At 62.2% G+C, this 113,364-nt stretch carries 109 protein-coding genes, 2 tRNA genes and 2 pseudogenes (2 of these 113 running past the window's edge); 71 read left to right on the top strand and 42 right to left on the bottom strand.

Annotated elements, in window-relative coordinates; translation table 11 throughout:
• Together glnA and FJ977_RS19945 are read right to left on the bottom strand one after the other, a co-directional pair.
• Positions 1-1,009, bottom strand: the 5' portion of a protein-coding gene (gene glnA, locus FJ977_RS19950) for a type I glutamate--ammonia ligase (protein WP_140773899.1). Its footprint begins 401 nt before the window's first position; only the first 1,009 of its 1,410 coding nucleotides appear in the window; the start codon lies at positions 1,007-1,009; the stop codon falls past the left edge of the window.
• Between the two features lie 63 nt (positions 1,010-1,072).
• A complete protein-coding gene (locus FJ977_RS19945) occupies positions 1,073-1,411 on the bottom strand; it encodes a P-II family nitrogen regulator (RefSeq protein ID WP_006205430.1) in 339 nt (112 codons plus the stop codon).
• 349 nt (positions 1,412-1,760) lie between these two features.
• Between FJ977_RS19945 and FJ977_RS19940 the strand changes: the two genes are divergently transcribed.
• Complete coding sequence (locus FJ977_RS19940; protein WP_140773898.1) at positions 1,761-3,299, top strand: NAD(P)H-hydrate dehydratase; 1,539 nt, start codon at positions 1,761-1,763, stop codon at positions 3,297-3,299.
• Positions 3,296-5,296: a hypothetical protein gene (locus FJ977_RS19935; RefSeq protein WP_140773897.1), complete on the top strand. Its 2,001-nt coding sequence runs from the start codon at positions 3,296-3,298 to the stop codon at positions 5,294-5,296. Before FJ977_RS19940 ends, FJ977_RS19935 begins: the two co-directional genes overlap by 4 nt.
• A gap of 28 nt (positions 5,297-5,324) precedes the next feature.
• Here FJ977_RS19935 and FJ977_RS19930 read toward each other — a convergent pair whose 3' ends face one another.
• Complete coding sequence (locus FJ977_RS19930; protein ID WP_056568004.1) at positions 5,325-6,857, bottom strand: acyl-CoA carboxylase subunit beta; 1,533 nt, start codon at positions 6,855-6,857, stop codon at positions 5,325-5,327.
• Positions 6,858-7,269: 412 nt separating this feature from the next.
• Here FJ977_RS19930 and FJ977_RS19925 point away from each other — a divergent pair, with 412 nt between their 5' ends.
• Entirely contained in the window at positions 7,270-8,691 is a 1,422-nt protein-coding gene (locus tag FJ977_RS19925; protein WP_140773896.1) for a DEAD/DEAH box helicase, read from the top strand.
• Positions 8,692-8,798: 107 nt separating this feature from the next.
• Here the strand turns inward: FJ977_RS19925 and FJ977_RS19920 are convergent, their stop codons facing one another.
• Together FJ977_RS19920 and FJ977_RS19915 are read right to left on the bottom strand one after the other, a co-directional pair.
• The gene (locus FJ977_RS19920; RefSeq protein WP_140773895.1) at positions 8,799-9,773 is read right to left on the bottom strand and encodes an alpha/beta fold hydrolase; all 975 of its coding nucleotides are present in this window, start codon (positions 9,771-9,773) and stop codon (positions 8,799-8,801) included.
• Between the two features lie 93 nt (positions 9,774-9,866).
• Entirely contained in the window at positions 9,867-10,688 is an 822-nt protein-coding gene (locus FJ977_RS19915) for an SDR family oxidoreductase (RefSeq protein ID WP_140773894.1), read from the bottom strand.
• Between the two features lie 227 nt (positions 10,689-10,915).
• Between FJ977_RS19915 and FJ977_RS19910 the strand changes: the two genes are divergently transcribed.
• From FJ977_RS19910 to FJ977_RS19885, 6 genes are all read left to right on the top strand, one after another.
• Positions 10,916-11,950 carry a cysteine synthase A gene (locus tag FJ977_RS19910; protein ID WP_140773893.1) on the top strand — a complete coding sequence of 345 codons (1,035 nt, stop codon included), beginning with the start codon at positions 10,916-10,918 and terminating at the stop codon, positions 11,948-11,950.
• Entirely contained in the window at positions 11,950-12,693 is a 744-nt protein-coding gene (locus FJ977_RS19905) for an alanyl-tRNA editing protein (protein ID WP_140773892.1), read from the top strand. The genes FJ977_RS19910 and FJ977_RS19905 overlap by 1 nt, the downstream gene beginning before the upstream one ends.
• Positions 12,694-12,733: 40 nt before the next feature.
• Positions 12,734-13,615: a 3-mercaptopyruvate sulfurtransferase gene (gene sseA, locus FJ977_RS19900; protein WP_140773891.1), complete on the top strand. Its 882-nt coding sequence runs from the start codon at positions 12,734-12,736 to the stop codon at positions 13,613-13,615.
• A 5-nt stretch (positions 13,616-13,620) separates the two neighbouring features.
• A complete protein-coding gene (locus FJ977_RS19895; RefSeq protein ID WP_140773977.1) occupies positions 13,621-14,184 on the top strand; it encodes a GNAT family N-acetyltransferase in 564 nt (187 codons plus the stop codon).
• Between the two features lie 99 nt (positions 14,185-14,283).
• Positions 14,284-14,841 (top strand): OmpA family protein, encoded by a 558-nt coding sequence (locus tag FJ977_RS19890; RefSeq protein WP_140773890.1) that lies wholly within the window; start codon positions 14,284-14,286, stop codon positions 14,839-14,841.
• A gap of 180 nt (positions 14,842-15,021) precedes the next feature.
• Positions 15,022-15,489, top strand: a complete 468-nt coding sequence (locus FJ977_RS19885; protein ID WP_140773976.1) for a DUF1203 domain-containing protein — start codon at positions 15,022-15,024, stop codon at positions 15,487-15,489.
• A 230-nt stretch (positions 15,490-15,719) separates the two neighbouring features.
• Here FJ977_RS19885 and FJ977_RS19880 read toward each other — a convergent pair whose 3' ends face one another.
• Both FJ977_RS19880 and ald read right to left on the bottom strand, forming a co-directional pair.
• Positions 15,720-16,994 carry an outer membrane beta-barrel protein gene (locus FJ977_RS19880; RefSeq protein ID WP_181179984.1) on the bottom strand — a complete coding sequence of 425 codons (1,275 nt, stop codon included), beginning with the start codon at positions 16,992-16,994 and terminating at the stop codon, positions 15,720-15,722.
• 209 nt (positions 16,995-17,203) lie between these two features.
• Positions 17,204-18,319, bottom strand: a complete 1,116-nt coding sequence (gene ald, locus FJ977_RS19875) for an alanine dehydrogenase (protein ID WP_140773889.1) — start codon at positions 18,317-18,319, stop codon at positions 17,204-17,206.
• 157 nt (positions 18,320-18,476) lie between these two features.
• On the opposite strand from ald, the gene FJ977_RS19870 reads away from it, so the two are divergent.
• A complete protein-coding gene (locus FJ977_RS19870) occupies positions 18,477-18,950 on the top strand; it encodes an Lrp/AsnC family transcriptional regulator (RefSeq protein ID WP_010909317.1) in 474 nt (157 codons plus the stop codon).
• Between the two features lie 240 nt (positions 18,951-19,190).
• Here the strand turns inward: FJ977_RS19870 and FJ977_RS19865 are convergent, their stop codons facing one another.
• Positions 19,191-19,847: a 5-formyltetrahydrofolate cyclo-ligase gene (locus FJ977_RS19865; RefSeq protein ID WP_140773888.1), complete on the bottom strand. Its 657-nt coding sequence runs from the start codon at positions 19,845-19,847 to the stop codon at positions 19,191-19,193.
• A gap of 164 nt (positions 19,848-20,011) precedes the next feature.
• Here FJ977_RS19865 and FJ977_RS19860 point away from each other — a divergent pair, with 164 nt between their 5' ends.
• Positions 20,012-21,277, top strand: coding sequence for an NAD(P)/FAD-dependent oxidoreductase (locus FJ977_RS19860; RefSeq protein WP_140773887.1), 1,266 nt, complete (start codon positions 20,012-20,014; stop codon positions 21,275-21,277).
• Positions 21,278-21,426: 149 nt separating this feature from the next.
• The gene (locus FJ977_RS19855; RefSeq protein ID WP_140773886.1) at positions 21,427-23,406 is read left to right on the top strand and encodes a bifunctional 2',3'-cyclic-nucleotide 2'-phosphodiesterase/3'-nucleotidase; all 1,980 of its coding nucleotides are present in this window, start codon (positions 21,427-21,429) and stop codon (positions 23,404-23,406) included.
• 147 nt (positions 23,407-23,553) lie between these two features.
• Here the strand turns inward: FJ977_RS19855 and FJ977_RS19850 are convergent, their stop codons facing one another.
• The 3 genes from FJ977_RS19850 to FJ977_RS19840 form a co-directional block, all read right to left on the bottom strand.
• Positions 23,554-23,859 (bottom strand): hypothetical protein, encoded by a 306-nt coding sequence (locus FJ977_RS19850; RefSeq protein WP_140773885.1) that lies wholly within the window; start codon positions 23,857-23,859, stop codon positions 23,554-23,556.
• A gap of 188 nt (positions 23,860-24,047) precedes the next feature.
• A complete protein-coding gene (locus FJ977_RS19845) occupies positions 24,048-25,304 on the bottom strand; it encodes a cyclopropane-fatty-acyl-phospholipid synthase family protein (RefSeq protein WP_140773884.1) in 1,257 nt (418 codons plus the stop codon).
• A gap of 1 nt (position 25,305) precedes the next feature.
• The gene (locus FJ977_RS19840) at positions 25,306-25,608 is read right to left on the bottom strand and encodes a DUF1365 family protein (RefSeq protein WP_140773974.1); all 303 of its coding nucleotides are present in this window, start codon (positions 25,606-25,608) and stop codon (positions 25,306-25,308) included.
• 33 nt (positions 25,609-25,641) lie between these two features.
• On the opposite strand from FJ977_RS19840, the gene FJ977_RS36690 reads away from it, so the two are divergent.
• The 6 genes from FJ977_RS36690 (at position 25,642) to FJ977_RS19815 (ending at position 28,945) form a co-directional block, all read left to right on the top strand.
• On the top strand, positions 25,642-25,776 hold the full coding sequence (locus tag FJ977_RS36690; protein WP_274534552.1) for a hypothetical protein: 135 nt from the start codon (positions 25,642-25,644) through the stop codon (positions 25,774-25,776).
• A gap of 170 nt (positions 25,777-25,946) precedes the next feature.
• Entirely contained in the window at positions 25,947-26,237 is a 291-nt protein-coding gene (locus tag FJ977_RS19835; RefSeq protein WP_140773883.1) for a Dabb family protein, read from the top strand.
• 230 nt (positions 26,238-26,467) lie between these two features.
• Positions 26,468-27,358, top strand: coding sequence for a VOC family protein (locus tag FJ977_RS19830; RefSeq protein ID WP_140773882.1), 891 nt, complete (start codon positions 26,468-26,470; stop codon positions 27,356-27,358).
• Positions 27,355-28,206 (top strand): 3-deoxy-8-phosphooctulonate synthase, encoded by an 852-nt coding sequence (gene kdsA, locus FJ977_RS19825; protein ID WP_140773881.1) that lies wholly within the window; start codon positions 27,355-27,357, stop codon positions 28,204-28,206. The genes FJ977_RS19830 and kdsA overlap by 4 nt, the downstream gene beginning before the upstream one ends.
• A gap of 86 nt (positions 28,207-28,292) precedes the next feature.
• On the top strand, positions 28,293-28,496 hold the full coding sequence (locus FJ977_RS19820) for a dodecin family protein (RefSeq protein ID WP_056567944.1): 204 nt from the start codon (positions 28,293-28,295) through the stop codon (positions 28,494-28,496).
• 83 nt (positions 28,497-28,579) lie between these two features.
• Positions 28,580-28,945, top strand: a complete 366-nt coding sequence (locus tag FJ977_RS19815; protein ID WP_140773880.1) for a PRC-barrel domain-containing protein — start codon at positions 28,580-28,582, stop codon at positions 28,943-28,945.
• Positions 28,946-29,002: 57 nt separating this feature from the next.
• Here FJ977_RS19815 and FJ977_RS36685 read toward each other — a convergent pair whose 3' ends face one another.
• Positions 29,003-29,128, bottom strand: coding sequence for a hypothetical protein (locus FJ977_RS36685; RefSeq protein WP_274609132.1), 126 nt, complete (start codon positions 29,126-29,128; stop codon positions 29,003-29,005).
• A gap of 199 nt (positions 29,129-29,327) precedes the next feature.
• On the opposite strand from FJ977_RS36685, the gene eno reads away from it, so the two are divergent.
• The 10 genes from eno (at position 29,328) to FJ977_RS19765 (ending at position 39,490) form a co-directional block, all read left to right on the top strand.
• Positions 29,328-30,602, top strand: a complete 1,275-nt coding sequence (gene eno, locus FJ977_RS19810) for a phosphopyruvate hydratase (protein WP_056567941.1) — start codon at positions 29,328-29,330, stop codon at positions 30,600-30,602.
• Between the two features lie 159 nt (positions 30,603-30,761).
• A complete protein-coding gene (locus FJ977_RS19805; protein ID WP_140773879.1) occupies positions 30,762-31,085 on the top strand; it encodes a septum formation initiator family protein in 324 nt (107 codons plus the stop codon).
• Between the two features lie 193 nt (positions 31,086-31,278).
• On the top strand, positions 31,279-32,316 hold the full coding sequence (gene pdhA, locus FJ977_RS19800; protein WP_056567938.1) for a pyruvate dehydrogenase (acetyl-transferring) E1 component subunit alpha: 1,038 nt from the start codon (positions 31,279-31,281) through the stop codon (positions 32,314-32,316).
• Between the two features lie 14 nt (positions 32,317-32,330).
• Positions 32,331-33,725: a pyruvate dehydrogenase complex E1 component subunit beta gene (locus FJ977_RS19795; RefSeq protein ID WP_140773878.1), complete on the top strand. Its 1,395-nt coding sequence runs from the start codon at positions 32,331-32,333 to the stop codon at positions 33,723-33,725.
• Positions 33,726-33,743: 18 nt separating this feature from the next.
• Positions 33,744-35,117 carry a pyruvate dehydrogenase complex dihydrolipoamide acetyltransferase gene (locus FJ977_RS19790; protein ID WP_140773877.1) on the top strand — a complete coding sequence of 458 codons (1,374 nt, stop codon included), beginning with the start codon at positions 33,744-33,746 and terminating at the stop codon, positions 35,115-35,117.
• A 246-nt stretch (positions 35,118-35,363) separates the two neighbouring features.
• Positions 35,364-35,999, top strand: coding sequence for an SGNH/GDSL hydrolase family protein (locus FJ977_RS19785; protein ID WP_140773876.1), 636 nt, complete (start codon positions 35,364-35,366; stop codon positions 35,997-35,999).
• Positions 36,000-36,015: 16 nt separating this feature from the next.
• Entirely contained in the window at positions 36,016-37,461 is a 1,446-nt protein-coding gene (gene lpdA, locus FJ977_RS19780) for a dihydrolipoyl dehydrogenase (RefSeq protein WP_140773875.1), read from the top strand.
• 99 nt (positions 37,462-37,560) lie between these two features.
• Entirely contained in the window at positions 37,561-37,818 is a 258-nt protein-coding gene (locus tag FJ977_RS19775; RefSeq protein ID WP_027142753.1) for a GlsB/YeaQ/YmgE family stress response membrane protein, read from the top strand.
• Positions 37,819-37,955: 137 nt separating this feature from the next.
• Positions 37,956-38,921 carry a lipoyl synthase gene (gene lipA, locus FJ977_RS19770; RefSeq protein WP_140773874.1) on the top strand — a complete coding sequence of 322 codons (966 nt, stop codon included), beginning with the start codon at positions 37,956-37,958 and terminating at the stop codon, positions 38,919-38,921.
• Positions 38,922-39,031: 110 nt separating this feature from the next.
• Complete coding sequence (locus FJ977_RS19765; RefSeq protein WP_140773873.1) at positions 39,032-39,490, top strand: type II toxin-antitoxin system RatA family toxin; 459 nt, start codon at positions 39,032-39,034, stop codon at positions 39,488-39,490.
• On the opposite strand, the gene FJ977_RS19760 is transcribed toward FJ977_RS19765, so the two are convergent.
• Both FJ977_RS19760 and FJ977_RS19755 read right to left on the bottom strand, forming a co-directional pair.
• Positions 39,466-39,975, bottom strand: a complete 510-nt coding sequence (locus tag FJ977_RS19760; RefSeq protein WP_140773872.1) for a CinA family protein — start codon at positions 39,973-39,975, stop codon at positions 39,466-39,468. The genes FJ977_RS19765 and FJ977_RS19760 overlap by 25 nt on opposite strands.
• Positions 39,972-41,195 (bottom strand): bifunctional 2-C-methyl-D-erythritol 4-phosphate cytidylyltransferase/2-C-methyl-D-erythritol 2,4-cyclodiphosphate synthase, encoded by a 1,224-nt coding sequence (locus FJ977_RS19755; RefSeq protein ID WP_140773871.1) that lies wholly within the window; start codon positions 41,193-41,195, stop codon positions 39,972-39,974. The genes FJ977_RS19760 and FJ977_RS19755 overlap by 4 nt, the downstream gene beginning before the upstream one ends.
• Positions 41,196-41,437: 242 nt before the next feature.
• Between FJ977_RS19755 and dusB the strand changes: the two genes are divergently transcribed.
• From dusB to hflX, 8 genes are all read left to right on the top strand, one after another.
• Complete coding sequence (dusB, locus tag FJ977_RS19750; protein ID WP_140773870.1) at positions 41,438-42,466, top strand: tRNA dihydrouridine synthase DusB; 1,029 nt, start codon at positions 41,438-41,440, stop codon at positions 42,464-42,466.
• The gene (locus tag FJ977_RS19745) at positions 42,463-43,605 is read left to right on the top strand and encodes a nitrogen regulation protein NR(II) (RefSeq protein ID WP_140773869.1); all 1,143 of its coding nucleotides are present in this window, start codon (positions 42,463-42,465) and stop codon (positions 43,603-43,605) included. Before dusB ends, FJ977_RS19745 begins: the two co-directional genes overlap by 4 nt.
• On the top strand, positions 43,602-45,062 hold the full coding sequence (gene ntrC, locus FJ977_RS19740) for a nitrogen regulation protein NR(I) (protein ID WP_010909344.1): 1,461 nt from the start codon (positions 43,602-43,604) through the stop codon (positions 45,060-45,062). Before FJ977_RS19745 ends, ntrC begins: the two co-directional genes overlap by 4 nt.
• Before the next feature lie 129 nt (positions 45,063-45,191).
• On the top strand, positions 45,192-47,477 hold the full coding sequence (locus tag FJ977_RS19735) for a PAS domain-containing sensor histidine kinase (RefSeq protein WP_140773868.1): 2,286 nt from the start codon (positions 45,192-45,194) through the stop codon (positions 47,475-47,477).
• Positions 47,467-48,828, top strand: coding sequence for a sigma-54 dependent transcriptional regulator (locus FJ977_RS19730; RefSeq protein ID WP_010909346.1), 1,362 nt, complete (start codon positions 47,467-47,469; stop codon positions 48,826-48,828). Before FJ977_RS19735 ends, FJ977_RS19730 begins: the two co-directional genes overlap by 11 nt.
• 101 nt (positions 48,829-48,929) lie before the next feature.
• Positions 48,930-49,793, top strand: coding sequence for a D-amino-acid transaminase (locus FJ977_RS19725; protein ID WP_140773867.1), 864 nt, complete (start codon positions 48,930-48,932; stop codon positions 49,791-49,793).
• Between the two features lie 145 nt (positions 49,794-49,938).
• Positions 49,939-50,184: an RNA chaperone Hfq gene (gene hfq / locus FJ977_RS19720; RefSeq protein ID WP_006202172.1), complete on the top strand. Its 246-nt coding sequence runs from the start codon at positions 49,939-49,941 to the stop codon at positions 50,182-50,184.
• The gene (gene hflX / locus FJ977_RS19715; RefSeq protein ID WP_140773866.1) at positions 50,185-51,576 is read left to right on the top strand and encodes a GTPase HflX; all 1,392 of its coding nucleotides are present in this window, start codon (positions 50,185-50,187) and stop codon (positions 51,574-51,576) included.
• Positions 51,577-51,636: 60 nt separating this feature from the next.
• Here the strand turns inward: hflX and mazG are convergent, their stop codons facing one another.
• Both mazG and FJ977_RS19705 read right to left on the bottom strand, forming a co-directional pair.
• The gene (mazG, locus tag FJ977_RS19710; protein WP_140773865.1) at positions 51,637-52,461 is read right to left on the bottom strand and encodes a nucleoside triphosphate pyrophosphohydrolase; all 825 of its coding nucleotides are present in this window, start codon (positions 52,459-52,461) and stop codon (positions 51,637-51,639) included.
• Positions 52,462-52,541: 80 nt separating this feature from the next.
• Positions 52,542-53,726 (bottom strand): amino acid aminotransferase, encoded by a 1,185-nt coding sequence (locus FJ977_RS19705; RefSeq protein ID WP_140773864.1) that lies wholly within the window; start codon positions 53,724-53,726, stop codon positions 52,542-52,544.
• 179 nt (positions 53,727-53,905) lie between these two features.
• On the opposite strand from FJ977_RS19705, the gene FJ977_RS19700 reads away from it, so the two are divergent.
• From FJ977_RS19700 to FJ977_RS19675, 6 genes are all read left to right on the top strand, one after another.
• On the top strand, positions 53,906-54,499 hold the full coding sequence (locus FJ977_RS19700) for a histidine phosphatase family protein (RefSeq protein WP_140773863.1): 594 nt from the start codon (positions 53,906-53,908) through the stop codon (positions 54,497-54,499).
• An 85-nt stretch (positions 54,500-54,584) separates the two neighbouring features.
• The gene (locus tag FJ977_RS19695) at positions 54,585-55,136 is read left to right on the top strand and encodes a sigma-70 family RNA polymerase sigma factor (protein ID WP_140773862.1); all 552 of its coding nucleotides are present in this window, start codon (positions 54,585-54,587) and stop codon (positions 55,134-55,136) included.
• Positions 55,133-55,906, top strand: a complete 774-nt coding sequence (locus tag FJ977_RS19690) for an anti-sigma factor (protein ID WP_140773861.1) — start codon at positions 55,133-55,135, stop codon at positions 55,904-55,906. Before FJ977_RS19695 ends, FJ977_RS19690 begins: the two co-directional genes overlap by 4 nt.
• 21 nt (positions 55,907-55,927) lie before the next feature.
• On the top strand, positions 55,928-56,644 hold the full coding sequence (locus tag FJ977_RS19685) for a Bax inhibitor-1/YccA family protein (protein WP_056577346.1): 717 nt from the start codon (positions 55,928-55,930) through the stop codon (positions 56,642-56,644).
• A 177-nt stretch (positions 56,645-56,821) separates the two neighbouring features.
• On the top strand, positions 56,822-57,706 hold the full coding sequence (locus FJ977_RS19680; protein ID WP_140773860.1) for an aldose 1-epimerase family protein: 885 nt from the start codon (positions 56,822-56,824) through the stop codon (positions 57,704-57,706).
• Between the two features lie 43 nt (positions 57,707-57,749).
• Positions 57,750-58,529, top strand: a complete 780-nt coding sequence (locus FJ977_RS19675; protein WP_140773859.1) for a pyrroline-5-carboxylate reductase — start codon at positions 57,750-57,752, stop codon at positions 58,527-58,529.
• A 77-nt stretch (positions 58,530-58,606) separates the two neighbouring features.
• Here FJ977_RS19675 and FJ977_RS19670 read toward each other — a convergent pair whose 3' ends face one another.
• Entirely contained in the window at positions 58,607-59,512 is a 906-nt protein-coding gene (locus tag FJ977_RS19670) for an agmatinase (protein ID WP_140773858.1), read from the bottom strand.
• Positions 59,513-59,913: 401 nt separating this feature from the next.
• Between FJ977_RS19670 and FJ977_RS19665 the strand changes: the two genes are divergently transcribed.
• Positions 59,914-60,186: a hypothetical protein gene (locus FJ977_RS19665; protein WP_140773857.1), complete on the top strand. Its 273-nt coding sequence runs from the start codon at positions 59,914-59,916 to the stop codon at positions 60,184-60,186.
• A gap of 116 nt (positions 60,187-60,302) precedes the next feature.
• Here the strand turns inward: FJ977_RS19665 and FJ977_RS19660 are convergent, their stop codons facing one another.
• The 3 genes from FJ977_RS19660 to FJ977_RS19650 form a co-directional block, all read right to left on the bottom strand.
• Positions 60,303-60,989: a Crp/Fnr family transcriptional regulator gene (locus FJ977_RS19660; RefSeq protein ID WP_140773856.1), complete on the bottom strand. Its 687-nt coding sequence runs from the start codon at positions 60,987-60,989 to the stop codon at positions 60,303-60,305.
• Positions 60,990-61,013: 24 nt separating this feature from the next.
• On the bottom strand, positions 61,014-61,490 hold the full coding sequence (locus tag FJ977_RS36320) for an iron-containing redox enzyme family protein (protein ID WP_281406828.1): 477 nt from the start codon (positions 61,488-61,490) through the stop codon (positions 61,014-61,016).
• 280 nt (positions 61,491-61,770) lie between these two features.
• Positions 61,771-61,956: a hypothetical protein gene (locus FJ977_RS19650; RefSeq protein ID WP_140773854.1), complete on the bottom strand. Its 186-nt coding sequence runs from the start codon at positions 61,954-61,956 to the stop codon at positions 61,771-61,773.
• A gap of 112 nt (positions 61,957-62,068) precedes the next feature.
• Between FJ977_RS19650 and FJ977_RS19645 the strand changes: the two genes are divergently transcribed.
• On the top strand, positions 62,069-65,281 hold the full coding sequence (locus tag FJ977_RS19645) for an adenylate/guanylate cyclase domain-containing protein (protein WP_181179971.1): 3,213 nt from the start codon (positions 62,069-62,071) through the stop codon (positions 65,279-65,281).
• A 550-nt stretch (positions 65,282-65,831) separates the two neighbouring features.
• On the opposite strand, the gene FJ977_RS19640 is transcribed toward FJ977_RS19645, so the two are convergent.
• From FJ977_RS19640 to FJ977_RS19605, 8 genes are all read right to left on the bottom strand, one after another.
• Entirely contained in the window at positions 65,832-66,650 is an 819-nt protein-coding gene (locus tag FJ977_RS19640; RefSeq protein ID WP_140773852.1) for an MBL fold metallo-hydrolase, read from the bottom strand.
• Positions 66,651-66,653: 3 nt separating this feature from the next.
• Entirely contained in the window at positions 66,654-67,448 is a 795-nt protein-coding gene (locus FJ977_RS19635; RefSeq protein ID WP_140773851.1) for a TatD family hydrolase, read from the bottom strand.
• Positions 67,448-69,001 (bottom strand): methionine--tRNA ligase, encoded by a 1,554-nt coding sequence (metG, locus tag FJ977_RS19630; RefSeq protein WP_140773850.1) that lies wholly within the window; start codon positions 68,999-69,001, stop codon positions 67,448-67,450. Before metG ends, FJ977_RS19635 begins: the two co-directional genes overlap by 1 nt.
• A 138-nt stretch (positions 69,002-69,139) precedes the next feature.
• The gene (locus tag FJ977_RS19625) at positions 69,140-70,195 is read right to left on the bottom strand and encodes a DNA polymerase III subunit delta' (protein ID WP_140773849.1); all 1,056 of its coding nucleotides are present in this window, start codon (positions 70,193-70,195) and stop codon (positions 69,140-69,142) included.
• A complete protein-coding gene (tmk, locus tag FJ977_RS19620; protein WP_140773848.1) occupies positions 70,192-70,866 on the bottom strand; it encodes a dTMP kinase in 675 nt (224 codons plus the stop codon). Before tmk ends, FJ977_RS19625 begins: the two co-directional genes overlap by 4 nt.
• Positions 70,867-71,005: 139 nt before the next feature.
• Entirely contained in the window at positions 71,006-72,169 is a 1,164-nt protein-coding gene (locus tag FJ977_RS19615) for a D-alanyl-D-alanine carboxypeptidase family protein (RefSeq protein ID WP_140773847.1), read from the bottom strand.
• A gap of 99 nt (positions 72,170-72,268) precedes the next feature.
• Positions 72,269-73,498, bottom strand: a complete 1,230-nt coding sequence (locus FJ977_RS19610; protein WP_140773846.1) for a septal ring lytic transglycosylase RlpA family protein — start codon at positions 73,496-73,498, stop codon at positions 72,269-72,271.
• Positions 73,499-74,081: 583 nt separating this feature from the next.
• Positions 74,082-74,324, bottom strand: a complete 243-nt coding sequence (locus FJ977_RS19605; protein WP_140773845.1) for a hypothetical protein — start codon at positions 74,322-74,324, stop codon at positions 74,082-74,084.
• A gap of 404 nt (positions 74,325-74,728) precedes the next feature.
• Between FJ977_RS19605 and FJ977_RS19595 the strand changes: the two genes are divergently transcribed.
• A tRNA-Ser gene (locus tag FJ977_RS19595) sits at positions 74,729-74,818 on the top strand.
• Positions 74,819-74,913: 95 nt separating this feature from the next.
• On the opposite strand, the gene FJ977_RS19590 is transcribed toward FJ977_RS19595, so the two are convergent.
• Positions 74,914-75,813, bottom strand: coding sequence for a LysR family transcriptional regulator (locus FJ977_RS19590; protein ID WP_140773844.1), 900 nt, complete (start codon positions 75,811-75,813; stop codon positions 74,914-74,916).
• Between the two features lie 137 nt (positions 75,814-75,950).
• Between FJ977_RS19590 and FJ977_RS19585 the strand changes: the two genes are divergently transcribed.
• Positions 75,951-76,724 carry an SDR family oxidoreductase gene (locus tag FJ977_RS19585; protein WP_140773843.1) on the top strand — a complete coding sequence of 258 codons (774 nt, stop codon included), beginning with the start codon at positions 75,951-75,953 and terminating at the stop codon, positions 76,722-76,724.
• 58 nt (positions 76,725-76,782) lie between these two features.
• The gene (locus tag FJ977_RS35885; RefSeq protein WP_181179969.1) at positions 76,783-76,983 is read left to right on the top strand and encodes a hypothetical protein; all 201 of its coding nucleotides are present in this window, start codon (positions 76,783-76,785) and stop codon (positions 76,981-76,983) included.
• Between the two features lies 1 nt (position 76,984).
• Here FJ977_RS35885 and FJ977_RS19575 read toward each other — a convergent pair whose 3' ends face one another.
• Entirely contained in the window at positions 76,985-79,105 is a 2,121-nt protein-coding gene (locus tag FJ977_RS19575; RefSeq protein WP_181179967.1) for a hypothetical protein, read from the bottom strand.
• A gap of 158 nt (positions 79,106-79,263) precedes the next feature.
• Between FJ977_RS19575 and FJ977_RS19570 the strand changes: the two genes are divergently transcribed.
• From FJ977_RS19570 to rimO, 13 genes and pseudogenes are all read left to right on the top strand, one after another.
• Positions 79,264-80,079 (top strand): transketolase, encoded by an 816-nt coding sequence (locus FJ977_RS19570; RefSeq protein ID WP_140773841.1) that lies wholly within the window; start codon positions 79,264-79,266, stop codon positions 80,077-80,079.
• Entirely contained in the window at positions 80,076-80,990 is a 915-nt protein-coding gene (locus tag FJ977_RS19565; RefSeq protein WP_140773840.1) for a transketolase C-terminal domain-containing protein, read from the top strand. Before FJ977_RS19570 ends, FJ977_RS19565 begins: the two co-directional genes overlap by 4 nt.
• A gap of 7 nt (positions 80,991-80,997) precedes the next feature.
• A complete protein-coding gene (locus tag FJ977_RS19560) occupies positions 80,998-81,678 on the top strand; it encodes a glycosyltransferase (RefSeq protein WP_140773839.1) in 681 nt (226 codons plus the stop codon).
• Positions 81,675-82,865 (top strand): DUF4915 domain-containing protein, encoded by a 1,191-nt coding sequence (locus FJ977_RS19555; protein ID WP_181179965.1) that lies wholly within the window; start codon positions 81,675-81,677, stop codon positions 82,863-82,865. The genes FJ977_RS19560 and FJ977_RS19555 overlap by 4 nt, the downstream gene beginning before the upstream one ends.
• A gap of 19 nt (positions 82,866-82,884) precedes the next feature.
• The gene (locus tag FJ977_RS19550) at positions 82,885-83,823 is read left to right on the top strand and encodes a sulfotransferase (protein ID WP_140773837.1); all 939 of its coding nucleotides are present in this window, start codon (positions 82,885-82,887) and stop codon (positions 83,821-83,823) included.
• Positions 83,744-83,980 (top strand): annotated as a pseudogene (locus FJ977_RS36765) (NAD-dependent epimerase/dehydratase family protein); the annotation flags it as partial. The gene FJ977_RS19550 and the pseudogene FJ977_RS36765, both read left to right, overlap by 80 nt.
• 44 nt (positions 83,981-84,024) lie before the next feature.
• Complete coding sequence (locus tag FJ977_RS19540) at positions 84,025-84,828, top strand: NAD-dependent epimerase/dehydratase family protein (protein ID WP_140773836.1); 804 nt, start codon at positions 84,025-84,027, stop codon at positions 84,826-84,828.
• Positions 84,829-85,197: 369 nt separating this feature from the next.
• A complete protein-coding gene (locus FJ977_RS19535) occupies positions 85,198-85,995 on the top strand; it encodes a sterol desaturase family protein (RefSeq protein WP_140773835.1) in 798 nt (265 codons plus the stop codon).
• Positions 85,996-86,128: 133 nt separating this feature from the next.
• Positions 86,129-86,422, top strand: a pseudogene (locus tag FJ977_RS19530) (alpha/beta hydrolase); the annotation flags it as partial.
• A 68-nt stretch (positions 86,423-86,490) separates the two neighbouring features.
• Positions 86,491-87,189: a DUF2161 domain-containing phosphodiesterase gene (locus tag FJ977_RS19525; protein ID WP_140773834.1), complete on the top strand. Its 699-nt coding sequence runs from the start codon at positions 86,491-86,493 to the stop codon at positions 87,187-87,189.
• Between the two features lie 56 nt (positions 87,190-87,245).
• Entirely contained in the window at positions 87,246-87,653 is a 408-nt protein-coding gene (locus FJ977_RS19520; RefSeq protein WP_181179963.1) for a DUF930 domain-containing protein, read from the top strand.
• A 187-nt stretch (positions 87,654-87,840) separates the two neighbouring features.
• Positions 87,841-88,527: a TerC family protein gene (locus tag FJ977_RS19515; protein ID WP_140773832.1), complete on the top strand. Its 687-nt coding sequence runs from the start codon at positions 87,841-87,843 to the stop codon at positions 88,525-88,527.
• A gap of 164 nt (positions 88,528-88,691) precedes the next feature.
• A complete protein-coding gene (gene rimO / locus FJ977_RS19510; protein WP_140773831.1) occupies positions 88,692-90,005 on the top strand; it encodes a 30S ribosomal protein S12 methylthiotransferase RimO in 1,314 nt (437 codons plus the stop codon).
• Positions 90,006-90,082: 77 nt separating this feature from the next.
• Here the strand turns inward: rimO and FJ977_RS19505 are convergent, their stop codons facing one another.
• The 8 genes from FJ977_RS19505 to FJ977_RS19470 all read right to left on the bottom strand — a co-directional run bounded on the left by FJ977_RS19505 (position 90,083) and on the right by FJ977_RS19470 (position 98,332).
• A complete protein-coding gene (locus FJ977_RS19505) occupies positions 90,083-91,150 on the bottom strand; it encodes a BMP family ABC transporter substrate-binding protein (protein ID WP_140773830.1) in 1,068 nt (355 codons plus the stop codon).
• Positions 91,151-91,200: 50 nt separating this feature from the next.
• Positions 91,201-92,121, bottom strand: coding sequence for an ABC transporter permease (locus FJ977_RS19500; protein WP_140773829.1), 921 nt, complete (start codon positions 92,119-92,121; stop codon positions 91,201-91,203).
• A complete protein-coding gene (locus FJ977_RS19495; protein ID WP_140773828.1) occupies positions 92,121-93,251 on the bottom strand; it encodes an ABC transporter permease in 1,131 nt (376 codons plus the stop codon). The genes FJ977_RS19500 and FJ977_RS19495 overlap by 1 nt, the downstream gene beginning before the upstream one ends.
• Positions 93,248-94,825, bottom strand: coding sequence for an ABC transporter ATP-binding protein (locus FJ977_RS19490; protein WP_181179961.1), 1,578 nt, complete (start codon positions 94,823-94,825; stop codon positions 93,248-93,250). The genes FJ977_RS19495 and FJ977_RS19490 overlap by 4 nt, the downstream gene beginning before the upstream one ends.
• 133 nt (positions 94,826-94,958) lie before the next feature.
• Complete coding sequence (locus FJ977_RS19485) at positions 94,959-95,936, bottom strand: quinone oxidoreductase (RefSeq protein WP_140773826.1); 978 nt, start codon at positions 95,934-95,936, stop codon at positions 94,959-94,961.
• A gap of 22 nt (positions 95,937-95,958) precedes the next feature.
• A complete protein-coding gene (pcsA, locus tag FJ977_RS19480) occupies positions 95,959-96,777 on the bottom strand; it encodes a phosphatidylcholine synthase (protein WP_140773825.1) in 819 nt (272 codons plus the stop codon).
• Positions 96,774-97,388 carry a DUF1326 domain-containing protein gene (locus FJ977_RS19475; RefSeq protein ID WP_095788751.1) on the bottom strand — a complete coding sequence of 205 codons (615 nt, stop codon included), beginning with the start codon at positions 97,386-97,388 and terminating at the stop codon, positions 96,774-96,776. Before FJ977_RS19475 ends, pcsA begins: the two co-directional genes overlap by 4 nt.
• Positions 97,385-98,332 carry a DUF2182 domain-containing protein gene (locus tag FJ977_RS19470; protein ID WP_140773824.1) on the bottom strand — a complete coding sequence of 316 codons (948 nt, stop codon included), beginning with the start codon at positions 98,330-98,332 and terminating at the stop codon, positions 97,385-97,387. The genes FJ977_RS19475 and FJ977_RS19470 overlap by 4 nt, the downstream gene beginning before the upstream one ends.
• A 70-nt stretch (positions 98,333-98,402) precedes the next feature.
• Here FJ977_RS19470 and FJ977_RS19465 point away from each other — a divergent pair, with 70 nt between their 5' ends.
• Entirely contained in the window at positions 98,403-99,617 is a 1,215-nt protein-coding gene (locus tag FJ977_RS19465) for a UbiH/UbiF family hydroxylase (RefSeq protein ID WP_140773823.1), read from the top strand.
• 147 nt (positions 99,618-99,764) lie between these two features.
• Positions 99,765-100,088, top strand: coding sequence for a heat shock protein HspQ (gene hspQ / locus FJ977_RS19460; RefSeq protein WP_056577259.1), 324 nt, complete (start codon positions 99,765-99,767; stop codon positions 100,086-100,088).
• Between the two features lie 107 nt (positions 100,089-100,195).
• Here the strand turns inward: hspQ and FJ977_RS19455 are convergent, their stop codons facing one another.
• Entirely contained in the window at positions 100,196-100,825 is a 630-nt protein-coding gene (locus FJ977_RS19455) for an invasion associated locus B family protein (protein ID WP_140773822.1), read from the bottom strand.
• Between the two features lie 233 nt (positions 100,826-101,058).
• On the opposite strand from FJ977_RS19455, the gene FJ977_RS19450 reads away from it, so the two are divergent.
• The 4 genes from FJ977_RS19450 to mgtE all read left to right on the top strand — a co-directional run bounded on the left by FJ977_RS19450 (position 101,059) and on the right by mgtE (position 107,593).
• Positions 101,059-102,876 carry an extracellular solute-binding protein gene (locus FJ977_RS19450; RefSeq protein ID WP_140773821.1) on the top strand — a complete coding sequence of 606 codons (1,818 nt, stop codon included), beginning with the start codon at positions 101,059-101,061 and terminating at the stop codon, positions 102,874-102,876.
• Between the two features lie 16 nt (positions 102,877-102,892).
• The gene (locus tag FJ977_RS19445) at positions 102,893-103,573 is read left to right on the top strand and encodes a DsbA family protein (RefSeq protein ID WP_140773820.1); all 681 of its coding nucleotides are present in this window, start codon (positions 102,893-102,895) and stop codon (positions 103,571-103,573) included.
• Between the two features lie 491 nt (positions 103,574-104,064).
• Positions 104,065-105,957, top strand: coding sequence for an ABC transporter ATP-binding protein/permease (locus tag FJ977_RS19440; RefSeq protein WP_181179983.1), 1,893 nt, complete (start codon positions 104,065-104,067; stop codon positions 105,955-105,957).
• 271 nt (positions 105,958-106,228) lie between these two features.
• Positions 106,229-107,593 (top strand): magnesium transporter, encoded by a 1,365-nt coding sequence (mgtE, locus tag FJ977_RS19435; RefSeq protein WP_140773818.1) that lies wholly within the window; start codon positions 106,229-106,231, stop codon positions 107,591-107,593.
• 157 nt (positions 107,594-107,750) lie between these two features.
• On the opposite strand, the gene gor is transcribed toward mgtE, so the two are convergent.
• The 3 genes from gor to rpiA all read right to left on the bottom strand — a co-directional run bounded on the left by gor (position 107,751) and on the right by rpiA (position 110,598).
• On the bottom strand, positions 107,751-109,139 hold the full coding sequence (gene gor, locus FJ977_RS19430) for a glutathione-disulfide reductase (RefSeq protein WP_140773817.1): 1,389 nt from the start codon (positions 109,137-109,139) through the stop codon (positions 107,751-107,753).
• Between the two features lie 120 nt (positions 109,140-109,259).
• Positions 109,260-109,880: a DUF2059 domain-containing protein gene (locus tag FJ977_RS19425; RefSeq protein WP_140773816.1), complete on the bottom strand. Its 621-nt coding sequence runs from the start codon at positions 109,878-109,880 to the stop codon at positions 109,260-109,262.
• A complete protein-coding gene (gene rpiA, locus FJ977_RS19420; RefSeq protein ID WP_140773815.1) occupies positions 109,867-110,598 on the bottom strand; it encodes a ribose-5-phosphate isomerase RpiA in 732 nt (243 codons plus the stop codon). Before rpiA ends, FJ977_RS19425 begins: the two co-directional genes overlap by 14 nt.
• A gap of 209 nt (positions 110,599-110,807) precedes the next feature.
• On the opposite strand from rpiA, the gene FJ977_RS19415 reads away from it, so the two are divergent.
• From FJ977_RS19415 to FJ977_RS19395, 5 genes are all read left to right on the top strand, one after another.
• Positions 110,808-111,491 carry a phosphoglycolate phosphatase gene (locus tag FJ977_RS19415; RefSeq protein WP_140773814.1) on the top strand — a complete coding sequence of 228 codons (684 nt, stop codon included), beginning with the start codon at positions 110,808-110,810 and terminating at the stop codon, positions 111,489-111,491.
• 138 nt (positions 111,492-111,629) lie between these two features.
• Positions 111,630-111,704: transfer RNA gene (locus FJ977_RS19410), tRNA-Val, on the top strand.
• Between the two features lie 149 nt (positions 111,705-111,853).
• The gene (locus FJ977_RS19405; protein ID WP_140773813.1) at positions 111,854-112,111 is read left to right on the top strand and encodes a PepSY domain-containing protein; all 258 of its coding nucleotides are present in this window, start codon (positions 111,854-111,856) and stop codon (positions 112,109-112,111) included.
• A 158-nt stretch (positions 112,112-112,269) separates the two neighbouring features.
• On the top strand, positions 112,270-113,010 hold the full coding sequence (locus FJ977_RS19400) for a lysozyme inhibitor LprI family protein (RefSeq protein WP_246683194.1): 741 nt from the start codon (positions 112,270-112,272) through the stop codon (positions 113,008-113,010).
• A gap of 112 nt (positions 113,011-113,122) precedes the next feature.
• Positions 113,123-113,364, top strand: partial view of a hypothetical protein gene (locus tag FJ977_RS19395; protein WP_181179959.1) — the 5' portion only. It continues 241 nt past the right edge of the window; the window shows 242 of its 483 coding nt (coding positions 1-242); its start codon is at positions 113,123-113,125; the stop codon falls past the right edge of the window.

Raw genomic sequence — 113,364 nt, 5'->3', positions numbered from 1 at the left:
CCGAATAGGCGAGCAGCACCGGCGCTTCATAGCCGGGCACCAGGCGCTTGTACGAGTTGGTCAGCGGGTTGGTGAAGGCGTTGATCGCTTTGGCATGCTTGATGACACCGCCGATGAAGAACAGGCAGTTCTCCGACAGGCCGGCATATTCATTGCCGGCGAAGGTCGGCTTGCCACCCTTCCAGATCGACATGTGGACATGCATGCCCGAACCATTGTCGCCGAAGATCGGCTTCGGCATGAAGGTTGCCGTCTTGCCGTAGGCATTGGCGACCTGGTGCACGACGTATTTGTAGATCAGCATCTTGTCGGCGTTGCGCACCAATGCGTCGAACTTGATGCCGAGTTCGTGCTGGGCGGCCGCCACCTCGTGGTGATGCTTTTCGACGCGCACGCCCATTTCGGCGAGCACGGTCAGCATTTCGGAGCGCATGTCCTGCGCGCTGTCGATCGGCGGCACCGGGAAATAGCCGCCCTTGACGCGCGGGCGGTGGCCAAGGTTGCCGGTTTCGTAGTCGGTGTCGTCATTTGACGGCAGTTCCGTGGAATCGAGCCTGAAGCCGGTGTTGTAGGGATCGGCCTTGTACTTGACGTCGTCGAAGACGAAGAATTCGGCTTCCGGGCCGACATAGATGGTGTCGCCGATGCCTTCGGCCTTCATGTAGGCTTCGGCCTTCTTGGCCGTGCCGCGCGGATCGCGGTTGTAGGATTCGCCCGAGACCGGGTCGAGGATGTCGCACAGGATGACCATGGTCGACTGCGCGAAGAACGGGTCCATGTGAACGGTGTCCGGATCGGGCATCAGCACCATGTCGGACTCGTTGATGGCCTTCCAGCCGGCAATCGACGAGCCGTCGAACATGACGCCGTCGGCGAACATGTCTTCCTCGACTTCGACGACATCCATCGTCACGTGCTGCAGCTTGCCCTTCGGGTCGGTGAAGCGCAGGTCGACGAATTTCACGTCGTTGTCCTTGATCTGCTTCATGATGTCTTTGGCTGTCGTCATGTCATGTATCCCTGTGTGATGACGTGTTTTTTGATGGATGACGTTTTTTCGAGGATGGGCGCGTCAGACCGCGTCCATTCCGGTTTCGCCGGTGCGGATGCGCACGACTTCCTCGATGTTGGAGACGAAGATCTTGCCGTCGCCGATACGGCCTGTCTGCGCCGCCTTGCGGATGGCCTCGATGGCGCCTTCGACCGCATCGTCGCCGAGCACGACCTCGATCTTCACCTTGGGCAGGAAATCGACGACATATTCGGCGCCACGATAGAGTTCGGTGTGGCCTTTCTGGCGTCCGAAGCCCTTGGCCTCGGTGACGGTGATGCCTTGCAGTCCGGCCTCCTGAAGCGCTTCCTTCACTTCGTCCAGCTTGAATGGCTTGATGATCGCTTCGATCTTTTTCATGTAAAAAGTGGCCTCCACTGCCAAAAAAACGGGTTGTGAGCCCCCGCTTGCGCCTCCATCAAGCACGAACTGTGCCAATTCAGCGGAACAGAAGCGGTCTCATACGATTTCAAAGCCGTACCGCGCCGGGATGCAAATTCGCGTCATTCACTGCATCGGATGCGGCACCGGCTTCTTGAGTCTCCACGGTTGTCGCGGCACAATAATTGAGCATATCGCCTAAATAGAAGGCATTTACCGTCTGCAATGCCTCCCATCCGAACACTATGGCCGCAGTCGCGCCAACTCCTCTTGGTTTGCTTCGGATCGAAAACTGGACAATGCTTGATCGAATGCGGATCGGCAATCCATGAGCGATGAACTTCTCACTTCCGTCGAAATGGGCGAGGCGGACCGGCTGGCGATTGCCGCCGGTCCAGTCGCCGGCATCGGCTTGATGCGGCGCGCCGGTGAAGCGGTCGCGGCCGAGGTTTTCACCCGCTATCCCGTGGCGACCCATGTCCATGTGCTTTGCGGGCCGGGCAACAATGGCGGCGACGGTTATGTCGTCGCCCGCATCCTGGCCGACAGCGGCGTCGCCACGACGATCTGGGTGTCCGAAGCGCCGAGGCCGGAAAGCGATGCGGCGCTCGCCGCCGCGGAATGCCCGATCGCGCCTCGGCAGCTGTCCGGCTTTGAAGCCGAGCCCGGCTCGATCGTGGTCGACGCGCTTTATGGGGCAGGGCTGTCCAAGCCGCTGTCGGGCGATGCCGCCAGGGCGGTCGATATCGCCACCGACCGACGTTTGCCGGTTATCGCGGTCGATCTGCCTTCGGGCGTTTCCGGCGACAGCGGCAGGGTTTTGAGCGTCGCATTCACCGCGGCCGTCACCGTGACCTTTGCGCGCAAGAAACCCGGCCATCTGCTGCTGCCGGGCCGCGAGCAATGCGGTGCGATCGTGCTTGCCGATATAGGCATCGGCGACGACATCATTGCACGGCTCCGGTCCCGGGCGTTCGAGAACAGCCCGGCGCGCTGGCTGCGCGATTTCCCGGTGCCGGCTGTCGACGCGCACAAATACAAACGCGGCCATGTCGGTGTCTTTTCCGGCGGGCCGAGCGCCACCGGCGCGGCGCGGTTGTCGGCGCTTGCCGCGGCCCGAAGCGGGGCAGGGGCGGTGACCGTGCTGTCGCCGGGCAACGCCATGCAGGTCAATGCCGCCCATCTGACGTCGATCATGCTGCGCAAGACCGACGATGTCGCGGACATCGAGGAATTTGCCGGCGAACGCCGGCCTTCGGCCTTCGTGCTTGGACCCGGCTTTGGTGTCGGCGAAAAAACGCGGACCTTTGGGCTCGCGCTGCTCGCTGCCGGCCAGCCACGGAATTCTTCCGCACAGGTCGACGGACTTGTGTTCGATGCCGACGCGATCACCTCGTTTCGTGAGGCGCAGGACGTCTTGTTCGAAGCGGCGCGCGGGCCGAATGCGCCGGCCATGGTGATGACACCGCACGAAGGGGAGTTTGCCAGGCTGTTTCCCGACATAGCCGGTGATGACGCCTCATCCAAGCTGGACAAGGCGCGTGCGGCGGCCGCACGTGCCAATGCCATTATCGTCTACAAGGGCGCCGACACGGTGATCGCCGCGCCCGATGGCCGGGCGGCGATCAATTCCAACGGCGCGGCATGGCTTGCCACCGCCGGGTCGGGCGACGTGCTGTCGGGCATATCAGCCGGCCTGATGGCGCAAGCCATGCCGGCGTTCGAAGCAGCCTGCGCGGCGGTGTGGATCCATGCCGAGGCCGGCAGCCGGTTTGGACCGGGGCTGATTGCCGAGGATCTGCCGCTGGCGCTGGTGCCGGTTTTGCGCGAACTGGTCGAGGCACGGCGCAAGGTGCCTAACGGATGAAGCGTTTCGCGCTCACCGTTGCGGCCTTCGTCGCGCTGCTCACTTCGCATGGCGCGCGCGCCGAGCAGCCGGTGACCATCGTCGATGATCCGGCGGTTCTCGCCACCCTCGATGCCAAGGGCTTTGGCTTCGCCGGCATTTTCGCCGTCGATGGAGCGGACGACCTGAAGGCGCTCTATGACGAAGCACCCGCCTATCATGCGATCGTCGATACGGTGGCATCAGACATTGCCACATTGCGGGCCGAGATGAAGGCCGGTGGGCGCACGCTTTACGAGGTAACCGATGGCAATGTCGGCCGCATCATGGACATGCGTTGGCTGAAGACGGAGGCGGCACGCTTCCGTCTGGTCGGCGTCGTCAACCGGCTCGACCGGCGTGATTTCGCTGCCCTGGAAGGCGACAAGAGCTGTGGCGAAGTGCGTTTCATCTATCGCCTCGCCTACAGCTTCAAGAAGGGCGGCAAGGTCCTGGCCTCGCGGCTGCCGTTCAATTTCAACGCGGTCTACAGTGCTGCACCGGATGCCGATGGCGGCTGTGTTGGCGTTGCCGGACGCTGGACGCCGCAACTGGATGAGAGCATCGACGCTGGCTGGCTTGTCGGCGGGCCGCTGGAGCGGGCCGGGCTCACTTTCAAGCAGCTCGAACTCAATGCGCAGATCGTGCGCTTTACCTCCGGCCAGGAGACCGAATTCGGCGGGCAGGCAGCCTATCTCATGCGGATCTTCGGCATCGATGGGGCTGCGATCAGCGAGAAGCCGCTGGAGAACACACCTGATACCGCGCGGCTATCGCAAGATGCGGCGCTGAAGAAAGAGCTTGCCGATTATGTCAGCGCCAATGTCGCGGCGGTCGATCTCGGCGTCTACGAAATCCCGGACGAATTCCTGGCCAAAAAGGTCATCTCGTGGTCGACCTTCGGCAGCGCGCGGCAGGCCAACCATCCGTTTACGCAAATATTCCAACCCAAGGAATTCGTATCGCTCGATTATTCCTCGATGAAGCTGGTGCGCACGCCGGAGGCGCTGGTCGAGCGACTGGACAATGGCGCCTGCCAGGGCTGCCACCAGGCAGGTTCCACGGCCGGCTTCCATTTCATCGGCCTCGACGACAAGTCGACGTCGCCGCTCAACCGCATCGAGGTCGGCATCTCGCCGCATCTCCATGCCGAGATTCCCAGGCGCCAAGCCTGGCTGCGCGTAACGCAGGAAGGCAAGGAGCCGAACCGTTATCGGCCGCTGTCCTTCGCGCCGCCAGCCACCTGGGCTGATACCGGCGACGTCGACTACGCACCGGCCGAAATGGCGATGCCGTGCCTGATGCCGGACGATGCCAAGCGTTTCGGCGCGACTTGGGCATGCGGTGGCGGCACGGTCTGCACGCCGCTGGCGACCGCATCTGGCGTGCGCACCACGCTGGCGCAGTGTCTGCTGCCCAGGGAGAGCGAAAAGATGTTCTCCGGCCATCCCTGCCTGACCGGGTCGATTGCCAGCAACCAATCGCAGCCTTTCAACGATCGCTACAAAATCACCGGTCAGTTCGCCGCCTTCGCGCCGGGGATTTCGCGCACCGCCTATACCTGCCGACCGCCGAAGATCGGCGTGCCGGCCGGCATCGCCTACCGCGCCTGCGACGACAAGGACCGCGGCTTTGCCGCCTTCAAGAAGGGCAAGCCAATGCCGAACGAGATCTGCGGGTTGGTCGGCGGCAAGAAATTCGACACCTGCGTGGCGACCAACAATTTCGACCAGTGCCTCGGCGGCGCGGTCAATCGCGGCAACCGGCCGGCCTGCTCGGCCGATCATTTCTGCCGCGAGGACTATATGTGCCAATCGCTGCCGCCGGACACGCCGGGCGCCGCCAAGGTCAAAGGCATAGGCTTCTGCTCGCCGACCTATTTCATCTTCCAGATGCGCATCGACAACCATGCGACGCCCTGGGCAAGCGCTACCAGCGCCACGATGGGGGCGGGATTCGGCGCGGCGGAGGAGGAGTGAGTGTTCGACAGCTACTCTGATAGACGCTTCAGAGCGGGATGTTGTCGTGCTTCTTCCAGGGGTTCTGCATGTCCTTGTTGCGCAGCATCCGCAGCGCCCGGGCGATACGGCGGCGGGTCGAGTGCGGCATGATCACCTCGTCGACATAACCGCGCTCTGCGGCGACGAAGGGCGACAGGAAGCGATCCTCGTAAGTCTTTGTATGGGCTGCGATCTTTTCAGCGTCGCCAATGTCCTTGCGGTAGATGATTTCCACCGCGCCCCTGGCGCCCATGACAGCGATCTGCGCCGTCGGCCAGGCATAATTCATGTCGCCACGCAGATGTTTTGAGGCCATCACGTCATAGGCGCCGCCATAGGCCTTTCGGGTGATGACGGTGATCTTCGGCACGGTCGCCTCGGCATAGGCGAAGAGCAGCTTGGCGCCGTGCTTGATCAGCCCGCCATACTCCTGCGCGGTACCCGGCAGGAAGCCTGGAACGTCGACGAAGGTGACAATCGGGATCGAAAAACAATCGCAGAAGCGCACGAAGCGCGCCGCCTTGCGGCTGGCGTCGGAATCGAGCACGCCGGCCAGCACCATTGGCTGGTTGGCGACGAAGCCGACCGTGCGGCCCTCAACGCGGCCGAAACCGGTGACGATGTTCTTGGCGAAATTCTGCTGGATCTCGAAGAAGTCGCCCTCGTCGGCGACCTTCAGGATCAGTTCCTTGATGTCGTAGGGCTTGTTGGCGTTGTCGGGGATCAGGCGGTCAAGCGACAGGTCGTGGTCGGTCACCGACTGGTAACATTCGATCTCGGGAATCTCCGACGTGTTCGAAGCAGGCAGGAGATCGACCAGCCGGCGCATCTGCAGCAGCGCCTCGACATCATTGTCATAGGCGCCGTCGGCGATCGAGGATTTCGTCGTGTGGACCGAGGCGCCGCCAAGGCTTTCCGCCGTCACCGTTTCGTTAGTGACGGTCTTCACCACATCCGGCCCGGTGACGAACATGTAGGAGGTGTCGCGCACCATGAAGATGAAGTCGGTCATCGCAGGCGAATAGACGTCGCCGCCGGCGCACGGGCCCATGATCACGGAAATCTGCGGAATGACGCCGGAGGCCAGCACATTGCGCTGAAAAATCTCGGCATAGCCGCCGAGCGCGGCCACACCTTCCTGGATGCGCGCGCCGCCGGCATCGTAGAGCCCGATGATCGGCGCGCGGTTGCGCAGCGCCATCTCCTGCACCTTGATGACCTTTTCGGCGTGCGCCTCCGACAGCGAGCCGCCGAACACGGTGAAATCCTTGGCGAAGAGGTAGACCGGGCGGCCGTTGACCGTGCCCCAGCCGGTGACGACGCCGTCGCCGGCGATCTTGGTCTTTTCCATGCCGAAATCGGTCGAGCGATGCTCGACATACATGTCGAACTCCTCGAACGAACCCTCGTCGAGAAACACCTCGATGCGTTCGCGTGCGGTCAGCTTGCCCTTCTTGTGCTGGGCGTCGATGCGGGCCTGGCCACCGCCCATGCGGGCGATCTCGCGCCGGCGCTCGAGTTCCTTCAGCACATCCTTCATCACCTGGTCCCCAGAAACGGAAAAGCTGCGTTTGTGGTAATGATGCCCGCCGGGGAGCGCAAGCGTCGGCTTTAGCCGGTTTTTGCTGCGCTGCAACATGGCGCCCCTTGCATTCCGGGGCGAACTCAGCCATATGCAGCCCATAGGCGCTTGGGCCGGGAGATTCCGGCCTTCTCGACAAATGAGACTGGTTGCGTCTGTTTTCCCTCTTTCCGGTATATCGGCCCTCTTTCCGGTACATCATAAAGTGGTGAAAAAGCCCCGTGGCATGATGCCTGCGGGCACGACAGCGCAGCCGAGTGGACGATACCGTCCGCCCGCCTTGTCGTTTCATATCCAATTTTTCGACGGCAGGTTGCGCCCTGCCGCCATCGACGTTTGCGGCCAAGAAGCCGCGTGAAAGAAGATTATTTTGACCAACGAAAACACATTGCCCGGCAACGTCACTGCGGAACTCACCGGTTTCGCTGCGCTGGGAATTACCGGTGCGCTGCTCAAGGCCACCCACAATGCCGGCTTCGCCGAACCGAAGCCGATCCAGGTGCAGGCCATCCCGCCGCAGCTGGAAGGCCGTGACATTTTCGGCATCGCGCAGACGGGCTCCGGCAAGACCGCGGCCTTTGCGCTGCCGATCCTGTCGAAGATCATCGCGCTCGGTACCAAGCGGCGCGCCAAGACGACCCGCGCGCTCATCCTGGCGCCGACTCGCGAACTCGCGGTGCAGATCGAGGATACCATCAAGATCCTCGCAAAGGGCCAGCATGTCTCGACCGCACTGGTGCTGGGCGGCGTCTCGCGCTTCAGCCAGGTGAAGAAGGTTGCTCCCGGCGTCGACATCCTCATCGCCACGCCCGGCCGCTTGACCGACCTTGTGCGCGAGGGCGACCTCATCCTCTCCGACACCAAATGGCTGGTGCTGGACGAGGGCGACCGCATGCTCGACATGGGCTTCATCAACGACGTCAAGCGCATCGCCAAGGCGACCGCGCCTGACCGCCAGACGGCGCTGTTTTCGGCCACCATGCCGGACGAGATCGCCGAACTGGCCAAGGGCCTGCTGAAGAACCCCGTGCGCATCGAAGTCTCGCCGCAGAGCACCGCGGCCGCCGAGATCGTGCAGGGCGTCGTCTTCGCCCGCACCAAGCAGAAGCGCCAGGTTCTGTCGACGATGCTCGCCGACGAGGCGATGAAGTCCGTCATCATCTTTTCGCGCACCAAGCATGGCGCCGACCGGGTGACCAAGGACCTCGAGCGCGACGGCTTCAAGGCCGCCGTCATCCACGGCAACAAGTCGCAGAACGCCCGTCAGAAGGCGCTTAACGATTTCCGTGACGGATCGGTGCGCATTCTGGTCGCGACAGACATCGCCGCGCGTGGCATCGACGTGCCCGGCATCAGCCATGTCGTGAATTTCGACCTGCCGGACGAGGCTGAAAGCTACGTCCACCGCATCGGCCGCACCGGCCGCAACGGCATGGATGGCATCGCGATCACGCTTTGCGATCCTTCGGAAAACAGCAAGCTGCGCCAGGTCGAGCGCATCATCCGCACCAAGCTGCCGATCGTTGCCGACCATCTCGGCAGCCCCGATCCGCAGCGCAATCCGGCGGAAAAGAACGAGCGCTTCGAGCCCGCCAATGACCGCAACGACCGCAATGGCCGTCGCGACGGCAGGCGTCCGGGCGGCGAGAACAAGGGCAGCGGCTTCGGCAAGAAGCGTTTCGGCGACAAGCCGGCTTTCGCCGGTGAGCGCAAGCCCGAAGGCGCCAAGCCCTTCAAGGGCAACAACAAGCGCCGCTTCGGTGGCAAGCGTCCGGCGGCGCGCGCTGCCTGACTAAGCCTCGCGGCGGTCGGCCAAGCCTTGGCGCTTGGCTGGTTGCCTGACTGATAGAGAAGAGGGCGGTTGAAGCGATGCTTCAGCCGCCCTTTTTCGTCTCTACCTTACTTCGCGACCGCCTCGGCCCAGACGGCAATCCGTTGCGCCAGAAAAGCCGTGGTCGATGGCGACAGCGCATCGCCGGCAATGACATGATTGTCGGGGTCACCAGTGCTTTCGACGGGGACGAGCTCATGCGCGCCACCCCAGCGCGCGGCGATTTCGCGGGTGCGGTCAGGCCGCACCACTTTGTCCGAATCCGAGAAGATGAACAAAGCAGGGATATCAGCCTTCTCCACCGGCGCTCCATAGGCGAGTTCGGTCAGCGCCTGCATCGGCAATGTCGCGGCAACCGGATATTTGGTGGTCCAGAATTTCTCATGCAGCGCGTTGCGCGGCACGAAACTGCGTTCCCTGCCGATGACGAGTTCGGCGATCTGCTTGCCCCATGGCATGGTCAGGACCTCGGCGCCTGACGCCTTCACGCCGAAATTGGGCGAGATGAATGCAATGGCCGCCACGCCATCCGACGCGCCGGGCTGTGTTGCCGCCCACACCGCCAGCGAGCCGCCGGTCGAGGTCGAGATGACGATAACCCTGTCGCCGATCGCCCGGCCGATGGCGAGCGCCTCCTCATAGTCGTTGATCCAGGCATTGACGCTGCCCTGCGCCATTGCCGCGCCATCCTGCCCGTGACCGGTGAGGCGGGTGTAGAAGAGGTTGGCGTCGAGCTGGTCCGCGACCTCGTCGGGCAGGGGGCGGACTTCACCTTTGGAAGCGGAAAAACCGTGGATATAGACGATCGACAGCGGCGTCTTGGCATGCACCATCGGGTTGGCCCAGACGATCTCCTTCTCCAGCCCGTCACGGATACCGGGCACGGCGGCTTCCACCTTCGCCACATAGGCCTGCGGATCGTCGCCGATGGCGGAAGGATCGAAGCGGATCGTGGTGTCGACGGGAACGCGTGGACCAAGGACAATGGCAAGTGCAAGGACGACGATCAGACCCAGCACAGCAAGCACGATCCGTCGCCCCATTGCAGACTCCACGCAACAACAACAAGCCTATGGCGGTGGCCATGAACAGGCAACGGCCGCCTAGGCGGCCAAACCACCAATCCTGTGGGCATCCTATTTGTTCGGCGGTTTGCGCTCGTAATGCAGCGGCCGCGCCTTCCAGCTGGTCGTCAAGCTGATCACCCATCGGCACACAGGTCGGGGCAACAGGGCAAGAAATTTCAGCGGCCAGCTGGTGCGGTACGGAAAGGTGACTTCGAAGCCACCGGATTTGATTGCCTTCACCATGCGGCGCGTCGCTCGGCTGACCGGCATCAGGCCTGGCATCGGCAGCATGTTCTTTTCAGTCAGCGGCGTGTCGACAAAACCGGGGTTTATAACCTGGACGCGGATGTTCATCTTGTCGAAGTCGTACTTCAGTGACTCTGCCAGGATGTTGATCGCCGCCTTGGTGCCGCCATAGGCGGCGGTGGTTGGCCAGCCGAAATAGGCGGTGACCGATCCCACCAGCACGACATGGCCGCGTGATCGCACGCGCATATGCTCCACGACCGGCACCAGCCCGTTGATGATGCCGAAATAATTGACCTCGAAGGACTTGCGAAAGTCCTTGACGACGAGAGCCTCTCCGGGCGTGGAGATGTAGTTTCCGGCATTGAAGACGGCGAGCACGATCGGGCCGAGCTCGTTCTCGATCGCGGAGACCGTTCTTGCCATGCGCGGTTCGTCGGTCACGTCGCAGGGAAAAGCGGTGACGCTGCCGGGCATCTGCGCGGTCTCGACAATGAGCGTATCGATCGGATCGTCGTCCAGTGCGGTTACCGCCACCGCGTAGCCCTGGGACGCCAGATCCCTGGCCAGCGAGCGGCCAATGCCGCTGCTGCCGCCCGTGACCCAGGCGACGCCGTGTTTCGGATCGGCCCGATAGAGTGTCATGCTGCGCCCTGCCGAGTTTGTTGGTGCTTTGCTCTAGCGGTCAGGAAATCGAATGAAAAGAGTGCTTCTCGACGTCGGGTGCAAATGAACTGTGCGATACCGAGCCCGGCCTCGGGAACGCCAATGCAACGCAATGCTGGAAATGCGACTGGACCAGGCGAATTCTTGCCTTGAAACCGCAGCGTCGGGTTTCTAGGGTTTCGGCGCACGCACACAAGGAATCCTGAATGCCCCGTTCTGTGATCGACGCGATCGGCAACACGCCTCTGATCCGCCTCAACAAGGCTTCTGAAGAAACCGGCTGCGAGATCCTGGGCAAGGCCGAGTTCATGAATCCGGGCCAATCGGTCAAGGATCGCGCCGGCCTGTTCATCATTCGTGACGCCGAACAGCGCGGCTTGTTGAAGCCGGGCGGTGTCATCGTCGAGGGGACGGCCGGCAATACCGGCATCGGCCTGACGCTGGTCGCCAAGGCGCTGGGGTATCGCACCGTCATCGTCATCCCGGACACGCAGAGCCAGGAAAAGAAGGATACGATCCGGTTACTCGGCGCCGAGCTGATCGAGGTGCCGGCCGTGCCCTACAGGAACCCCAACAATTATGTGAAACTGTCAGGGCGGCTGGCCGAGCAGATGGCCAGGAGCGAGCCGAACGGCGCCATATGGGCCAACCAGTTCGACAATGTCGCCAACCGTGACGGCCATATCCGGACCACGGCGGAGGAAATCTGGAGCCAGACCGGCGGCAAGGTCGATGGTTTCGTCTCGGCGGTGGGATCCGGTGGAACGCTTGCCGGCGTTGCCTTCGGGCTGAAGGCCAAGAGCAAGGATGTGAAGATCGCGCTCGCTGATCCACTGGGGGCCGCGCTCTACAGTTTCTACACCAGCGGCGAATTGAAGTCGGAGGGCAGCTCGATCACCGAAGGTATCGGGCAGGGGCGCATCACCGCCAATCTCGAAGGGTTCACGCCGGACTTCTCTTTCCAGATCAGGGACGAGGACGCATTGCCGATCGTCTTCGATCTCATTCAGGAAGAAGGTCTTTGCGTCGGCGGCTCGACCGGCATCAACATTGCCGGCGCGATCAGGCTGGCCCGGGAATTGGGCCCCGGCCATACCATCGTGACCATTCTTTGCGACTACGGCACACGCTATCAATCGAAGCTGTTCAACCCGGAATTCCTGCGCGAGAAGAACCTTCCCGTGCCAGGCTGGATGGAACTGCAGAGCAAGATTTCGGTGCCGTTCGAAAAGGTCTCGTGATGGCGCACAAAACGGTAGCGCTGTTTCGCGACGATGCCTACCTGCGCACGGCGGATGCGACGGTTGTTGCCGTCAATGATCGTGGCGGCATCATTCTCGACCGGACGATCTTCTACGCCACCTCGGGTGGACAGCCGGGCGACACCGGTTATCTCGAACGCGCCGACGGCAGCCGCATCGCCATTGCCGCCACCATCACGGGTGAGACCAAGGACGAGATCATCCATGTGCCGGCGCCCGAGCAGGCCATCCTGGCGGCTGGCGAGAAGGTCAAACTCGCCATCGACTGGGAACGCCGGCACCTGTTGATGCGCATGCACGCGGCCTGTCACCTGCTCACAGTCGTTTGCCCGTTCCCGATCACGGGTGCAGCGGTTTCCGAGGACGACAGCCGTGTCGATTTCGACATTCCGGACGCCAGTTTCAGCAAGGAAGAGGTGACCGCGAGCCTGATGGATCTGGTGCGAGCCGATCATCCGATTTTCACCAGGCTGATCAGCGACGAGGAACTCGCCGCGAACCCCGGCCTGGTGAAGTCCAAGAACGTCCGGCCGCCGGTCGGTACCGGCAGGATCCGCCTGGTCTGCATCGGTGAGAATGGCACGGTCGACAGCCAGCCCTGCGGCGGCACGCATGTGAAAAGCACCGGCGAAATCGGCGAAATCCACATAGGCAAGATCGAGAAGAAAGGCCGTGAGAACAGACGCTTCCGCATCCGCTTCGGCCCGATGCCGGCCGCCTGACACACAACCCTTTACCTTACCCGGGATAGAGAGAACCAAAATGGCCGAAGACAGTCCTTTTATCGTCGACGCGGACTGGCTGCAGGGGCGCCTGGGCGAGCCCGGCCTGACAATCGTGGACGCATCCTGGTATTTGCCGGCGCAGAAGCGCGACGCGCGTGCCGAGTATCAATCAGCCCACATCCCCGGCGCCCGCTTCCTGGACCAGGATGTGGTTTCGGATCCTGATGCTACCTTGCCGCATACGCTGCCGTCGCCTCGGCATTTCGCGCAATATGTCGGAGCGATGGGCGTCTCGGCCGACGACACCATCGTCATTTATGACGGTCCGGGGTTCTTCTCGGCACCCCGGGCATGGTGGATGTTCCGCATCATGGGTGTTTTCCAGGTCTACGTTCTCGACGGCGGCTTCGACGGTTGGAAAGCGGCCGGGCGGCCGGTCACGGCCGAGCCGACTAGGATCGCGCCGAGTGTGTTCCACGCCGATTTCGACGCAGGTCGCGTCGCCAGCCTCGCCGACATGCGCCGGATCGTCGAGACCGGCGCCAGCCAGATTGCCGATGCCCGTGGACCAGGCCGCTTCACCGGTGCCGAGCCCGAACCCCGTGCCGGTATCCGTTCAGGCCATATGCCGGGCGCGCGCAATGTGCCGTATTCCGCACTGTCGGAGAGTGGTTCGCTGCTGTCGAAGGACCGTTTGCGCAAGGTGATCGAGGACGCCGGCATTGACCTGTCGAAGCCCATCGTCACATCTTGCGGCTCCGGCGTCACCGCGGCGGTGATTACGCTTGCCCTGGAGACGCTTGGCCACACCGACAACAGGCTCTATGACGGCTCATGGACCGAGTGGGGCGGGCTCTCCGACACGCCTGTGGCAACTGGCCCCGCGACGACCGGCCCAGCGAAAACTGGCAAGGAATGAACGCGATGGAAAACGGCGTGCTGCAGGACATTGAAGTCACGGTGACTTTTCTCGAAATGCATGCCCCTCCTGCCGTCTCGCCGCCAGTGCCCTACAACCGCCAGGTCGCGCTTTTGAAGACCAGGGACATTCCCTTGCATTTCTATCGCTACCTGATGGACCGGGTGGGGCGCAAATGGCACTGGGTGAATGTTCTCAGGCTGAATGACGATGAACTTTCGGCCGGCATCCACCGTGAGGATCGCGATATCAGGGTGCTTTATCTCGACGGCGCGCCGGCAGGTTTCTTCGACATCAAGCCGCATCTGCCGGAGGAAGTCGAACTTGCCTATTTCGGCATGATGGAACATGCCACCGGGCAGGGCCTCGGCCGCTGGTTCCTGGGTTCGGCGATTGCGGCCGCGTGGTCATATGGGCCAAAACGGGTGACGGTGCAGACCTGTACGCTTGACCATCCGGCGGCACTCCCACTTTACCAGAAGCTCGGTTTCAGGCCGGTCGCGCAGAAGAAGGAGGTCGTGCACCCGTTGCCTTTCGCCGAGCGTTCGGCCAGCGTCATGCGGCCGTGACACCAGCGGGAATCTGAACCTTTCGTTCATCGGCGCTTCAGCCTGCCTTTGGCATGTTGCCCGCATCATCAATGCGGCAGAGGCCGAAGGAGAAAAGATATGCTGACACGCCGTACACTGGCCGCTGCGCTGATCGCTGCGATTGCCATGCCGAGCCTTGCCGCCGCGCAAGCGACGACGCCTTCCGCCGCGACGATCGAGCGCAAGCTCGAGGCGGCGCCCCGGGTGAAGCTGCGGCCGAACGAGCGCGTCACCATTCGCGAATTCAAGCGCCGGCCGGATCTGCGCCGCATGGCGCGCTCGATCGACATCCAGTCGATCAATTTCGCCTTCGGCTCGGCGGCCATTTCCAGTTCGCAATACGACAAGATCGAGACCATCGCCAATGCGCTTCGGCGCATCCTGCGCCGCGATCCCGGTGCGCGCGTGCTGATCGAGGGGCATACCGATGCGGTCGGATCCTTTCAGTCGAACCAGATCCTGTCCGAGCAGCGCGCCGCCTCGCTGAAGCGCACGCTGGTGCGTGAATTCGGCGTACCGGGCTATGCCCTGGAAACCGTCGGCTATGGCGAGGAGTTCCTGCTCGTGCCAACGCAGAACGAAAACTGGCAGAATCGCAGGGTGACTCTGCGGCGCTTCGACGATTTCATCCGCTGATTCGGGGTTTCGCTGCTTTATCTGGCCGGCTTATTTCATAGATCGGGTGCGATCACGCTGCTTGGTATGAGGGGATCGATCGCCGACATCGGATCGGTCCCCTCGATCCTTGGCAAGAATCGGGTGGGACGCATCGGCCAGAGCCGATAATTTCCGGTCGACGAGCCGGAGATCTCCATGATGACCATTCAGTTCAAGGCGCTACCCACCGAACATGTCAGAGCCCTGCAGCGCGGTGGACCCGATGCTTACGGCCACACGCCAGAGCGGAACATCTCCGACGGCGATGGCATGCCTTGCCGGCACTGTCTCAAGAATATCGCAGCCGGCGACGCCTATCTTGTCCTGGCTTTCCGTCCATTCCCGGATCTTCAACCCTATGCCGAGACCGGCCCGATCTTCCTGCATGCCGAAGAATGCGAGAGCGCGGCCGAGACAGATGCGCTACCTGAAATCCTCGAAAGTCCGGACTATATCGTGCGCGGCTATGGCAGGGACGACCGTATCGTCTACGGCAGCGGCGGCGTCATCCCAACCAACGCGATAGCCGCCCGGGCCAAAGCCTTGTTCGAGCGCGATGATATCGCCTATGTCCACGTTCGTTCGGCGCGCAACAATTGCTATCAGTGTCGCATCGAACGGGCCTGAGCCGCGAGAATTGTCGCCAGGAATTCTGTCGTACTCCCGTCGCATAGATACGATAAAAAGCGATTGTCGATCGATTGGCCGACCGCGGATGAACCGGCGGCAATCTCGATATCGAGGAAGCGGGGCTTTGGCTCCGCTTTTTTGTTGCCGTTCAGCACGAAAGTCTTCAACGCAAAGAAAAAAGCCCGCCGGCTGGGCCGACGGGCTGCAACTATTGCCTGGAGGGCCTTTTAGTTGAACTTGTACTTCAAGCCCAGACGCACGGTCTGGAACGAAGGGGTATCTTCCAAGATGCCGTCGGAGCCGAAATCTTCCTTCGCATACTGCGAATAGCGGTATTCGAGGCCAACGGTCATATTGTTGGAAACGGCCGTTTCAAGACCACCGCCAACCGAGAAGCCACTGGAACCCCAGTCGTAGATATCGCCGCTGGGGCCGCCAGGTGCGGATGCATGCAGATTGAAGTGCTGCCAGCTATAGCCGCCGATCACATAGGCAAGCGTCGACTCGTTGACCTTGGCGCCGACTCGGGCGAGCGCATCGAATCCATAGTCGGCGTCACCCTTGATCGATCCGCCGAAAATATCGAGCTTGGTCCGGATGCCTGAGTAGCGACCGTCAAGCTGGACACCGGCGACCCAGGTGCCGAAATCATGGTCGTAGCCAACGCTGCCTTCACCGAAGACACCTTCGCCCCCGATGCCGTTCAGCTCAAGTGCGCCGCCGAGCGTCAGATCATGCACCATTGTGCCGGCGCCAAGTGCGCCACCAACATAGAAGCCGGTCCAGTTGTAGGCCGGAGCTGCGAAAGAAGCGCCGCTGCCATTCTGAGCGCCAAAGCGATAGTTGGCAGCAACATGGAATGTGTGCGTTGATGGCTCAACATTCAGCGAAGCGCCGCCGAGATCAAGAACCGACTTGTCGCCGTAGTCGGCATAACGATATTCGGTCTTGAGCGTCCAGTTGCCGCGCAGCACGGTTTCCATACCGACGCCAAGAACATAGCCGCCGCGGTTCTCGGTGAATTCGAGCCCATCGGCGTCTCCAGACCCGTCCAGCTTGAAATGCTGCCAGCTATAGCCGCCGAGCACATAGCCGAGCGTGCTCGGATTGAGGAGATAGCCGGCGCGCAGGCCGACGTCGAAGCCGTAGGAATTCGTGAGGTCGATATCGGCACCCGGAACGCTCAGCGAAGGGCCGATATTGCCGTAGTTGGCATCGATGAAACCGCCGAGCAGGAAACGCTCGTTGACCATGTAATCATAGCCGGCGGTCAGTTCGCCGAACACGCCGTTCCCACCGATGCCGTTGAAGCTTGTATCCGGAGCGCTGACCTTGTGCACGGTCGCGCCAAAGCCGCCGCCGATGCCGATATAAGCACCGCTCCAGTTGAAACCGCTTGCCTCGACCGGCTGTACGACGTCTGCCGCATGGGCCGCGGACATCAAAGCCACGACAGAAACAGCACCGAGGAGAAAAGATTTCGCGGAAACGCGAGTAAGCATAGCCCGTACCCCTAATAATAAACCCGAGCTGTTCCTAACAGGGAGTCGGTCAATTTGGGTATGACAAAAATGCAACAGTTTCGAGCAACCTGCCTCTGCAGCTGACAGCGATCTGTCGGGTAACCAGGCTGTCGGCCAAGATAGGCAGCAAAAAGCCCGCCGGAGAGAACCGGCGGGCAACAATCGTAAGTTGACTTTTTCTGGGTGTATTACGCGGCCAGAACGGCTTTCGGCTCAGCCAGTTCGTAGCCGAGCGCCTCAGCGACCGCCCGGTTGGTGATCTTGCCCTTGTGGACGTTGAGGCCGTTGCGCAAATGATGGTCGTCGACCAGCGCCTTCAGGCCCTTGTCGGCGAGCTGCAGGCCGTAGTGCAGAGTCGCGTTGTTGAGGGCATGGGCCGAGGTGACCGGCACGGCACCTGGCATGTTGGCGACGCAATAGTGGATAACGCCATCGACCTCGTAGGTCGGCTCGGCGTGAGTCGTCGCATGCGAGGTTTCGAAGCAGCCACCCTGGTCGATGGCGACGTCGACCAGCACGGAGCCCTTCTTCATGCCGGACAGCATTTCGCGGGTGACCAGCTTGGGTGCCGCGGCACCCGGGATCAGCACGGCGCCGACGACGATGTCGGCTGAGAAGCATTCTTCCTCGAGCGCCTCGACGGTGGAGTAGCGGGTGTGCACACGGCCGGCGAAAAGGTCGTCGAGCTGGCGCAGGCGCGGGATCGAGCGGTCGATGATGGTGACGTCGGCGCCAAGACCCGCAGCCATGCGGGCGGCATGCAGGCCGACGACGCCGCCGCCGAGCACGGTGACCTTGCCGGGAAGCACGCCGGGCACGCCGCCGAGCAGCACGCCACGGCCGCCATTGGCCTTCTGCAGCGCCGTGGCGCCGGCCTGGATCGACAGGCGGCCGGCGACTTCCGACATCGGCGCCAGCAGCGGCAGGCCGCCACGATCATCGGTCACGGTTTCGTAGGCGATCGCGGTCACGCCCGAAGCGAGCAGGCCCTTGGTCTGCTCCGGATCCGGAGCCAGGTGCAGATAGGTGTACAGGATCTGGCCGTCGCGCAGCTGCGCCCACTCATTGGGCTGCGGCTCCTTGACCTTGACGATCATGTCCGACTTGGCGAACACGTCGGCGGCGGTCTTGGCGATGGTGGCGCCGGCGGCGCGATAGGCGTTGTCATCGGCGCCAATGCCGGCACCGGCACCGGCCTCGACCAGCACTTCGTGGCCGTGCGCCACATATTCGCGGACCGAGCCGGGCGTGAGGCCGACACGGTATTCGTGGTTCTTGATTTCCTTGGGGCAGCCGACGCGCATTGTCTTCTCCTGATCCGGGCCCTTTTGGGCTCACTCCCTGTATCGCCTGAGTGAACCACGAATCGGCGCGCAAGTGTTTGCGAATGCGCTTGCGCGGACAGGCAGGTTTCGATAATTGTTGCGAAAAATGGCCAGATGTTCGCAGGATTCACGAAAAATGCCGCTCGACAGGATCGATATCGCCATTCTCGAGACATTGCAGAAGGATGGCAGGATACCCAATGCGGCGCTCGCCGAGAAGGTTGGCCTGTCGCAGTCGGCCTGTTCGCGCCGGCTCGACAATCTGGAAAAATCCGGCACAATTCGCGGCTACCACGCCCGGCTTTCCAATGCGGCACTCGGTCATCAGATGACGGCGATCGTGCATATATCGCTATCGGGCCAGTTCGAGAAGACGCTGTCGGATTTCGAGGCGGCGATCAAGCGTTGCCCCAACGTGCTGTCCTGCCACCTGATGTCGGGCGAATACGATTACATCCTGCGCATCGCGGCAAAGGACCTTGTCGACTATGAGCGCATCCACAAGGAATGGCTGTCGGCCATGCCGCATGTCACCAAGATCAACTCGTCCTTTGCCTTGCGTGAAATCGTCGACCGCACCGCCATGGGCATGAAGCCGGAAATGGCTTGAACTCGAAACGGCTGGCCGCTTCGTCATCCGCGGGCGGAGCAAGGAGCGAAGCGACGCGGCGCAGACCCCTGGAACTGCTCCGCAGCCCAAGGGATCCATGCCGGGATTCCGGAGCGTTACTACGGTGCAGAATTCTGCTCTGCTGCACCCTCGATGGAGGTCACGGAATGGATCCCAGGGTCTCCGCGACGCCGCTACGCGGCTGCTTCGCCCGGGGATGACGAAATCGGGAGCCTCGGCCTAGCTCCTTGCTTCCGAGACAATCCGATCCATCGGAATGTCGTGCGGCTGCGGATAGATGGTCGCGATGCGCTGCAGTTCGTAGCCGACGCCGATGACCAGCGGCTTGAACGGCATGGCGGCCAGCGTGCGGTCGAAGAAGCCGCCGCCATAGCCCAGTCGATAGTTTGCCGGATCGATGCCGACGATCGGCGAGATGACGATGTCCGGCAGGACCGGATCGCCCTCGGCCGGGATCGGGATGTTCCAGACGCCTTTTTCCAGCCGGTCGCCCGGTTTGTAGGCGCGGAAGATCAGCGGTTGCGCTTTCTCCACGACGATGGGCAGTGCTGTGCGGCCGCCTCGTTCATTGATCGCCGCCATCCACGGCCGCAGGTCCGGTTCGCCGCGAAACGGCCAATAGAGGCTGACCATGCGGCCGGCGATATCGCCGATGATCGCGTCGAGCCCTTCGGCGATGCGCTGAGACATTGCCGTTCGCGCGTCGGCCGAAACTGCGAGCCGCGCTGCAATCAGCCGTTCGCGCTCGGCCTTGCGCCAACGTCTCACATCGGTCCAGTCGGACAGCGGCGCCTGGAATGCCGGATCGAGTTCATGCATGAAGCAGGGCGGCGAGGCATATTGCGCCGGACCCTGGTCGTCATGATCGTTAGCCATGCGTCACCTCATCGCGTGTTCGATGACACTATACCTCGCGACACGATACATCTTGTGTATTCACGACATTGGACGACGAGTCCCGGGCACCGCCCTTCTGTTGCTGCAATGCACAAAAATACCTACATCTAGCGCAGGCGATCTTGCCGTCAGGGGTGAACGAGATGACCGGACCCAGCCACCATGTCGTCGTTGTCGGCGCGGGTTTCGGCGGCCTCGAATTCACCCGTGCGCTTGCCGGCGCACCGGTGCGCATCACCATGATCGACAAACGCAACCATCATCTTTTTCAACCGCTGCTCTACCAGGTTGCCACGACCGCGCTGGCAACCTCCGAGGTTGCGTGGCCGATCCGCCATCTTCTGCGCAAGCGCAAGGACGTGACGACGCTGCTGGCCAATGTCACTGGCGTCGACCGTGCCGGCAGACGCGTGCTGCTTGATGACGGCAGCGCGGTCGCCTACGACACGCTGGTGCTGGCCACCGGCGCGCGACATGCCTATTTCGGCCATGACGAATGGGAGCCTTTTGCGCCGGGTTTGAAGACGCTGGAGGACGCCACCACCATTCGGCGGCGCATTCTCCTGGCCTTCGAGCAGGCCGAGCGCGAAACCGATCCCGCCAAGCTCCAGGCGCTGCTGACGATTGCCATCGTCGGTGGGGGACCGACCGGCGTGGAACTGGCCGGGACCATCGCCGAACTGGCGCACGAGACGCTGCGTGGCGAATTCCGCAATATCGATACGCGGCAAACGCGCGTGGTGCTGATCGAGGCCGGCGACCGCATCCTTGCCAATTTCGCGCCGAAACTCTCCGGTTACGCCAGCAAGGCGTTGGAACGTCTTGGCGTGACGGTTGAGCTCGGCCGTGCCGTCACGCGCTGCGACGCCGAGGGTGTTGTGTTTGGCGACAAGCAATTGGCAGCCCGGACGATCCTGTGGGCGGCCGGCGTTGCCGCCTCACCCGCCGCCGAATGGTTGGGCGCGAAGGCGGACCGCGCGGGCAGGGTGCTCGTCGAGCCTGACCTCAGCGTGCCCGGCAGCCCGGAAATTTTTGTCATTGGCGATGCCGCCCTTGTGCTGAAGCCAGATGGACGGCCGGTACCTGGCGTGGCGCCGTCCGCCAAGCAGGAGGGCCGACATGTCGCGGCTACCATCAAGGCCAGACTTGGCGGCGATACGACGGCACGTCCTTTCCACTACAAGCACGCCGGCGATCTGGCGACGATCGGCAAACGCGCGGCCGCGATCGATTTCGGCTGGATCAAGCTCACGGGCTGGCTCGCTTGGTGGCTGTGGGGCATTGCGCACATCTATTTCCTGATCGGTTTTCGCAACCGGCTTGCGGTTTCCCTGAGCTGGCTATGGATCTACGTCACAGGCCAGCGCAGCGCCCGGCTGATCACCCAGGGCGACGACGACAAGACCTGACTTTCCTTCACTGTTCCATTCATCCGCGCGTCATCTCCAGCTGATGGACTGATGTCCGCATGCGCGCGACTTCTTGAGTGGACTCGAGCCTATTTCGGCGCGAAGTTCCGCTCTAGGGCAGGGCGTCAGCTAGTCGAATAGGAGAAAACATGTCGCAACTGCTCCACCCCGTCTCCCGCCGCGGTTTTCTCGCCGGCGCCGCAGCCTCAGGGGCGCTGATCGTGCTTCATCCCTTCTCCGCCCGCGCTCAAGCTAACCAGGCACATCTTCGGATCATGGAAACCACCGACATCCATGTGAACGTGCTGCCCTATGATTATTACGCCGACAAAGCCAACGACACGATGGGCCTGTCGCGCACTGCGTCCCTGATCGACGCGGTGCGCAAGGAAGCCGTCAACTCGATGCTGATCGACAATGGCGACCTGCTGCAGGGCAACCCGATGGGCGACTATATCGCCTACGAGAAAGGCCTCAAGGACGGCGACCTGCATCCGATCATGAAAGGCATGAACCTGCTCGGCTACGAATGCTCGACGCTCGGCAACCACGAGTTCAATTACGGCCTGTCCTTCCTGGACAAGGTGCTGGCCGGCGCCAATTTTCCCTTCGTCTGCGCCAATCTGATCCGCGGCACCGAGCTTGCCGCAAACCCGCGTGACGACAAGCTCTACCTCAAGCCCTATGTGATCCTCGACAACAAGATCAAGGACGGTTCGGGCGCCGAACAGCCGATCAGGATCGGCATTATCGGTTTCGTGCCGCCGCAGATCATGGTCTGGGACCTCAAGAATCTCGAAGGCAACGTCAAGACGCGCGACATCGTCGAGGCGGCCAAGGCCTGGGTGCCGCAGATGAAGGAAGAGGGCGCCGACATCGTCATCGCGCTCTCGCATTCCGGCATCGATGTGAAGCAGGGCGACATGATGGAGAACGCCTCCTTCTTCGTCGCCGGCGTCGATGGCGTCGATGCCGTGTTCACCGGTCACCAGCATCTGGTGTTCCCCGGCAAGAAGGATTTCCAGTCGCTCGAAGGCGTCGACACGCAAAAAGGCACCTTGCAGGGCAAGCCGGCCGTGATGGGCGGTTTCTGGGGCTCGCATATGGGTCTGATCGACCTGATGCTGGAGCGTGACGGATCGAAATGGAAGGTCGTGTCCGCGACCTCCGAGGCGCGGCCGATCTTCGAGCGCGTCGACAACAAGAACAAGCCGACTGTCCCCGACGACAAGCGCATCATCGCCGCCCTCGAGCAGGATCATCAGGCGACCCTGGCCTATGTGCGCCGTCCGGTCGGCAAGACCTCCGCGCCGCTCTATTCCTATTTCGCGCTGGTCGCCGACGATCCCTCGGTGCAGGTCGTCAGCCAGGCGCAGACCTGGTACTTGAAGGACATTCTCAAGAGCACGCAGTGGAAAGATGTGCCGCTGCTGTCGGCCGCCGCTCCCTTCAAGGCAGGCGGGCGCAACGGCGCCGACTACTACACCGACGTGCCGGCCGGTGACATCGCCATCAAGAATGTCGCCGACCTCTACCTCTACCCCAACACCGTGCGCGCCGTCGAAATCACCGGCGCCCAGGTCAAGGAATGGCTGGAAATGTCGGCCGGCATCTTCAACAGGATCGAGGCAGGGAAGCCCGACCAGACGCTCATCAACACCGATTTCCCGTCCTACAATTTCGACGTCATCGATGGCGTCTCCTACAAGATCGATCTGTCGCAGCCGCCGAAATATGATGCCAAGGGCGGCGTGGCGAATGCCGGCGCCAATCGCATCGTCGACTTGATGTTCGACGGAAAACCAATTGATCCCAATCAGAAATTCGTCGTCGCGACCAACAACTACCGTGCCGGCGGCGGCGGCAATTTTCCTGACATCAATGCCTCCAAGATCATCTACGAGGCGCCAGACACCAACCGCGACGTCATCGTTCGCTACATTGTGAGCCAGGGCACGATCAACCCGTCGGCCGACGGCAACTGGTCGTTCGCGTCGCTGCCGGGAACCAGCGTCGTGTTCGAGACAGGCGTCAAGGCAAAGGACTTCATCGCCGATGTGAAGTCGCTGAACATCGAACCGGCGGGCGAGGGCGAATCCGGTTTTGCGAAATACCGCATCCTGCTTTGATCCGGTGCTCTGAAACGGTTCGGCGGTTCACGGAAAAGCCGAACCGCTCCATCTCCTCGATTGAAGGTAATTCCGGATCGTTTTCACCGGTTCCGGAATTGGCCTTGTTTCCAGGGGTTGCCCCGGCTGGTGCGCATAGCGCGGCCCTCAGTTTTCGGGCGTCAGCGGCAGTGCCGTCGCGGGGGCTTGCGGGCTGACTGGCTGCGTCGGCTCGAGCGACGTGCCAGTCGGGTCGCTGGGCACGGTCAAGGGCGTCATCCCGGCCGGAGCATGCACCTCGTGGATGGTCGAGGTCGGTGTGTTGTCGATGAGATCGCCGGCACCAGGCCTTATGGTTGGGCTGATGCTGACGCCCAGCGGATCGTTCATGACGGTCGGTGGGGTTATGCGCCGTGCATCGGCAGCGGATGCGGCGGCAAGCAGGATGGCAATGGCGGTAAGTGTTCGCTTCATGGAAGCCTCCTATGGTCAGAGGCGCTCGGCGTAATCTTGGCGCGGGGCGTCGGATGCTGACAACGGCCGACGCGCGATCGCGGTTTCATCACGTCGCATCAAGACGCCGCGATTGGCGCTTTGGCCTAACCTCGTAAGTTCGACAATGCGGGGATGCTCACCAAAGGCCGGCCCACTGGCATATCGACCTAGGCCTTGTAGACCACCTGGCGCACGTCGATGTAGCTGGCGCGGAAACCGGCTTCGCAATAGTGCAGGTAGAACTCCCACAGCTTCTTGAAGCGATCGTCGAAGCCGAGCGGCACGATCTTCTCCCATGACGCCCAGAAGCGATGCCGCCATTCGGCGAGCGTGCGCGCATAGTCGTCGGGGAAAACGCGCTCACGCAGATGCGCAAGGCCATGATCCTTGCCGAGCGCCTTCAGGATCGACGGTGTCGGCAGCATGCCGCCGGGAAATACGTAGCGCTGGATGAAATCCGGCCTGGCGCGATAGGTGTCGTAAGCGGCTTCGTTGATGGTGATGATCTGCAGACCCGCGGTGCCGCCGGGCTTCAGGCAGGCTTTCATCTTCGAGAAGAACACCGGCCAGTATTTCTCGCCGACCGCCTCGAACATCTCGATAGACGCGATGCGGTCGTAAGTTCCTGTCTCGTCGCGGTAATCCTGCAGCTTGATGTCGACCTTGTCGGCAAGCCCGGCCTTGGCCATGCGTGCCTTGGCGAAGTCGTGCTGTTCGCGGCTGATTGTCAGTCCCGTAACGCGGCAGCCGATTTCGCGTGCCGCGAATTCGGCAAAGCCGCCCCAGCCGCAGCCGATTTCCAGCACATGATCTCTTCCGCCGATACCCGTATCCCTGGCCAGTGCCCGATATTTGGCGGCCTGGGCGCTTTCAAGATCATTGGCGCCGTTGGCGTAGAGCGCCGAGGAATAGGTCATGCTCGGGTCGAGCCACTCCTTGTAGAAGGCGTTGCCGAGATCGTAATGCGCCGAGATATTGCGCTTTGAACCGGTGTGCGTGTTCTCGTTGAACCAGTGGCGGATGCGCTGGACGGTGTTGATGAGCCAGCTGGCGCCGCCGGCGACGCGTTCGCCGATCACCGAGTTGACCACGAACAGTTCCAGGAAACTGGTCACGTCAGGGCTTTCCCAATCGCCGTCCATATAGGATTCGGCAACGCCGATCGTGCCGCCGGAAAAGGCGCGGCCTGGCAGGCGCCAGTTCTTCAGCACCAGTTCGGCATCGGGGCCGGGCGCCTTGCCGCCAACCAGAACGGCGCGGCCGTCCGGCATCCTGACCTTGAGAGAACCGCGCGGCAGGTTCATCGCCGCCGACAGCACCATGCGCGCCTTGGCAGGCAGGCCCTTGACGATCTCGGCGAAGTTGAACTCGTCGAGCCTGACCGCTTCGCTCAGCGCCGCGCCGTGATGTTCCCCATGTGCCATTTCACGCCCCTGGATTTCCGTGGTTCCGGCGCAAATTGCCGAGCCACGATTCTCTTGGATCATTCGCCAGGTTCGAACACCCTTGCCTGGCCCGGTAGCTCATGGGTTCGGCGCGAGGCGGGCTCGAACGAAAGCGCGCGCCTGTTAGCCAAAGCTTCAGCGCTTCCCAGCGAATGCCTGTCACAATCTTCCACGTCATGAGGGGGAACTTCAAGAGGCAGGCCATTGGCTGGGCTGTGCCACGTGGCGATTGGTGTCTGCGCCCTGCGTCGAGTTGCGGCTTCCCGAACCCAAAAACGTCTATGACCGCCGCCGCGCCTGTGCGATAGCTTTAGCCATGCGTTACGTAATCGTCATTGCCGCCGTCGCCTTCTTCCTGATCTGGGATGGCCTGTACAATCAGGGCCGGTATCTCGACATGTCGGTCAGGGAACTCTCCCATATCGTTCGTTACGTCACCGGCAAGGCCTGAACAGCCCCTCCCGACCTGGACGTCCCTTCCGAAGATCGCAGGCGTTGGTCACCGCGAGATGAGGTCCGGCACCATGCGGGCGCGTCGCAAGGACGCGTGGCGCCATGAACGGTTGACGCGAGGGGACCGCCGTCACTAAAGACCCCTGCATTCAGATCGAGGAGGCGGAATTGATCCGGCATATCGTTTTCTTCAGCGCCAGGCGCAAGGAGGATGTGGAGGCAGTGCGCAGCGGGCTTTTGGCGCTCGGCAACATTCCTCATTCCAGCCTCTTCGAGGTCACTTTGAACACCAAGGTCGACCCGCTGTCGGATGAAGTCGATGTCGTCGTCTACGCTGAGTTCGCCGATGACGCGGCGCTGGCCGCTTACAAGGCGCATCCGCTCTATGCGCAGACCACCAGCAAGGTCAAACCCTTGCGCGAACTGCGCTATTCCGCCGATGTCGTGGCCGGCAGCTGATCAAGCGCCTGTGGCAGCTGATCCAGCGCCTGTTCCGGCAGGTGCCGTTGTCGACGCCCCATCAGATAGCCCAAGGCGCGCTCTTCGAAGGTGAATCGCGAAGGCGGGACAATCGTCGAAGGCGCGGATCGGAGCATCTCCCGCGCGGGGGATGCCGCGGCGTCAAATCCTGCTGCGGCGGATGAGAAGAACCTTGAACCGTTTTGCGGAATGATGCACATCGCGCCTGCATGACCCGAACAACAGCAGCCGGCATTCATCCGCTCGATCATCTGGTGCTGCCGACGCAGAACCTCGATGTGGCGCGAGCCCGGCTCACTTCGCTCGGCTTCGTCGTCGCCCCGACCGGCATCCATCCCTTTGGAACGGAAAACTGCTGCGTTTTCCTCGCCGACGGCACCTATCTGGAGCCGCTCGCGATTGGCAGCGAACAGGCCGCGATCAAGGCCGCCGCCGAGGGCAATGTCTTCGTCGCGCGCGACCGTCTCTACCGCGAAAGCCGCGGCGATGAGGGATTTTCCGCTGTGGTGCTGGGAACCGACAATGCCGAAGCCGACCATGTGCGCTATGTCGAGGCCGGCCTGTCGGCGGGAGGCACACTGAGCTTTTCACGCGCTTTCACCGATACATCAGGCAAGAGCGACGTGGCGTCATTCAAGCTGGCCTTCGCCTCGGCCAATGACACAACCGATGCGTTCCTTTTTGCCTGCCAGCGCATCAATGCGCCTGATGTGGACCGCGCGGCCTTGCAGGTTCACACCAATGGCGCGACAGGCATTGTGGAAGTGGTGGCGATCAGCGACCATCCAGCCGAACAGTCTCGGCTGATTTCCGTGGCGATGGGGAATGCCGCTGCCGGCGTGCAGGGCTCAGCGTTTCATTTGCCAAATGCAACGCTGAGCGTGCTCGATCCCGTGTCTTTCGCCGCGCGCTTCGGGGTTTCGGCCGGTTCACCCACCAAGCTCCGCTTCGCCGCGATCGTCTTCGCGGTGCGCAGCGCCGATGCCACATCGAGCCTGCTTGCAGCCAATGCCATCCAGCACGATATAGCGGGCACTGACATTGTCGTGCAGCCCGCATCCGGACAGGGCGCGGCTTTCATTTTCCGGGAGATCCAATGAGCAAGCCCAATTCGACGACGCCCAATTCGTCGGTAACGGTCGGCAATGTCGTCTTCGACAACAATGCGGCCTTGGCGCTGATCGCGGGCCCGTGTCAGTTCGAATCGCGCCAGCATGCCTTCGACATGGCCGGCGCGCTGAAGGAACTGACCGGCAGGCTCGGCATCGGCCTCGTCTACAAGACAAGTTACGACAAGGCCAACCGCACCTCGCTGTCGGCGACGCGCGGCGCCGGCATGGATGCCGCGCTTCCCGTCTTCGACGAGCTGCGCAAGGCGTTTTCGCTTCCCGTGCTGACCGATGTCCACACCGAGGAGCAGTGCGCGATCGTCGCTCCGCATGTCGATGTGCTGCAGATACCTGCCTTCCTGTCGCGTCAGACCGACATGCTGGTCGCCGCGGCAAGGACCGGCAAGGTCATCAACGTCAAGAAGGGGCAATTCCTCGCGCCTTGGGACATGAAGAACGTGGTCGCCAAGATCACAGGTTCCGGCAACGCCAATGTCCTGACTACCGAGCGCGGCGCGTCCTTCGGCTACAACACGCTGGTATCCGACATGCGTGCCCTGCCGATCATGGCTGAAATCGGCGCTCCGGTGATTTTCGATGCCACGCACTCGGTCCAGCAGCCGGGCGGGCAGGGCGGTTCGTCTGGCGGTGAGCGTCGCTTTGTCGAAACCCTGGCTCGCGCGGCCGTTGCCGTCGGCGTTGCCGGCGTCTTCATCGAGACCCATCAGGATCCCGACAATTCGACCTCTTCCGACGGGCCGAACATGGTGCCGCTGAAGGACATGCCGGCGCTTCTCGAAAGGCTGATGGCCTTCGACCGGATAGCCAAGGGCCGCTGAGCGGGCGCTTCCTGCCGGCGCTTGTGGTGGACAGGGGCCGGTTGTACGCTTGGCCGGCAAATGAGCGTCTTGGCAGGAGGAAAGCCATGTCTGTTGCCCGCGTCACCGAAATTACCTCGTCATCGAAGAAGAGTTTTCAGGACGCCATCGAGAAGGGAATTGCCCGCGCGTCGAAAACCCTGAAGAACGTGGAAGGCGCCTGGATCCAGGATCAGAAGATCGTCGTCGAGGACGGCAAGATTTCGGCCTACCGCGTCAACATGAAGGTGACTTTCATTCTCGCGGAGTGACTGTCCGACGCTTAAAAAGTCGGGAACTTTCGCCCGTCCGCCTCATTGTCAAAGCAGTGTTCAACGACAATGAGGAGCAGACCATGACAACCCAGACAGGCCACACCGAAGCCATCGCCGCTTCGCGAGTTATCGGTACATCCGTCTACAACACCGAAGGCAAGAGCATCGGCAGCATCGAGGACATCATGCTCGACAAGACGTCGAACGGCATCATGTTCGCGGTGATCGGCTTTGGCGGTTTTCTCGGCATCGGCGAGAAGTACCACGCCGTTCCCTGGGCGAGTCTCGACTATGATGAAGACAAGGGCGGCTACGTCGTGCCCTTCTCGAAGGAACAGCTGAAGGCGGCGCCCGCCTATTCGATCAATGAACTGGCCGGCGCGGACGGTGAAAGCGCGCGTGATGCGTCCTATGAGTATTACAAGGTCACGCCCTACTGGCATTGACCCCACAGGCAAAAAGGGCCCCGTTTCGACGGGGCCCTTTTTGATTCAGCACCAACCTCATTCACTGATGCTCAAGGCCGGCAAGGTAACATTGGCCTTTGGCGGCGACTGCTGATTGTCGCATGATGTCAGCAAGGCGACCGCGATCAGAAACAAACTGACAATACCGCTCAACTCGGACATGGCGAAACTCCTCCTGTTTCGCCCCGCGCGACAATAGCCATAACCCGAAATCGATGTCCGGGCGCATGACTTATGATGACAGAAATTTGCGCTTCGTGAATCGGGCCGGCGGCACTATTCGGCCATGGCCGGATTGCCTTTTGCGTCGCTTTGGCTAAGACGGGCGCGACCTTTCGTCAGATCAATCGGGGACATCGCAATGACCGCCATCATCGACATTGTCGGACGTGAAATCCTGGACAGCCGTGGAAACCCGACCGTCGAGGTCGATGTTGTACTCGAAGACGGTTCGATGGGCCGCGCAGCGGTGCCGTCAGGCGCCTCGACCGGCGCCCATGAGGCCGTCGAGCTTCGCGACGGCGGTGCCCGCTATCTCGGCAAGGGCGTGCTGAAGGCCGTGGAGGCGGTCAACGGCGAATTGTTCGAGGCGATCGGCGGCATGGAAGCCGAAAACCAGATCCACATCGACCAGACGATGATCGAACTCGACGGCACGCCCAACAAAAGCCGGCTCGGTGCCAACGCCATTCTGGGCGTTTCGCTGGCGGTGGCCAAGGCCGCGGCCGATGCCGCCGGCCTGCCGCTCTACCGCTATGTCGGCGGCACCAAGGCGCATATCCTGCCTGTGCCGATGATGAACATCATCAATGGCGGCGCGCATGCCGACAACCCGATCGATTTCCAGGAATTCATGATCCTGCCGGTCGGCGCGCCGACGCTGCGCGAAGGCGTGCGCTGGGGCTCTGAAATCTTCCACACGCTGCGCAAGAAGCTGAAGGATGCCGGCCACAATACCAATGTCGGTGACGAGGGCGGCTTTGCCCCGAACCTGAAGAGCGCGCCGGTGGCGCTCGATTTCATCATGGAATCGATCGAGAAGGCCGGCTTCAAGCCGGGCGAGGAGATCGCGCTCGGCCTCGATTGCGCCGCCACCGAATTCTTCAAGGACGGCAACTACGTCTATGAGGGCGAGAAGAAGACGCGTGACCCCAAGGCGCAGGCCAAGTACCTTGCCAAGCTTGCCGCCGACTATCCGATCATCTCGATCGAGGACGGCTTGGCCGAGGACGATTGGGAAGGCTGGAAGTACCTGACCGACCTGATCGGCAAGAAGACGCAGCTGGTCGGCGACGACCTTTTCGTCACCAACACGGCGCGCCTGCGCGACGGCATCCGCATGGGCGTTGCCAATTCGATCCTGGTCAAGGTCAACCAGATCGGCTCGCTGACCGAAACGCTCGACGCGGTCGAGACCGCCCACAAGGCTGGCTACACCGCAGTCATGTCGCATCGTTCCGGCGAAACCGAGGATTCGACCATCGCCGATCTCGCCGTCGCCACCAATTGCGGGCAGATCAAGACCGGTTCGCTGTCGCGCTCCGACCGCATGGCCAAGTACAACCAGTTGATCCGCATCGAGGAAGAGCTCGGCAAGCAGGCGCGCTACGCCGGCAAGTCGGTGATCAAGGGCTGATCCGAAACCATTGAACTCGGACGTTGAGCGAAGGGCGGGATCATTCCCGCCCTTTTTCATTTCGCTGTCGCCGGGCAGGGCTCCGTAACCGTCCGTTAAGCACAATCGGGTGAAAAAGATCGTGAGCCGCATGAGTTCGCGGCCGCGAGGGAACGGGCGATGTGGACGCGTCAGCATAAGCAGAGAAATACCGGCCGGCTGATCATACCTTCGCTTTGCGTCGTGTTCCTGGCCTATTTCGGCTTCCATGCCTATCACGGCGAATTCGGCATCAATTCGAAATATCAGCTGGAAGCCCAGACGGTTGCGTTGCAGGCGCAGCTCGATGCCGTCAAGGCGCGCCGGGTGGAGCTCGAGCGGCGCGTTCGGCTCATGCATGACGGTACGCTGGAAAAGGACATGCTCGACGAGCAGGCGCGCAGGGCGCTTAATCTGTCCCAGGCTGATGAGATCACCATCATGTTGCCGGCTTCGTCGAAATAACTGTATTTCAGTTAATCACCAATATTTTCAATGATTTTAATCGCTTAGGCGCATGCCAGCTATGCAAATTCGTCATGGCGCAACGCTGTAACGCGTGTTAGCCTTGCATAAATCGGTGGGGAGAGCTGATCTTCCCAGGGCAGATTTCATCCTGCCCTAATGTCCGCAAAGAGACGCCAACAGGGAGTGATGCATGGCCACCGCAGCCAGAAAAGCGCCTGCCAAATCGAAATCCGACGGCAAATCGGGTCTTTCCGCGCCCAAGCCCGCTGAATTCACCAAGGACGAAGAGCTTGCCGCCTATCGGCATATGCTGCTCATCCGCCGCTTCGAGGAAAAGGCCGGCCAGCTCTACGGCATGGGCTTCATCGGCGGCTTCTGCCATCTCTATATCGGCCAGGAAGCGGTCGTCACCGGCATGAAGATGGCGCTGATCGAAGGCGATCAGATGATCACCGCCTATCGCGACCACGGCCACATGCTGGCGATGGAGCTTTCTCCGCGCGGCGTCATGGCCGAACTGACCGGGCGCCGTGGCGGCCTGTCACGGGGCAAGGGCGGCTCCATGCATATGTTCTCCAAGGAGAAGCATTTCTACGGTGGCCACGGCATTGTCGGCGCGCAGGTTTCGCTCGGCACCGGGCTGGCTTTCGCCAACCGCTACCGCGACAACAACAATGTCTCGCTGACCTATTTCGGCGATGGCGCGGCCAACCAGGGCCAGGTCTATGAAAGCTTCAACATGGCCTCGCTGTGGAAGCTGCCGGTGATCTACATCATCGAGAACAACCGCTACGCCATGGGCACGTCGGTTTCGCGCTCTTCCGCGGAGACGGATTTCTCGCACCGGGGTGCGTCCTTCAAGATTCCAGGTATCCAGGTCGACGGCATGGATGTGCGCGCGGTCAAGGCCGCCGGCGAGCTCGCCACCGAATGGTGCCGTGCCGGCAATGGCCCGCTGATCCTCGAAATGCAGACCTATCGCTATCGCGGCCACTCGATGTCGGATCCGGCGAAATACCGCTCGAAGGAAGAAGTGCAGAAGATGCGCTCCGAGCATGACCCGATCGAGCAGGTCAAGGCGCGGCTGATCGAGAAGAAGTGGGCGACCGAGGACGAATTGAAGACCATCGACAAGGAGGTTCGCGACATCGTCGCCGACGCCGCCGAGTTTGCCCAGAACGATGCGGAGCCGGATCCGTCCGAGCTCTGGACAGATATCGTATTGTAAGGGAGGGCCAGGACATGCCGATCGAAATTCTCATGCCCGCTCTCTCGCCGACCATGGAAGAGGGCAATCTTTCCAAGTGGTTGAAGAACGAGGGCGACAAGGTCGTCGCCGGCGACGTCATCGCCGAGATCGAAACCGACAAGGCGACGATGGAAGTCGAAGCCGTCGATGAAGGCACTCTGGCCAAGATCGTGGTCCCAGCCGGCACCGAAGGCGTCAAGGTAAACGCGGTGATCGCCGTGCTTGCGGTTGAAGGCGAAGACACCGACAAGGCCGGCGAAGGCATCGGCGAAGAGCCTGCCAAGGCTGAAACGGCTGAAACGGCTGCACCGGCGCCAATTGCGGCCAAGAGTGAGGCCGCGGCACCAGTCGCGGCGGCGCCGAAGACCGAGATCGCCGCCGATCCGGATATCCCTGCCGGCACCGAAATGGTCTCGACCACGGTGCGCGAAGCGCTGCGCGATGCCATGGCCGAGGAGATGCGCCGCGACGGCGATGTCTTCGTCATGGGCGAGGAGGTCGCCGAATACCAGGGCGCCTACAAGATCACGCAAGGGTTGCTGCAGGAGTTCGGACCGCGCCGCGTCGTCGACACGCCGATCACCGAGCACGGTTTTGCCGGCGTCGGCGTCGGTGCGGCGATGGCCGGGCTGAAGCCGATCGTCGAGTTCATGACCTTCAACTTCGCCATGCAGGCGATCGACCAGATCATCAATTCGGCCGCCAAGACGCTCTATATGTCGGGCGGCCAGATGGGGGCGCCGATCGTGTTTCGCGGACCGAACGGCGCTGCCGCCCGTGTCGCCGCCCAGCACTCGCAGTGCTACGCCGCCTGGTACAGCCACATTCCGGGCCTGAAGGTGGTGATGCCGTATACGGCCGCCGACGCCAAGGGCTTGCTGAAAGCCGCGATCCGCGACCCCAACCCGATCATCTTCCTTGAGAACGAAATCCTCTACGGCCAGTCCTTCGACGTGCCGAAGCTCGATGATTTCGTGCTGCCGATCGGCAAGGCGCGCATCCACAAGCAAGGCAAGGACGTCACCATCGTCTCGTTCGGCATCGGCATGACCTATGCGGTCAAGGCCGAAGCGGAATTGCGCGGCATGGGAATCGACGCCGAGATCATCGATCTCAGGACCATCCGCCCGCTCGACCTCGACACGATCATCGCCTCGGTCAAGAAGACCAACCGCCTGGTCGTGGTGGAAGAGGGCTTCCCGCAGAACTCGGTCGGCGACCACATCGCCAACCAGGTCTCGCAGCGCGCCTTCGATTTCCTCGACGCGCCGGTCATCACCATTGCCGGCAAGGATGTGCCGATGCCTTATGCGGCCAACCTCGAAAAACTGGCACTGCCGAATGTCGGCGAGGTCATCGAGGCGGTCAAAGCCGTCACGTATCGCTGAACCGGGCGGGAGGTCAAAATGCCAATCAACATCACCATGCCGGCGCTCTCGCCCACGATGGAAGAGGGCAATCTTTCGAAGTGGCTGGTCAAGGAAGGCGACAAGGTTTCGCCAGGCGACGTCATCGCCGAGATCGAGACCGACAAGGCGACGATGGAAGTCGAAGCCGTCGATGAGGGCACGGTCGCCAAGCTCGTCGTCCCCGCAGGCACCGAAGGCGTCAAGGTCAATGCGCTGATCGCCGTCCTCGCGGCCGAAGGCGAGGACGCAGGCGCCGCCGCGAAAAGCGGTGGCGGTGCCGCACCGGCGAAAGCCGAGGCGCCGAAGGCGGATGCCAAGGCTGAAGTACCAAAGGCCGAGGCGCCGAAGGCCGAACCTGCCGCCCCCACGCCCAAGGCTGAGGCGACTCCGGTCGCCAATGGTCATGCGGCTGGCGAGCGCACCTTCGCCTCGCCGCTCGCGCGCCGCATCGCCAAGGAAGCCGGCGTCGATGTGTCTGGTGTGACCGGCACCGGCCCGCATGGGCGGGTGGTGAAGGCCGATGTCGACGCGGCGATTGCCGGTGGCGGTGCCAAGGCGGCGCCCGCGGCCAAGGCTCCGGCCGGCGCGCCGGCTGCTGCTTCCGCTCCTGCCGTGAAGGCGATGTCGGACGACCAGGTGCTGAAGCTGTTCGAGGAGGGTTCCTACGACCTCGTCCCGCACGACAATATGCGCAAGACCATCGCGCGGCGCCTCGTCGAGGCCAAGACCACCATTCCGCATTTCTACCTGACGCTCGACTGCGAGCTCGACGCGCTGCTGGCATTGCGCACGCAGATCAATGCTGCAGCCCCGATGAAGAAGACCGACAAGGGCGAGGCTCCCGCCTACAAGCTGTCGGTCAACGACATGGTCATCAAGGCGATGGCGATGGCGCTGAAGGCGGTGCCGGATGCCAATGCCTCATGGACCGAAACCGCCATGGTCAAGCACAAGCATGCCGATGTCGGCGTCGCCGTCTCGATCCCCGGCGGCCTGATCACGCCGATCATTCGGCATGCCGACGAAAAGTCGCTGTCCACTATCTCCAACGAGATGAAGGATCTGGCGAGCCGTGCGCGCAGCCGCAAGCTGAAGCCGGAAGAGTATCAGGGCGGCACCACGGCGGTGTCGAACCTCGGCATGTTCGGCATCAAGGACTTTGCCGCCGTCATCAACCCGCCGCACGCGACGATCCTGGCGGTGGGTGCCGGCGAGGAGCGGGCCGTGGTCAAGAACGGCGAGATCAGAATAGCCACCGTGATGTCGGTGACGCTGTCGACGGACCATCGTGCCGTCGACGGGGCACTTGGCGCCGAACTGCTGGTCGCCTTCAAACGGTTGATCGAAAACCCGATGGGCATGCTGGTCTAGGCAAGGGGAGAGGCGGTGCGGAAATTCTTCACCAGCCTTTTCGCCTTCATCCTTTCCGGATTCGCCGGCGGCGTTGGGGGCACAGCAACCGGCTGTCATCGCCAACGGACAGGAAGTGTACATCCTGGTGTTCTTGCTCTCAGCATTGGTAACGGTTGTCTTCACCCTCGTCTTTCGTTGAGCGATGGCTTTTCGTGCGCTGGCGAGCAGGGCGCGGTTTGATTGAAGCAAGGACGGGTTGAACGGATGAAGACGGTGCTTTGCTACGGCGATTCGCTGACCTGGGGTTACAATGCCGATGGTGGCCGCCATCCGCTGCAGGATCGCTGGCCAAGCGTGCTGCAGGCTGGGCTTGGCGGCGGCGTCCAGGTCATCGCCGACGGCCTCAATGGCCGCACCACGGCCTTTGACGATCATCTGGCTGGAGCCGATCGCAACGGCGCACGGCTGTTGCCGACGGTGCTGACGACGCACGCGCCGATCGACCTGATCGTCATCATGCTCGGCGCGAACGATATGAAGCCGTGGATCCACGGCAATCCGGTCGCGGCCAAGCAAGGCATCCAGCGGCTGATCGACATCGTGCGTGGCCATGACTATCCGTTCGACTGGCCGGCGCCACAAATACTCATTGTGTCGCCACCCGTTGTAAGCCGCACCGAAAATGCCGACTTCAAGGAAATGTTTGCCGGCGGTGACGATGCTTCAAGGCACCTGGCACCGCAATATGCGGCGTTGGCCGACGAAGTCGGTTGCGGCTTCTTCGATGCCGGCACCGTGGCGCAAACCACACCGCTCGATGGTGTCCATCTCGACGCCGAAAACACGCGAAACATCGGCAAGGCGCTGACACCGGTCGTGCGCGTCATGCTGGAATTGTGATTGAAGGAGAAAAATCGTGGCTGAGAACTACGACGTCATCATCATCGGCTCCGGCCCGGGCGGCTATGTCACGGCGGTGCGTTCCGCCCAGCTCGGCTTCAAGACGGCGATCGTCGAGCGCGAGCATCTCGGCGGCATCTGCCTCAACTGGGGCTGCATTCCGACCAAGGCGCTGCTGCGCTCGGCCGAGATCATGCACTATTCCGATCATCTGAAGGATTACGGCTTGAAGCTCGACGGCAAGGTCAGCGTCGACACATCGGCCGTTGTCGACCGCTCCCGCAAAGTCTCGCTGCGGCTCAATGGCGGCGTCGCCTTCTTGATGAAGAAGAACAAGGTCGACGTCATCTGGGGCGAAGCCAAGCTGTCTAAGCCGGGCGAGATTGTCGTGTCCAAGACCGCCAAGAAGCCGATGGAGCCGCAACCCCCGGTGCCGAAGGGCGTCAAGGGCGAGGGCACCTACACCGCCAAGCACATCATCCTGGCGACCGGTGCGCGGCCGCGCGCGCTGCCTGGTATCGAGCCGGACGGCAAGCTGATCTGGACCTATTTTGAAGCCATGGTGCCGAAGGAGATGCCAAAATCGCTGCTGGTGATGGGCTCAGGCGCCATCGGCATCGAATTCGCGTCCTTCTACCGCACCATGGGTGCCGACGTGACGGTCGTCGAATTGTTGCCGGCGGTGATGCCGGTCGAGGATGCCGAAGTCTCGAAATTCGCGCAAAGGCAGTTCGAGAGGCAAGGCATGAAGATCATCCTCGAGGCCAAGGTGACCAAGGTCGAAAAGGGGGCCAATTCGGTCACCGCGCATGTCGAGATGAAGGACGGCAAGGTCGAGAAGATCACCGCCGACCGCATGATTTCGGCCGTCGGCGTGCAGGGCAACATCGAGAATCTCGGCCTTGAAGCGCTTGGGGTGAAGACCGATCGCGGCTGTGTCTTGGTCGACGGCTATGGCAAGACCAACGTGCCCGGCATCTACGCCATCGGCGATGTCGCAGGCCCGCCGATGCTCGCCCACAAGGCCGAGCATGAGGGCGTCGTGTGCGTCGAAAAGATCGCCAATTTCCCTGGCGTGCATGCCATCGACAAGCTCAAGATCCCCGGCTGCACCTACTGCAACCCGCAGGTCGCCTCTGTCGGCCTGACGGAAGCCAAGGCCAAGGCCGAGGGCAAGGATATCCGCGTCGGCCGCTTCCAGTTCGCCGCCAACGGCAAGGCGATCGCGCTGGGCGAGGACCAGGGCTTCATCAAGACAATCTTCGACAAGAAGACCGGTCAACTGCTCGGCGCGCACATGGTCGGCGCCGAAGTGACCGAACTGATCCAGGGTTTTGTCGTGGCTATGAACCTCGAAACGACCGAGGAAGAACTGATGCACACCATCTTCCCGCATCCGACGCTGTCGGAGATGATGAAGGAAAGCGTGCTCGACGCCTATGGCCGCGCATTGAACGCATGATAGATTCGCCACAAGAGACTCAGCCGCGAAAGCCGCAGGATCTCTTCGGCAGCGTAGTTCGTTTCCGGATGCATTTTTACGTGCGCAAGGAGAAGGCAAATGCACTTGAACGGCGTGGGCTGGATCGCAGCCATCATCATCGGCGGCCTGGCAGGCTGGCTCGCCGAGATGGTCATGAAGAGCAACACCGGCATTTTCATGAACATTATCATGGGTATCGTCGGCGCAGTGGTGCTGAACGCAATCCTGCAGGCTCTCAATATCGGCGTGTTCGGCGTCGGCTGGACCGCCTATCTGATCACCGGCTTCATCGGTGCCTGCCTGCTGATCTGGGTCGGACGCCTGGTGCGCCGCTAAAGGCATATCGTTCCCGCTATGCGAAAACGGTTGTAGCGGCATGCGCCGCTGCAGCCTTTTTCTTTATACCGAAAAGTCCTAGATGACGTAAAAGTGACGATCGCCGACGGGCGATCGCGAGAAAAGCCAGGGTTCAGATGGTCACTGTCCTCGACACGATCACCAACGCGCCGCGACTGCGGCATCCCGAGAAGGCGCACAAGCCCGACCAGGAAGTTTTGCGCAAACCGGATTGGATCCGCGTCAAGGCGCCGGTCTCGAAGGGCTATGCCGAGACGCGTGAGATCGTCAAATCCCACAAGCTGGTGACGGTCTGCGAAGAGGCCGGGTGCCCCAACATTGGTGAATGCTGGGAAAAGAAGCACGCCACCTTCATGATCATGGGCGAGATCTGCACCCGCGCCTGTGCCTTCTGCAATGTCGCCACCGGCATTCCAACCGCGCTCGACCCTGATGAGCCTGCACGCGTCGCGCATGCCGTCAAGCAGATGGGGCTCAGCCACGTCGTCATCACCTCGGTCGACCGCGACGATCTCGCCGATGGCGGCGCGCAGCACTTCGCCGACGTGATCCGGGCCATCCGCGCGGCAACGCCGTCGACCACGATCGAAATCCTGACGCCCGATTTCCTGCGCAAGGACGGTGCGCTCGAGATCGTCGTGGCGGCCAGGCCCGACGTCTTCAACCACAATCTCGAAACCGTGCCGTCCAACTATCTTAAGGTCCGGCCGGGTGCGCGCTATTTCCACTCGATCCGGTTGTTGCAGCGGGTCAAGGAACTCGATCCGTCGATCTTCACCAAGTCCGGCATCATGGTCGGGCTGGGCGAGGAGCGGAATGAAATCCTGCAGCTGATGGACGATCTGCGTTCAGCCAATGTCGACTTCATGACCATCGGCCAATATCTGCAGCCGTCGAAGAAGCACCACCCGGTGATCCGCTTCGTCACCCCGGAGGAATTCAAATCCTTTGAGACGATCGGCCGGACCAAGGGTTTTCTGCTGGTGGCATCGAGCCCGCTGACGCGTTCATCGCACCACGCGGGCGACGATTTCGCCCGGCTACGCGCGGCGCGGGAAGCGCAGCTCCAGAAATCGCTCTGATGCATGTCGCCCAAAGTGACCTCGGTTTGGGAGAACGACATGCATAAAAACGAAGATTCTGAAGCGCGTCGCATGAATCCGTTTCGACGCGACCCGCTTTAGAGCCGTTCATGCCGAAATTCGAAGCCACCCGCCGCGTTACCCATACGCCGCAGCAGATGTTTGCGCTGGTTGCCGATGTCGAGGCCTATCCGCAATTCCTGCCGCTTTGCGAAGCGCTGACGGTGCGCTCGCGCAAGGAGCGTGATGGGCGTACCGTTCTCGTCGCCGACATGAGCATCGGCTACAAGGCCATCCGCGAAACCTTCACGACGCAGGTGCTGCTGAAGCCCGACGAGAACGCCATCGATGTGAAGTACATCGACGGCCCGTTCAAATATCTGAGCAATGTCTGGCGCTTCGAGCCCGATGGGGCCGGCTGTGCCGTCCGCTTCTTCATCGACTATGAGTTCAAGAGCCGCATCCTGGGCGCGGTGATGGGCACCATGTTCGACCGCGCCTTTCGCATGTTCGCCGAGGCTTTCGAAAAGCGCGCCGACGTCATCTATGGGGTTGCGCCGTCGGCCTGATGCTGGTCAAGCGCACGCAGACCCAACTCCAGCGCGTGCCTGACCGTCTCGCGGCGGATGAAAGCACGGCCCTTGTCGGCGAACAGCTGGCGTTCGGCGGTCACCGTTTGGCCAGCCAGGCCGACGCCAAACCAGACCAGGCCGACAGGTTTTTCCGCCGAACCGCCGCCAGGCCCGGCGATCCCGGTGACCGCCAGGGTCAACCCTGCGCGCGAGCGGGAAAGCGCACCGGCCGCCATCTCGATCGCTGTCTCCCGGGAAACCGCGCCATGCGCGTCGAGCGTGGCGGCGGAAACACCGAGCATGTCCATCTTGGCTTCGTTGGAATAGGTGATGAAGCCGCGATCGACCACGGCGGAGGAGCCTGCAATGTCGGTCAGCGCGGCAATGATCATGCCGCCGGTGCAGCTTTCCGCCGTCGCTATCATGATGCCGCGTTCGCGGCAGGCCTCGAACAGGGCAATTGCCAGCTCGCCGTTGCTCATTCCGGCACCTCGCCGGGGAAGACCACGCTGGCGGTGGCGATCGCCGCAATACCTTCCTCGCGGCCGACGAAGCCGAGTTTTTCGTTGGTTGTCGCCTTGATCGAGATGCGGTCGGCGGAAATCCCCAGCATTTGCGAAAGGGCCGATGTCATCGCCTCGCGGTGCGGGCCGACACGCGGCGCTTCACAGATCAACGTGATATCGGCATTGGCGATGCGTCCGCCGCGCTCGCGCACCACTCTCGCCGCATGTTCGACGAATATCCGCGACGCAGCACCCTTCCACTGCGGATCGGACGGGGGAAAATGCGTGCCGATGTCGCCGGCGCCGCAGGTCGCCAGCAGCGCATCGGTCAAGGCGTGCAGGCCGACATCAGCATCGGAATGGCCCGACAATTTCTTGTCGTGCGGGATGGCGACGCCGCACAGGGTCACGTGATCGCCGGCCTCGAAGGCATGGACATCGTAGCCGTTGCCGGTGCGGATGTCGGGGAAGTGTGTTCGTTCGCTGGAAAGTCGCTGGTGCGCCATGGCGATGTCCCGTGCCCAGGTGAGTTTGACATTGTCCGGCGAGCCCGGAACGAGCTTGACCGGAATATGCGCCCATTCGGCAATGGCCGCGTCGTCGGTGAAGTCGAGCTTGCCCAGCTGATGGGCCTTGTCGTGCGCGGCAAGGATCGGTTCGTAGGGAAAACCTTGCGGGGTTTGCGCCGCGTGCAGCCCGCTGCGGGAAACCGTTTCCGCCACGACGCCGGATGCCGACTCGCGCTTCAGCGTGTCGGCGACGGGCAGGGCAGGCAACGCCCCCTCGTGTTCGCTGATGGCGGCGATAGTGCGGTCGATCAAGTCCGCGTCGACGAAGGGGCGGACGGCATCGTGAATCAGAACCTGGCCCGGCGCGTGGCCCTTCAGCGCCAGCAGCCCGAGCCGGACGGACTCCTGCCTGGTCGGCCCGCCAATGACGGCGATGACACGCTGGGCCTGGGCACCCGCCGCCTGCCGGAACAGTTCGTGGTCGTCGGCGTGGATGGCGACGACAATCTGACCGGTTCGCGGATGGGCAAGAAACATCTCCAGCGTATGCGCAATGACGGCGCGGCCGCCGATGTTCTGGTATTGCTTGGGTCCGTTGGCCTGTCCGGCACGAGCGCCGCGGCCGGCGGCGACGATCACCACCGCAACCCCACCTGTCGCGCTCGAGTTTTCACTTCCGTCAGTCATGGCGATTGGCTTAGCGCACGATCCCCAAAAGTGTAATTGGTTTTCCGAAAAGATCGTGCGTCAAATATGAATTCCAAAGTGTCTCCAACGCGTCCTCAAGGGCGCAGGGCGGCCCGGGTCACGACAGCACCGAAGGCCGGCATTTTCCCAATTGCGCCTTAATGTGGCGTCATTCCGCGTTGCACATTGTGGCGGTTCTGGCTAGAGAATGTGCAACGAATGGACATGCTTGGTTTTTGTGCATGGTTAACCTGACCAAATTGGCCGCGCCTCTCGACGTCGGCGGCGTGGAAATCCGCAATCGCGTGTTCCTCGCGCCGATGTCGGGTATTACCGACGAGCCTTTCCGGCAGCGCGCGCATGCGCATGGCGCCGGCCTGGTCGTGTCCGAAATGGTGGCAAGCGGCGAACTCGCCAAGGGCAGGGCCGGCTTCGACCTGCGCATACGTCATTCCGGCCTGCCCGTCCATATGGTGCAGCTTGCGGGCCGCGAGGCGGCCCATATGGCCGAAGGCGCGCGGATCGCCGCCGGCGAGGGCGCCGACATCATCGACATCAACATGGGCTGCCCGGCCAAGAAGGTTACCGGCGGCTATGCCGGTTCGGCATTGATGCTCGACCTCGACCATGCGCTGTCGTTGATCGAGGCCGTGGTCGGCGCGGTCAAGGTGCCGGTGACGGTCAAGATGCGGCTGGGCTGGGACGAAGGTGCGCTCAATGCGCCCCTCCTGGCGCGCCGTGCCGAGCAAGCGGGCGTCAAGATGGTGACGGTGCATGGTCGCACGCGCTGCCAGTTCTATCAGGGCAAGGCCGACTGGTGTGCCATTGCTCGCGTCAAGGAAGCTGTGTCGATTCCCGTCGTTGCCAACGGCGATGTCTGCTCCCCGGCCGAAGCGGCGACCATTCTCGAGCAATCCGGCGCCGATGCCGTGATGGTCGGCCGCGCGCATTATGGCGCGCCCTGGATCGCCGGTGGCGTCGCGGCCGCGGCGGCAGGTGAAACGGCGGTCGACGTACCGCAAAATCCCGCGGCATTGGCCGACTATGTCGTCGCCCACTACGAGGACATGCTGGCGCTTTATGGCGTCGAGAGTGGCTTGCGGCAGGCGCGCAAGCATCTGGGCTGGTATCTCGATCGCCATGCCGTTGGCGTTGCCGACGACGACCGGAAAGCCATCCTGACCACGTTCGAGCCGGCCCGCGTCATTGCCTTGCTGCGAAATGTGTTCTCGCGAGATCCGCAACCCTTGAACCTGCGGAGCGCCGCATGAACGCCACCGCAGGCCAGGTCGCTGAAATGGCGGATGCCGCCCAGATCGTTCTCAACACCATCCGGCGTCCGGTGATCATGATCAGCGAGGAAGGTTTCATCACCTTCGCCAATGCCGATGCCGAGGACTTCTTTCGCTCCAGCGCGACCATGCTGGCGCGAAACACCCTGTCCAAGCTGATCCCCTTCGGCAGTCCGCTGCTGACCCTTGTCGATCAGGTGCGCGAGCGCCGGGCTCCGGTCAACGAATATCGCGTCGATGTGTCGTCGCCGCGCCTGGGCATCGAGAAGGTCGTCGATCTCTATGTCGCGCCGGTTCCGGAATTCCCGGGCTCTGTCGTGGTCATGTTCCAGGAACGCTCGATGGCCGACAAGATCGACCGGCAGATGACGCATCGTGGTGCGGCGCGCTCGGTGACCGGCCTGGCGGCGATGCTTGCCCATGAGATCAAGAACCCGCTCTCGGGCATTCGCGGTGCTGCCCAGTTGCTCGAACTGTCGGCCTCCGACGAGGACCGCGCTCTGACCCGGCTGATCACCGACGAGACGGACCGTATCGTGTCGCTGGTCGATCGCATGGAGGTGTTTTCCGACGAGCGGCCGATCGACCGTTACCCCGTCAACATCCATGTCGTGCTCGACCATGTCAAGGCGATCGCCAAGAACGGTTTTGCAAAGAAAATCAGGATATTGGAAGACTATGATCCATCATTGCCTCCGGTATTCGCCAACCGCGACCAGCTGATCCAGGTGTTCCTGAACCTGGTCAAGAACGCCGCTGAGGCGATTGGCAGCGACCCGCAGGGGGAGATCGTGCTGTCGACCGCCTTCCGGCCGGGCATCCGCGTTTCGGTTCCGGGCACGCAGGACCGCGTATCGCTGCCGCTGGAGTTTTGCGTACGCGACAATGGCTCCGGCGTCTCGGAGGACATCCTGCCGATCCTGTTCGATCCCTTCATCACCACCAAGCCGAACGGCTCGGGGCTGGGGCTGGCACTCGTCGCCAAGATCGTCGGCGAGCATGGCGGCATCATCGAATGCGACTCGACCCCGCGCGGAACCACCTTCCGCATCCTGATGCCGGCCTGGAAGGAAACGCCATTCGGTGCCGATGAAGACGGCGAAGGAGACCGCAAATGACCGCCCGCGGCAATATTCTCGTCGCCGATGACGATGCGGCGATCCGCACCGTGCTCAATCAGGCCCTCTCTCGCGTCGGCCATGAGGTGCGCGTAACCTCCAATGCCTCGACCTTGTGGCGTTGGGTGGCGGCGGGTGAGGGCGACCTCGTCATTACCGACGTGGTGATGCCGGACGAAAACGCCTTCGACATGCTGCCACGCATCAAGAAGGCGCGGCCGGAGCTGCCGGTTATCGTCATGAGCGCCCAGAACACGTTCATGACGGCGATTCGCGCATCCGAAACCGGCGCCTATGAATATCTGCCAAAGCCGTTCGACCTGACCGAACTCCTCAACATCGTCAACCGGGCGCTGTCGGAGCCGCGACGCCCGAAGATCGATGCCCGGCCGGATGAGCAGCCTGAAACGATGCCGCTGGTCGGCCGCTCGGCGGCCATGCAGGACATCTACCGCATGCTGGCGCGCATGATGCAGACCGACCTGACGGTGATGATCTCGGGTGAATCCGGCACCGGCAAGGAACTGGTGGCGCGTGCGCTGCATGAATATGGCCGCCGTCGCGGCGGCCCGTTCGTTGCCATCAACATGGCGGCGATCCCGCGCGACCTGATCGAATCAGAGCTGTTCGGGCACGAGAAGGGCGCCTTCACCGGCGCCCAGAACCGCTCCACCGGCCGTTTCGAACAAGCCGAGGGCGGCACCCTTTTCCTCGACGAGATCGGCGACATGCCGATGGAGGCGCAGACGCGCCTGCTGCGCGTCCTGCAGCAGGGCGAATATACGACGGTCGGCGGCCGTACGCCTATCAAGACCGACGTGCGCATTGTCGCCGCCACCAACAAGGATCTGCGCACCCTGATCAACCAGGGACTGTTCCGTGAGGATCTGTTCTACCGCCTCAACGTCGTGCCCCTCAGGCTGCCGGCATTGCGCGAGCGGTCCGAGGACGTGCCAGATCTCGTGCGCCACTTCTTCAAGCTTGGCGAGATGGAGGGGTTGCAGACCAAGCGCATCTCGTCCGGCGGCATTGAGCTGATGAAGCGCTACCCATGGCCGGGCAATGTACGCGAACTGGAAAACCTCGTTCGCCGGCTGGCCGCCCTCTATTCGCAAGACGAGATTTCCGCCGAGATCATCGAGGCGGAGCTCAAGACCGGGGAACGGCCCGTGGTCCCCGGCGGCGGTAACCTCATCCCCGACGACCTCTCCATCGGCCAGGCTGTCGAGCATTTCCTGCAGCGCTATTTCGCCTCGTTTGCCGGCGAATTGCCGCCGGCCGGGCTCTATCAGCGCATCCTGTCCGAAGTCGAATATCCGCTGGTCCTGGCCTCGATGACGGCGACTCGCGGCAACCAGATCAAGGCGGCGGAGCTGCTGGGCCTGAACCGCAACACGCTGCGCAAGAAGATTCGCGAACTCGGCGTCAATGTCTATAAATCGTCGCGGCCAGGCTGAGCGCTGATCCGATCCGGCTCTTTTCAGGGGACTGAGCGGCGAAAGATTTCCGCCATTGTCACACTTGTTGCATAATCGCCACAATGCGTTGCATAGATCGGACGCAATCATTGGCTCCAAGACGGCGACATGGCTCCGCAGGCACCCGTACTCAACCAACCGCTCTTCAGCGAACCCGGCGCGCGCGACGGTCGCCGCTTGCTGGCGCTGCCCGGCGTGGTGGCGGTCGTCGGCGCGCTGGTCATGGCGGCCATCTCCTTCACCATCCTGGTCGGCGCGACGCCGATCGCGCCTGACGCCAGGACGACCTGGGCGCTGATCGCGCTCAACGCCGCTTTCGTGCTGTTCCTCAGCGCCCTGGTCGGACGCGAGGTGCATCGCATCGTGATGGCGCGCCGGCACGGCAAGGCGGCCTCGCGGCTGCATGTGCGCATCGTTGCGATGTTCGCGCTGGTTGCCGCCATTCCCGCCATCATGGTGGCGATCATTGCCTCGATCACGCTCGATATCGGCCTCGACCGCTGGTTCGAGATTCGCACCAAGACGATCGTCAATTCCTCGCTGTCGATCGCCGATGCCTATGTCCAGGAAAACGCCCGCAATCTGCAAGGCACGACGTTGTCGATGGCCTATGACCTCGATGCGTCGCGCACGCTCTACGGCCTTGACCGGACGGGCTTTCTAGACCTCCTCAACAAGGAGGCGGTAGGCCGGTCGCTGGCCCACGCCGCGCTGATCAAGCCAGATGGCTCGTTCGTCATGAGCGCCCAGACCGATGCCGATTTCGCCATGCCGGAACCGCCGGAAGGCTCAGTCAGCAGCGCCACCGACGGCAGACCGGTGCTGATAGAGCCGCGCACCCGCAACATCATGGGCGCCATCGTCAAGCTGCGTGAGATCGAGGGCCTCTACCTCTACACCATCCGATTGGTTGATCCCGAGGTGATCAAGGCGCGGCAGATCGTCAGGTCCAATACGGACGAGTACCGCAATCTCGAAGACAACAGGCGCACCTCGCAAGTGGCCTTCGCGCTGCCGTATCTGTCGCTGACCCTGATCATCATCCTGTCGGCGATCTGGACCGGCATTGCCGTCGCCGACCGTCTTGTGCGGCCCATTCGCCAGCTCATCGGTGCCGCCGACGAGGTGGCCACAGGCAATCTCGACGTCGCTGTCCCCGTCAGGCCTTCCGATGGCGATGTCGCCTCGCTTGGCGACACTTTCAACAAGATGCTGCTCGAGCTCAAATCGCAACGCAACGAGATCCTGTCGGCAAAGGACCTGATCGACGAGCGGCGGCGCTTTTCCGAAGCCGTGCTTGCCGGTGTCACCGCCGGCGTCATCGGCGTCGATCCCTACGGCATCATCACCATCGTCAACCGTTCGGCCGAATCGATGCTGGCCATCTCAGCCAGTGCCGCGCTCGGGCAGAACCTTTCCGCCATCCTGCCGCATGTTGGCCGCGTCTTCGAGATCGGCCGCCAGTCAGGCAAGCCTGTCTACCGCGAGCAGGTGACGTTCTTCCGCGCCGGCACCGAGCGCACGTTCAACGTGCAGATCACCATCGAGGCCGGTGACGACGGCTCGGAGGAGAAATCCTACGTCGTGACCGTCGACGATATTACCGATCTGGTCCAGGCACAGCGTTCTTCCGCCTGGGCCGACGTGGCGCGCCGCATCGCCCACGAGATCAAGAACCCGCTGACGCCGATCCAGCTTTCGGCCGAGCGCATCAAGCGCCGTTACGGCAAGGTCATCACCGAGGACCGCGAGGTTTTCGACCAATGCACCGACACCATCATCCGGCAGGTCGAGGATATCGGCCGCATGGTCGACGAATTCTCCGCTTTCGCGCGCATGCCAAAGCCCGAGATGAAGGCCATCGATCTGCGCGAATCGCTGCGCGAGGCTTCGTTCCTGGTCGAGGTCAGCCGCGCCGACATCACCTTCGAGCGGATATTCGGCAACGAACCGCTCAAGGGCACGTTCGACAGCCGCCTTCTGGCGCAGGCTTTCGGCAATGTGATCAAGAATGCTGCCGAAGCGATCGATGGACTGGAACAGAAGGATGGTTCGCACGGCATAATCCGGATTCAAGCCGGCCGTCAGAATGGCGCGATTCGAATCGACGTCATCGACAATGGCAAAGGCCTGCCGCGGGAGAATCGCCAACGGCTGCTCGAGCCCTATATGACCACACGAGAGAAGGGCACCGGGCTTGGTCTGGCTATCGTCAAAAAGATCGTGGAGGACCATGGCGGCAGGCTGGAACTTCATGATGCACCTGCGGATTTCCATGGCGGGCGCGGCGCGATGATCAGCATCATTCTGCCGCCCGCGGCTGCCACGCCGCCGCGCGGTGAGGCCAAGACGGAACACGAAAGAGAAACTGAAAAGGTCGGTAATGGCGTCTGATATTCTCATCGTCGATGACGAGGAAGACATCCGCGAGCTCGTCGCAGGTATCCTGAGCGACGAAGGTCACGAAACCCGCACGGCATTCGACGCCGACAGCGCGCTGGCTGCCATAGCTGATCGTGCGCCGAGGTTGATTTTCCTCGATATCTGGCTGCAGGGTTCGCGTCTGGACGGCTTGGCACTGCTGGACGAGATCAAGACGATGCATCCCACCTTGCCGGTGGTGATGATCTCCGGCCACGGAAACATCGAAACGGCGGTCTCCGCCATCCGTCGTGGCGCCTATGATTTCATCGAGAAGCCGTTCAAGGCCGACAGGCTGATCCTCATTGCCGAGCGCGCGCTTGAAACCTCGAAACTGCGGCGCGAGGTGTCCGACCTCAAGCAGCGCAGCGGCGAGACCTTCGACTTGATCGGCATGTCGTCGGCGATGAGCCAGCTGCGTCAGACCATCGAGCGCGTCGCGCCGACCAACAGCCGTGTCATGATCATCGGTCCGTCCGGCTCGGGCAAGGAACTGGCGGCGCGCGCCATTCACACGCTGTCGGCGCGCAAGGGCGCGCCGTTCGTGACGCTGAGCGCCGCCAACATCACGCCGGAGCGCATGGAGATAGAACTGTTCGGCACCGAATCGAACGGTGTCGAGCGCAAGGTCGGCGCGCTGGAAGAGGCTCATCGCGGCATCCTCTATATCGATGAAGTGGCAGACATGCCGCGCGAGACGCAGAACAAGATCCTGCGCGTGCTGGTCGAGCAGCAGTTCGAGCGGGTAGGGGGCACAAAGCGGGTCAAGGTCGATGTCCGCATCATCTCCTCGACCTCGCAGAACCTGGAAGCCATGATCGCCGATGGCCGTTTCCGCGAGGATCTCTATCATCGCCTGGCGGTGGTTCCCGTGATGGTGCCGGGACTGGCCGAGCGGCGCGAGGACATTCCCTACCTGGTTGACAACTTCATGAAGCAGATCGCCCGCCAGGCCGGTATCAAGCCGCGTCGCATCGGCGACGACGCGCTGGCTGTGCTGCAGGCGCACAACTGGCCGGGGAACGTCCGCCAGCTGCGTAACAATGTCGAGCGCCTGATGATCCTGGCGCGGGGCGACGACGTCGATGCGCCGATCACGGCGGATCTGCTGCCGTCCGAGATCGGCGATGTCATGCCGCGCACGCCGAATCAGTCCGACCAGCACATCATGGCGCTGCCGCTGCGCGAGGCGCGTGAGCAGTTCGAGAAGGACTATCTGATCGCCCAGATCAACCGCTTTGGCGGCAATATCTCGAAGACGGCCGAGTTCATCGGCATGGAACGCTCGGCCCTGCACCGCAAGCTGAAGTCGCTGGGCGTCTGACAGGCGCGATGTCTGTTCAGCCACGCCTGGGCCAAGCATTTGCCGGTTACGGCCAAGGCGGAATCGCATAAGAAAGCCCGAGAGTTTTCCAGGGGTCGCCAATGCCGCGCATTGCCTATGTCAACGGGCGCTACGTCGCTCACGCGGATGCTTCCGTGCATATCGAGGATCGCGGCTACCAATTCGCCGACGGCGTCTATGAGGTCTGCGAGGTGGCGCGCGGCTTTATCGTCGACATGCCGCGCCACCTTGCGCGGCTGAACCGCTCGCTGACCGAACTGTCGATCGCCTGGCCGGTCGCGTGCAACGTGCTGCCGCTCATCCTGCGCGAAGTGGTCAACCGCAACCATGTCGTAAACGGTCTGGTCTATGTCCAGGTGACGCGCGGTGTCGCAAGCCGCGACTTTGTCTTCCCATCGGCGGACACCAAGCCGTCCCTGGTGGTGACAGCCAAGAAGGCCGATCCCGCCGCCGGCACAAAGCGAGCCGAAACAGGCATAGCGGTCATCACCGTGCCCGAGAACCGCTGGGACCGGGTGGACATCAAGAGCGTCGGACTGCTGCCCAATGTATTGGCCAAGCAGAAAGCCAAGGAAGCGGGCGCCCAGGAGGCATGGTTCGTCGACACCGACGGCAACGTCAAGGAAGGCGGGTCGTCGAACGCCTGGATCGTTACCAAGGACGGCGTCCTGGTCACCAGGCCGGCCGATCATGGCATCCTGCGCGGCATCACCCGCACGACCATGTTTGAGGTGGCGGCAAAGCTCGGCCTGAAGATCGAGGAGCGCGGTTTTTCCGTTGCCGAGGCCAAGGTGGCGCGCGAGGCTTTCATCAGTTCCGCGACCACGATTGCCATGCCGGTCGTATCGATCGACGGCGATCCGGTCGCCAATGGTCACCCCGGCTCAATAACACTTTCGTTGCGGCAAGCCTTTTTTGACGTTGCGGAAAAAAGTCCAGCCTGATAACCGCACAGGTGGAATGAACATCAATATATCTCGTTCTGCTTGTCGTTACTGACGACAAGACGGTGTTTGCGCGCTTGACATGTGCCCGACAATTTGGCGCATTGGCTAGCAAACCGAAGGGGATCGGCGAAAGACAAGAACAATGGCGGAACGATCGCAAAACCTTCAGGACCTGTTCCTGAATTCAGTTCGCAAGAGCAAGAACCCGCTCACCATCTTCCTCATCAACGGCGTGAAGCTGACCGGCGTGGTCACTTCTTTCGATAATTTCTGTGTGCTGCTGCGCCGCGACGGTCACTCCCAGCTCGTCTACAAGCACGCCATTTCCACGATCATGCCGAGCCAGCCGGTTCAGATGTTCGATGGCGAGGAAAGCCAGGGCGCCTGATTGGCACGTGAGAAAGACGCGGACGCTACGGTTCGCGGAAAACCAGCACATCATCCCGGGACGGAAGCCAAGGGGCCGACCCGGGCTGTCGTCATTGTACCTGTGCTTACCCGCCAGCCGCGCGGCGACGACGATACCAACCGTCCTCGCTTGACGCGGTCCGCTGAAGCCCGCCACGACGAGGCGGTCGGCCTTGCCCGGGCCATCAATCTCGACCCCGTCCATACGGCTGTCGTGACCGTCAACGACCCACGCCCGGCGACGTTGCTCGGCAGCGGCAAGGTCGAAGAGTTTGCCGAGATCGTCAAGGAGAAGGACGCGGAGCTGGTCATCGTCGACCATCCTCTGACCCCGGTGCAGCAGCGCAATCTCGAGAAGGAACTGCATGCCAAGGTGTTGGACCGCACCGGATTGATCCTCGAGATCTTTGGCGAGCGCGCCCGCACCAAGGAAGGCACGCTGCAGGTCGAACTTGCCCATCTCAACTACCAGAAGGGCCGCCTTGTCCGCAGCTGGACCCACCTTGAACGTCAGCGCGGCGGCGCCGGCTTCCTCGGCGGCCCCGGCGAAACCCAGATCGAATCCGATCGGCGGCAGTTGCAGGAAAAGATCATCAAGCTGAAGCACGAGCTGGAAACGGTTCGCCGTACCCGCGACTTGCACCGCGCCAAGCGCAAGAAGGTGCCGTTCCCGGTGGTGGCGATCGTCGGCTACACCAATGCCGGCAAGTCGACGCTGTTCAACAGGCTGACTGGAGCGGACGTGCTGGCGCAGGACATGCTGTTCGCCACGCTCGACCCGACGCTGCGCCGCGTGCGCCTGCCGCATGGCACGCCGATCATCCTGTCGGACACGGTCGGTTTCATTTCGGATCTGCCGACGCATCTGATCGCGGCTTTTCGCGCGACGCTGGAAGAGGTGGTCGAGGCCGATCTCGTCATCCATCTGCGCGACATCTCCGATCCCGACACGGCCGCACAGGCAGAGGATGTCGAGCGCATCCTGGCCGACCTCGGCGTAGACGCCAGTGATACCAAGCGTGTGATCGAGGTCTGGAACAAGATCGATCTTTTGGACGAAGGCAACAGGAGCCGGCTGCTCGCCGATGCCGCCGACGGCAGCAAGGGCCCGCCGATCGCCGTGTCGGCGGTGACCGGCGAGGGCATCGACGCGCTGAAAGCGCTCATCGAGACACGCATGGCGGGCGAGCTCGAAGACCTGACGGTGACGATCGAGCCGGCGCAGTTCGGTCTTGTCGACTGGCTTTACCGCAATGGCGATGTCGTTTCGCGCACCGACAATGACGACGGCAGCGCCACCATCTCGCTCAAGGCCACGCAAAGCGCCCGCGAAGAGATCGAGAGCCGATTGCGTCGTAAAAACAACGGGTAGCCCGGAGCAATTCCAGGAAAGCGTGCAGTGCTTTCCGTCCGGAATTGCTGGTTGACAGGCCTACTTCGCGCTCTTCGCTTCCTGCCAGAGCGCTTCCATCTCGGCCAGGGTGGCCTTTTCCAGCGTATTGCCTGACTTTTCCAGGGCCTGCTCGACATAGTGGAAGCGTGAGCGGAATTTTTCATTCGTACCGCTCAGCGCCGCTTCCGAATCGAGCTTGAGATGCCGACCGAGATTGACGACGGCGAACAGCATGTCGCCGAATTCGTCCGTGATCGCGGCCATTTCGCCCTTGGCCAGCGCCTCGCGCAACTCACCGATCTCTTCCTCGATCTTGTCGAGGATGGGTGCCGCCTCGCTCCAGTCGAAGCCGACACGGGCAGCCTTCTCCTGAAGTTTCAACGCCCGCGTCAAAGCGGGCAGGGCGACCGGAACGCTGTCCAGGAACCCCTTGCCATTGTCCTCCGGGTCGAGGCCGCGCGCGAGGCGGGCTTGTCGCTTCTCCGCCTTCTCCTCGGCCTTGATCTTTTCCCACATGCCCTTGGCCATGCCGGCGCTGCGCGCCTTCTCGTCGCCGAAGACATGCGGATGGCGACGGATCATCTTGGTGGTGATAGCCTGGACCACGTCCGGGAAGGCGAATTCACCCGCTTCCTCGGCCATTTGCGCATGATAGACGACCTGCAGCAGGAGGTCGCCGAGCTCGTCGCGCAGGTCATCGAGATCACCACGGGCGATGGCATCCGCCACCTCATAGGCTTCCTCGATCGTGTAGGGGGCGATGGTCGAGAAATCCTGCTCGATGTCCCATGGACAGCCTGTTTTCGGCGCGCGCAGCGCCGCCATGATCTCGATCAGGCGCGAAATGTCTTTCGATGGCGTCATGCGGCGGATGCTACCCTGCGGCCCGACGCGCGGCCAATGTTGTCAGCCGGCGAGGAGGCCTTGTCCACAGGTGAGCCGCTTCAGTCGATCACGGAGACGATGGCCTTGGCGAGGTCATCCATGCCGTCTTCAGGCAGCCCGGCGACGTTGATGCGGCTGTCGCCGACCATGTAGACGCCATGTTCGGTGCGCAGCCGCTCGACCTGCGCTTCCGTGAGGCCAAGTCGCGAGAACATGCCGCGATGGCTGGCGACGAAGTCGAAGCGGTCGGAGTTGGATTGCCGGCGCAGTGCCTCGGCGAACTGGACGCGAAGCCGAAGCATGCGCAGGCGCATCTCTTCCAGCTCGGCTTCCCAGTCGGCACGCAAGGTGGCGTCTTCCAGGACGATGCGCACGGCCGCCGCACCATGGTCCGGCGGCATCGAATACATGGCGCGCGCCGCCGACAGCATCTGGCTCATCGCCACATCCGCCTGTGCGCCGTCCCTGGCCAAGACCATCGCCGCACCGACACGGTCGCGGTAGACGGCGAAATTCTTCGAGCAACTGGAGGCAACGACCATTTCCGGCACTTTCGCCGCCAGCAGGCGCAAGCCGAGGGCATCGGCATCGAGGCCGTCGCCAAAGCCCTGATAGGCAATGTCGACGAATGGCAGCAGCCCACGCTCTACGACCAGATCGGTGACGGTCTCCCACTGCGCCGCATTCAGGTTGGCGCCGGTCGGGTTGTGGCAGCAGCCATGCAGCAGCACCACGTCGCCGCTCTGTGCCGTCCGCAACGCCGCCAGCATGTCGTCGAAACGAACCGCACCCGAGGCCGCATCGAAATAGGGGTATTCACGGATTTGCAGGCCGGCGGCACGCATCACCGGCATATGGTTCGGCCAGGTCGGGTCAGACAGCCAGACGGTGGCATCCGAGCGCGTCCGCTTCAGCAGCTCCGCCACAAGGCGCAACGCGCCGGAGCCGCCAGGCGCCTGTGCCGCCCGGATGCGCGTCATGTCCGCCCCCGGGCCGAAGGCGAGCTTGGCCATCACCGCGTTGAAACCGACATCGCCGGCAAGGCCAAGATAGGTCTTGGTGTCCTGGCTGTTCAGCAGCCGCTTTTCGGCCTCGCGCACGGCGCGCATCACCGGCGTCTTGCCGTCGCGATCCTTGTAGACGCCGACGCCGAGGTCGACCTTGTTGGGGCGCGGATCGGCGCGATAGAGGCCGATTAGTGCCAGGATCTTGTCGGCGGGAGCTGGCTGCAGGTCTTCAAACATCACTATGGTTCCGTTGGCGCGGCGGAGTGATACGCAAATCGAACGCGCTTCGCCAGCGGTTTTAGTTGTGCGAAACAGAAGGCGGCACCCAAGGGTGTGGCCTTTCGATCGAAACGATAGCCGCTATTCTAATCGCTGCGTATGCGCCGCTTCGAAAGCGGCTTGGGGATGACTGCTTTATGCTCGTACGGCTGACGATGATCTGCAACGGCGCCACGGCCGCGACACGCCTGGGAGCGTTCCCTGCGGACGAGCCGTTGGAGCCGCGATCGCTGATGCTGGCGAAGGCGATGCGCGGGACGCTGCGTCGCGCCGAACGCGTGTGGACCGCGCCCTCGCTTCGTGCCCGGCAGACCGCCGAGGCGCTGGGGCTGGAGGCATCGGTCGAACCGCTCCTGGCGGACCAGGATCATGGAAGCTGGGCCGGCAAGAGCTTTGAGGAGATTCAGGCCGAGCAGCCGGAGGATATCGCCGCCTGGCTTACAGATCCCAATGCAGCACCGCATGGCGGCGAGTCGCTGGCCGACGTTGCCCGTCGGGCCTCCAACTTGATGAACCGGCTAATCGCCGAGCGCGGTCACACGATCGCGCTGACCCATGCCAGCGTCATTCGCACAGCAATCTTGCATGTTCTCGGCGCGCCGCTTGCCGCCATCTGGAAGATCGACATCGAGCCGCTGAGCATCACCGATTTTCGCAGCGACGGCCGCAGATGGGTGTTGCGCGCCTGCGGCGTGACTACGCCCAAACCGGCAAAGCCGCTTCGCCCCTGAGAGCCGGGCGGGCGACGGGCGCAAATGCGATCCTCCGGCGGAGCCCGTCGAAGAAAAATGGCGAGGTCGGGATTAAAATCCCCACATGCTCCGTAAACAGGGCATGAAACGGTCGATGCCACGCTTTGACATCATAGGACAGCTCGGATCGCTAAGGCGCTACGCGCAGTCGCTGACGCGCGACAGTGCGGATGCCGAGGATCTCGTGCATGACGCGCTGGTGCGCGCCTATGAGCGGCGCGGCACTTTCCGCTCCGGCGGAAACCTTCGCGCGTGGCTGCTCTCGATCGTTCACAACGCCTTTGTCGACCGCATGCGCTCGCGCCGCTCGGAAGCGGCGCGCATCGAACAGGCCGGATACCTGGCCGACACCGCCACGCCAGCTCCGCAGGAGCATTCGGTGCGCCTGGCGCAGGTGCGGGAAGCCTTTTTCAACCTGCCGGAAGAGCAGCGTTCGGCGCTGCATCTGGTCGCCATCGAAGGGCTTTCCTATCAGCAGGCGGCCAATGCCACGGGTGTGCCGCTGGGCACGCTGATGTCGCGCATCGGCAGGGCGCGCGCCGCCTTGCGCCAGATGGAAGACGCCGCCCCGGGGCGCGGCAAGAATCATCTCAGGATCGTGGGAGGTGAGCAATGACCGCTCTTGTCGACCCCGTTACGGACACCGACCTCGACGCCTATGTCGATGAGCAACTGGATGTCACCCGCCGCATCGAGGTGGAAGCATTCCTGTCCACACGTCCGGAGGCTGCCGCCCGCGTGATGTCGGATCTGCGGACCCGCGACGAACTGCGCGTGGCGCTCGCCGGCTCCAAGGGCATGGCGCGGCCGGCGACCGCTGACGCGGCGCGGCGTCTGGAGAGGGGGCTTGCCCGCGGCCGCATCTTCGGCGTGTTGCAGCGTGCCGCCGCCGTTGCCGCCTTCGTTGCCGCCGGCTGGCTGGCGAACGGCATCATCGGCCCGATGTCCGTGACCAAGGTCGTCGCTTCGCCGCAGCCGCCCGCTTATGTCGACGAGGCGGTGCGGGCACACAGGACGACGCTGGTGCGCGAAGCCATGCCCTCGCAGCCGGAAGCGCCCAATTACAATGCCGGAGAGATCCGCGCCGCCACCGCGATCGTCATGCCGTCGCTGCCCAAGGACTGGAAGGTGCGCGACGTGCAGATCTATCCGTCGCGCTTCGGCCCGAGCGTCGAGATGGCTGTCGACACCAAGGATATGGGTCTGGTGTCGCTGTTTGCGATCCGGCCGGGAACCTTCGACGTGGTCAAGCCGACGGTCGCGCCCTCGGGCGATATTTCCTCGGCCTATTTCCAGATCGGCGAAGTTGCCTACGCGGTGGTCGCGAAGAGCGGCGTCCATGACCTGGACCGCGCCGCCGAGACGCTCGCCAGAACACTTTACTGACCGATCCAAAGGAGACTGCAGATGAATACGCCCAATCTGGGATATCGCGTTGGCACCGGCGCCCAAACCGGAGCCGTCTTTGACGAGGGCCTGCGCCAGCACATGCTGCGCGTCTACAACTATATGGGCCTTGGCCTCGTGGTCACCGGCCTTGTCGCCTTCCTGGTGTCGTCGACGCCGGCGCTCTACGTGCCGATCTTCTCCAGCCCGCTGAAGTGGGTGGTGATGCTGGCGCCGCTCGCCTTCGTCATGCTGTTTTCGTTCAAGATGCAGACCATGTCGGCGGCCAGCGCCCAGATGATGTTCTGGGCCTTCTGCGCGGTGATGGGCCTGTCGCTCGCCTCCGTGTTCCTGGTCTTCACCGGAACCAGCATCGCCCGCACCTTCTTCATCGCCGCAACCATGTTCGGCGCCACCAGCCTCTATGGCTACACGACCAGGCGCGACCTGACGCAGTTCTCGTCGTTCCTGATCATGGGCCTGATCGGCGTGGTGATCGCCAGCATCGTCAACATCTTCCTTGGCTCGACCGCGCTGCAGTTTGCCATTTCGGTGATCGGCATCGCCGTCTTCATCGGCCTGACTGCCTGGGACACGCAGACGATCAAGGAACAGTATGCTGAGAATTTCGACGCGGAATCGCGCCAGAAGCTCGCCGTCTTCGGCGCCTTCTCGCTCTACCTGAACTTCATCAACATCTTCCAGCTGCTGCTGAATTTCACCGGCGAACGGGAGTAACGACTGTCCGCTGTGGGCAAGGGTGGGGTTCTCGCCCTTGATGCGGAGAGGTGGCCGGAGGAGAGATCCTCCGGCCACAATTCGTTCCGGCCCAATCCGTTCCGACACGACCCGGCTTGAGTCCCCGGGGGCTTTTGCTAGTCTGCCGCCAGCTTCAACGCCGGCCCGCGAGGACATATGGCACAGGACAGCCAAACGCTTCGTGGCGACGGCATCTCGGCTGTCATAGTCGGGCAGGGTGCCGAACTGGTTTCGCTGCAGGATGCGCAAGGGTTTGAGTTCCTGTGGCAGGCCGGTCCAGAGTGGCGACGCCATTCGCCGGTCCTGTTCCCGATCGTCGGCCGGCTGAAGGGCGACCAACTGCGCCATCGTGGCCGCACCTATCCGATGACACAGCACGGCTTCGCCCGCGACAAGCCGTTCACCTGGGAGGAGAGGGGACCCCACTCCTGCACGCTGGTCCTCACCGACGACGCCGACACGCGCGCGCACTATCCCTTCGCCTTCCGACTCGCCGTGACCTACACGCTCGACCGTCAGCAGCTTGGCGTGACCTTCGCGATCACCAACACCAGTGACGAGCCATTGCCGGCTTCGATCGGCGCGCATCCGGCATTCAACTGGCCATTGCTGCCGGAATTGCCCAAGGAGGCCTATCGGCTGACCTTTGCGGAGACCGAGCCAGCGCCGATCCGCCGGCTGAAGGATGGCCTTTTGCTCCCGGCAGCGCGGCCGACACCCATTGAAGGCAAGACGCTTCCACTATCCGAACGCCTGTTCGATGACGACGCCGTCATTCTCGATCGGCCCGCCAGCACCAGCGTGCGCTACGCCGCCGACCACGGTCCGGCGATCGAAATGTCATGGCAGGGAACAGAGGAACTCGGCATCTGGTCCAAGCCGGGCGGCGCGCCGTTCCTGTGCATCGAACCGTGGCACGGCATTGCAAGCCCAGCCGATTTCGACGGCGAATTCAGCGAGAAACCTGGCGTGATGCTGATCGAGCCGGGAGCGAAGCGTTCTCTGGGCTACCGGATCAGCCTGGAGCTGGGGCGGCGGTGATCACCGGACGGCCAACCGCATAACCAACGCCGTGGGGCATCAAATGAAACTTGGCTTCATCGGCACAGGCACGCTCACGGCTGCCATCGTTACCGGGCTCAAATCCGTAGCCGACGATCCGGTTTCGGTCGTGTTGTCGCCGCGCAACGAAGAGATCGCCTCGAATCTCGCTTCCCGCTATCCGAATGTGCATGTCGCCGCCGATAATCAGGCGGTCCTCGACGTGTGCGACACCGTCATGCTGGCGGTCCGGCCGCAGATTGCCCATCAGGTGCTGCCAGAGTTGCGGTTCCGGCGCGGCCATCATGTCATCAGCCTGATCGCCACGTTGTCACGCGAGGAAATCATCGGCCTGACGGCCCCAGCGACCCGCGTGACGAAAGCGCTTCCCATGCCGATGGTCGCTCACCGGTTGGGGGCGACAATTATTTACCCGCCTGATCCGGATGTGACGGCGTTGCTCGGCGGGCTGGGGAAGGTGATCGAGGTCGAGAACTCGCAAGAGTTCGATGCGTTGAGCGTGGCGACCGCGACCTATGCCGCCTATTTCAAATACCTCGATACGATCCATCACTGGTTGAAAGCGCATGGCGTTCCAGACACGAAGGGGCGCGATTATATCGCGGCGCTGTTCAAGGGGCTTGGGCACGCGCCGGAGACGGCGCCTGATGCGGATTTCGCCCATCTGGCGCAGGACTATGCGACCCGTGGCGGCATCAATGAGCAGGTTCTGAACGAGCTCACGGCCCACAACGTCTTTGAGGCGTTGGCGGAAAGCCTGGACGGTGTCCATCGGCGCATTTCGGCGGCCGGCGCCACATAGCTGGCAAGCCTTGTGGTCACCGTCCTGCTTGACCGCCAATCGGGGCCTGCTTGTTCGAAACAGAGGAAAGTCGGTTTTCAAATCTGCCGGACGATTGTGCCGATCACATTCACGAGAACACGCGCTGCGGTCAGGGCCGACATTCCGTCGATATCGGCGGGCGGATAGAGTTCGACAAGGTCGAATCCCGCGATCCTGGCCCGCTTGCCGAGGCCCGCGATCAGGTCGATGGCCTGTGTATAGGTGAGGCCGCCTGGCGTGCGCGCCGCCACGCCCGGCATGATGCCGGGATCAAGGCTGTCGCAATCGAAAGTGACGACGACCCGCGCGCCTTCCGGAATATGCCTGAGCGCCGCTTCCACGCCTTGAGCATGAATTTCGCGGGCGGTCACGAAACGGCTGCCATAGTGCCGCGCCGCTTCGATTTCAGCGAGGCGTGCGCTGCCGACGCTGCGCAGGCCGACCTGCACCATGCCCGCGACATGCGCCATCTCGCTCGCCCGCCGCATCGGGCTCGAATAGCCGTAGCGTTCGCCATGCACCTCGTCGCGCCAATCGATATGGGCATCGATCTGCAGGATCCAGATCGGTCCGTGATCGGCAAAGCCGGCAAGGAACGGCGTGACGACGGAATCGTCACCGCCAAGCAGGATTGGCACGGCCGGCAAGGCCAGGACCTCACGCGTCCTGGCTTCGATCCGGACCCTGTTTTCGGTATTGTCGTGCAGGATGGTCGAGATGTCGCCGGCGTCGACGCAGCAGACTGGCTTGCCGTCGAACAACGGACCGCCGAGATCGAAATCCCAGTGCTCAACGAGCGGAGCATCACCCTGGCTGGCCGCGCGTATGGCGTCGGCGGCCAAGGCATGGCCGCTGCTGTCCTGGCCGGGATAGGTGCTGCCATGGCCGGCTCCGAAGATCACCGCACGGGGCGTGCGGCCGTCGGCGAGGCGGTCGGGAAGGCCGAGGAATGATGGCGACATTTTCTTGATGGTCCTGATGACACGGACTGGGAGGTTATCGCGTAACAGCGGTTGCCGCAAAGTAGGCCGTCTTTGTGGATCGGGAAGCTCGACGCCTTCGATCGCCCCCTGAGCTGTTGCGATTGTAGTCGATTGTCGTGTCGTCGATCTCGCGACGGATCTGTTCCAGACGCCTCTCGAAAAGGCGACCTACCTCATATTAGTGACCTCTTGTGAAGTCCTTCACATACAAATTCGTGCGTGGCGTACAAGATGTGCCAGAACAGAAATTTATCTGCCCTTTGCAAATAGATCTTAGAGAAAAAACATCAGATCAAACGAGAGACATGGTCTTTTGCAAATAGGATGAATTTTCGTTCTAGTCACAATAATTGTGGTGGAGCCAAACAAAGGAGATAAAAATGTACAAGATCATTACAGCTGCATCAGCGTTGCTTATGCTTACGGCACCTTCGTTCGCGATCGACTCGACCTTCGTCCACAGCCTTCGTGCCGACAATGGCGACTTCGAGGCCCCGGGAGAGGTCAAGGGCCAACATCCATTGGCTTCGGAAGAAGCGGTGTATGGGTTCCAGACAGGATCGATCGGGTTGGCTGGTGGCGTTTCGAACTCCAGTTGCATGGGGGTCAGCCCGCACCAGTATGACCCTGTCAGCCCCAATTGCCGCAACTGAGATACAAGTGGGGAGCGGTGGTCAGCGCCACCGCTCTCCCGCCTCAGGCGAACATTTCCACGGATTGTCAGGATCCGATGTGGTGGCCCTCGTTCCACCCATGTGAATTGGCGACGTCAGTTGTCGTTCTGTGTCTCGGCCAGATGACGAAGGGCGCCGAAATTGGTTATTCGCAGGCCACCACGCTTGATTGCGATGATCGAGCGGTTGCGCCAATTGTTGAGCGTCTTGTTGACGGACTCGCGCGTGGCGCCGAGGAATTCGGCCAGTTCAGACTGGGAAATCGGTATCCAGCCTGACCCATCCGCCATTACGCCAGCCAGGAAGACCAGCCGCTTCGCCAGCCTCGCCTCAATGCCGAAGAAAGCATGATCCCCAAGTTCGCTGCTGATCCAACGCAGCCGTGCGCACAACAGCTCAATCATGGCACGTGCCAGTGATGGGTTTCTTTCAATGCGATCGAAGAGTTGCACCCGGCCGAGCGAGGCCAGATCGCAAGCGGTGAGGCAGATGGCGGTTGCGGTGCGCGGGCGCCCGTCGAGCGCGCCAACCTCTCCGACCAGGCTGTGCGCAAGCTCGATATTGGCCACCAGCCTCTGGCCTCCCTGCGAATAGATCGAGATCTCCACCGTCCCGCTCATCACCCCGTAAATGCGATCGGATGGATCTTCCTGAACGAAGAGATGCTGACCAGCCGCGTAGCGTTCGACCTTGCAGCCGCTGAAGAGAAGATCGAACAGGCGTGGGTCGATCCGTGCAAGGCGCGGCAGATCATTTCCATCGTTCGCGCTGCCGGAGGCCATGTTGATTTCCCAATTGCCGCCTCGCTACCCCTGTTCGAGGATCTCCTCGATCGTGGATGGAAGAAGCGTGGCGCCATGCATGGCGGAGATGCCCATGACGGTTTCGTGCTCGGCTGTCAGGGGCAGGGCGTCGATCGTGCGGTAGAGCCGGTCGCGGTGTCCGGGATCGAGCTCACCGTGGTCGATGAGCGTCTGGAAAGCCGCATGCGGAAACCCCGTCGCGGAGATCAGCGTCTGGATCAGCGTCGGTGTCGGCGGGTGTCCCTCCATCAACGCGACGAAACCAAGGAACGCGACGGGGTGATGGTGATGGATCCAGTAGTACTGCGCTCCCACCAGGCTCGCGACCGAGGGAGATGGTATGCGGCTCAGCGCCGTCGCCCGCTTCACACCCAGCAGTTCGAGGTCGTCGAGCAGCAAGTCATCATGCCCCAACTCCTCCTTGACGTGCTCCTCCAGGTATCGGACCAGACCGGACGCGATAGGGTCAGTAGCCGCCATTTTCTCGGCTCGCTCCGCTGCTACTTCCGTCAAGGGCACTGTCGCACGAATGATTTGGTGCTGAGTGAGCAGGAACTGCGGCCAAAAGTCAGCAAGCCTCGGATGCGTCACAAGGGTGCGACATGACTTTGCGTATGGTTGGACCACAAGGTCGATCTTCCGCCGGAGACGAACGCTCGGCGTAGTAGCGGCCCCAACCTCGATCCCGCCCATGCCGGCATCCCGGTGGTTAAGAAGCATTCCGCTGGTTAAGAAGCATCCCGTTGGTTAAGAAGCTCGGCTAGTGAACCTTGATGACGATGCCGTCATCCGCTTCCTCCAGGTCCTTCCCCAGCTTCCTTAGAAGGGCTATCTCGCCCCCCGAGAGACTGGCAAATGTCTCCCACGCGTCCTCTGGGAGGGCATCCGCCGAGACCTCCATGTCGTCGAGATACTTTTTGACGTGTGCTGGCAATTCTACTGCCATCGCCCATCCTCCAGTTATCTTAGACCATCCTAAACTATCCTAGACTAAGATGGGCCTGTCAAGAGGGCGGCCTTGCCCTCCGCGAGGCCTGGCCGTACAGTCCATGAGCATAATGAGATATGCTCTGGGGAGCTCGATCTGTTCGACATGCGGATCTGCCAATGCAGCCGAATTGCAGTTCTGTGCGTCCTGTGAATCGCCGCTGACCCAACGAGCTTCCGGTGCCGCCGATACGCGCAAGGTGGTGACGGTCCTGTTTGCTGATATTGTCGGCTCGACGGCGTTGGGAGATGAGCTCGATCCCGAGTCGCTTCGCAATCTCATGACCCAGTACTTTCGGGAGATGGCCGCGGTAATTCGTGGCCACGGGGGGACAACCGAGAAGTTCATCGGGGATGCGATCATGGCGGTGTTCGGCATTCCGCTGCTCCATGAGGATGACGCGGTGCGTGCGGTTCGAGCCGCGGTTGCAATGCTTCATGCGCTTCATCGGCTGAACGATGAGTTCGAGGCGCGTTGGGGCACCAGGATCGTGATCCGGATAGGTATGACCACGGGTGAGGTGATCGCCGGGGATCCGGGCCAGGGCGAAACTTTCGCGGTCGGAGACGCGGTCAACATTGCTGCCCGGCTCGAACAAGCTGCCGAGCCAGGGCAGATCCTGATCGGAGACGCGACGTATCGGCTTGTCCGCGATGTCGCGATGACGTCGCCGATCGAGCGGCTTCGCGTGAAGGGGAAGTCAGAGCCCGTCGCCGCGTGGAACCTCATGGATGTCGCCCCCGCGGCGCCCGCTGCCCGTGGTCTCGAATCCCCTCTGATCGGTCGCGACAAAGAAGTCGCCGCAATTGGAGAGATGTTCGAAAGGACGGTCAAGTCTCGAGTATGCGAGATCGTGACGGTGATGGGCCCGGCGGGAATCGGAAAGTCGCGGCTGACGCGTGAATTTCTTCCCCGACTCGAAAGGACAACGACGGTCGTCGGGGGGCGGTGCCTGCCATACGGCGAGGGGATTACCTTTTGGCCCATCATCGAGGTGCTCAAGGCCGCGGCGGGCATCACAGACAGTCACTCGCCCGACGATGCTCGCGCAAAGATTGGCAAGTTGCTGGAAGGTCCCGATGCCGCGCTGGTCGTCGAACGCCTGTCCGCACTCATGGGCCTCACCCGTGCGACGCCTGGTGTTCAAGAGACGTTCTGGGCCGTGCGCAAGCTGTTCGGCAAGCTGGCAACGCATCGGCCATTGGTCGTCGTGTTCGACGACATTCACTGGGCCGAGCCGACGTTCCTCGATCTCCTCGAATATCTCGCCGATTCGCTTGACGGCGTGCCGGCGTTCTTCCTCTGCCTCGCTCGCCCTGAGCTGCTCGAGGTTCGCGCCGGCTGGATGACGTCGAAGGCGAATGCGTCCCTCATCACCCTGCGCTCGCTGAGCGACGCTCATACGGATGGCTTGATCCGGAACTTGCTCGGAGGCGCGGAGCTCGCGAACGAGGCCCGCGCGCGGATCGCCGATGCCGCCGAGGGAAACCCTCTCTTCGTGGAGGAGACGCTGCGGATGCTGATCGACGACGGTTTGCTTATTGCCGTCGACGGCACGTGGACGGCGGCTGACCACCTGTCGAGGCTGACGATTCCACCCACGATCAACGCCCTTATCAACGCGCGCCTCGACCGGCTCGGCGGCGAGGAGCGCTCTGTCATCGAGCGGGCATCCGTGATCGGGCGCATCTTCTGGTGGGGGGCCGTCGAGGAGATGTCGCCCGAAGAGCAGCGACCCCGCGTTGGCGGCCAGCTTCAGTCTCTGGCGAGAAAGCAGCTGATCCGCCCGGATCGCTCGGATCTGGAGGAGGAGGATGCCTTTCGCTTCACTCACAGTCTCGTCGGGGACGCGGCCTACAATGGCATTCCAAAGGGCGTGCGAGCCCACATGCATGAGCGCTTCGCCTCATGGCTGGAGGCAAGGATGCGCGAGCGGGCCCGAGAGTACGAAGAGATCGTCGGCTACCACCTTGAGCGGGCCTACAGGTCTCTCGCGGAGCTCGGTCTATCGAACGAGCGCGTCGAGTCGCTGGCACGACGTGCGAGCGTTCCGCTGGCTTCTGCCGGGCAGCGCGCCTTCGCGCGCGGCGACATGCCCGCCGCGGTCAACATGCTGTCGCGCGCCATCTCGCTCGGCCCTCGCGACGATCCTGGGCGACTGGCACTCTTGCCGGAGCTCGCATTTGCACTGTTGGAGACCGGCGACCTCGAGCGCACGCGTGGCGCGATCGCCCAGATGCGTGAGGCAGCGACCGCCTCCGCCGACCGTCGACTGCAAGGGCATGCGCTCATTCTCGATCTGTGGGTGCGCTTCCTGTCAGAGCCGGAGGGATGGGCGGACGAGGCGTACCGAGAGGCACGGCAGGCCATATCGATGTTCGAGCAGGAGAACGACGAGCACGGCTTGGCCAAGGGTTGGTCCTTGCTTGGCCTGTTTCACCTGACAAAGTGCAATTTCGGCGCCTCTGAAGAGGCGTGGGAGAGCGCGGCGGCGCATGCGTTTGCAGCGGGCAACGACAGAGAATGGCTCGAGTCGCTCTCATGGGTGCCGCTTGTCGTGTGGGCGGGCCGCATGCCGGTCAAGGCGGCGATCGGCCGGTGCAAGAACGTGCTCGCCAGGGCACAAGGTGATCGCAAGGCGATGGCGGCAGCGCTCTTCAGCTGGGGGAATCTCGAGGCGATGCGCGGCCGATTTGGCGAGGCGCGGCAGTTGATAGCGCAGGCCAGGTCAACGGTCGAGGAAGTCGCACTGACCGTGTGGAGCGCGGGACCTCTTACGGAGATGAGCGCCTTGGCCGAGCTCTGGGCGGGCGACGCGGCAGCCGCCGAGCGGGAGCTTCGCTGGGGTGTAAAGACACTTCAACGCACCGGCGAGTTCGCATGGTTACCCACGATTGCCGGCATCCTCGCCCAAGCCATCTATGTCCAAGGCCGGTACGAGGAGGCCGAAGCGTTTGTTCGATTGGGCGAGGGGATCGCCGGCAGTGACGATACGTACTCGCAAGGCCTGCTGCGATGCGTTCGGTCAAAGATCTTGGTCCGTGCGGGCGATGTGGAGGGAGCTCTCCGTATGGCCCGGGAGGCTGTCGCGATCGCCGAGCCGACGGACTTTCTGTTCCTCCAGTCGTTCGTCCTCGACGGTCTTGGAGAGGTTCTCCACATCGCCGGCCTCCCGGAAGAAGCGGATGCGGCGCTTGCGAGCGCTGTTCGCCTGTGCGCGCAAAAGGGCTTCGTCGTCGGTGCACGACAGGCTCGAGGGCGACTAAGGAAGCCCGCGCCGTAGGGCGGCCGCTATATCCTCGTTTCGTCTCCACCGCGGCGGACGCCATTCGGCTGAAACTTACCCGCTTTCCGGGCCGCTCTACAAAAGTCGCATAAGATAGATTATGGAACTTATGGACGCAGGTGGCGCAGCAATCAGGACAGCGCTTTCCGCATCGAGCCCGCCAATCCGGCCCGGATTCTCCCAGGACATGGAATGCCCGGGCCTGCGGTACGATGCTGATGGCGATGCCTTGCTGATGCAGGCGTTGCGTATCTTCGTCCGGCAATGATTTTTCGCCGAAGATCACAGGTCCCTTGGCATTGTCATCCTAAGCAGCAACTCACGCCAAGTCGGTTTGCCGCCGGCAATCGGCGACTCCACTGTGCACGGGCATACGGTGCGCTTACCGACAATGAAGGCAGCCCAGATGCCCACCGCCATCCGACCTGGGATTTGCTCACCAGATCCTCGTGACCGTGGGCCAGACAGTCACGATAGAGCAGGTTTCCGAGGTTTCTACCCAGCTTGAACGATTTCATGGCTTGCAGCTTGCGAGAAAATCGATCTATCACTCTGATTTATAAGGTATTTCGATCACCATGCCGTCATAGGCAGGCGCCACGTTGGCCGGAGTCTCGGCCATCACTGTGGCATAGTCGAGCGGCACGTGCATGTGGGTCAGCACGGCATTCCTCGGCGCCAGCTTCTCGATCCAGCCGAGCGCCTGGCCGAGTGACAGATGGCTGGGGTGGGTCTTGTACTGCAGCGCGTCGATGACCAGCATCTCCAGGCCGCATAGCCGCTCGGCGGTGGCGTCGGGAAAGTCGCTGATGTCAGGGCAATAGGCCAGCGCTCCAATGCGAAACCCGAGCGAGATGATGTCGCCATGGACCTGCGGCAATGGCTCAAGGGTGAGGGCACCCCCCTCTCCTTCGATCACCACCCGCTTGGCGTGGTCGATGATATGGGCACTGACGATCGGCGGATAGGAACTGCCGGGTGGCGTCTCGAAGCAGTAGCCGAACGCCTGGCGCAGCCGCAGCATTGTCGGCTCGTCGGCGTGAATATCGATCCGCTGGCGCTGATCGAGGACGAAGCCGCGCAGGTCATCGATGCCGTGGATGTGATCGGCGTGCGGATGCGTGTAAACGGCCGCGTCAATGCGCCTGACAGAGGCCATCAGCATCTGCTGGCGGAAATCGGGACCAGTGTCGATGACGACGGTCGTGCGGTTGCCATTCACCGCGATCCGTTCAACCAGGATGGCCGTACGCATGCGCCGGTTCTTCGGGTTGTCCGGGTCGCAATTGCCCCAGTCGCCGGTGATGCGCGGCGTACCTGGCGACGAGCCGCAGCCGAGAATGGTCAGGCGCAGCCGGTCAGTCATCGGTCAGGCGCTCAGCTCGGCAGGTCGCGGCATCTTGCCGAACAGCCGGAAGAAATTGTTCGTCGTCAGATCAGCGATTTCAGCCTCGCTGACACCAATCGTCTCCGCCAGCACCTTGGCGGTGTGCGCGACATAGGCCGGCTCATTACGCTTGCCGCGGAATGGGATCGGCGCCAAGTATGGCGCGTCGGTTTCGACGAGCAGCCGGTCATGCGGCACGTCAGCGGCGACGGCACGCAATTCGGCCGAGTTCTTGAAGGTCAGGATGCCCGAGAACGACACATAGCCGCCGAGCGAGACGCCCACCTCGGCCAGCCGGCGTCCGGAGGAAAAACAGTGCAGGATGAAGGGGAAGGCGCCCTTCCCTGTTTCGTCCTCGAGAATGGCCGCCATGTCGTCATCGGCGTCGCGTGAATGGATGACCAGCGGCAGCCCGGTCACGCGAGCCGCCGCGATGTGATTGCGAAAGCCCCGCGCCTGCGCATCGCGCGGCGCCTTGTCGTAGAAGTAATCCAGCCCAGCCTCGCCGATCGCCACCACCTTCGGGTGATCGGACAGGCGAACGAGGTCCGCAGCGGTGACGTCGAGCTCTTCGGCTGCATTGTGCGGATGGGTGCCGATTGAGCAGTAAACTTCATCAAAAGTTTCAGCGATTTCAAGGATTTGCTGAAACCGCTTTACGCGAGTGGAAATCGTCACCATGCGGCCGATGCCGGCCGCTTTGGCGCGGGCGACAATGGCCGCCCGCTCCTCGGCGAAATCTGGAAAGTCCAGGTGGCAGTGGCTGTCGACGAGCATCAGGCGTTCGCGCCCGGCTGTTCGACGTAGCGCGGAAACACGCCTTCCGGCACAGGCAATGTCGTGCCGGGCACAAGCGCATAGTCGGCGTGGACATGCTCGAAGTTACGCTGGTCCGCCGGCACCGCCAGCAGATCGAGCAGCTTGGCGGCCGACCCCGGGATGTAGGGCTGGCTCAAAAGTGCGACGCGACGGACGATTTCGGCGGTCGTCCATAGCACCGTTTCCATCCGCGCCGGATCGGTCTTCTTCAGCGCCCAGGGCTCCTGAGACGTGAAATAACGGTCGGCTTCGGCGGCCACGCCAAAGATCGCCGCCAACGCCAGATGAATGCCCTGATCCGCCATCGCCTTGCGCGCCGTGCCAAGCGCTTCCACCGCCTGGTCGAGGATCGCACTGTCGGCTTCCGTCAGTTCGCCACGCTGCGGCACCACGCCACCGCAATTCGCGGCGATCATCTTCAGCGAGCGTTGCGTCAGATTGCCGAGACCATTGGCGAGGTCGGCATTGGTGCGGTTGACGATCGCTTCATGGCTGTAGCTGCCGTCCTGGCCAAACGGCACTTCGCGCAGGAAGAAATAGCGCACCTGATCGAGGCCGTAATGCTCGACCATGGTGAACGGGTCGATGACGTTGCCGACAGACTTCGACATCTTCTCGCCGCGGTTGAACAGGAAGCCGTGGCCGAAAACGCGCTTCGGCAGCGGGATGCCGGCCGACATCAGGAAGGCCGGCCAGTAGACCGCATGGAAGCGCACAATGTCCTTGCCGATGATATGCGCGTCGGCCGGCCAGAAACGCCATTTCTCATCATTTTCATCGGGATAGCCGACGCCGGTGATGTAGTTTGTCAAGGCGTCGACCCAGACATACATGACATGCTTCTCGTCGCCCGGCACCGGCACGCCCCAGTCGAAAGTGGTGCGCGAAATCGACAAATCCCTCAGCCCCGACTTGACGAAGCTCATCACCTCATTGCGGCGCTCGGCCGGGCCGATAAAGTCGGGCTGGCTTTTGTAAAGCGCGATGAGCTTGTCCTGATAGGCAGAGAGGCGGAAGAAATAACTCTCTTCCTCGACCCATTCGACCGGCGTTCCCTGCGGCCCGTAGCGGATATTGTCGGGACGGACTTCTGTCTCTTCCTCACCGTAATAGGCTTCGTCGCGCACCGAGTACCAGCCGGCATAGCCGCCCTTGTAGATATCGCCATTGGCGTCCATCGCCTTCCAGATCGCCTGCGAGGACGCGTAGTGCCGCTCTTCCGTGGTGCGGATGAAATCGTCATTGGAGGCGTTGAGCGCGGTCGCCATGCGCTTGAAATCGGCCGCGTTGCGGTCGGCCAGTTCGCGCGCCGAAATGCCTTCGCGCTTCGCCGTCTGCAGCATCTTGATGCCGTGCTCGTCGGTCCCGGTGAGGAAGAAGACCTGCTTGCCGTCGAGCCGCTGGAAGCGGGCGAGCGCGTCGGTGGCGATCAGTTCGTAGGCATGGCCGATATGCGGCTTGCCGTTCGGATAGGAAATCGCGGTCGTGATGTAGAATGTGTCGCGTGACATGAATGAACCGTCATGAATGTCTGAATGGAAGCCGTGGCGGTGGATATCGCATCGGAATGGCATTTGCCATCCCGGTGCCGATGCATGCCGCCCAAAAGTGGCCCCGGTTTTGGGGCAACGGCATGCACCAAAAGGCCGTCACATTCGCATCGCAGAATTCAGGCGGTCGATCATGGTCAGGGCGTGCTGCTTCTTGTCCAGATTGTAGGTGTCGGTCTCAGATATCGCGTCCAGCGCCTCATGCCAAGTGTCCGACAGCGTTTTCGCCCGTGCGAGGTCGCCTGACAGTGCTGCCTGGCTTGCCGCATCCGACAATAGGTCGAGCGCGCGGCGGTTGAAGATATCGAACTGGATCGCCTGGTCGCGGCCGGCGACGACTTCCGCGAGCCGATAGGCTCCGCCGATATCGGTCTTTCCCGCCGCCACCAGCGCATCGAGTGTCTGGGCGATTTCCAGCCCGCCATATTGCGTCAGCAGGATCGCGTTGCGCACACTGCCCCCTGCCCGCTCGACCAATGCCGCCCGTGCGGCCGGATCGTTCGGTGGCGGCGGCTCCGCGGTTTCCAGCACCGCCAGCAGCTCGTCGGCCCCGAGCGGAGTCAGGCGCACCACCTGGCAGCGCGAGCGGATCGTCGGCAGCAGGCTACCCGGCGCATGGACGATGAGAATGAACAGCGTTCGTGCCGGCGGCTCCTCAAGATTTTTGAGCAAGGCATTGGCGGCATTGGCATTCATGTCGTCGGCGGGATCGACGATGACGACCCGGTAGCTGCCATCATGCGAGGTCATCGACAGGAAGCGACTGACCCTGCGGATCTCGTCGACGGTGACGACGGTCTTGAAGCTCTTGGTCTTGTCGTTCAGCGGCCGGGTCAGGTGCAGCACGCCCGGATGCGCTCCGGTCGCGATCTGGCGAGACAGCGACGAGGCCGGATCGGGAACGGCAAGGCTTTCCGGCGCCTGCGCGAAGTCTGGGTGCTTCAGCAGGTGATGCGCGAGATGGAAGGCCAGTGTCGCCTTGCCGATGCCGACCGGCCCGGCGAAGATCAGAGCATGCGGCAGTTTTCCGGATCGATAGGCGGCGGCAAGCATCTCGGCCGCCTGCCCGTGTCCGACCAGACGAGGCGTTTCGGCCGGCTCGGGCACGCCATCCAGCGTATCATGCTGTTCCGGCGCGATGCGTTCGAAGATCATACTGGTGCGGCCTGCCTGTTGCGCGCGGGCGCCCTCGCCTCCAGCGCCGCGAACACGGCGGCGGTGACGACATGCTCCACCGTATCGGGATCGGCGGACGCGTCGACGACGATGCAGCGCTCCGGCTCGGCCGCGGCGATCGCCAGAAAGGCCTCGCGCCGAGCCTGATGGATGGCCAGCGTCTCCTTTTCGAAGCGGTCGGCGCCGGCGTCGCTGCCGCGCCGCAGGGTCGCGCGCCGGAGGCCCTCGGCGGGATCGATATCGAAGACCAGCGTGATGTCGGGCACCATGCCGTTGATGGCGACCTGTTCGAGCGCAGCCATGAATGCCGGGTCGATCCCGCCGGTGACGCCCTGGTAGACGCGCGAAGAATCCAGGAAGCGGTCGCAAAGAACGATGGAGCCACGCTCGACCGCCGGCCGGATGACCTGCTCGACATGGTCGGAACGGGCGGCGGCGAAGAGCAGTGCTTCCATCTTCGGCCCGAATGGCTCCGCGGCACCCGAAAGCAGCACATGCCTGACCGCTTCCGCGCCTGGCGAGCCGCCCGGTTCGCGGGTGACGAGGACATCATACTTCTTGGCGCGCATCTTCCTTGCCAGCCGCTCGATCTGCGTCGACTTGCCTGCGCCCTCGCCGCCTTCGAAGGTGATGAAAAATCCGCGCGCCAATCGAAACGGCCTTTGTCCATGTTGGAGTGGATTGTTGCGCTCTAGATAGTCCGCGTTCGGGGAAACGTCCATGCCGTCAGATTTTTGCTTTTATGCATGTCGTTGTCTCAAGACCGTGGCCACTTTTGAGCGACATGCATTAGCGCAGCCAGCCGATCGCCAGTTCCTTGACGGCATCGAGCGCGCGCTGTGGCAGCGTGCCGACACCGATCGACTCGGCGGCGAAAAGCGGTGTCTCCTGGCTCAGCGTGTCGCCGATCCAGACGCGCAGTGCACCCACTGGCTGGCCCTCCTCCACCGGTGCGGCGACCGGGCCGGTATAGACGATCCTTGCCGTCAGCTTGTCGCGGTTGGTGATCGGCAGGAAGATGGCGATTGGCCCTTTTGCCTTCAACGTCACGCCGGATTTCGCACCGCCAAAAACCTGGGCCTCGCCAACCACCTCGTCCTTGGCGAAGATCTCGGTCTTCTCGAAGGACCGCGCGCCCCAGTCGAGCAGCTTTCGCGCCTCCTCGGCGCGTTCCTTGTCATTGGCGAACCCGCTCATCGCCGCGACCACCCGCGTGCCGTTGTGGCTGGCCGAAGCGACGATGCCGAAGCCGGACGCCTCGCTTGCACCGACCGCCAGGCCATCGGCACCGATGTCCATGGCCAGCAGCGGGTTGCGGTTCCTCTGCGAGATCTTGTTCCAGGTGAAATCCTTCAGGCCATAGTAGCGATAGAAATCCGGGTAATCGCGCCACAAATGCAGGGCCAGCTGCGCCAGTTCGCGCACGGTCGTCTGCTGGCCATCGGCCGGCAGGCCGGTCGAATTGACGAAGGTCGATGTCTTGAGGCCGATCTGGCGGGCACGCTCGGTCATCTGCGCGGCAAAATTATCTTCTGACCCGGCCATGCCTTCGGCGATGACGATGCAGCCGTCATTGGCGGCCTGCACAGTCACGCCCTGGATCAGGTCCTCGAGCCGGATCGCCGATTTGAGCTTGGCGAACATCGTCGATGTTCCCGACGGCGCGCCGCCCTTGCGCCAGGCGTTTTCGCTCACCACGAACGTGTCGTCGAGCTTGAGCCGCCCGGATTTGATGGCGTTGAAAACCACTTCCATGGTCATCAGCTTGGCCATCGAGGCCGGCGGGATCGGCTTGTCGGCATCTTTCGAGAACAGCACCGTGCCGGTATCGGCATCGATCATGAAGGCCTGTGTGGCCTTGGTCTCGAAAAGCTGCGCGTGAGCTGGAGCAAGGGAAATCAGGAGACCGAGAAGAAAAAACCCGGCAAAAGGCTGAAGCAAGCGAAACTGCATGAAATTCGACCCGTTGGCCGGTCCCTCCGGCAAGCCCGCGAAACTATCGGGCTTTTTCCGGGACGGATCAACTGTTCAGCGGAAAAACCGGCTCGTGAATCAGTTGCGCACGGCCAGTGCATCGGGCGCGCCGTGCGACCATGCCGCCTGCAGCAACTCGTCCAGCCCGCCATGGCCATTCGGATAGAGATTGACCGCGTACCAATCATTGCCGTCGAGATCGGAACGCTGGATCTCCGTTCTGCCGAAGGGTTGAAGTGCTGCTGCCACGCGTTTGGCTTCCGCGGCACTGTCGAACGTGCCGGCGGCGACATAGTCGGCGCTGGACGGCGCTGCTTGCGGATTGGACTTTTTCCACGACCGCAGGATGTCGGCTGGCGACATGCCGTTGTCGTCCAGTGCGGCAAAGACATCCGCGCGCCGCATGCGGTCATCCGCGTAGGACAGCGAGGCAATCGCGAATGGCGACTGCGGCGGCAGGCCGATTTCCGGGCGCGAGGGAACGATCGGTCCGAAATCAGGCAGCGCCAGGTCGCCTAAAGCCGGTGCCTGCGCGGACAGAGCCGGCTGCGTGGCGAACGCCTCGCCGGAATTCGTCAACTGACCCGGAAACGGTACGGCTGCCGCACCCAAGGGCAGGCTTGGCGACGGTCCGTTCATGGCCACCATGACACCGGTCGGCAGGCCATCCGACGGATCCGGAATCCGGTTGCCCGGATGGTAGGACGCCATCAGATACTGATCGTCATTGCCGTCGAGCGGTGCGCGACCGACATATTCGACCTTGACCTTCGCGGTGCCGACCTTGTCATAGTCGAGCATCTGAGCCGCGCGCTCCGAGACGTCGATAATGCGGCCCTCATGATACGGCCCGCGGTCGTTGACGCGCACGATGACCGAACTGCCGGTGTCGAGGTTGGTGACACGGGCGTAACTCGGCAGTGGCATGGTCGGATGCGCGGCGGTCAGTTGCGCTGTGTCATACACTTCGCCATTGGCGGTCAGCCGGCCATGGAAGGCGTCGCCATACCAGGAGGCCAGGCCGACCTTCGCGTAATGCCGATCTTCCTTGGGATAGTACCACTTGCCGCGAACCTGGTAGGGCTTGCCGAGCTGGTCGCGACCGCCGCCGCGCCGCATGAAGTTGGCGCGGGGGCTCGCCTTCACACGATATTCGGTCTCGGCGAAATATTCCTTGGAACGAGGTTTGGGATTCACCATCGCTTTCGGCTCGGGCTGCGACGCGCAGGCTGCCAGCAAGGCAGCCGACGCAGCAAGCAGCGTAAGCGTGGAAGCGCGACGAAGACGCGGGCGCGTCGTAGCCAGCATTTTCCTGAAATCCCCTACAGTCTCAATCAAGACGCCGTCGTTTCAACAACAGAGGAGCCAAAGCACTCACTCGACGATATCAACGACGCCCTGAACCCCGATCCTTTGTGCGCAGGAATTGTTTATCACGATATTAACCGATTGTGGCCGGAACCGGGCAAGATTGTGACGGCGCTTGCTGCGTGAACCAGCGCTTTTGCGCGCTCAAACGTCGTCAATCAAACTGCGAAAGGGCAGTGACGAGCGGGGCTTGCGTAGAGCCCGGCGCGAGCCTGATGGCCGACGATAAGGATCGTGAGCCTCTGATGGTGATGGGATCAGCCCGTTGCCAAGCTTGGGGGGCAGGCAAAGGCAACGGGCTGTAGGGTGGTCTGTGCACACCCCGTGGAGCATCGACGGGCATCGCCGCTCCGACCTGCAGCCTACGAGACAATGCCCATATGCGCGACTTACGGATTCGTAAGGGTGCGTAAAGGACGTACGGCCTGAACAGTTTCGTCCAGCCGACCGCATCGGTCCTGAAGTGCTCCACTGGATGAGCGCTACTTCGCTAGGCCACTCCGCTGTCCGCCTAAGCCCGGCTTTAAAGGCCAGTCATGATCCACGGATTGGCGTCGTATCCCAGGCGCGGCTTTTCCGGCGTTGTTCCACCCGGCAATTTAGTTGTTCCGGTCAAGTTGCAGTCCAGCTCCGGCCTCGGCTTCTTGCTCGAATGTTTCGTGGAGCACAGGGCCGCAGCATCGCTGACCGCGACCTTCTTCTCCTTGGCAACGACGACACCAGTCGCAGCGATCACGAGTGCCGCGCAAAACAAGATCACTCTCATCGTACTTCCCCACGGTTGCGCATCCCCAAGATGCTGGGAAGTGACGTTACGTCACTTTTATATTAGTGCAAGCGAGTATTAAGGCCCTCAGTCCGCCGCTGCCACGCTTCCACGACCTTCGGCATACCCACGCGACACAGATGCTTTCAGCCGGCACTCACCCGAAGATAGCGAGCGCCTGGGCCATCCCCAGCCTCCATTCGCTGGCGATAAAACCGGACAACTCATGTGCTGCCTAATCCGGACAACTCATGTGCTTACGACAGATGCAGCAGAGCAAGTTGACGTTGCGCTTCAGGCCGCTATAAGCAGCGAGCGAAAAGGCAAACAGTTGCAAACTGCGTAGCAACGGGCATTCCATGGCCCCACGCAAATTGTCAAAAGCGCAATGATTGCAATTGCTTGGAGGGATGGCCGAGCGGTTTAAGGCACCGGTCTTGAAAACCGGCGTGGGCGCAAGTTCACCGTGGGTTCGAATCCCACTCCCTCCGCCACCTCGGCCAAAATGGCTGGTTTTGAGAACGGCTTGCCCCGATCACCGCCGTGTTCCTCTATGACCGCACGGAGGCGGCAGAACCTGCGTCTCGCATCAAAGAAGCTGCCGCTTAAGCAGCGCTTCAAGCCAATCGGCAAAGACCTGCAATCGCCGTGAGAGATGCTGGCGATGGGGATAGAGCAAAGTCATGGACATGGATTCCGCCCGGTGGTTGGGCATGACCTCAATTAAACCTCCCGCATCCAGGTTTTGTTTCACATCATAGGCGGGGATCTGGATCAGGCCGAGACCCGCGAGGCAACAGGCGATATAGGCTTCGGCGCTGTTGACGGTGACCCGGCCACGCATTGGGACTGTGTACGCATTCCCATCTTCCACCCACTCCCAATCCTCAATCCGGCCGCTGGATGGAGATGCATAGTTCACTGCCCAGTGATCGCCGAGGTCGTCCGGCGCCCGCGGGGTGCCGTGCCGCGCTAGATAGCCGGGGCTGGCGACGTTGATCAATGGCAGCTTGCCGATGGGGCGTGCAATGAGGCCGGAATCACCAAGCGGTCCGACCCGCAGCACGCAATCAACACCATCTTCCACCAGATCGACCGCTCGGTCTGTGACACCGAGGCTGATGTCGATCTCGGGATATCGGTCCAGAAAATCGGGCAGCGCCGGTGCAATGATCAGTCGTCCGATCCGGCCAGGGACGTCGATGCATAACCTGCCCGATGGCTGTGCTGCCGACTGCCGAAACAGATTCTCCGTGTCCTCGACATCGGCGATGACCCGCTGGCAGCGTTCATAGAAGGCGATGCCGTCCTGGGTAGGAGACACCTTGCGGGTCGTACGATGAAGCAGCCGCGCGCCAACACGCCCCTCCAACTCCTGAACGGCCGCTGAAACGGAAGACCGCGGGACGCCCAACGTATCAGCGGCGCGGGTGAAGCTCGCGCATTCGACGACGCGGGTGAATATCCGAAAGAGGTCGATACGGTCCAAGGGTTTGTTTCTCTATTGTGCTGGTTTTCTGACAGGTGATGTCAGAACAGCCGCCTTTATCTCTCAAATCTAGACGATAGGTCTCTCGAACGAAAGCGGCCGTGGATATGGTCGCCAACCGGCAAAGGAGGCCACCCATGACCGACCACAGCATCAAAGGCAAAACCGTCATCATCGCCGGCGGGGCAAAGAACCTCGGCGGACTGATTGCGCGCGATCTCGCCGGCCATGGCGCGAAAGCGATTGCCATCCATTACAATAGCGCGGCGACCAAGGCCGATGCGGACGCTACCGTGGCGGCCGTCAAGGCCGCCGGTGCCAAGGCGGTTGCCCTCCAGGCGGACCTGACGACGGCCGGTGCGGTCGAGAAACTGTTCACCGATGCGGTCGCTGCCATTGGCCGTCCCGATATCGCCATCAACACCGTCGGCAAGGTGCTGAAGAAACCCATCGTCGAGATCAGCGAAGCCGAATATGACGAGATGAGCGCAGTCAATGCCAAGACGGCTTTCTTCTTCATCAAGGAAGCCGGCAAGCATCTCAACGACAACGGCAAGCTGGTGACGCTCGTCACCTCGCTACTCGGCGCTTACACACCCTTTTATTCGAGCTATGCCGGGACCAAGGCTCCAGTGGAGCATTTCACCCGCGCGGCGTCCAAAGAATTCGGCGAGCGCGGCATCTCGGTGACGGCGATCGGATCGGGTCCGATGGACACGCCCTTCTTCTACCCTGCCGAAGGCGCCGATGCGGTCGCCTACCACAAGACGGCGGCGGCGCTGTCGGGTTTCTCAAAGACAGGCCTTACCGACATAGAGGATATCGTCCCCTACATCCGCTTCATGGTCTCGGACGGCTGGTGGATGACCGGCCAGACCATCCTCGTCAACGGTGGCTACACCACCAAGTAAGGCGCCAGCCGGCCGTCTCCCAGGAAACGGCCGGCGCCATTGTCGGAGGAGGCCGGCGATGACCAATCCGTTCCAGTCGCTTCTCGACATTCAACGCGAGCATTTCCTGTCCGATGCGACGAGGAGCTACGAATGGCGTCTCGACCAGCTTGATCGCATGGAACGGATGGCCGAGCGGTTTAAGGCACCGGTCTTCAAAACCGGCGTGGGCGCAAGTTCACGGTGGGTTCGGGTCCCACTCCCTCCGCCACAATATTGAGCTATTCGGCGGCCTCATGCAGGCGCATTGCAATCAACCCGACCCCAAGCAATCTTTTGTCCTCAGGCACCACCCTCGATGCGGGTATGGGGCCGCCCTCGGGCCTCAGGTCGATCGTCGTGAAGCCCGTCTGGGGCAGAAGCCGACGGGAAATGACGATGCGTTGCTCTTCCGGATGCATCGGTTGTGCAACACCCAATGTGGTGACCAGGGTTTGGTTGACGCGCACTTCGACGCGCGGAATTCGGTCGGCATTGTCGGCAAGCTGGAGGATTTTGAGATCCAGGATAAGGTCGTGGCTACCCAGGCCGCGATTGGGCAAAAGTATGCGGTGTATCGCGTCCTTGCCCCAACGTCCCCATGGCTCCGGCGAATGCCATCCCCGATCGAGGAGTGGCTCGAGTTCCCCGCCCTTGGCGGCGCTGAGCCATCGATCGAATGGCAACAGCGGTTGCGAACATTCCGAAGTCGGCAAGCGATAGAGGCGGCGAACCGGATCATCGCTGACCAAGCGCGCTCCGGATGCGGTCAGCCGGCTGTCCCACGCCGCGAGTTCGGCGGCACCGTAGCCACGGCGATCGATCAGCACGGCATCGTAGCTGGATGCCAGCTCGGCAAGCGCGCAGGGCCAGTTCGCGACTTTCAGCAGGGCTTGCAGGCGCGACAGGCCATCGCTTCCCGCGAATGCGCCGTAACTCCAGTGTCGGGAACTGCCCGGAGCGCTGAAGATAAAAGGCAAGAAGTGATTGTAGGGTGCGAAGCCGCGTATGGCGGGCGATTCAGGCCATGCCGCTATCGGCAGCTCGAGGATCCGCTGCAGCCCTGCTGAATCCGCCGCAGCCAAAGTCACGCGAATGCTCGTCATCTCCGCGGCGAAAGCCGGCTCGCGCAGCAAGGCGCGCTGCTGCCGCGCAAAAAGCGCTTCGCTACCGACGCTGTTTACAAATAGCAGCGCAATCAGGCCCGCCGTGGCTGCTACCCCGCCGATCGAGCGGCCGAATCTGAACTGCAGCCAGAGCGTTACACGCCGCCATAGGCCGAGGAACACAAGCAGTGCCGCGAATGCAAAAAAAGGTGAGATCCGATTCTGTGCGCGGATTTCTGGCGCGATCAGCAGATTGAAGATCAATCCCAGACCGAAGGGCACGCAATAGATCATGCAGAAGACGAGATACGCGTTGAATATTGGCGCCAGGCCTTCGTAGTCCGGCTGGGCGCCAGGACTGCGCCTTCGCAACAGCGATGAACCAAACAGGACAGCCAGCAATGCAAAAGCCGACAGGATGGGACCGGGCCAGGCATCTGTTCCCTCGGCCGTGCCGCGGATGGCCATGTAATCGGAAAGTGCGTTCGGCGCGATGCCGAATTGCTTCAGCCCGAGGACTACGTCGGAGATACGAAAGCCATACAGTGGCTGCTCGGATGCTGTTCTTGCGGCGAAGCCGCCGGCGTTGTCTGGCGCGACCGCGACAAAGAACGCCAGAATCGGCAGCAACGTGACCAACATCACCCCGGCTGGAAGGGCCAAGGCTGGCAAATAGCGCCAGTTTCGTTCCTGTGCAGCCAGGGCCAGACCGGCAAATGCCCAGGTGAGCAGGGCAAAAAAGCTGTAATAGATTCCTGAAGTCGCGATCACCACGCAGCACACGAACGTGACCGGGTCCCTCACGATGTCGATGAGGGACTGCTTGCGAACAGCCGTGACGATCCGAGGCAGAATCAGGAACGCAAGCGGGGCCGAATAATAGGCGGCCAGATAATCGTGCCCGGTTGAACGTTTGGCGAAATAAGGAATGAATGCAAAAGCGAAAGCCCCCGCGAGGCACCACCAGGGACGAATCTGAAAGGCACGCAGAGCGTGGAATGCGGCTGCGAAGTTCGCCGCGACGATGACGACAAGATACAAATTGGCACCGACGACGACATCACCCGACAGGCGCGTAGCCAGAAATTGCACCACGCGTTCAGTGAGGTCGGTGAACGGAAAGCCGAGCAGATCCAGCCGATCGGGAAAGCCGACGGCATCTGTTCGAAAAATATGTGGCCAATCGAGAAAAAGCCTGCCGTGAAGCAACAGGAAGATACGATCGCCCCACAATTCGGTCGGGACGTCGAACCTCATGAACGGGACGCCCGCCATGAACCAGGCAAGCAAGATTCCTAAACAGAGAAGAAGTACAGGCCGCCTTTCAAGATCGGCGAAGAATGCGCTAGTGTGTCGTATCATACGAGAGGGCAGCCGCATGATGTCGATCACTACCACGGACATGGCAGGCTGTCATGGAGCCTGATCAGCCACTCGCTGATCAGCAAATTCTGAGTTCGCGGGCTCTCCGCAAGCTGATTCTTGAAGAATCATATCGCGCCCATGTCGGACACATCGGATCGGCGCTGTCCGTGGTGGATCTGCTCGCAGTTCTCTACGGCGGCGCGATACGATTGAAATCGCCGGACGATCCGGATCGTGATCGCTTCATCCTGGGAAAAGGGCATGCCGCCCTGGCGCTATATGCCGCTCTGTTCTTGCGCGGATGGCTTAGCCGCTCCGAGTTGGCAAGCTATTGCGCTGATGATTCTCGATTGGGCGTGCACCCGACCCGTCACCTCCCCGGCGTCGACTTCTCGACGGGCTCGCTCGGTCTTGGTCTGTCGATCGGCGCGGGATCGGCGCTCGCCGCACGCCTGCTCGGCAAGGACCGCCGCACCTATGTTCTGCTATCCGATGCCGAGTGCAATGAAGGGTCGACATGGGAGGCGGCGATGTTCGCCGGGCATCATCGGCTCGCGAACTTGATCGTCGTCGTCGACGTCAATGGACAGCAGGCGCTAGGCAGGACCGCCGAGATCATGGATCAAAGCCGGATGCCGGAGCGCTGGATGAGTTGCGGGTGGATGGTGCGGGAGGTGGATGGGCATGCGCCCGCGGCCGTTCTCGAAGCGCTTCGCCCGCACCACCAGGAGCCGCTGGTGGTGTTGGCGCAGACCGTATCGGGGCGTAGCGTGAGTTTCATGGAGGGCCAGGTGCGCTGGCACTACCTGCCGATGTCGGATGAAGATTATGCCATTGCCCTGGCACAGAGCGAGGCGCTGCCGTGAGGCGCGAGTTCATTGCCAAGCTCTGCGAACTGGCCGCGCGTGATCCGCGCATAGTGCTGCTGACCGCCGACCTCGGCTTCTCGGTCGTGGAGCCGTTTGCCCAGGCGTATCCGGACAGGTTCGTCAATGTCGGTGTCGCCGAACAGAATATGATTGGTGTCGCAACCGGTTTGGCGGAAGCCGGATTTCTTCCGTTCTGTTATTCGATCGCGACCTTTGCAACGTTGCGGCCTTACGAATTCATTCGCAACGGCCCGGTGGCGCACGAACTTCCCGTCCGCATCATAGGCGTCGGTGGCGGCTTCGACTACGGTACGGGCGGCTCGACACATCATAGTCTCGAGGATATCGCGGTCATGCGCGCACTGCCCGGAATGACGGTTATTGCGCCTATCGATGGACCTCAGGCCGCCGCGGCGCTGGAGTGCCTGTGGTCGGTGCCCTCGCCAATCTATTTCAGGCTGGGCAAGGACAGTCCGCAGGTCGCGATTTCGGGTGGCCTGTTCGAACTCGAGCGGGCTCAGACCATGCGTCGAGGCGCCGATGTGCTGCTCATTTCGACCGGTGCCCAGGTTGCGGAGACCATGACGGCTGCAGAGAGACTGGCAAATGCCGGCGTGCAGGCGACGGTGTTGTCAGTGCCTTGTCTTGCGCCTGTGCCATTGGCGGATCTGCGAACAGCACTGGCGGATGCCAGCGCCGTCCTGACGATCGAGGCGCATCAGCAGACAGGAGGACTTGGCTCATTGGTCGCGGAGGTTCTCGCGGAAGCCGGATTGGCAAGACCTTTCCGCCGCCTCGCGGCAACCCTACCCGGCGGGGGCCATGGCGGCAGTGCGGCCTGGCTGATGGAACACAGCGGTTTGACCGCCGACCGCATTTCAGCCGCTGCTCAGGCACTGCTTTTGTAGATTTGCGATGAACCCTACAGTCTCGATCATCCTTCCCGTTCATAATCAGGCCGACCATGTCGTCACCGTGGTTGACGAATACCGTGCCGCTCTGCGTGGTCTTTCGGTGCCCTGGGAAATTATCCTTGTCGAGAATGGGTCGCGTGACGAAAGCGCGGTACGATGTACGGAGTTGGCAACCCATCACGCCAATGTGCGTGCGTTGCGCGCCGATTGCGCAGGTTGGGGGCGCGCCGTGAGGGCTGGCCTGGCAGCGGCCCAGGGAGAGTTCCTATGCTACACGAATTCGGCCCGCACCAGGGGCGATGACCTGCGGCGGGCGCTGGATGCCGGAATAAGCAGGCCGGAAAGTGTCCTCAAGGCTGAGCGAAAGCAAGGCCGGGCATGGCTGCGTGGACTCGGTTCGTGGCTGTACAATCTCGAGGCGAGGCTGTTGTTCGGACTGCGATCGCGCGACATCAATGGCACGCCGAAGCTGTTTCATCGTCGCTTCAAGGCGCTGTTGGACCTGCAGCGCGATGACGATCTGATCGATCTGGAATTCTGCGTGGCCTGTCACCGCCATGGATACTCGATAGTGCCATTGGGCGTGGCATCAGGCCACCGACACGGTGGTCGCTCGACAACCGGATGGCGGACAGCCATGAGGCTTTATCGCGGTGCCTTGCGAATGAGATTGCAGAATTGAGCGACCAGGAGGATCACGCACGCTTCCAGGCCGACCATGAGGCCTGGCGCGACCCGGCCAGTGTCGTGGCGCAGTGGCAAGATGGGGAGGCGGTCCGAAGCAGCCTGCTTGAATCCGAGATAAGCGGACCATGGTGGGACGTTCTTGCCGAGGCCGGCCTCACCTTGCTGGTCAGCCGCGAATACGAGCATCTCCTGATGGCGCTCTCGACGGCCTCGGGATCACCTCAGGTAAGTTATTTGCGGCTGCCGCATCCGTCCGGCATCGCCTTCGACGCGGCACGCGCGGAAGTCCACGTCGCAAGCACGCGCAATCCGAACATGTTGTACACGTTGCGACCGGCTGAGCGGCTTCTGCCACGCAGAGACCTCGAGTCAAAGGACATCGCCGGCCGCGTGCTGATGCCTGCGAGTACCCGGTTCCTGCCTGGCAGCACCTATCTGCACGATCTGGCGATGATCGGCCCTCAACTTCACGGAAGCGCGGTCGGCGACAACGCCATTGTGTCATTTCCGGCAGGCGGCGATCACCAGCGGGTATGGTGGCCGTCATGCATCGAGGGGATCGCGGGCGCTGATTTTGGCCTGAATCATTTGCAGCTTAACGGCATCGCGGCCGGAGAGAGCCTCGCCGAAAGCTATTTCACGGCGTCCAAGGACGATCTTGCCGGCGCGCGGCCAGGCCAGATCGAATTTGCCCCTGAAGGGCGCGGTGTCGTTTTCAGCGGCGCGACCCGATTGCCGATATCGCGAGGATTGACCCGCCCGCACTCGCCCCGCTTCGTCGGCGGCGACTTGTGGGTGGCCAATAGCGGGTATGGCACCGTTGTGAACTGTGGTCGGGATGGCCGCGTCGAGGTCGTCGCGCGCCTGCCGGGCTGGACCAGGGGCCTGTGCGCGCTCGGTGATCTTGCCATCGTCGGCACCTCAAGGATCATTCCGCGCTTTCGCGCCTATGCGCCGGGGCTCGAAGCGGACAAATGCGTCTGCGGACTCCACGCGGTCGACATCAAAAGCGGACGTATCGTGGCCAGCCTGATCTGGCCGGCCGGCAACCAGATTTTCGCGATCGAGGCCGTCCCTTCGTCGATGGTCGATCGCCTTCCGTTTGATGCCTTTGATCGGATGCCTGACGCGGAGCACGCGCTGTTTTATGCGTGGCAAGCCGTGCCCAAGCCGTCCCAATGAATAACGTCGAGAGGAATTGATGACCGACGACTTCCGCTTGCTGATGCTCGGCGCCATGTATGAGAATGGCGGAAACACCACACATCGGTTTCTTGACGGCCACCCGGAGCTGTTCGTCTATCCGTTCGAGTCGCAGATCGGCACGCGGTTCGTCAGTGATGCCTTGACCTCGCTGTTCCCGGTCAAATACCGCTGGCCAGTCTTCCCGCTCGATGCGAGTCCAATGGACGATTACAGGCTGATCATCGACGAAGAATGCAAAGTGCGTGCGCGGACGCCACACGTCAGCAAGTTTCGTGACATGGCCTTCGACTTCAACGACGATGCCCGGAGCGATCGATACATCGAGTGCGTGAAGGCTAGCGGCCGCAGCGCCGCGAACAACGTCGCGGCCTTCTTCAGGTCTACATTCGATAGCTGGAAAGACTATAACCGCAGCGGCCGCGAGAAGGTTTATGTCGGCTACAGTCCGATCATCACGGTCGACTCCGAGGCGATTCTCGCCGCAATGCCCACCGCTCACATGATGCATGTGGTGCGTAATCCGTTCTCTGCCTACGCCGATACAAAAAAGCGGCCGGTTCCCATGCGCCTGTCGGACTATATGCGGGCGTGGTGCCTGAACCAATACCATGCCCTGCTTGCGCGGCATCGTCATCCAGACCGGGTTCACATCGTGAGGCTGGAGGATACTTTGTCCGACCCGCGCAAGGCTCTGGCGCCGGTTCTGTCCGCGCTGGGCATCGAGGATCACGTCGCGCTTTCGGTGCCGTCATGGAACGGTCTGGCGTTGCGTGAAGTCTACCCTTGGGGAACGATCCGCCGCGCCACACCGGAAGCCAATCGGGCGACAGCCGCGGAACTCTCTGTCCAGGAGCATGCGGCGGTGGCGCAGGCCGCCTGGCAATATCTCGATGTCTTCGACTATGGAGACTTCGCCGGAATGCGAGCCGTCTGAGATGCAACGCGCCGTTGTGACGGGCGGCAGCGGTTTTGTTGGCGCGAGTTTGGTCAGACGGCTGCTGTCGATGGGGTGGCATGTCGATCTGCTGCTGCGCCCGGGCTACGCGACGTGGCGTATCCCCACACAACAGTCGCAGCTTTCGACGCATGTGGTCGATCTGACGGACGCTTCGTCGGTGGAGGTGCTGTTGCATCGATGCGCCCCCGCTACGTGTTCCATCTGGCTGCGCACGGCGCATATTCATGGCAGACAGACGCAGCCAGGATTGCGCGTACAAACCTGGAGGCCACCCGCGCATTGGCTCTTGCCGCGCTCAAGGCGGACGTCGAGGCATTCGTGCATACAGGCAGTTCGCTGGAGTACGGCCGCAAGAGACACGCCCCCTCCGAGGACGAGCCAACCGAGCCCGAAGGGGCCTATGCCGTCTCCAAGGCCGCGGCGACCGCGCTCTGTCGCGATCTCGCGCGAAAATCCGGCATTCGCATGCCGACGCTTCGTCTCTATTCGATCTATGGGCCATGGGAAGAGCCGCGACGCCTTGTGCCGTCACTGCTTGTTCATGCAACAGCCGGGAAATGGCCGCCGCTTGCCAATCCCAACACGGCTCGTGATTTCGTCTGGGTCGAAGATGCGATCGACGCCTTGCTCATCGCAGCCAGCCGTCCGCTGGCGGATCCTGGGGCAATATTCAACATCGGCACCGGTAGACAAACCACACTGGGAGAAATCGTCGATATCGTGCGCGCCATGACAGGTTGCGAGGCTGAACCGCATTGGCAGAGCATGCCTGATCGAGGCTGGGACACGGACATCTGGCAGGCTGACACCCGACACGCCGCGACAGAGCTGGGCTGGACCGCGCAAACGCCATTGCGCACCGGTTTGCGGGAAACGGTTCAATGGTTGGGGAAAGATCGCGATCGTCTCGATTTCTATAGAGCAAACCTTGATCTGGCAGACACACGGCATCGACAACCGCCGGCGTCGGACCGCGGATAGAACGGCCAATCGCGCTGGACGGCTTCACTTTCGACCCATCGTCGGTTGCGCGACAACGATCATGTCGGTTTGTCGGGCGGCGTATCCCTGGCGATGGACGCGTGGTTCCTGAAATAGAAAACCCCGCCGGCAGGGAACCGGAGGGGTTAGTCCTGGGAGGACGCGCGACGCGCTGCGTTCGCCACCGCGCGCCACAAAGATATCGCCCGGTTGCGACGCTGGTGTGACATGCCGGCGGGCGCATCCCTCACCTGCCCGGCTGCAAAGACGAAAGTCCGGCATCAAGCCTTTGGAAAGGAGAAATATGGTTCTGTCAGAAGCTGAAGTGCGAGCGGGTGCCGGCCAAGGCTGGGCTATAGAGGCGGGCGAATGGATATTTTTGGCATCAAGGCGCTGTTGATCTCCGCGTTGATATTCATTCCGTTCGAACATCTGTTCCACGAGCGGCCCCAGAAGACCTTCCGCAAGGGCTTGGGTGTCGATCTGATCTATGTGCTGTTCAACGGCTTCATCATAAAAGTAGCCATCGTCCTGATAGCGGCCTACACGCTTGACGCCGCCGCAATCGTGGTCCCGCAATCAATGATGCGCGCCGTCGGCGGTCAGCCCGTCTGGTTGCAGGTCGCGGAAATCATCTTGATCACCGACATCGGTGTCTATTGGGCACACCGGGCCTTCCACAAAATCCCTGCGCTCTGGAGGTTCCACGCGGTACATCACGGCATTGAGGAACTGGACTGGCTCGGCGCTTTCCACTCCCATCCGGTCGACGCGATTGCGACAAAGGCAATATCGCTGACGCCGATCTTTTTCCTCGGGTTCTCCGAAGCCTCGATCGCCGCCTTCTCGGTGATATATTTTTGGCACACGCTGCTTGTGCATTCGAACCTGCGGATTCCGTTTGGTCCCTTGAAATGGCTGATCGCCAGTCCGCAATTCCATCGCTGGCACCATGCCAATCAGCGCGAGGCTTATGACAAGAACTTCGCCGGCCAACTCCCCCTCCTCGACATGGTGTTCGGCACCTACAATGCCACCGGCAACAAGGTGCCGGAAAAATACGGTGTCGATGATCCGATCCCGTCCAGCTATTTCGGTCAGGTCGGCTACCCGCTCGTGCCTCGCGGCAAGCGATCGAAACGGGCGGTGGCGAGCACGGAAGCCTGACGGCTAATATCAATGGCGACTGCCATCTGCTGCTCGAAATGGCGCTGTCGCCTGGTAGCGGAGATCGCGTCGTGGGTTGGTTTTGGCGGGCACCAGCAATAGTCATAGGTGTTTCGCGTTGGCCTCGATGCGTGAACTATCGGCAACGCCGGGCCAGTTCGACGCATTCGTCAAAGCCGTCGGCCTGATGATGAAGACCGAACCCAATTATTCCGCCGCCGACATGGCGCGGACGCGCGTGCCCGTGGCGATCGTTCAAAGTGAACATGACGAGTTCATCAAGCGGGAGCACGCGAACTATCTGTCCCAAAACGTCCCGGCGTCGGAACTGATCGTCCTGCCTGACGTCAGCCATTTCGCACCGCTGCAACGCCCCGGGCTGTTCAACAGCGTGCTCTTGGCCTTCCTCGGAAATATTCATTCCTGAGCATCCGACCACGCTGCGCTCCCTGAAGCGGGAAGGCTTTTTGCCTCGAATCGGCTAAGCCTTGGGGCATGAACGAGACCTCCCTTTATGCGCCGGTGAAGCGGTTCCTCGAAACTCTCGACTTCGTGGTGAAGGGGGAGATTGGCGGCTGCGACATCGTCGCGTTGCGCGAGGGCGAGCCGCCGATTGTCGTCATCTGCGAGCTGAAATTGCAGTTCAACCTCGAACTGGTGCTGCAGGGCGTCGACCGCGCGGCCGCTTGCGACGAAGTGTGGCTGGCGGCGCGTATGTCGGCACGAGGCAAGGGACGCGAAAGCGACGCCCGGTTTCGCAACCTCTGCCGCCGGCTCGGTTTCGGCTTGCTCGGTGTGACCGCGAATGACAAGGTCGAAGTGCTTGTCAGCCCGGCCGCGCCTGAGCCACGCAGGAATGCGCGGCGGCGCTCTCGCCTTGTCGACGAACACCAGCGCCGCCGCGGTGATCCTGTCGCGGGCGGAGGATCGCGCAATCCGATCATGACCGCCTACCGCCAGAGCGCCCTCACCTGTGCCGCCGCGCTTGTCCACGGACCCAAACGGCCGCGCGACCTGAAGGCGCTGACGCCGATCGCGCCGAAAATCCTGCAGCACAACGTCTATGGCTGGTTCGCGCGCGTGGACCGCGGCCTTTATGATCTCACGGATGCCGGCCGCGCCTCGCTGGTGCGTTGGCCGCAGGCCTCGCACGAGGATGTCCGACACGAGATTTTGATTGCGTCGGCCCCCTGAATGCGGCTGCTTGCCCGGCATGAAACGCCCCTCTTGGTTGATTTTTCAGACAAAATATGCTGCTTGTCCCGCCCATGAAGACACTCTGCATGATGGCCATGGCGTCCCTGACGCTAGCTTTCCCGGCCAGCGCAATGGACAACGCCTTGCGTGCCGGGCTGATGAAACTTGATCCGCAAACACGCCTCGAGCAGCGGTGCGATGCCGAAATCCTGGACCGGATCACCCACGACGATCGCAAGTTCAAGGCCGACCGTGTTGTCGCCTACGCCTTCGCCACGCCTGAGATGAGCGCCGATGCAATCAGGAGCCCCGGTGCGGCGTTCCGCAGCAAGGGGCAATGGTACCGGCTGAAGTTCAAATGCCAGACGGGGCCGGACCATATGGAAGTTCTCCAGCTTCGTTACCGGATCGGCGATGAGATTCCAGAAGCCGACTGGGCAAAATACAATCTCTACGACTAGTTTTTTTCGCGGGCTTGTGTCGGCTTCGGTTCACGAGCCGGCGGCGGCTGAAAATCTCCTGTAATGCCACTGCCACGAAAGTGGTTTTCCAGCGTTGTCCAATGCGGCGCCTTGACGGCAGCGGACCATGCCTTTAGGCCCGTCGCAATAGTCGACGACGAACACTCGGCGAAGGGCTTCCAGGTCGATGGAAATATTTACCGCCGCAGGCCTATCGGCCCTTCTTCAGGTCATTGCCATCGACCTTGCGCTTGCGGGCGACAATGCCATCGTCATCGGCCTCGCCGCGGCCGGACTGCCGGCCAGCCAACGCAAACGGGCCATTCTCGTCGGCATCGCCGCGGCCACCGTCCTTCGCATTTTCTTCGCCTTGATCACGCAATGGCTGCTCACCATCGGGCCCATGTTGCTTATCGGCGGCGGCCTGCTCTTGCTGTGGGTCTGCTGGAAGATGTGGCGTGAATTGCGCGTCAGCCACGAGCAGGAGCGTGACGCCACGGAAGCGCTATCGAACGGCGACTTCGACAAGGATGGGGTCATCGGCGGCAAGGGGCCAAGCAAGACCTTCTCGCAGGCAGCCTGGCAGATTGTCATTGCCGACGTTTCCATGTCGCTCGACAATGTTCTGGCCGTAGCCGGCGCGGCCATGAACCATCCGACGGTGCTGATTGTCGGGCTGGCCCTGTCGATCGCCCTGATGGGCTTTGCCGCGTCGTTCGTCGCGCGCCTGCTGCACAAATACCGCTGGATTGCCTATCTCGGCCTGGTGATCATCCTCTATGTTGCGGTCAAAATGCTGCTTGACGGGGCCGTGCAGCAATTCCCCGAAAACTTCGCTTTCCTGGCACCCTGGTTCGGATCCGGAGGCCACTGAGCCATCCTTATGGCGCGGATCGGCCTGTCGGCCGGTTTGCTTGATTGCGGAAGCCATGCTATTGCGCCGCGCGTATTGGCTCCAGCCACGCGCCACAGACCGACATTTACAGCGACTTGAGGTCGGATCAGCGTTCGGCCCGTACTCCCATTGGAAACTAGCCTATGTCCGCCCCTCGCGTCAGTTTTGTCAGCCTTGGATGCCCGAAGGCGCTCGTCGATTCCGAGCGTATCATCACGCGCCTGCGCGCCGAAGGCTATGAGATCGCCCGCAAGCATGATGGCGCTGATCTCGTTGTGGTCAACACTTGCGGTTTCCTGGATTCCGCCCGTGACGAGTCGCTCAATGCCATCGGTTCCGCGCTTTCGGAAAACGGCAGGGTCATCGTCACCGGCTGCCTTGGTGCCGAGCCGGACGTGATCCGCGAGAAGCACCCCAACGTGCTTGCGATCACCGGACCGCAGGCCTACGAGAGCGTGATGGCCGCCGTGCATGAGGCAGCCCCGCCTTCGCACGATCCCTATATCGATCTGCTGCCGCCGCAAGGTGTCAAGCTGACGCCGCGCCACTATGCCTATCTGAAGATTTCGGAAGGCTGCAACAACCGCTGCACCTTCTGCATCATCCCCGCCCTGCGTGGCGATCTCGTTTCGCGCCCGGCCGCCGACGTGCTGCGCGAGGCCGAAAAACTGGCCAAGGCCGGCGTCAAGGAACTCCTCGTCATCTCGCAGGACACCAGTGCCTACGGCATCGACATCAAGTACCAGACGTCGATGTTCGGCGATCGCGAAGTGCGCGCGAAATTCCTCGATCTCTCGGAAGAACTGGGCAAGCTCGGGATCTGGGTGCGCATGCATTATGTCTACCCCTACCCGCATGTCGCCGACGTCATCCCGCTGATGGCCGACGGCAAGATCCTTCCCTATCTCGACATCCCGTTCCAGCATGCTTCGCCGCAGGTGCTGAAGAACATGCGGCGTCCGGCGCATGGCGAAAAGACGCTCGAACGCATCCGCGGCTGGCGCGACGTGTGCCCCGACCTCGCCATCCGCTCGACCTTCATCGTCGGCTTCCCCGGCGAGACGGACGAGGATTTCGAGATGCTGCTCGACTGGCTGGACGAGGCCAAGATCGACCGTGCCGGCTGCTTCAAATACGAGCCGGTCAAGGGCGCCCGTTCCAACGACCTCGGCCTCGAACAGGTTCCGCAGGATGTCAAGGAAGCACGCTGGCACCGCTTCATGCAGCGCCAGCAGAAGATTTCGGCGACGCAGTTGGCCAGGAAGGTCGGCAAGCGCCTGCCGGTGCTGATCGACGAGGCGCACGGCACCTCGGCGAAGGGCCGCACCAAATACGACGCGCCCGAGATCGATGGTTCGGTCCACATCCAGTCGCGCCGCCCGATGCGTGCCGGCGACATCGTCACGGTGAAGATCGAGCGTGCCGACGCTTATGACCTCTACGGTTCGGCTGTCTGAGCCTTCCGTCCGTTTCTCCGGGCATATAAAAAGGGCGCCTCGCGGCGCCCTTTCCCATTCGAAACGTGGTGCGCAGCTTACTGCGGCAGCTTGTCGTCGACGCCTTTCACGTAGAAATTCATGCCGAGTAGCGTGCCGTCGTCGGCGACCTCACCGTCCTTCAGCCACGCCGAACCGTCCTGCTTGGCGATCGGTCCGGTGAAGGGGTTCCAGCCGCCGGCGATCTTCTTCTCGGTCGCCTCGGCCATCGCCTTCACATCGTCGGGCATGTTGGTGTAGGGCGCGAGCTTCACCGCGCCGTCCTTGATGCCGAGCCAGACATTGTCCGGCTTCCAGGTGCCGTCGATGGCTGCCTGCACGCGGCTGATGTAATAGGGGCCCCATTCGTCGGTCAGCGAGGTCATCTGCGCATTCGGCGCGAACTTGATCATGTCGGACGACTGGCCGAAGCCGTGCAGCTTGCGCTCCTCGGCCACCTGCAGGGCAGCGGTCGAATCGGTATGCTGGACGATGATGTCGGCACCCTGGTCGAACAGCGCCTTGGCGGCGTCGGCTTCCTTGCCCGGGTCAAACCACGAGTTCACCCAGACGATCTTGGCCTTGAAGTTCGGGTTGATCGACTGCGCGCCGAGCATGAAGGAGTTGATACCCATCACCACTTCCGGGATCGGGAAGGAAACGATGTAGCCGGCGACGCCGGACTTCGATTCCTTGGCGGCGATCTGGCCGAGTACGTAGCGGCCTTCATAAAAGCGGGCATTGTAGATCCCGAGATTGTCACCGGTCTTGTAGCCGGTGGCGTGCTCGAACATCACCTTGGGAAACTTCTTGGCGACCTTCACTTCGGCGTCCATGAAGCCAAACGACGTGCCGAAGATGATCTTGCAGCCTTCGCGTGCCAGGCGCTCGAAGGCGCGGTCGGCATCGGGGCCTTCGGAGACGTTCTCCAGATAGGCGGTCTCGACCTTGTCGCCGAGCGCTTTCTCGACCTCAAGGCGGCCCTGGTCGTGCTGGTAGGAGTAGCCGAAATCGCCGATCGGGCCGGTATAGACCCAGCAGGCCTTCAACTTGTCGGCAGCCTCTGCGGACGCGGCCAGCGACAATGCCGCTGTCGTCGTCATCAGGGCAATAAGCAGTTTTTTCATTGTGTTACCTCTCTGTGTTAAGCCTTGGAGCTTCCCGTTTGTTATTATTGTCAACGATCCGGAACGAATGGCTGCCCCAGGGATGCCGGCGTGTTCATCATCGTCAGACGCTTGTTGCGCGAGATTAGAACGAGAACCACGACGGTTGCCAGATAGGGCAGAGAAGAAAGCATCTGCGAGGGCACGGGAATGCCAAAAGCCTGTGCATGAAGCTGGCCGATCCACACCGCGCCGAAGATGTAGGCGCCGGCCAGCACGCGCCACGGCCGCCACGAGGCGAACACAACGAGAGCCAGAGCGATCCAGCCGCGGCCCGCGGTCATGTTCTCGACCCATTGCGGCGTGTAGACCAGCGACAGATGGCCGCCGGCCAGACCGGCGCAGGCGCCGCCGAAGATGACCGAGAGATAGCGGTAGCGGATGACCTTGATGCCGAGCGCGTGCGCCGAAGCATGGCTATCGCCGATAGAGCGGAGTGTCAGGCCAGTACGCGTCTTGAACAGGAACCACATGACGGCGGCGGTCAGCGCGATCGAGATGTAGAAGATCGGATCCTGGCCGAACAGCAGCCTGCCCACGACCGGGATCGAGCTGAGGCCGGGAATGTCGAGATTGGGCAGCCTGACGCCAGGCTGGCCGACAAAGCTCGTTCCGATCATGCCGGAGAGGCCGAGGCCAAGCAGCGTCAGCGACAGGCCGGTCGCCACCTGATTGGTGGCCAGCGACAGCGTCATGACCGCGAACAGCAGCGAGAACAGCGCGCCCATCGCGATTGCCGCCAGAAGGCCGATCCAGGGCGATCCGGTCAGGTAGCCGGCCCCGAACCCGCCGACCGCGCCCATGATCATCATGCCTTCGACGCCGAGATTGAGCACGCCGGAGCGTTCGACCACCAGTTCGCCGATCGCCGCGATCAAAAGCGGCGTCGCCGCCGTGGCGATGGTCAGGAGGATATTGACGGTGATGTCCATCAGCGGGCTTCCTTCAGCTTCGGCGCGGCTTCGAGCGGTGCCGCGCCCTGCGGCTTGGTCAACGCCAGGCCGATCAGCCGGATGCGGTAGTGGATGAGCGTGTCGCAGCCGAGCACGAAGAACAGCAGCATGCCCTGGAACACCCTCGCCACCTTGTCTGAAATGCCGAGCGCGCTTTGCACCGCTTCGCCGCCGAGATAGGTCAGCGCCAGAACCAGGCCCGCAGCGACGATGCCGAGCGGGTTCAGGCGTCCGAGGAACGCCACGATGATGGCGGTGAAGCCGTAGCCGGGAGAAATCACCGGCTGCAACTGCCCGATGGCGCCGGAGACTTCCGAAATGCCGGCAAGGCCGGCCAGTGCGCCCGACAGCAGGAAGGCGAAGAACACCATGCGGCTGAGACCGAAGCCGGCGAAGCGCCCTGCCCTCGGGCTGGAGCCCAGCACGCGGACCTCGAAGCCCTTGAGCATGCGGCCCATCAGGATCCAGATCAGCACCGCGGCAACCAGCGCGAACACAAAACCCCAGTTGGCGCGTCCGGCGTCCGGCATCAGTTCCGGCAGGACCGCCGAATCGCCGAACTGGATCGTCTGCGGGAAACCATGGCCCTGCGGATCGCGCCATGGGCCGCGCACCAGCCAGTCGAGGAAGAGTTGGGCGACATAGACCAGCATCAGGCTGGTCAGGATCTCATTGGTGTTGAACCGGGTCTTGAGCAAGGCCGGGATCGCCGCGTAGGCGGCACCGCCGACCATGCCGAGCAGAAGCATCAGCGGCAGCACCAGCGGGCCTTCGAACTGAGGAAACAGAACCGGAATGGCCGAGCCGAAGATGGCGCCGAAAATGAACTGGCCTTCGGCGCCGATGTTCCAGATGTTGGCCTTGTAGCAGACCGACAGGCCGACCGCGATCAGGATCAGCGGCGCCGCCTTGATCGCCAGCTCATGCAATTGCCAGACCTGACTGATCGGCTCGATGAAGTAGATCCGGAACGCGGTCAGCGGATTGACGCCGAGCAGGGCGAACATGATGGCGCCGGCGACAATGGTGAGCGCGAAGGCGATGAACGGTGACAGCATCGAAAACAGCGCCGAGCGCTGCGGGCGTTTAACGAGTTCAAGGCGCATCATGCCGTCTCCAGCGTGTGTTCGGCGTGGCCGGGCTCGGCGCCGCCCATCAGCAGGCCGACCTTCTCGAAGGTCGCCTCGGCGATCGGCATCGGCTTGGACAATTCGCCATTGTGCATGACCGCGATTGCGTCCGATATCTCGAACAGCTCGTCGAGATCCTGGCTGATCACCAGAACCGCCGAGCCGCTGCGCGACAGCTCGATCAAGGCCTGTCGGATATGGGCGGCAGCACCGGCATCGACGCCCCAGGTCGGCTGGTTGACCACCATGACGCTTGGGCGGCGGTCGAGTTCGCGGCCGACGATGAATTTTTGCAGATTGCCGCCCGAAAGTGCGGCCGCTTCCGGATCCGGCGCGCTCTTGCGCACATCCATCGCCACGATGATGCGTTGTGCGGCAGCGTAGACGGCGCCGCTTTTGACCATCCCGCCAGTGCCGACAAACGCCTTGCCGTCGGTCGCGTGGCGCGACAGCAAAAGGTTTTCCGAGAGTTTCATGCGCGGCGCGGCACCATGGCCGAGGCGCTCCTCCGGCACGAAGGCGGCACCAAGCAGGCGCCGTCCGGTGATGGTGAGACCGCCCGCATCCTTGCCCCGGATACGCACCGAGGCGGCATCCTGCTGCAAGACCTCGCCGGAAACGGATTCAAAGAATTCGCCCTGGCCGTTGCCGGCAACACCGGCAATGCCGATCACCTCGCCGGCGCGGACATTCAGGCTGATGTTCTTGAGCGGAATCGAAAACGGCGTCGCCGGCTTGCGGCTGAGGCTGCGGATTTCGAGCAGCGGCTGCGCGGTTTCGATCCCCTCGACCGGCGCGCGCACCACGGCCTGCACTTCGTTGCCGACCATCATGCGGGCGAGCGAGGCGGCTGTCTCCTCGCGCGGATTGCAGTGACCGACCACCTTGCCATGCCGCAACACGGTGGCGCGGTCGCAGATCCGTTTGACCTCTTCCAGCCGGTGCGAAATGTAGAGGATCGATTTGCCTTCCGCGCGCAGCCGCTCCAGCGTCTCGAACAGCTTGTCGGCTTCCTGCGGCGTCAACACCGAGGTCGGCTCGTCAAGGATGATGAGCTGCGGCGTCTGCAGCAGGCAGCGGATGATTTCGATACGCTGGCGTTCGCCGACCGACAGGTCGCCGACCAGCGAGTCCGGATCGAGCGGCAGGCCGTAGCTGTAGGAAAGCGCCCTCGCCTTCGCGGCGATGCTGCTGATCGGCGAGCCGTCATCGAGCGACAGCGCGATGTTCTCGGCCGCGGTCAGCGCCTCGAACAGGGAAAAATGCTGGAACACCATGCCGATGCCGAGCTTCTTGGCTGCACCCGGGCTGGTGATGCGCACCGCCTGGCCGTTCCAGAAAATCTCGCCGGAATTGGGTTCCAGCGAGCCGAACAGCATCTTGACCAGCGTCGACTTGCCGGCGCCGTTCTCGCCAAGCAGCGCGTGGATTTCACCCTTGGCGATGTTGAGATCGACATGATCGCACGCGGTCAGCGTGCCGAATATCTTGGTCAGGCCACGAACCTCAAGCAGGTTCGCCCCATCATGATCTGCACTCACAGTGCCTCCCATCTGGTTCGCCAGATATGTTCTGTGTTCCCGCAAGCATGGTAGGCGCCGCCGGCTCTGGACGGAAAGCGGCACGCGTCTTGAAAGAGCTTCAAGAATTTCAGCGGAAATTCAAGGGATAACAAGGCAGGCGGGACTAAGGAATGAGAATAGTCGTCCCCGTTGTCCTGCGGCCTTCGAGATCCGAGTGTGCCTTGCCGGCGTCCTTCAGCGCATAGCGCTGGTTGATCTTGATCTCGACGGCGCCGCTGAGCACCACGTCGAACAGCGCGGCCGCGGAGGCATCGAGGTCCTCACGTTTTGCGTTGTAGACGAACAGTGTCGGCCTTGTGGCGAACAACGAACCCTTCTGCGCCAGGAGCGACATGGAAAATGGCGGGATCGGTCCCGACGACTGGCCAAAGCTGACGAACATGCCGAGCGGCCTCAGGCAGTCGAGCGAAGCCGGGAACGTGTCGTTGCCCACCGAATCGTAGACGACGTCGCATTTCCTGCCGCCGGTGATGGCGGCGACGCCGGCGACGAAATCCTGCTCCTTGTAGTTGATGACATGGTCGAAGCCGTGCGCCTTGGCGAGCTCGATCTTGTCGGTCGAGCTTGCCGTGCCGATGACGGTCGCACCGAGATGTTTCGCCCATTGACCAAGAATAAGCCCGACGCCGCCGGCCGCGGCATGGAACAGGATCGTGTCGCCCGCTTTCACCTTGAAGGTCCGGCGCAGCAGATATTCGGCCGTCATGCCCTTCAGCATCATCGCGGCCGCCTGTTCATCGCTGATGCCGTCCGGAACCTTGACGACCCGGCTGGCATCGATGACGCGTTCTTCGGCATAAGCTCCCGTCGTCACGGCATAGGCGATCCGGTCGCCCGGCTTCAGCCAATCGACGTCCTGCCCTACCTCCAGCACCACGCCGGCGGCCTCGCTGCCCGGAATGAGCGGAAAACCTCCGGGCGGCGGATAGAGACCGGAGCGATGATAGACGTCGATGAAGTTGAGGCCGATGGCCGTATGCCTGACCAGAATCTGCCCGGAACCTAGCTGGCCGGGATCGACGTCATCATAGGTCAGAACTTCCGGACCGCCATGGGCGTGGATACGGATCGCTTTGGACATGGATTGGGATTCCTCTGGCTGATCAGGCCTTCTTGGCACCGAGATTTGGAAAGAACTGCATGATGCCACCGATGCAGGCCAGATAGAGCCCGGTAATGGTAATGCCGATCTTGGTGAAAGTGCCGACCTGTTCGCCCAGCACGCCGATCTGATCGTAGAAGGCTGCCAGAGCCGCCTGCGCAAGCGCAAGCGCGCCGAAGGCGCACCACAAAAGGGTCATTGTGAGATTGATGCGTCGCAGCCGCACCACCCGCACCGGATGAATGAAATTGATCGGGATGAAAGTCAGGATGCCAGCCACCACCACGACAGCGAACGACACCCATTGTCCCGGTTCGATGACGAACAGCGTGAACACCACCATGTTCCAGACCACGGGGAAGCCCTTGAAGAAATTCTCCTTCGTCTTCATGCCGGTGTCGGCATAATAGATCGCGCTGGAAACGACGATGATCGCAGCCGAAAGGAACGACAGTCCCTCGCCCATGAAGCCGCGCTGGTAGAGCGCGAAGGCCGGGATCAGCACATAGGTCACATAGTCGATGATGTTGTCGAGGAGTTCGCCCGACCAGGTCGGCAGGATTTCCTTGACCTCGAGCTTCCTGGCGATCGGCCCGTCGATGCCGTCGACGAACAGCGCCAGTCCGAGCCACCAGAACATTGCCGTCCAGCGCTCCTCGCTCGCCGCCACCAGCGACAGGAATGCAAGGAACGAGCCTGACGCGGTCAGCAGGTGGACGGAGAACGCCCTTGCCTGCGGCCAGGTGACCTTCTTCTTCGGCCGCGGAATCCGGTCCGCGATCTTCTTGGCGGCCTTTCTGGCCGTAGTGTTCTTGCTCACGGGCCCCGCCAATCCAGCTTGCAGATTTCGGCCGAGCGGCCAGCAAAGTTCCAATTGCGGCCGAAGGCGCGCATCTTGCTCTTGTCGGACCTCGCCACGATGATCTCCGGCGCGATCCAGTATTCCGAGTTCGTGATCACCGTATCCTTCTCGCGATCCTTGCCGGCGATTGGCGTCACCGCGCCATCGATGATCTTCGGTATCTGGAAGATACGCGTCTTGTCCCGCGTCTCATAGGTGATCGGCACCTGTTCCACACCCAGGAATTTTCCGACGAGGATCGACAGCAGCGACGTGGTCCCGCCCGCCTTGCCGGTGAAGATCTTCGTCAAGGCCTTGACCGCATAGATCGAGGCGCGTTTGTCGATGAACAGGCCGGCGGTCCAGTTGCCTCGGCTCATGTAGCCGGGGATTTCCATGATCAGCCCGAGGTTTAGGCCTGACAGGTCGACCTCGCCGAAATGACCGGCATCGATGCGGAAACCCGCCCAGGTCTGGCAATAGCCTTCGGTCGGAGGGTGACTGCCGAGCGACAGCACGCAAGGGCAAAAAACCGTGCAATTGCAGGAGAGTACGAGCTCTCCTTTCATTGCCCAGCCCTGATCTGTCATCGAATTTCCCCCACTGAAAGCGAGACTACTAGCAGCGCGGCTGCCCAGACAAGCAGTATCGCACCGGCCAGCCGGGTTGGAAGACTGCCCGTCATTTGTTTTTCAATCAGGGTGAACACGCCGATCAGCGCCATCCAGAAGATGTTCATCACGCCGACGGCGAACATCACCAGCATGAGCGCCCAGCAGCAGCCGAAACACCAGATGCCTTGCACGACACCAAGCCGGAAGACGCTGCTGGCTTTGGCGCTCCAGTTCGAAAACAGGATCGAGAACGGGTTGCGGCATTTCTTCAGGCAGGCCTTCTTGAGGCCGCTGAACTGATAGAGGCCGGCGACCAGCAATGCGAGCGCGCCGGCAATCCCAAGCACCGGATCGTAGATCTCGCGGGACGCGGCGAATGTGTGCACGCTGAGCGTCAGTGCCGAGAACAGGACCGAGGCAGCGAGCCAGACGCCGAGATACCCGGCAACCAGCACCAGAGGATGAACGACCGGCTCGCCCTTGATCCGGGCTGTATCGGCGATCTCGCAATAGGTGCGGATCATCGGGGCAGCGGACGGCAGCATCGCCGCGATTGCCATCAGGAACCACATCACGGTGAGAGCAACGGCACGAAAGCCGATGCTTGCGTCCAGCGGCGCCGGCGATAGGCAGAGGGCGAAGAACCGCTCCAGGAAATCGGGCAGCGGCAGCTGTGGCAGGCCGTGCAGGAGGGTGTCGCCGGGCGCGCTGCCTCGGACATCGGCGCCCCGAATCGCCATCGCCCCCAGCAACAGCCAGGCGAATGCGATGCCGGCGCCGACGACGATGTTGACCGTCAAACGCGGGTTGCGCGCGACATTTGCCATGGCGCGGCCGGCGCGGTCGAGATGGCTGAAATCGTCCTGGTGGCCGGTCATGACAACCGAATGGGCCGAATCGCCGCGTTGATCAAGCCGCATGATCTGACCTATATGCCTATAGATTGGCAGGTCTGGTGGCCCGCCTAGCATCATAAGCCGGAAGCCGACCTTGGAGCATCAGGAAACAGCGCGCATACTGATTGCCGGCACCGGGCCTGCGGGCCTGATCGCGGCGCTCGCTTTCGCTGATGCCGGCTTTGCGGTGACGCTTGTCGGGCCCGAGGCGTCGGCCCCCGATGGCCGTACCACGGCGCTGATGAACCCTGCCCTGAAAGTGCTTGAGCGGCTTGATCTCCTCGAAGACATCAAACCCAAGGCCGCGCCGTTGAAAGTCATGCGCATCGTCGATGCGACGAGCAGGCTGATCCGCAGTCCCGTCGTCACCTTCCGCGCCGCCGAGATCGATGAGGAGCAGTTTGGGCTGAACTTGCCCAACAGCGTCCTTGGCCCGGAGCTTGCCGCCAAGGTGGCCGCGCATTCCGGGATCGAATGGCGCAGGTCTATGGTCAAGGCCTGGCATCTCGGCGCCGACAAAGCCCACGCCGACCTCGCCGACGGCAGTGAGGTTGGCGCGTCGCTGGCGGTTGCCGCCGATGGACGCCAATCGCCCGCCCGCGAGGCAGCGGACATCTCGACTGCCGCACGCTCCTACCCGCAAGCCGCGCTCGTGCTCAATTTCGGCCATGGCCGAGACCATGCCTTCACCTCGACGGAGTTCCACACAGAGACAGGCCCGTTCACACAGGTTCCGCTGCCGGGCAATCGCTCAAGTCTCGTCTGGGTGGTTAAGCCCGAGACAGCCAAGGCGCTTGCCGCCCTGGATGACGCAACGCTTTCAATGCGGGTCGAGCAGCAGATGCAGTCAATGCTGGGTCGGGTCACCGTGGAACCGGGCCGGCAGATCTATCCGCTTTCGACCGTCACGCCCCTGCGCTTCGCACGAGAGCGGGTGGCGCTCGTCGGCGAAGCCGCCCATGTGTTTCCGCCAATCGGTGCGCAAGGCCTCAACCTTGGCATCAGGGATATTGACGATCTGGTTGGTATTGCGAGCGAAAATCGTGAGGACCCCGGCGGCGCCAAGGCCCTTGCCGCCTACGATTTCAAGCGTCGCCCCGATATTCTGGCGCGTAGCGGTGCGGTCAATCTCCTCAACATGTCGCTGCTTTCCGACATGTTGCCGGCGCAGATCGCGCGGGGCGCTGGTCTGGGCGTTCTCGGCGGTTTTGCGCCGCTGCGCGCCTTCTTCATGCGCGAAGGGCTTCGTCCGGGCAGCGGCTTTGCAGCACTCGTGGGTGGCCTGCGAAAGCCGGTGCGGCATCGGTAGCGACTTGCGGACTTTATCGCGGCATCGCGACATCAACCAAAACCTTTGCGCCGAATTCTGCGTAGCTTGAAGACGCTCAGACGCTTCGGGATTGAATTGACTCGGAGTCTGCGCCAAATAAAGTCAAGGAATTCAGTGGTGAGTACGATGAAAACGGCCAAATTCGCGATCGGACAGGTGGTTCGTCACCGGCTGTTTCCGTTTCGGGGCATCATTTTCGACGTCGATCCGCAATTCGCCAACACCGACGAATGGTACGAAGCCATCCCCGCCGATGTGCGGCCCCGCAAGGATCAGCCATTCTACCATCTGCTCGCGGAGAATTCGGAAACCGAATACATAGCCTATGTGTCCGAGCAGAATCTGCTCGAGGACCGGTCGGGCGAGCCCGTTCGCCACCCGCAGATCAAGGAGATGTTCGACAAGAAGCCGGATGGACGCTACGAGCCGAAACGGCAATCCAGGCACTGACCTCCCGGCACTCCAGCTATCCGCCGAGAAATTCAGGCCGGAAACGAAAAAAGCGGGGCATGGCCCCGCTTTTTTCTTTGGCACCGGCCTTGGCCGGATGCCGGTGATCAGTTGGCGGTCTTCGCCTTGTCCTGCTCGTCCTTGAGCTTCTTGGCGAAGTCCTGGTTGTTCTTGGCCACGAAGTCCTGAAGCTTCTTCTGCCGGTCCTCGATGTCCGACTGCTGCAGCGGCGGGCCGTCATAGGCACCGCTGAAGCCCTGCAGCGCGATCTTGATCGGGTTGGCCTGGTTCTGGAAATTGATCGAGGTCAGCGTGATACCCTGACCTTTCTTGAACGAGGCGACGAGCTGGTCGGTCAGCGGCACTTCCGCCACGCAACGATCCGGGAAGCAGATGACATAGTCGAGCTTCTGAGCCTTGCCGGTGTCGATCTGCAGGCCGATACCGGGAGGCACGAGGCGACCGGTCGGCACCGTGACCTGGAACACCTTGCGGTTAACCTTGCCCTTGAGTTCGATCAGGCTGACACCGGTGACGAGCTGACCGTTGCCGGCGGTGACGATGTTCTGGACGTTGCAGATATCGACGTCTTCCTGCTTGGTGCAGGCCTTGAACCAGCCCTGGGGTATCTGCTGCTGTTGCTGCGCGGAAGCCGCGGGAAGTCCTGCGCCCAGAAAGCCGATCACGCCAGCGGCCATGACCGACAGGCGGTACGCGTTGCTGTTCAGGCTCGTCATGTCGTGCATTTCCTCTCAAATGATCCCGGAACCGGCTTCTCTGCGCCGTGTGGTCCAGCTACCTGTTGCCGAAATGAGGCAACAGAATGACTTCGGACGGCGTGTTACACTGCAAGCGGTGCCGAATCCAGCCCGCTCACTTGTAATTCTTGATGACACCATTGGCCGGCACGCAGCTGCCTCATGCTAGGGTGCGCACCGAATCATCAAGCCGACCTGTTAAGGAGACGGTCATGGGCCGCGTTCTTGTTTGGCTGATCACCGCGATATCGTTTCTCACCCTGCCGCTGCCGGCGCTGTCGGAGCCAAAATACGCGATTGCCATGCAAGGCGAACCGGCCCTGCCGCCGGACTACGCGCATTTCAGCTACGTCAATCCCGACGCGCCGAAGGGCGGCAGCATCACCTACTGCGTCGTCGGCAGCTTCGATAATCTCAACCCTTTCATCCTGAAAAGCCTGCGTACGACCGCGCGCGGCATGATGGACACGATCTTCGGCAATCTGGTCTTCGAGCCGCTGATGCAGCGCAGCGCGGATGAGGCATTCACGCTCTATGGGCTGCTCGCCGATACCGCCGACATGGACCCGGAGCGCAAGAGCATCGAATTCCATCTCAACCCGAAGGCCAAATGGTCGGACGGACAGCCGGTGACGCCGGAAGACGTGCTGTTCACCTATGATGTCTATACGCAAAAGGGCCGCCCGCCCTACAGCGACCGCATGGCCAGGATCGCCAAGCTCGAAAAGACCGGCGACCACAGCGTGCGCTTCACTTTCAACGACAAGGCCGATCGCGAATTTCCCCTGATCATCGCGCTGACGCCGATCATCCCCAAGCATGCCTTTGACATGGACACATTCGACAGGACGACGCTGAAGCCGCTGATCGGCAGCGGACCCTACACGATCGCGCAGGTGACGCCCGGCCAGCGCATCGTCTTCAAGCGCAATCCGGACTACTGGGGCAAGGACGTACCCGCCAAGCGCGGCTTCGACAATTACGACCAGATCACCATCGAATATTTCCTCAACGCCAACGCCAAGCTCGAAGCCTTCAAGAAGGGCCTTTGCGCCATCGACGACGACAGTGATCCGGTGAAGCGTGAGCGCGATCTCGACTTTCCCGCCTTCCACAGGGGCGAGGTGGTTTCCGAAACTTTCGACACCGGCATTCCGCCTGTCGTGACCGGTTTCCTGTTCAACACCAGGCTGCCGAAATTCTCCAACCCGGTGGTTCGGCGCGCGCTCGGCATGCTTTATGATTTCGAATGGGCGAACAAGAACCTGTTCGGCGGCAAATACACGAGAACGATGAGCTATTGGCAGAATTCCGAACTCTCCGCGCTTGGCCATCCGGCCGACGACAGGGAAAAGGCGTTGCTGGCCCCCTACCCCGGCCGCGTCCCGGCCGAAATCATGGACGGCACCTGGAAACCGCCGGTGACCGACGGTTCAGGCCAGGACCGCAAGGTGCTTAAGGCCGCTTTCGATCTCCTGAAAAGCATCGGTTACCACGTGCAGGACGGCACAATGCTCGATCCCGAAGGCAAACCTTTCGGATTCGAGATCCTGACCGCTTCGCAGGACGAAGAACGCCTGGCCGGCATCTACCAGCGCACACTGGAGAAGATCGGCATCAACGTCAGCATCCGCAGCCTGGATGGCGACCAGATCCAGTCGCGCAAGCAGCGTTTCGACTTCGAGGTGCTGGTCGGCTCGAGCGGCTTCAACAATTCCTTGTCCCCGGGCATCGAGCAGATCGGGCGTTGGTCGTCCGCCGCGGCCAAGACCGAAGGATCATTCAATCTTGCCGGCGTCGCCGACCCGGCAATCGATGCCGCGATCGACGCCATGCTGAACGCACACACCAAGGAGGATTATGTCGCCGCCGTTCGCGTTCTCGACCGGCTGCTGATCTCGGGCAACTACATGGTGCCGATGCAGTACAACACGCAGCAGTGGCTTGCGTATTGGAATTATCTGGAACATCCGCGGAAGACGCCCATATTCGGTTATCAGCTGCCGACCTGGTGGCGCAAACCGAACTGAAAATCCGGAGATCGAGATGAGCGAAGCGAACGCCATAACCGTTGACGTGGTGTCGGACGTCGTCTGTCCGTGGTGCTTCATCGGCCAGAAGCGGCTTGACAAGGCGGTTGCCGCGGCCGGCGATGTAGATGTGCACATACGCTGGCGGCCGTTCCAGCTCGATCCGACCATTCCGCCGCAGGGCAAGGACCGCCGGGAGTATATGCTGGCCAAGTTCGGCAGCGACGAGCGCATCCGCGAGATCCATGCCCGCATCGAACCGCTTGGCGACGCCGAGGGCATTTCCTTTGCCTTCGATGCCATCAAGGTGGCGCCAAACACGCTGGATGCGCACCGCCTGATCCGGTGGGCTGGCGCCGCTGGCGAAGCCGTGCAGAACAGGCTGGTCCGCCGCCTGTTCCAGCTGAATTTCGAGGAGGGCGTCAACATCGGCGACCATGCCGTGTTGGTCGAAGCCGCCCGCGAGGCCGGCATGGACGCATCCGTGGTGGCGACGCTCTTGCCGACTGACGCCGATGTCGAGGCGGTGCGCACCGAGATCGCCACGGCATCGCGCATGGGCATATCAGGCGTGCCGTGTTTTCTGCTTGAAGGCAAATATGCCGTGATGGGTGCGCAAGACGTCGACACGCTGGCCGATGCCATCCGCCAGGTGGCGGCGGCCAAGGCGCGCGGCGAACTGGACACGGTCGGCTGACGCCTGTCATTCCTTCGCCTGCCGCAAAGACTTTTTGAGGTCATTGCTCGGCCTTTGGGACAGGGCCGTTGACACATTATGACGGCCTGTTTTCCAGAATTTTCGTTAGCCGCAATGAAAAATCGGTCGACCGAACAAGCCAAAATGGGTCACGAAATCGTGTGAATACCTTCCCCAAGGGAAGGTATGTGTGTCCTGTTATCGGGCCCGGTAAACGAATGATATCACTGTATTAAATCGCCTTTCGGCGGGCTTGCCCGCGACGCATGGGAAGCCCGTTCTGTTGCCTTGCCGACACGGCTGGCACCTTTATCCCGCCGTCCCTCTACAAAAATTAATGGAAAATGATCAATTGGTGTTACCATCCGTAACAAAACAAAAAAGGTTTGGGCGGGATCGTGATTCGGATCGGCAGACGATCGCAGGAGTCAGTACCGGATGGACTACACAGCGGCGGCGCGGAGCGGTCGCATTTGACGCCGGTATCCTCGATGCGCAGTTTCTGGGGGCTCATGCGGGCCTACTGGTTGTCGGATCGGTGGAAAGAAGCCTGGACGCTGACGCTGGTAATCGCGCTGCTTACCGCGCTGTCCAGCAAGGCGGGCGTCTGGTTCGCCGAAGCTTCTGGTGAGTTGGTCAACTCGATCGCCTTCTTCCACGACGCCGCCAACACCACGCCGCTTCGCACACTGCTGGTCAATGCAGGTATTCTTGTTTTGCTGGTCGTGCTCAAGGACGCCGGCTTCACCGGCATCCGCAATCTTGTCTCTGTGACCTTGCACCGCAAATGGCGCGGCTGGCTGGACAGCCGTTTCAACGAGGCGCTGCTGGACGGCAACCATACGCATTTCCATGCCCAGCATGCTTCGACCGGCGGCGGCGCCTCCGCTCCCGACAACATCGACCAGCGCGTGCAGGAATCGATCAAGGATATGACGGGCGGCGCCATAGGCCTCGCCATGGGCGTGCTTGGCGTCGCCACCTCGCTTTATTTCGTCGGTCAGAAGCTGCTCGAAACCTCCGTCGAGGTGAAGGGACTGGAATTCCTCGGCAGCTACGGCAGCGCCATCCTGGCCTTCCTGGCGGTCGCCACTTACGTGCCGTTGAACACATGGATCGCGGTCAAGCTCGGCAGCCTGCTGGAACGCCTCAATGTGCGGATGCAGCAAGCCGAAGGTAGCTATCGCGGCGAACTGACCACCTTCCTGCGCCGCAGTTTTCATGTCGCGGCATCGCATGGTGAAGGTGTGCAGAAGTCAATGCATCGCCGGCTCTACGTTGATATCGACGGAACCTGGTCGCGGCTGAACATTGTCAACACCGTCTATATGTCGTTCGAGCTGATCTACAATTTCATCGGCGCCCGCATCGTCGCCTACGGGCCAGGCTTGGTGCCGTTCATTCATAACGGCCTCGATCTAAAGGGCTATATAACCGGCTCCGAACTGGTCAATTCGCTGATTGGCCAATGTTCCTGGTTCATCCATGTCATGCCGGCAATCGCCACGCTGCGCGCCAACAGCCAGCGTGTCACCGAACTGGCGAATGCGATCGAAAACGTCCAGCACCCGCAGGAATTCTACAGCCAGACCGGCCGCTCCGACTTCCACTATGCCAGCCAGAACCCGGTTTTCGGCCTGACCATCCAGAAACTCGAATTGGCGCATCAGGGCGAGGATGCGACACCGTTCCTCAGCGCCGCGAACCTGCGCTTCCGGCGCGGCGAGTGGACCTTCCTGAAAGGCGAATCCGGCTGCGGCAAGACCTCGCTGATAAAGGCGATCAACGGCCTCTGGCCCTATGGCCGCGGCACCATCGTCTTCCCTGACGGGGTAAAGAGTTTTTATGCCGCCCAGGAGGTCAAGCTGCAGCAGGTGTCGCTGAAACAGTTGGTCTGCCTGCCGGGCTCCGAACACGACCATGGCGATGCTCAGGTCGCGTCGGCGCTGCACAAGGCTGGCCTTGGTGACTTCATCGAACACATGGCCAATGAAAACCGCGAGGGCAAAAGCTGGGATCAGGTCCTGTCGGGCGGTCAGAAACAGAAGCTGGTGGTGGCTCGCATCATCCTGCAGCAGCCGGGCCTCCTGTTCCTCGACGAGGCGACCGGCGCGCTCGACCCGGAGGGCAAGATTGCCTTCCATCAGGCGATCAAGGACAATTGTCCGGATGTCACTGTGATCAGCGTCATGCATGAGGCGGTAGCGCCCAGATCGGCTGCCGGTACCGAGTTCTACCACTCGATCGTCTTGATCGCCGATGGTGTCGCCACCAAGAAGCCGCTGGCTCCGACCCTGCCCGTCGAACTCACCACGATCCTGGCCCAGCCACGGCCGGTCGAAGACAAATGGCTGCGTTTCTCGCGCCGGCTGAAACAGAAATAACGATGCGTTCACTTCGACTTGCCGGACAAAACGGCAGTCGGCGATCACAGTGTCGCGATCGAAGCCATCACGCACCGTTTTCCATCGTCACCACGATTGACACGGCAAGGCGCGCTCCTATGTTGCGCCGGCTTGCTGATAGTCAAACGCGAACCCGCAAGCAGAAAGGTCACCGCGCCATGCCTGGCGACAGTATTAGTCGAACGCAACCGCCGTCCGCCTAGACGTGACCTGAATGGTTCATGTCCTGCCGGACGGCAAGGAGTGAGCCATGAACGATTTCTTCCCTGTAGCGGACGACGAGGCCGTCGCCATCGCCCGCATCCTTGCAAACGACCATGTCGCCGACGTGGTCGAGGCGCTCAACCATGAATCGCGCGAAACCGCGACGGATCTGCTTTGCGCCGTACCCTTCGAGCGTCTGGTCGAGATTTTCGATCAGCCTGAACTCGAGGGTGCGCCCGAACTCGCGGAGGCCCTGCCCCGCCCCAAGGCAAGCAAGCTGCTCACCGCCATGTCCGTCGACCGCGCGGCCGACATCCTGCGCGAGCTCGATGAGCCGGCACGCTCCGAACTGCTCGGTGCGCTGGCGCCGCCATTGCGCGCGACCTTGCTTTCCATTCTGGGCTATCCCGAAGGTAGCGCCGCATCGATCATGACGACGGAGTTCGTCAGCGTTCCCTCGGACTGGACCGTCGGGCGCACGCTCGACTACATACGCAAGGTCGAGCGGACGCGCGAAACCGTCTACGCGATCTACATTGTCGATCCGCAGACGCACCTCCTGGTGCGGTCGACGGGCTTGCGCCGGCTCATCACCGGTGAGCCGGACGATCCGATCCTTTCGGTGGCGCCGGACCGCATGCCGGTCACGGTCACACCGCTGACCGATCGCGAAAACCTGGCGCAGACGATCTCCAAATACGATCTGCTTGCCGTCCCGGTTGTCGACCATGGCAAGATTCTCGGCATCGTCACCATCGACGACATCATCGATACGATGATCGAGGAGACGACCGAGGACGTGCACCGCTTCGGCGGCATGGAGGCGCTCGACGAGCCCTACATGAAGATGAGCTTCCTCGCCATGATCCAGAAGCGGGCCGGCTGGCTCTGCGCCCTGTTCCTCAGCGAAATGCTCACCGCCAACGCCATGCAGAGCTACGAGAGCGAGTTGGAGAAGGCGATCGTGCTCACCCTTTTCATCCCGCTGATCATGAGTTCCGGCGGCAATTCCGGCTCGCAGGCGACCTCGCTGGTCATCCGCGCGCTGGCACTACGCGAAATCGGCCTCGGCGACTGGTGGCGGGTTGCGCTGCGCGAACTGCCGACCGGACTCGTGCTGGGGTCGATCCTTGGCGTTGTCGGTGTCTGCCGCATCACGCTGTGGCAGTATTTCGGTTTCTACGATTACGGCCCGCACTGGCCGCTGATTGCAGCGACGGTCGGGACGACACTGGTCGGCATCGTTACCTTTGGTTCCCTCTCGGGGTCGATGCTGCCGTTCGCCCTGAAACGGATCGGGTTTGATCCCGCCAGCGCATCGGCGCCATTTGTCGCGACGCTGGTCGATGTCACCGGACTGGTGATCTATTTCTCGGTGGCGCTCGTCATCCTGCGCGGCACCCTGCTGTAGCCGCGCCAGTTATCTCCGCCGCTGGCCGGCGTCGCGCAGTTCATCGGGGAAGGCGCTGGCAATTGCTGCGTTCGTTAGTGCCGCCACCGTCAGGTCCAATGCCTAGTGGTTACGGGCATTGATTGCTCCCTTGGGCGGGCGCTGCCGGCAGGCGAAGTCAGACGCGCTGGCCGTCCTTCACGCGGTAGGTCGGCTTGTACATGGTGACAAGCTCTTCCGCCGCGGTCGGGTGCACGGCCATTGTGCGGTCGAAATCATCCTTGGTCAGGCCGGCCTTCAGCGGAATGCCGAGCAGTTGCGCCATCTCGCCCGCATCCGGCCCCAGAATGTGGGCACCAAGCACCTTGCGGGAAGTGCCGTCGACCACCAGCTTCATCAGCATCTTTTCGTCGCGGCCCGACAGCGTATGCCGCATCGGCCGGAAGCTGGCGCGATAGACCTCGATATCCGCGAAACGCTTGACGGCCTCGTCTTCCGACAAGCCCACCGTACCGATTTCCGGTTGCGAGAAGACGGCGGTCGCGATCGTTTCGTGGTCGGGCGCGGTCGGGTTGCTCTTGAAGGCCGTCTCCACGAAGCACATCGCTTCATGGATCGCCACCGGCGTCAGCTGCACGCGGTTGGTGACGTCGCCGATCGCCCAGATATTGTCGATGTTGGTGCGGGAATAATCGTCGACCTTGATCGCGCCGGTCGAGGTCATCTCGATGCCGACGCCTTCCAGCCCCATATTCTCGGTGTTGGGGATGCGCCCGATAGCCAGCATGACCTGGTCCACCGTCAGCGTCTTGCCGCTGGTCAGGAGGGCGTCGAGCCGGCCATCCGGCCGCTTGTGCACCCGTTCGGTCACCGAATGGCAGAGTATTTTTATCCCCTTCTTTTCCATCGTCTCGTGCAGGGTGTGACGCAGATCCATGTCGAAGCGGCTGAGTATCTCCTTGCCGCGATAGACCAGGGTCGTGTCGACGCCGAGGCCGTGGAAGATGTTGGCGAATTCGACAGCGATGTAGCCGCCGCCTTCGATCATGATCGCCTTCGGCAACGCCTTGAGATCGAAAGCCTCATTGGAGAAGATGCAGTGTTCGTGGCCGGGCAGCGCCGGATGCGCCGCTGGACGGCCACCGGTGGCGATCAGGATCTGGTCGGCGGTGACGGTGCGGTCCTCGCCCAGAAGATGGATCACGTGCGGATCGACGATCATCGCCCGCGAATGAAAGGTCTCGCCGCCGGCGCCCTCGACATTCTTCTTGTAGATCGCCTCCAGCCGGCTGATCTCGCGATCCTTGTTGGCGACCAGTGCCTGCCAGTTGAAACTGGCCTCCGGCACCGTCCAGCCATAGCCGGCCGCGTCGGCAAAATGCTCCGGAAATTGCGAGGCGTAGACATAGAGCTTCTTCGGCACGCAGCCCCTGATGACGCAGGTGCCGCCGAAGCGGTATTCCTCGGCAATGCCGACGCGCTTGCCGAGTGCCGCCGCAACGCGCGCCGCCCTTACCCCACCGGAGCCGCCGCCGATGACGAAGAGATCGTAATCATAACCGGCCATGAGGCAGCTCCTTGAACGTCGGAAAATGTGAGTGACAGGTAGGCCGCCAAAGGCCAAAAGAAAAGCCCGGACAAGCCGGGCTTCACAGATGGCCGCAAGGCCGTATTTGAAAACGCAGGATCAGTTCTGCGTGCCGTCGGCGGGAGCCGAACCATCGGCGGGCGCGGCGCCATCCGCCGGAGCAGCGCCATCCGCAGGAGCAGCCCCATCAGCGGGTGCCGGCGCAGCCGGCGCCTTGGCCTTGGCGGCCGCGGCCAGCGTTTCGCCGACCTGCTGGGCGAGATCGCGGGCAAGGCCGTTCTGCCAGATGTCGGCTGCCTTGACCAAATCACGCGTCACGGCCGGACCGTTGTCGAGCAGCTTCTTGCCGGCCTCGGAGCCATAGAAGGCCGCGATGTCGTTGAGATCTTTTTCGGAAAACACCTTCGCGTAGGCAAGGGCCGCTTCCTTCTCGAGATCGGCGCGGCGCGAGGCCATCGCCAGCGCCTTCTCGTTGATGGTCTTGCCGATCAACTCCTGCATGTCCGGGTTCTTCTGGATGAGCTGCGATTCGAGCGCGGCCGCCGCCTGCGGCAGGATGTTGTCGAACGGGTCGGTCGCATGGATCGCCGCGACCGCCGCCCGGGCGGCCTTCAGGTGCGACTCGGTGACGTCCTGCGAAAACGCCGGCGAGGAGAAGGCGAAAACGGCCGAGGCCGCCAGAACGACGCAAAGGCCGCGAACCCGGTTATGCAACATCATGATCGGTAGAACTCCCTGGTTTTCGGGCGGCATGGACGGTTTGGATGCCGTCGCCACCGGCGATGATGGCCGCTGACGCCAGCCCGATGAAAAGACCATGCTCGACCACGCCCGGAATGGCGTGGAGAGCATTCGAAAGCGCTCTTGTATCCGGAATGCGGCCAAAAGATGCATCGAGGATAAAATGGCCGCCGTCTGTAACAAAAGCCTGGCCTCCCGTCATCCTCAATGTAATCGGACCGGAAAGGCCGAGATTTGCAGCCGCCGCCGCTACCGCGATCTCGGTGGCGCGCAGGCCGAATTGGTTGACTTCGATCGGCAGCGGAAACCGGCCGAGCGTCTCGACCATCTTCGACCGGTCGGCGATGACGATCATGCGCTGCGAGGCCGCGGCCACGATCTTCTCGCGCAGCAGCGCGCCACCGCCGCCCTTGATCAGGGTCAGTTCCGGGTCGACCTCGTCGGCGCCATCGATGGTGAGGTCAAGCTCGGGCGTTTCCTCCAATGTCGACAGCGGCACGCCAAGCTCGCGGCACAATGCAGCGGTGCGCTCCGACGTCGGGACACCGATGACGGTCATGCCCGTCGCGACCTTGTCGGCGAGCAGCCGGACGAATTCTTCGGCAGTGGTGCCGGTGCCGATCCCGAGCCGCATGCCATCGCTGACATGGGCAAGAGCCGCCCGCGCGGCCTCGACCTTCAATTGCCTCGCATCCATGCTGCTTTGCCGCCCCGAAACCTGATGCATGTCGCCCAAAAGTAACCTCGGTTTTTGGGAACCACATGCGACGCGCTTTAGTGTTTTGGGCTCCTAGCATTTTTGCCGGTCCGGTCAAAGCCCCTGGCGGCCATACCACCGCCCTGCTTGCCTTGACGCGCGCCAGCCTTTATCGCCTGCCAGCTGTACAAACCTGCGTGGGACAGACAATGATTCGCCCGACAATCGTGTTCGACCTCGACGGTACGCTGATCGATACAGCGCCGGACCTGCTCGACAGCCTCAACCACAGCCTGGCCGCCAGCGAACTCGCCGCCGTCGACGAGGCCGGCTTCAAGCGTTTCGTCGGCCATGGCGGCCGCGTGATGATAGAGCGGGCGCACGCCGCGCAGCAGCGTTCGCTCGATGTCACCGAGCATGACCGGCTGCTGAAACTGTTCCTCGATCACTATACCGACAACATTCCCGGCAAGTCCCGCCCCTACCCTGGTGTCATCGAGGCGATCGCACGCTTCGAGAAGGCGGGCTATCTCCTGGCCATCTGCACCAACAAGTACGAGGCCAACTCGCTGGCGCTGATCGAAGCGCTCGGCCTGACCAGCCATTTCGCGGCAATCGCCGGACAGGACACATTCGCCTTCCGCAAGCCCGATCCGCGTCACCTGACCGAAACCATCCGGCTGGCCGGCGGCGATCCCCACCGCGCCTTGATGGTCGGCGATTCGCAAACCGACATCGACACCGCCAAGGCCGCCGGCATTCCTGTGGTGGCCGTCGATTTCGGCTACACCGACCGCCACGTCCGCGAATTCGAGCCCTCGGCGATAATTTCGCATTTCGACGCGCTGACCGTGGATCTGGCGGAAAGGCTGATCAGCGCCGCTGGACATTAACGGGCAGCGACCGGCATCCTGTCGGAACAGACCCGAAAGGGTGAAGAATCCGATCGCTGTGAGAATGCCAGACACCGCCTTGACTTAACCGGTTGGCCTCCCTTATATCGCGGCTCGCTTGGCCTTCGGGCAACGAGCGGGCGATTAGCTCAGCGGGAGAGCACACCCTTCACACGGGTGGGGTCGCAGGTTCAATCCCTGCATCGCCCACCATTTTTCCCGGAATGGTTTTTCAGTCTCAGCCCTGCTTCGACGCTCTGGCGAATTGCAACCCGCGAGCGCGGCCTGCCAAGCATTGCATCCCATCTGGAACCAACCGAGACCCCCGCGAGTTTCCTTGCGTCGAAACTTGAGGGAAAACCATGTCCAGATTTCTCGTGGTGACCAGCGTTGCCGTTCTTCTCGCCGCCGGGCCGGCTCTGGCCGCGGATGACAAGCCGCTGCCGCCGCCCAACGCCAAGAAGCTTTCGGAGATCATCGCCAAGGTCGAGCAGCGCGACGGCTTCCGCTATGTGAAGGAAGTCGACTGGGACAATGGTGCCTACACCGTCACCTATTATACGTCAGACAAGGCGAAGGTCGAAATCACCTACGATCCGGTGACCGCTGAGCCTAAGTAGGAGCCGTCGGCAGACACTCTCCATTCGACGGGCCTGCCGTTTTCTCCGCTCGCCCTCATGGCCAATCGGAGTGCCGCAAATTGTCCATCCTTGGAGTGTGATATGCACGCCAGGGCGCGGGCAGCGCCTTGGGCAATGCTGTTTGCTTGGGGGCAGTCATGCGATTTTCCGTTCGAACCGATGTCTTGCTCGTCCTCGCCATCATGCTGGCCGGCAGCATTCTTGCCGCGCCCTCGGCGCGGGCCGACGGGCCGTCCTTCGACTGTGCCAAGGCGAGCCTGCCGGCGGAGAAGGCGATCTGCGCCGACCCGCAGCTGTCGGCCATCGATCTGCTGGTCGCCAAGGCCTACAAGGGATTCGAGCCGGCATTCGGCGGCGACAAGCGCAAGATCGCCCGCGGGCTGATCGCCGACCGCAATGCTTGCAAGAGCGACACTGCCTGCATTGTCAGCGCACTCAACAATGCCTTGCAGACTTACGGCAACGCGCCATCATGGGTGCAGGATTACAACATCGCTCTGGTCGGCAAGAAGGCGCTGGACGTCGCGTCGCGCAACCCCGGCAACAAGGATCAGCCCCTGCCCTCCGCGGTCGGGCAATGCGCGTCCACGCACATCAAGACGCTGACCACGCGGCTCGGCGACGATCCGTTGGAAACAGCCAGCCCCGACGCGGGCAGCGCCGCGACATTCACCAATGGCGGCGGGGCCGTCTCCTATGATCGCGAGCCTGGCCTCGCTACCTCGAAGGTCGGCGAACCCGTCGTGATGTGCCTGATCGCGATTCCCAGGGACTGCCCCAAGGACGACGACCGCGGCCGGGTCTATTATTCGATCGATCTGGTTGCGAAAGGTTCCTGGGCCTTGCCGGACTCCGAGCATCTTTGTGGCGGCGCCTGATCGGCATGCTTGGTGTATGAGGAAAGCCTTGGCATGCCGGCAAAGGCGCCTGCCCTTGCGCCGGATCGTCTTTGATGGCTGACTGAACCGGTTGACTGCGCCGTATGGGGGGATGGGCATGGCGACGGCGAAGCACGTGATGAAGCGCATCCTGATGATGCTTGCCGGCTATCTCGTCGCGATACTGGTCGGCCTGTTCGCCGTGGTGGCGATCTACGCCGCGCTGAGTTCCTTGCCCAATGCGCCGGCGTATTTCGACGTGATGGGCGTTACGCCGATCGCCGCCCTAGTGGTGCCGCCACTTGGCATGTTCATCTATTTCCTGACGATTGTGGTGACCGCGTTGCAGACGCT

This window comes from Mesorhizobium sp. B2-1-3A (assembly GCF_006442655.1).
GTDB lineage: Bacteria > Pseudomonadota > Alphaproteobacteria > Rhizobiales > Rhizobiaceae > Mesorhizobium.
The sequence above is the reverse complement of the archived record's forward strand: the minus strand, read 5'-3'. Positions and strand labels throughout refer to the sequence as shown.

Excerpts from the sequence above, each read along its gene's own strand:
- ntrC (WP_010909344.1), top strand. The coding sequence starts at position 43,602 with ATGACCGCCCGCGGCAATATTCTCGTCGCCGATGACGATGCGGCGATC.
- FJ977_RS19830 (WP_140773882.1), top strand. The coding sequence starts at position 26,468 with ATGACCCGAACAACAGCAGCCGGCATTCATCCGCTCGATCATCTGGTG.
- FJ977_RS19945 (WP_006205430.1), bottom strand. The coding sequence starts at position 1,411 with ATGAAAAAGATCGAAGCGATCATCAAGCCATTCAAGCTGGACGAAGTG.
- FJ977_RS19485 (WP_140773826.1), bottom strand. The coding sequence starts at position 95,936 with ATGTCCAAAGCGATCCGTATCCACGCCCATGGCGGTCCGGAAGTTCTG.
- FJ977_RS19785 (WP_140773876.1), top strand. The coding sequence starts at position 35,364 with ATGAAGACGGTGCTTTGCTACGGCGATTCGCTGACCTGGGGTTACAAT.
- FJ977_RS19625 (WP_140773849.1), bottom strand. The coding sequence starts at position 70,195 with ATGATCTTCGAACGCATCGCGCCGGAACAGCATGATACGCTGGATGGC.
- rimO (WP_140773831.1), top strand. The coding sequence starts at position 88,692 with ATGTCCGCCCCTCGCGTCAGTTTTGTCAGCCTTGGATGCCCGAAGGCG.
- FJ977_RS19455 (WP_140773822.1), bottom strand. The coding sequence starts at position 100,825 with ATGACGAGCCTGAACAGCAACGCGTACCGCCTGTCGGTCATGGCCGCT.
- FJ977_RS19755 (WP_140773871.1), bottom strand. The coding sequence starts at position 41,195 with ATGACTGACGGAAGTGAAAACTCGAGCGCGACAGGTGGGGTTGCGGTG.
- FJ977_RS19645 (WP_181179971.1), top strand. The coding sequence starts at position 62,069 with ATGAGATATGCTCTGGGGAGCTCGATCTGTTCGACATGCGGATCTGCC.
- FJ977_RS19820 (WP_056567944.1), top strand. The coding sequence starts at position 28,293 with ATGTCTGTTGCCCGCGTCACCGAAATTACCTCGTCATCGAAGAAGAGT.
- FJ977_RS19450 (WP_140773821.1), top strand. The coding sequence starts at position 101,059 with ATGGGCCGCGTTCTTGTTTGGCTGATCACCGCGATATCGTTTCTCACC.
- mgtE (WP_140773818.1), top strand. The coding sequence starts at position 106,229 with ATGAACGATTTCTTCCCTGTAGCGGACGACGAGGCCGTCGCCATCGCC.
- FJ977_RS19905 (WP_140773892.1), top strand. The coding sequence starts at position 11,950 with ATGGCGCACAAAACGGTAGCGCTGTTTCGCGACGATGCCTACCTGCGC.
- FJ977_RS19495 (WP_140773828.1), bottom strand. The coding sequence starts at position 93,251 with ATGATGCGCCTTGAACTCGTTAAACGCCCGCAGCGCTCGGCGCTGTTT.
- FJ977_RS19660 (WP_140773856.1), bottom strand. The coding sequence starts at position 60,989 with ATGGCCTCCGGCAGCGCGAACGATGGAAATGATCTGCCGCGCCTTGCA.
- FJ977_RS19725 (WP_140773867.1), top strand. The coding sequence starts at position 48,930 with ATGCCGCGCATTGCCTATGTCAACGGGCGCTACGTCGCTCACGCGGAT.
- FJ977_RS19790 (WP_140773877.1), top strand. The coding sequence starts at position 33,744 with ATGCCAATCAACATCACCATGCCGGCGCTCTCGCCCACGATGGAAGAG.
- FJ977_RS19670 (WP_140773858.1), bottom strand. The coding sequence starts at position 59,512 with ATGTCGCCATCATTCCTCGGCCTTCCCGACCGCCTCGCCGACGGCCGC.
- FJ977_RS19860 (WP_140773887.1), top strand. The coding sequence starts at position 20,012 with ATGACCGGACCCAGCCACCATGTCGTCGTTGTCGGCGCGGGTTTCGGC.
- FJ977_RS19845 (WP_140773884.1), bottom strand. The coding sequence starts at position 25,304 with ATGGCACATGGGGAACATCACGGCGCGGCGCTGAGCGAAGCGGTCAGG.
- FJ977_RS19440 (WP_181179983.1), top strand. The coding sequence starts at position 104,065 with ATGCGCAGTTTCTGGGGGCTCATGCGGGCCTACTGGTTGTCGGATCGG.
- FJ977_RS36685 (WP_274609132.1), bottom strand. The coding sequence starts at position 29,128 with ATGTCCGAGTTGAGCGGTATTGTCAGTTTGTTTCTGATCGCGGTCGCC.
- FJ977_RS19615 (WP_140773847.1), bottom strand. The coding sequence starts at position 72,169 with ATGCAGTTTCGCTTGCTTCAGCCTTTTGCCGGGTTTTTTCTTCTCGGT.
- FJ977_RS19415 (WP_140773814.1), top strand. The coding sequence starts at position 110,808 with ATGATTCGCCCGACAATCGTGTTCGACCTCGACGGTACGCTGATCGAT.
- FJ977_RS19910 (WP_140773893.1), top strand. The coding sequence starts at position 10,916 with ATGCCCCGTTCTGTGATCGACGCGATCGGCAACACGCCTCTGATCCGC.
- FJ977_RS19815 (WP_140773880.1), top strand. The coding sequence starts at position 28,580 with ATGACAACCCAGACAGGCCACACCGAAGCCATCGCCGCTTCGCGAGTT.
- FJ977_RS19705 (WP_140773864.1), bottom strand. The coding sequence starts at position 53,726 with ATGTTTGAAGACCTGCAGCCAGCTCCCGCCGACAAGATCCTGGCACTA.
- FJ977_RS19470 (WP_140773824.1), bottom strand. The coding sequence starts at position 98,332 with ATGCGGCTTGATCAACGCGGCGATTCGGCCCATTCGGTTGTCATGACC.
- FJ977_RS19535 (WP_140773835.1), top strand. The coding sequence starts at position 85,198 with ATGGATATTTTTGGCATCAAGGCGCTGTTGATCTCCGCGTTGATATTC.
- FJ977_RS19405 (WP_140773813.1), top strand. The coding sequence starts at position 111,854 with ATGTCCAGATTTCTCGTGGTGACCAGCGTTGCCGTTCTTCTCGCCGCC.
- FJ977_RS19880 (WP_181179984.1), bottom strand. The coding sequence starts at position 16,994 with ATGCTTACTCGCGTTTCCGCGAAATCTTTTCTCCTCGGTGCTGTTTCT.
- FJ977_RS19500 (WP_140773829.1), bottom strand. The coding sequence starts at position 92,121 with ATGGACATCACCGTCAATATCCTCCTGACCATCGCCACGGCGGCGACG.
- FJ977_RS19730 (WP_010909346.1), top strand. The coding sequence starts at position 47,467 with ATGGCGTCTGATATTCTCATCGTCGATGACGAGGAAGACATCCGCGAG.
- FJ977_RS19760 (WP_140773872.1), bottom strand. The coding sequence starts at position 39,975 with ATGAGCAACGGCGAGCTGGCAATTGCCCTGTTCGAGGCCTGCCGCGAA.
- FJ977_RS19610 (WP_140773846.1), bottom strand. The coding sequence starts at position 73,498 with ATGCTGGCTACGACGCGCCCGCGTCTTCGTCGCGCTTCCACGCTTACG.
- FJ977_RS19475 (WP_095788751.1), bottom strand. The coding sequence starts at position 97,388 with ATGACAGATCAGGGCTGGGCAATGAAAGGAGAGCTCGTACTCTCCTGC.
- FJ977_RS19605 (WP_140773845.1), bottom strand. The coding sequence starts at position 74,324 with ATGAGAGTGATCTTGTTTTGCGCGGCACTCGTGATCGCTGCGACTGGT.
- FJ977_RS19640 (WP_140773852.1), bottom strand. The coding sequence starts at position 66,650 with ATGACTGACCGGCTGCGCCTGACCATTCTCGGCTGCGGCTCGTCGCCA.
- mazG (WP_140773865.1), bottom strand. The coding sequence starts at position 52,461 with ATGACGCCATCGAAAGACATTTCGCGCCTGATCGAGATCATGGCGGCG.
- FJ977_RS36320 (WP_281406828.1), bottom strand. The coding sequence starts at position 61,490 with ATGGCGGCTACTGACCCTATCGCGTCCGGTCTGGTCCGATACCTGGAG.
- FJ977_RS19935 (WP_140773897.1), top strand. The coding sequence starts at position 3,296 with ATGAAGCGTTTCGCGCTCACCGTTGCGGCCTTCGTCGCGCTGCTCACT.
- kdsA (WP_140773881.1), top strand. The coding sequence starts at position 27,355 with ATGAGCAAGCCCAATTCGACGACGCCCAATTCGTCGGTAACGGTCGGC.
- FJ977_RS19635 (WP_140773851.1), bottom strand. The coding sequence starts at position 67,448 with ATGCTCGTCGACAGCCACTGCCACCTGGACTTTCCAGATTTCGCCGAG.
- FJ977_RS19850 (WP_140773885.1), bottom strand. The coding sequence starts at position 23,859 with ATGAAGCGAACACTTACCGCCATTGCCATCCTGCTTGCCGCCGCATCC.
- gor (WP_140773817.1), bottom strand. The coding sequence starts at position 109,139 with ATGGCCGGTTATGATTACGATCTCTTCGTCATCGGCGGCGGCTCCGGT.
- FJ977_RS19445 (WP_140773820.1), top strand. The coding sequence starts at position 102,893 with ATGAGCGAAGCGAACGCCATAACCGTTGACGTGGTGTCGGACGTCGTC.
- pdhA (WP_056567938.1), top strand. The coding sequence starts at position 31,279 with ATGGCCACCGCAGCCAGAAAAGCGCCTGCCAAATCGAAATCCGACGGC.
- FJ977_RS19400 (WP_246683194.1), top strand. The coding sequence starts at position 112,270 with ATGCGATTTTCCGTTCGAACCGATGTCTTGCTCGTCCTCGCCATCATG.
- FJ977_RS19665 (WP_140773857.1), top strand. The coding sequence starts at position 59,914 with ATGTACAAGATCATTACAGCTGCATCAGCGTTGCTTATGCTTACGGCA.
- FJ977_RS19915 (WP_140773894.1), bottom strand. The coding sequence starts at position 10,688 with ATGACACTCTATCGGGCCGATCCGAAACACGGCGTCGCCTGGGTCACG.
- FJ977_RS19795 (WP_140773878.1), top strand. The coding sequence starts at position 32,331 with ATGCCGATCGAAATTCTCATGCCCGCTCTCTCGCCGACCATGGAAGAG.
- rpiA (WP_140773815.1), bottom strand. The coding sequence starts at position 110,598 with ATGGATGCGAGGCAATTGAAGGTCGAGGCCGCGCGGGCGGCTCTTGCC.
- FJ977_RS19920 (WP_140773895.1), bottom strand. The coding sequence starts at position 9,773 with ATGGGGCGACGGATCGTGCTTGCTGTGCTGGGTCTGATCGTCGTCCTT.
- FJ977_RS19525 (WP_140773834.1), top strand. The coding sequence starts at position 86,491 with ATGAACGAGACCTCCCTTTATGCGCCGGTGAAGCGGTTCCTCGAAACT.
- FJ977_RS36690 (WP_274534552.1), top strand. The coding sequence starts at position 25,642 with ATGCGTTACGTAATCGTCATTGCCGCCGTCGCCTTCTTCCTGATCTGG.
- hspQ (WP_056577259.1), top strand. The coding sequence starts at position 99,765 with ATGAAAACGGCCAAATTCGCGATCGGACAGGTGGTTCGTCACCGGCTG.
- FJ977_RS19505 (WP_140773830.1), bottom strand. The coding sequence starts at position 91,150 with ATGAAAAAACTGCTTATTGCCCTGATGACGACGACAGCGGCATTGTCG.
- lipA (WP_140773874.1), top strand. The coding sequence starts at position 37,956 with ATGGTCACTGTCCTCGACACGATCACCAACGCGCCGCGACTGCGGCAT.
- FJ977_RS19695 (WP_140773862.1), top strand. The coding sequence starts at position 54,585 with ATGCTCCGTAAACAGGGCATGAAACGGTCGATGCCACGCTTTGACATC.
- FJ977_RS19540 (WP_140773836.1), top strand. The coding sequence starts at position 84,025 with ATGCGCCCCCGCTACGTGTTCCATCTGGCTGCGCACGGCGCATATTCA.
- sseA (WP_140773891.1), top strand. The coding sequence starts at position 12,734 with ATGGCCGAAGACAGTCCTTTTATCGTCGACGCGGACTGGCTGCAGGGG.
- FJ977_RS19570 (WP_140773841.1), top strand. The coding sequence starts at position 79,264 with ATGGAGCCTGATCAGCCACTCGCTGATCAGCAAATTCTGAGTTCGCGG.
- FJ977_RS19575 (WP_181179967.1), bottom strand. The coding sequence starts at position 79,105 with ATGAGGTTCGACGTCCCGACCGAATTGTGGGGCGATCGTATCTTCCTG.
- metG (WP_140773850.1), bottom strand. The coding sequence starts at position 69,001 with ATGTCACGCGACACATTCTACATCACGACCGCGATTTCCTATCCGAAC.
- FJ977_RS19885 (WP_140773976.1), top strand. The coding sequence starts at position 15,022 with ATGACCATTCAGTTCAAGGCGCTACCCACCGAACATGTCAGAGCCCTG.
- FJ977_RS19765 (WP_140773873.1), top strand. The coding sequence starts at position 39,032 with ATGCCGAAATTCGAAGCCACCCGCCGCGTTACCCATACGCCGCAGCAG.
- FJ977_RS19515 (WP_140773832.1), top strand. The coding sequence starts at position 87,841 with ATGGAAATATTTACCGCCGCAGGCCTATCGGCCCTTCTTCAGGTCATT.
- FJ977_RS19690 (WP_140773861.1), top strand. The coding sequence starts at position 55,133 with ATGACCGCTCTTGTCGACCCCGTTACGGACACCGACCTCGACGCCTAT.
- FJ977_RS19700 (WP_140773863.1), top strand. The coding sequence starts at position 53,906 with ATGCTCGTACGGCTGACGATGATCTGCAACGGCGCCACGGCCGCGACA.
- FJ977_RS35885 (WP_181179969.1), top strand. The coding sequence starts at position 76,783 with ATGACCAATCCGTTCCAGTCGCTTCTCGACATTCAACGCGAGCATTTC.
- FJ977_RS19890 (WP_140773890.1), top strand. The coding sequence starts at position 14,284 with ATGCTGACACGCCGTACACTGGCCGCTGCGCTGATCGCTGCGATTGCC.
- FJ977_RS19745 (WP_140773869.1), top strand. The coding sequence starts at position 42,463 with ATGAACGCCACCGCAGGCCAGGTCGCTGAAATGGCGGATGCCGCCCAG.
- FJ977_RS19560 (WP_140773839.1), top strand. The coding sequence starts at position 80,998 with ATGAACCCTACAGTCTCGATCATCCTTCCCGTTCATAATCAGGCCGAC.
- FJ977_RS19650 (WP_140773854.1), bottom strand. The coding sequence starts at position 61,956 with ATGGCAGTAGAATTGCCAGCACACGTCAAAAAGTATCTCGACGACATG.
- FJ977_RS19550 (WP_140773837.1), top strand. The coding sequence starts at position 82,885 with ATGACCGACGACTTCCGCTTGCTGATGCTCGGCGCCATGTATGAGAAT.
- FJ977_RS19895 (WP_140773977.1), top strand. The coding sequence starts at position 13,621 with ATGGAAAACGGCGTGCTGCAGGACATTGAAGTCACGGTGACTTTTCTC.
- ald (WP_140773889.1), bottom strand. The coding sequence starts at position 18,319 with ATGCGCGTCGGCTGCCCCAAGGAAATCAAGAACCACGAATACCGTGTC.
- dusB (WP_140773870.1), top strand. The coding sequence starts at position 41,438 with ATGGTTAACCTGACCAAATTGGCCGCGCCTCTCGACGTCGGCGGCGTG.
- eno (WP_056567941.1), top strand. The coding sequence starts at position 29,328 with ATGACCGCCATCATCGACATTGTCGGACGTGAAATCCTGGACAGCCGT.
- FJ977_RS19520 (WP_181179963.1), top strand. The coding sequence starts at position 87,246 with ATGCTGCTTGTCCCGCCCATGAAGACACTCTGCATGATGGCCATGGCG.
- FJ977_RS19425 (WP_140773816.1), bottom strand. The coding sequence starts at position 109,880 with ATGATGTTGCATAACCGGGTTCGCGGCCTTTGCGTCGTTCTGGCGGCC.
- FJ977_RS19855 (WP_140773886.1), top strand. The coding sequence starts at position 21,427 with ATGTCGCAACTGCTCCACCCCGTCTCCCGCCGCGGTTTTCTCGCCGGC.
- FJ977_RS19930 (WP_056568004.1), bottom strand. The coding sequence starts at position 6,857 with ATGAAGGATGTGCTGAAGGAACTCGAGCGCCGGCGCGAGATCGCCCGC.
- FJ977_RS19805 (WP_140773879.1), top strand. The coding sequence starts at position 30,762 with ATGTGGACGCGTCAGCATAAGCAGAGAAATACCGGCCGGCTGATCATA.
- FJ977_RS19680 (WP_140773860.1), top strand. The coding sequence starts at position 56,822 with ATGGCACAGGACAGCCAAACGCTTCGTGGCGACGGCATCTCGGCTGTC.
- FJ977_RS19675 (WP_140773859.1), top strand. The coding sequence starts at position 57,750 with ATGAAACTTGGCTTCATCGGCACAGGCACGCTCACGGCTGCCATCGTT.
- FJ977_RS19585 (WP_140773843.1), top strand. The coding sequence starts at position 75,951 with ATGACCGACCACAGCATCAAAGGCAAAACCGTCATCATCGCCGGCGGG.
- FJ977_RS19865 (WP_140773888.1), bottom strand. The coding sequence starts at position 19,847 with ATGGCTAACGATCATGACGACCAGGGTCCGGCGCAATATGCCTCGCCG.
- FJ977_RS19735 (WP_140773868.1), top strand. The coding sequence starts at position 45,192 with ATGGCTCCGCAGGCACCCGTACTCAACCAACCGCTCTTCAGCGAACCC.
- FJ977_RS19775 (WP_027142753.1), top strand. The coding sequence starts at position 37,561 with ATGCACTTGAACGGCGTGGGCTGGATCGCAGCCATCATCATCGGCGGC.
- FJ977_RS19685 (WP_056577346.1), top strand. The coding sequence starts at position 55,928 with ATGAATACGCCCAATCTGGGATATCGCGTTGGCACCGGCGCCCAAACC.
- FJ977_RS19490 (WP_181179961.1), bottom strand. The coding sequence starts at position 94,825 with ATGGGAGGCACTGTGAGTGCAGATCATGATGGGGCGAACCTGCTTGAG.
- FJ977_RS19870 (WP_010909317.1), top strand. The coding sequence starts at position 18,477 with ATGCCGCTCGACAGGATCGATATCGCCATTCTCGAGACATTGCAGAAG.
- FJ977_RS19940 (WP_140773898.1), top strand. The coding sequence starts at position 1,761 with ATGAGCGATGAACTTCTCACTTCCGTCGAAATGGGCGAGGCGGACCGG.
- hfq (WP_006202172.1), top strand. The coding sequence starts at position 49,939 with ATGGCGGAACGATCGCAAAACCTTCAGGACCTGTTCCTGAATTCAGTT.